We start from the raw sequence: 115,343 nt of genomic DNA on the forward strand, positions 1-115,343 counted from the left end.
CACCGCCCGAAAGCAACAACGAGTATGTTGTACCAAAACCGCAATTATCACGCATTGACGCCTTAAAATCGTCACTTACGCTGAGGCACCTTGATCATCAGATACAAACGCTGGATGCCAATGGAGAAACCTTTTTAACCCTCTACAGCCCGTCATTAACCAGCTCAACCCAAGGCTGTGTGATTTTACTGCACTCTGACAACGAACACCCAGACTGGCCTGATGCAATAGCGCCTTTGCGCGCAGCGCTTCCAAAATACAGTTGGTGCACCCTGTCTATAGAAGTTCCTGATATCATCAAGCGCGCTTCGCCAGTTCAAGTAAGCCTTGAAGACGCCGCCACAGAGACATCCCCCATCGAATTACCCAATCAAACATTGGTATTTGCTCGCATTCAAGCCGCCATAGAAAAAGCCAAAACAGAAGGAGTGGAGCAATTTGCCTTTCTAGGCTACAAGACCGGCGCCAGTTATGCCCTTGCTTTTTTAGCCAGTAATGCATCCGCTGGCAGCGCACTGGCACTCATTGATATTGAGCCAACGCCCAATCTATCGGAATACGAAACGGCACAACTGATTCGACAGATAACGCAACCAGTGCTGGATTACTACGTGAACAACGTGGGAAGCGAACAATTCGCAATGTGGCGAAAACAAGCCGCTAACCAGAGAGCAGAAAAAAAGGGAGACTACATTCAGCTAGACTCGATCCCAGACAGAGTAACGGGAAAAAACGGTAAACAACTTCTCATTCAACGCGTCCGAGGCTTTTTAAAACAAAACACCCGCCAAATTAATCAGCGTTCAGCATTACCCAGCGCAAAAAAAGGGCTTTTCTATGAAAGCCCCATTAGCAATTAAATACTTAGCTATCCCTTATTTGCGAGCGTTTTTAACCAACTCGTAAGCGGATTGAATTTCTTGCGTGCGTTCTTTTGCCAATTCAATCATCTCATCAGGAAGCCCCTGAGAACTTAGCTTATCAGGATGATTCTTACTCATTAAACGACGATAAGCTTTTTTGATATCCGCGTCACTCATGTCTGGCGTTACACCTAACGCCTCATACGCCGCCTTCAATAAATCTTTTGACCCTGCGCTGTTAGACGAGTAATCGGATGACGACTGATAACCCTGTCTAAAGTGCGCTTGCTGCTTCACTTGAATATGCAGGGCTTCAAATTCCGCCACAGACACACCAAGGTATGCACAAACCTGAGACACAAAAGATTTCTCTTCAACACTAAAGTGCCCATCTGCGTAGGCAGACACCAATAATATTTCCAATAAGGTTCGCGTTAGGTCACCCGGTCCTACTACGGTTTTGAAGGTATTTAACACCGTTGCAAGATCGAAGTTTTCCGATTTGCCTTCATTAAAAAGTTGCTTCGCTTGCGCTTGAGCTGCTGGAGACAGACGCAATCGTTGCATAACAGACTGCGCCAATTGAATCTCCGCTTCCGACACCTGACCATCAGATTTCGCTAAGCGTCCCATCAACAAAAATAAGGTACGGAAAAAGGTTTCTTGCTGAAGACGGATTGTTGCGCCGTTTCGAATAGCGCTAAAACCACCGCCCTTCTGCGCTCTATCAATCACGCCACCTACAATAAAACCAAGCAAGCCGCCAAATAAACCCGCCAAAATATAACCCAAAATGGCGCAAACAATTTTCCACATAAAGATATTTCTCCAGAATCGGTAGCCCCTATAGGCCTGCTTAGATTATCATTTGTCTTAACACGTGGACCCGCTTATGGGCAGTATCCGATTTCGGACAATAATTATTGGTAACAAGTATACCCTGCATGGTTAAGCATTTACGCACCTACGCCTTATTTTTTCAAAGTCTTTTCATTTTGCCACTTGCGCACGCGGAAGTAGAGCAATGGGATTGGGCGCCAAGAGAATCCTTGACGACGGAGCAGCAATCACAGCTGAGTCGATATTGTCAGGGAGCCTATATCAACAACTGGACAGCAACCGACGTAAAAGGCACAAAGCTGAGCGCCGACCTTATCGTGCGAGATAAGAGCGGAGTTATTCACCTTGAAGGCGCAGCAGAAATCGTCCAACCTCAATCGGCGTTAACGGCCAGTAACATTGAAGGCATTCCTGACGAATATTATCGTGCCAACGGCAATGTTACACTGCGTGGCGACAACCAATTAATACGCAGCTCCGATGCTTACATTTCAAATAACGGCAATGGAACAACCGAATTCAATGATGCCATCTTACTCAATCATCAATCAGGTACTCGTGTTTCAGCCAAATCGCTATCGAATGATCAAGATGGCGTCGTCTTCATTGAAGAAGGTTTCTTTACCACGTGTGAGCCAACCCAAGAAAGCTGGAAGCTGTACGGAAGTTCGATTGAATTAGACACCAAAAGCGGATTCGGGACAGCAAAACACGTGCAAATACGCATTGCTGACATACCCGTTTTTTACTTTCCCTGGTTGCGTTTTCCACTTGATAACACGCGACAAACTGGTTTCTTGTTTCCGAACTTCGGCTACTCTGGCTCTGATGGGGTCAGCTTTTCCGCTCCATTTTATTGGAATATTGCGCCGAACTATGACGCCACCATCACGCCTCAGTACATTCAAAGAAAAGGCGAAGGATTCGATTTAGAAATTCGCCATATCAGCGAATATGGCAAAACCACTTACGAGCAATCTACCTTTTCAGACAATGACGAAGGTGAGCAAACCCTATTAAAATTAACGTCCACACAAAACCTTAATGACTACTTTAGTGCCGGTCTGATACTTGAAGCCAACCCAACTGACAACAAGTTTCCAGAAGCCAACAGCACCTCGATTGGCGAAAAAGACCATTATCAACGCAGCCTGTACTTTGCATTCAACAATGGCAACTTTCTCAATAAAGTAACGTATTTAACCTATCAGACACCGGACGACACCGTCGATCAACCGTTTGAATGGTTACCACGCATTGACAGCTCTTATCATATGGCGGCGTCTTTCCTGGATTATAACGTCGATGTTCAATACACCGATTTCTATGATCCAGCCGAGGACGACTTTGATGGCGAACGTGTCGTCGTCAATCAAAATGTGGCGTTGGATTTCAGTAATGAATGGGGAAAATTTAGCCCTGGGATTTTGACTCAATACCGAGACTACAATCTGCACGATTACACCACGGACAGTGACAGCAGCACTTCAGTGGGTCATTTATCGAGCTATATCGACTCATCGCTGTTATTTGAACGACGTTTTAGCAATGACGATGAACACATATGGCGACAAACACTCGAGCCTCGTCTTAGCTATCTCAATGCCCCTTTCGAGTATCAAAATCTCATTCCCGATTTTGATAGCAGCGAACCGACCATGACCTATTCTCAGGCATTCAGTCACACTCGCTTTAATGGCAGTGACCGTATTGGCGACACAGAACAAGTCACGCTGGGTTTGGAAAGTCGTCTATATGATGAAAACAATAATGAAAAATGGGCGTTTAAAGCCGGCCAAGTCTTCTATTTAAAAGATCGTTATGTTGGTATTGATGGCGACTCAGACACAGACACACCAGTTGATGATACAAAACACAGCGACCTGTTAACGTCTGCAGATTACTATGGCAACCGATACAGCTTAACCGCCAATTTGAACTACAGCTTAGACGATCAAAATGTCAATTTGGCGCAACTCGTTGCTGACCTCAAGCCAACTGACGATATAAAGATAAACTTAAGCTATCTATATTCGATCAATAATTCAGATTCAGACGACGATGCCAAGCAAGCCAGTATTGGCAGCATCTTTCCTCTGAATCAAAATTGGTCAATGTATACGCAGTATACGTATGACTTCATCAGACAGGACTCCACCAAAGAGATCGTAGGTTTGGGTTATGAGAACTGCTGTATCAAGGTGTCATTAAGCTATCAAGACTGGCTAAACGATGATAATGAATACGATCGTGGCGTCTTTTTACAATTTATTTTACGTAGTTTAAGCAGTGCTGGTCGCGCCAACAGCGAAGACAATATTGCCAATAGCTACTGGAACCAAGGAAAAGTTGGATATTAATCATGAAGTTATCTTTTTTCTCTTTTATGCTGTTTGCACTTATACCACTGCATTCTCTGCACGCAGCACCAACAAAGATCGATGGTATTTCAGCGATCGTTGACTCCAAACCCATCTTAGAAAGTGACATTCAAAACCGCTTTCAAATTGTTAAGGATCGTGTTCCAGGCGGCATCATGACGGATAACATTCACCGTCAGATCCAAAACCAAATGATCGATGAAGCACTCCAAGTCAACTACGCGCGCAAAGTAGGCATGCGAGCATCCAGTTCAGATGTGGACAACGCCATTCTTGGTGTGGCTAAAAACATGAACCTGGATTTACAAGGTTTAAAAACGGTTTTAGCCAGCAAGGGGATTGACTACAACCGTTACCGAGCTCAAATAGAACAAGAAATTTTGATCAACAACATCAAGCGTGAAATCATCAAAAAGCGCATTGTGATTTCCGATCAAGAAGTAGACGACTATCTTAGCTCCAGCACCAGCATCACCAAAGAAAAGGAGCAAGTCCATCTAAGACACTTGTTAATCAGGGCAACAGACCCCGAACAAGCCAAAATAAAAATGGACGCGATTGCAGACAATATCCAAACAGAAAACGATTTTATTCAACAAGCAATTGAAAACTCCGATGGGCAATTTGCCATTGAAGGTGGCGACTTAGGCTGGCGCCCATTAAACCAATTACCGCCACTTTTTGTACGCGCTATCGAAACCGAAAAAGGCCCATTGATTGGCCCATTGCAAAGTAATGCAGGTTTTCACTTATTATGGTTAATTGAAAAACGTTCACCCGATGTCACCCTGCAGCAGCAAACCAAAACCAGACACATTTTGGTTCGAGCTAATGAAATTAGAGACATGGCACAAACCAAAGAGTTTGCTGATGACATCTACAAAAAACTGCAAAATGGTGCCGATTTTGCCCAACTTGCAAAAGAAAATAGCGAAGACCAAGGCTCTACGTTACAAGGTGGTGATTTGGGCTGGGTGACGCCTGGCACCATGGTGCCAGAATTTGAAGACATGATGGACAAAACCGCGATTGGCCAAATAAGCAAACCATTCCGCACACAATTTGGATGGCATATTTTGCAAGTTGAAGGTCGACGTGAAGCTGACATCAGCGACAAGGTAAAACGCAGCAACGCTGAACGCGCTCTAACGGCTCAGAAACAAGACATAGTACTGGGCAATTGGCTTGATGAATTGCGCGCCGATGCGTTTATTGATATTAAAAAGTAAGGGTACAAAATGCCAATGGGTTCGCTTGAAACACGTCCAATCATCGCCATAACTTCGGGCGAGCCTGCTGGCATTGGCCCAGACATCATATTAAGCGCACTCAGCGAACAGACATTTCCTGCTCGCTTGGTGGTGCTAGCGGACGTAGAGTTGCTCGAAGATCGAGCCAGAGAATTGGGCTTATCGGTCACTATTAGTAAGCTCGAGCAGCCATCAGACGTACCGCCTCATTCCCAAGGACAGATTAATGTCCTGCCAATCCCCAAAGCGAAAAAAACCACTTCTGGCATTTTAGAAGTGGCCAACTCGCCCTACGTGTTAGAAACACTCAAGCGAGCAGGCGAAGGGTGCTTACGTCACGAATTTGACGCTATTGTCACACCACCCGTGCATAAAGGCATCTTATGTGAGACTGGGGTTCATTTTTCAGGTCACACCGAATACTTCCAAGCACAATGCAAGTCGCCGCATGTGGTCATGATGCTAGCCACCGAAGCAATGAAGGTGGCATTAGTGACCACTCACCTACCTCTAAAAGACATTTCTTCGGCCATCACCGAGCACAGCATCAGCCTTGTAGTAAAAGCACTTAATAAAGATCTTCAAGAAAAATTTGGTATTGCACAACCTAAAATTTTAGTCTGTGGGTTAAATCCGCATGCCGGTGAAGACGGTCACCTTGGCCGAGAAGAAATTGACGTTATCATTCCGACTCTCAATAAACTTCGCCAAGAGGGCTTAAACCTAATTGGGCCGCTACCAGCAGACACACTGTTTACACCGAAATACCTAAATGATGCCGACTGCGCCCTTGCTATGTATCACGATCAGGGGCTACCTGTGTTAAAATACTCAGGTTTTGGTAATGCCGTAAATATTACATTAGGCTTACCTATTATTCGGACATCCGTCGACCACGGCACAGCCATTGACTTGGCTGGCACAGGCAAAGCAAATAACGGCAGCCTTAAAGTGGCCATTCAACATGCCATTAACATGGCAAATAACGCGAAAAAGTTTTCTAAATGAGCAAACCACAACCCCATAAAGCCAGAAAAAGATTCGGCCAAAACTTCCTTCATGACCACGGCGTTATTCGTCGTATCGTGGCGTGTATTGGCCCTAAAAAAGGGCAACGCATTGTAGAGATTGGGCCTGGTAAAGGCGCTTTAACCGAAGGCATCATCAGTGTCACTGAGCGCATGGACGTGGTTGAGCTTGACCGTGACCTAATTCCTATTCTAAAAGTGAATTTATTCCGGTTCCCTGACCTTACTGTGCATGAAGCCGACGCCATGAAGTTCGACTTCACTTCGCTGCGCATAGAAGAACAAGCCATTCGTGTTGTTGGTAATTTGCCTTATAACATCTCGACACCGCTTATCTTTCATCTGCTCAGCCAAGCCGATGCGATTGAAGACATGCACTTCATGCTACAAAAAGAAGTGGTTGATCGTTTAGCGGCTCGCCCTGGAGACAGTTTGTACGGCCGATTAAGCGTGATGGCACAATATTACTGTGCGGTTGAATCGCTCTTTATTGTTGGTCCAGAGTCGTTCGACCCAGCCCCCAAAGTGGATTCGGCCATTGTAAGAATGACACCATACCAATCGATTCCATACCCAGTAAATGACATAAAAAAACTGGAAGACATGGTCCGTATTGGCTTCCAGCAGCGCCGAAAAACGCTACGCAACAATTACAAAGGCGTGTTGGACAACGACGACTTCGCGGCATTAGACATTGACCCAACACTTCGCCCAGAACGTCTGGATGTTGAAGATTTTGTGCGAATTACCAATTACGTCATCAACAAGGAAGGATGAATGGAAAAGTATGATGTCGTGGTTTCCGTTCGTACCGAGTATTTGGCAAATCAATCCACACCAGCGGAATCCCGCTATGTGTTTGCTTACCATATCTCCATCACTAACTGTGGAACCGAACCGGCCAAACTTCAAACTCGCCACTGGATAATCACCAATGGCGATGAGCAAATCCAAGAAGTAAAAGGCAGCGGCGTCATTGGCGAATACCCTCACCTAGAACCCGGAGAATCGTTCCATTACACCAGCGGCACCGTAATGGATACCGTTGTCGGGAGCATGCAGGGAAACTACCAATTTATTGCTGATGATGGCACCGAGTTTCAAGCGCCTATTCGCCCCTTCACTCTGTCCGTTCCCAACCAGATTCACTGAGGTTTTCTATGTCGACCTACGTTATTGGCGACTTACAAGGCTGCCTAACCCCTCTTGTACAATTGCTAGAACAAATCCAATATCGTCCAGAACAAGACAAATTGTGGTTTGCGGGTGACTTAATAAACCGTGGCCACGAATCGCTTGAAACACTGCGCTTTATTAAGTCATTAGGGGACAATGCGACCGTCATATTGGGCAATCACGACTTACACTTACTGGCGGTATCTCATGGATTTGGCACACTAAAGCGCGGCGATACACTAACAGAAATTCTCTCGGCCAGAGATCGAGATGAATTAATGGATTGGCTACGCCAACAACCTTTGTGCCATTACGATAAAACACTGAATACTGTTATGACGCACGCCGGCATTCCGCCGTGCTGGAGCCTAGAAGATACGTTGACCTTCGCAAAAGAAGTAGAAACGAAGCTCAAGTCCGACACTGTTGATGAATTTTTTGCCACCATGTATGGTAATACGCCAAATCAATGGGACAACACACTCACGGGGTTAGACCGCCTTCGCGCCATCACCAACTATTTAACGCGAATGCGCTTTTGCGATAAAAACAGCAAGCTCGATTTGAAATCCAAAGAAGGCATCAATACTGCTTCAAAAGGCTATGCGCCTTGGTTTAACTACCCGACCAAGCTCCCTGAAGACTGTCACATTGTTTTTGGACACTGGGCTGCACTGGAAGGCAAAACCCAACAAGATCGTATCCACGCATTGGATACCGGCTGTGTTTGGGGTGGTAGCCTAACCGCATTGCGCCTTGAAGACAGACAACGCTTTAGTACACCTTGCACAATTAACCGGAAGAAATCATGACTTACACTTGTATCGATATTTCAGACGCCCTCCCCATCATAGAAAACAACGCCGCTATTGTAGATATTCGCGATTTGGTTAGCTTTCAAACCAGCCACATGAGCAAAGCGCTCAACCTCACCAATGACAACGTCCAAGACTTCATTGAGAAAACAGACAAACAACAGCCAGTGATTGTGTGCTGTTATCACGGCAATAGCAGCAAAGGCGCGGCTGAATACCTAGCCTCACAAGGGTTCAAAGAAGTGTACTCACTTAATGGCGGCTTCAGTCAGTGGAGCGCCATGTTTCCTGAGCAGTGCGAAACAGGAAATTAACCAAGCATGACAACCCCTTATCAAGTGTATCTTGTTGGTGGCGCAGTACGAGATTCTTTACTGTCACTACCCGTTGTCGACAGAGATTGGGTCGTCACGGGCGCCACACCAGAACAGCTTGAGCAACAAGGCTTTCAGCAAGTTGGCAAACAATTCCCTGTTTTTTTACACCCAAAAAGCAAAGAAGAATACGCGCTTGCCCGCAAAGAAAAAAAACAAGGCGAAGGCTACACAGGCTTCATTTGTGACTTTTCACCCGATATCAGTCTAGAAGAAGACTTAGAACGCCGCGACCTGACCATTAACGCCATTGCGCAAGACCAACATGGCAACCTGATCGACCCTTACCATGGCCAGCAAGACCTGATCAACAGAGTGTTTCGACACGTCTCGGACGCCTTTATAGAAGACCCATTAAGAGTGTTACGAGTGGCTCGTTTTGCCGCTCGTTTTCAAGGGTTCGGCTTTACTATTGCTCCTGAAACACTCGCTCTCATGCAGACCATTAGTGAATCGGGAGAGCTTGCAACACTGAGCGCCGAACGCATTTGGAAAGAATTGGAAAAAGCATTGAACACGCAGCATTCCCATGCCTTTTTCTCTGTATTAAGCGCAGCCAATGCATTGGACAAATTATTCCCTGAACTTGTTTGGAAAGACAGCCAAGCACTTGTCGATACTTTGCAGCACTCAGAATTCACGCCAGCACAACGCTGGGCCATTCTGATCCAACACACGCCACTGGAAGCGCTAACGCAATTACATCAACGTATTCGTTGCTCTAATCAGTTTAAAATTCTGGCCGAACAAACTCGCGGATTTCTAGAAAATCAACGCATTCCAATGGCCGCAGCCGAGTGGGAAAACTGGTTAACGTCAGTGAACGCCATAAAAAAACCTCAACCATTTACACTACTGATTGAGGTTTTATGCCACTTAACACATACCGATATAAAAGACTGGCAAGCGTTACGTGCCACCGCAGCGACCGTAACGGCAACAGCGCTGATAAAGCAAGGTTTGAGTGGCGCGGAACTCGGCTTAGGCCTTAAAGCATCCAGAGCTGAGGCGTTGACTCAATTGGCTCAAGAAGCGTCACCGTTAATACAGTCGCGTCACGCCTAACTAATACGTGACCGCTGATTTTCTATGTATTTTCACACCGACAGCCTGAGCAGAGGCTACCGCGCCAGGCTTACGCAATGTTAATGTCACCGCATTCAACTTGAATTTCCCAATTAACTCGCCCACTAAATGCTCTGCCAATGTCTCAATCAACTCAAACTGACGCTCGGCACAAAACGCTAGGATGTAATTCGAAATGGCCTCGTAATCTAATGTTTTCGCAAGGTCGTCTGTTTCTGCAGGCACACGGTTGTCATGTTCCATTTCCAAATCAAAGACCAAATCTTGCTGTATCTTTTTTTCCCAGTCATAAACACCAATAACGGCCTGAGCCTTTAAGCCCTCGATAAACACCACATCATTCATTATTAAGCTCCCTTCAAAGGTGGCAGTTCAGACAGCGGCCAACGAGCACGAATCGACAAGCTCAACTCGGATGATTGACCATTCAGCAAACGCTGTGCGCCTGCGTAGGCAATCATGGCTCCGTTATCAGTACAAAATTCTGGTCGCGCGTAGAAGACACTGGCTTTGATTTTTTTAAGCTGGCTTTCAAGCTGCTCACGCAAACGCTGATTCGCACTCACGCCGCCGGCGATAATTAACTGCTTCAGACCTTCCGCCTCAAGTGCACGACGACACTTAATGACCAAGGTATCCACCACAGCAGTTTCAAACGCTAACGCGGCGTCCGCTTTAAATTGCTCATCGCATGCGTCGTTGTCCAATGCATCGTGAACCGCCGTTAAAAAGGCGGTTTTCAAACCACTGAAGCTAAAGTCCAAGCCCGGACGATCTGTCATAGGACGAGGGAATTTAAGCCCCGACTTAGGATTACCTTGTTTGGCGAGCGCTGCAATTTGCGGTCCACCAGGGTACGGCAGCCCAATCATTTTGGCTGCTTTGTCAAACGCTTCACCTGCGGCATCGTCAAGTGATTGTCCTAACAGGCGATATTCGCCGATCCCATCGACTCGAACCAACTGAGTGTGGCCACCAGAAACCAGCAAAGCGATAAAAGGCATCGCTGGTTGGGATTCTTCTAACATTGGCGCTAAAAGATGCCCTTCCATGTGATGCACACCCAGCGCGGGAATGCCTAACGCATAAGCTAAAGAACGACCGATCGTAGCGCCAGCCATCAAAGCACCAACCAAACCTGGGCCACTTGTGTAGGCTATCGCATCTAATTCAGACTTTTTCATCCCTGCTTCCTGAAGCACTTCATCAATCAGCGGCAGTGTCTTACGCACATGATCACGGGAAGCAAGCTCTGGCACTACACCACCGTATTCGGCATGCTGCGCAATTTGAGAGTAAATCTTGTGAGCCAAAAGACCATTATCCGTATCGTAAATAGCGATCCCTGTCTCATCGCAAGAAGTTTCTAATCCCAATACTTTCACTTGAATAATCTCAATCAATAATTTAAGCGCATTGTACCCTATCTCCTCTTACCATTGCAGAGTGAAAAAGCATTTCCTAACGCAAGACGGGTGAAAGAAATTAGACATCGAAGATCAAAGCCATTATAATCCGCGCGTTTTAAATGTTTAAATTAAAAGGCAGGTGATTTTTTTCGTTTGGCACATAGCGTCTAATGCAAGCACTTCTTATATTTAGTGCTGCTTATGTAAATGATATGGCGATCCAAACACCCTCTTAAAAAATGAATACAGTTACAGACGCGACCACAGTCTGTTCAGGGTTAGGCTTTATTAGCCTAGAAAAATCCGATCTATACAAGATCACACTCTGTTCAACAAAAGCGCGCTTTGAAAGCCCATTAAATACGGGTATGATTCACGCTGTTTTTGTGAATACTTAAACTTTAAAAAAATATTATTGAAGGTAATAACATGCCAGCTGTAAAAGTAAAAGATAACGAACCATTTGACATCGCTCTACGTCGCTTCAAACGCTCTTGTGAAAAAGCAGGCGTTTTGGCTGAAGTTCGTCGTCGTGAATGCTACGAAAAACCAACAACTCTTCGCAAACGTGCTGCCGCTGCTGCAGTTAAACGTCACGCGAAAAAAGTTTCTCGTGAGCAAAAGAAATTCCAACGTTTGTACTAGGCCAATCTGCCGTTTGGCGATTTGATCAAAACAAATGTTTTGCCTAGACGTTACTAACGTTTAGTCATATAAAAAACGGCTAGTTATTCAACTAGCCGTTTTTTTTGCTTATTTGCCTACCAGAAAGTAAAGAGGATCCTATGTCAGATTTAAAAAAGCACATTTCAGACACACTTAAAACCGCCATGCGTGCGAAAGAGAAACAGCGTGTTACGGTTATCCGTACCATTTTGTCTGAGTGCAAAAAAATCGAAGTTGATGAGCGTATAGAGCTAGATGACGCACGCGTTCTCGCTGTACTTGATAAAATGAACAAGCAGCGTAAAGACTCAAATCAGCAATTTATTGATGGCGGCCGTGAAGATCTAGCCGTAATCGAACAAGAAGAAATGGCAATCATCAGCGAGTTCTTACCAACCCCATTGACGGACGACGAAGTCGGTGAGATTGTAAAAGCCGCAATCGCAGAAACTGGCGCCACGTCAATGCAGCAAATGGGGGCGGTGATGGCCATTGTTAAACCTCAGGTACAAGGCCGTGCCGATATGGCGCAAATCAGCAAACAAGTTAAAGCACAACTAGGCTAATACCATGGCGGGACGCATTCCTGATCAGTTTATAGACGAGCTTTTGGCTCGCACCGACTTAACCGATGTGGTTGCGTCTCGTATTAGCTTGAAAAAAACGGGGCAAAATTACAGCGCCCTCTGTCCTTTCCATAATGAAAAAAGCCCTTCCTTTAGCCTAAATCCAAACAAGCAATTCTATTATTGCTTTGGCTGTGGCGCTGGCGGTAACGCCATTTCATTTGTAATGGAACACGATCACCTCGATTTTGTTGATGCCATAGAGGTGCTAGCCAAAGACGCCGGTATGGAAGTGCCTCGCGAACAAGGTGCACCCGATAGGTACGAACAAAATGCCGAGTTATTAAAGCGTTTATCAGAAAGCTCACAATTTTATCAACAACAGTTAACCCAGCATCCAGACAAGAAAAAAGCCACCGACTATTTGTCCAAAGATCGTGGACTGTCTGGGCAAATAGCGAAAGTATTCGGCTTAGGCTACGCCCCATCTGGCTGGGACAACCTACTTAAAAAAGTAGGTACTCGTGCAGAAAGCCAAGAGCAACTTTTACTTGGCGGGATGTTAATCGAGAAAAAAGACCAACCCGGACACTATTACGACCGCTTTCGTGATCGCATTATCTTCCCCATTCGCGATTCCCGAGGTCGAGTCATAGCCTTTGGCGGGCGCGCCTTTGGAGACGAAAAGCCCAAATACCTAAACTCCCCTGAGACACCAGTTTTCCAAAAAAGCCAAGAGCTCTATGGCTTATTTGAAGCCAAACAAAATACCCCAATACTCGACCAAATCATTGTCGTCGAAGGCTATATGGATGTGATTGTTTTGGCTCAGCATGGCATCACCAATGCCGTTGCCACGCTAGGCACTTCCGTCAACAGCCAACACATACGCAAACTATTCAAACTGGTCAGTAAGGTTGTACTCTGCTTTGATGGCGACAAGGCCGGTCGCTCTGCCGCCATTCGAGGGCTAGAAGCTGCCCTTCCTGTTATGCAGGATGAAAAACAAGTACGCTTTTTATTTTTACCCGAAGGCGAAGACCCAGACTCACTAGTCCGAAAAGAAGGCAAAGAAGCCTTTAACCATCGATTAGAAGATGCCTCTTCTTTGTCACATGTGCTATTTGATCACGCACGCAATCAGGTCACTCTTGGCGATGAAGAAGGTGAAGCTCAATTTGCTCGCAATGCCATGGAAATGATCAGTCAAATCCCAAAAGAACTGACCTTTCGCTCAGTCCTACTTCGCCAACTTAGTGATCAATCAGGCATAGACAGTGAAACCCTTGGAAACACCGTTTTTAAGACCCGACGCCACCAAGTCCCCACACAAGGCCAAGAACCAACACAACAAGCCAACACCCCCTTAGCACAGCACTTTGAAGGCGACATCCCAGACCTAAGTCATTATGACTACGAGCCGCCTCATGACGCGTACGGCGATGCTCAGTACCTTGACTACGCAGCTCCAACCAGTCACACCCAAAATCAAGGCTCGCCCAAAAAACCATTCGGAAAGAAACCCTTTAGCAAAGGTAAATTCTACAATGACGAACCCGCTTTACCGCCTGCCGCACCCAGCCTGAGCAAGATTAAGCAGGCCACATTGTGTCTGCTGTTTCATCCGCACATTGCGAAAGAGATTGATTTGCCTGACCCACTGGTTAATCAAGCCAATGAAGAGCTTCAGATTTTTTGCAAAATATGGAGATATTTTGCAAAACACCCAACCAAAAACACGGGACACTTGCTTGGCGAAACGACAGATACCACCACGATGTCGGCCATTTACGCACTTTTAAACCACCAAGATGCCACAACAAAGCAAAAAATATCCAATGCACAGCAAGAAGTGCTAGACATGATTTCGGCACTTGAGAAAAATTTAGGCTTAAATAGCAGTATTGAACGGTTGAAAAGTCGAGGGAACGAATCCATAAAGGATACTAGCAGCAAGCAAGAACTACGGAATTTGATGGACTTAATTAGACAAAAAAAACGGTAAATACTGCCTACTTTTCATTCAAAAAAGAAAGGATTCGGTGGATAAAAGTGATTGATTTTGTTATAATCCGCGGCTTGCTAAACTCCCAAATGAATTTCTAACGATAGGTTGTCGAATGCCAGACACTCAACAGTCACGTCTCAAAGAGCTGATCTCCAAGGGTAAAGAACAAGGTTACCTAACTTTTTCTGAAGTTAATGACCACCTCCCTGATGACCTTTCAGACCCGGAGCAAGTAGAAGAAATCATTGCCATGATCAACGACATGGGCATCACGGTTTCTGAAGTTGCACCAGATAAAGATAACCTTCTTATGGAAGAAGGTGATGCCACAGATGAGGCCGCTGCAGAAGAAGCAGCAGCAGCATTAGCGGCTGTAGAAGGTGATATCACCCGAACAACTGACCCTGTCCGCATGTACATGCGTGAAATGGGTACGGTTGAGCTACTCACTCGCGCAGGCGAGATTGCGATTGCAAAACGCATCGAAGAAGGTACGCGCGAAGTAATGGCGGCCATTTCCTATTTCCCTGGTGCTGTGGATGTATTGCTAGACGCATACGCAAAAGTACAAGAAGAGGAAGGTCGTCTTAGCGACATTTTTAGCGGTTTCATTGATGGCGATGGCGAAGAGCCTGTTTTCGAAGAAACGGCCACAGAAGAGCCTATTATTGAAGAAGATTCGGTAGACAGTGACGACGATGATGACGACACTGAAACCACTGAAGAAGAAACAGATAATGGCCCAGATCCAGAAGAAACAGCTCTGCGCTTTAATGATATTTCGCGCATCTATGAAGAGCTGAAAGTCTTGCTTGAAAACAGCAATAGACAGGATCCTGCGGTACAGAATAAACAAGAAGAGCTAAGCATCAGTTTTGCACCAATCAAATTGGTTCCTAAGCTGTTTGACGACTTAATTGAGCGCGTACGCTCTCGCATGGAAAAAGTGCGTGAACAAGAACGCCTAATCATGCAAGTCTGTGTACGCAAATCAGGCATGCCACGCACGGAATTCTTAAAACGTTTTCCAAGCAATGAAACCAATGCCGACTGGCTAAAAGAGCAAATCGCCTCTGGTGCTGATTACGCAGCCATGCTTGAAGAAAACGAAGCCGAATTTATGCGCAGCCAGCGCAAGCTTCGTGCCGTAACAAAAGAAACTGGCCTAACGATTGCGGAACTGAAAGAAATCAATCGTCGCATTTCTATTGGTGAGACTCGCGCTCGTCGTGCGAAAAAAGAAATGGTTGAAGCTAACCTTCGTTTGGTTATCTCTATTGCGAAGAAATACACAAACCGTGGCTTACAATTCTTGGACCTTATCCAGGAAGGCAACATCGGTTTGATGAAAGCCGTAGACAAATTTGAATACCGTCGTGGTTATAAGTTCTCGACTTACGCTACGTGGTGGATTCGTCAGGCAATCACTCGTTCGATTGCCGATCAGGCTCGTACAATTCGTATTCCTGTGCACATGATCGAAACGATTAACAAACTTAATCGTATCTCTCGTCAAATGCTGCAGGAAATGGGACGCGAAGCCACGCCAGAAGAATTGGCCGCTCGCATGGACATGCCAGAAGACAAAATTCGTAAAGTATTGAAGATTGCAAAAGAACCAATCTCAATGGAAACCCCTATCGGTGATGATGAAGATTCACACTTAGGCGACTTCATTGAAGACGATGGTGCTGAATCTCCAATTGATATCGCTACGATTGAAGGTTTACGTGAGTCGACTACCATGGTTCTTGCAGGCTTAACCGCTCGTGAAGCTAAGGTATTGCGCATGCGTTTTGGTATCGATATGAACACTGACCACACTCTTGAAGAAGTGGGCAAGCAGTTCGACGTTACTCGTGAACGTATTCGTCAAATCGAAGCGAAAGCCTTGCGGAAGCTACGTCACCCAAGTCGTTCAGAACACCTAAGAAGCTTCTTAGACGAGTAAAACGACCTGTTTACAGAAAAACCGCTGCCTAAGCAGCGGTTTTTTTATGCCTAAAACAGATAAAAAAACTCAATTAGAACAAGCATAAGCAACAAAACTGTCATACACTCTATTTAGAGTATGGAAAAAGACAGTGAGGCATAGCTTGCTTAAAACCATAGTCAAAAAGAAACTCAGCTCAATATTTCCCCTTTTGGTTGGATTTGCATCCGACGAACAACCTTGCTATCACCCCTCAAAACACACAACAACACAATCACATTGCCCGTACAGATCGATTTTCTATTTTCAAAAGACAACTTCATGTTCTTTACAGGAGTAATACTCTATGGAAAAAATCTACGTTCTTGATACCAATGTTCTGTTGCACGACCCATTGGCCATTTATGCGTTTGCCGAACACAAAGTCGTGATTCCCATGACCGTTCTTGAAGAACTTGACGTTATTAAAGACAGGCGAGACAAAGACGTCAGTCGTGAAGCGCGTGTTGCGATCAATACCATTGATAAAATAGTTGGTGACGCCTCTCCCCGAGAGCTACAGGCAGGCGTCCCAATACGCGTTGTTAGTAACGATGTAGACAAAGACCAAAACAAGCGCAGCGAAGGCTCCTTGGCCATTTATCCAGATCAACAAATTACACTTACGGATAACGTGCCTTTTTTGAATGGCAACCATGACCACGCCAACGACAACCGCATCATCAATGTTGGACTTAGCCTACAAGCCATTCACCCTCGCTCTGCAGTCTGCCTAGTAACAAAAGACATCAACATGCGGATCAAAGCCAAAGGATCTGGCCTGGAGCGAGTGGAAGATTACCGCAAAGACCGCGTTCTAGACGACTTGGATTTAATGACCAAGGGCTACATTCAATTTACAGGCAGTTTCTGGTCAACCATTGATAGCGTCAAAACAGAAGCCCATGGCCGACACACGGTCCATGTCATTAACAAAACCCACTTGCCTAATATCTATCTCAATATGTTTGTCATTGATGATGAAGACTTTATTGGCTTTGTGGTCAATACAGATCAAGAGTTTGTTTATTTACTTGATGTAAACAAGCAACATCTAATGAACCAAAACTTTTGGGGCATTCACCCGCGCAACCTAGAACAAGCCATGGCGTTTTATTTATTACGCCATGACAATTCCGACTTAATGGTAATGACAGGACCTGCAGGATCAGGAAAGACCTTACTCGCTCTTGCCTACGGATTACAGGTAACCATGGAAGAGAAGCGCTTTAATAAAATCATTGTCGCTCGATCAACCCCACCAATGGCGGAAGACATTGGCTTTTTACCAGGAACTGAGGAAGAGAAAATGGCACCTTGGTTAGCCGCGTTTGATGACAACTTGGAAATCCTACACGGCGCAGATGAACACTCTTTTAGCAGTATCGATTATGTTAAACAAAAGGCCAACATCCAGTTTAAATCTCTTAACTTCATGCGCGGCCGCTCATTCAACAACGCCCTAATCATTATTGATGAGGCTCAAGGATTAACGCAATTTCAACTTAAATCTATCGTGACACGAGTGGGTAGCAACTCAAAAATTATCGTTTTAGGTAACTTGGCACAGATAGACAATAAGTACATCACCCCACTCACTTCGGGACTCACCTACTTGGTGGAAAAAACAAAATCCTTTAAATACGCCAGTATTATGCATGTTAACGGCATCGAACGAAGCCGACTTGCGGAATTTGCGGAAGAAAACCTATAAAAAACACGCCATTTTAGGCTGGGAAAAGGCAATAAAAAAGGGAAGAACCTACGTTCTTCCCATTTTTTTAACACAATAAGAAAAGGCTTAGCGAGCGACAGACTTCGCCAGCTCGGTAATGTCATCCCATTTTCCAGCACGCACTAAATCGGTTGGCACAATCCAAGAACCCCCTACACAAAGTACATTTGGCAACGCCAAGTACTCACGGAAATTGTCCGCGCCAATTCCGCCAGTCGGACAAAACTTAATCTGCGGCAATGGCCCACCAAACGCCTTCAACGCCTTCACTCCACCATTTACCTCAGCAGGAAAGAATTTAAAACGGTCATAGCCGTATTCCATTCCCAACAAAACATCCGAAATGGTCGCCACTGCTGGCAAATACGGCACATCGTATTCTTTGCCGACTGCTAATAAATCCGCTGTCATACCAGGGCTAATGATAAACTGAGATCCGGCCTCAATCGCTTGAATATATTGCGCACGTGAACACACCGTCCCCGCACCAACAATTGCATCAGGCACTTCTTTACGCAGCGCGGCAATCGCTTCTAGAGCCGCAGGCGTTCGTAATGTCACTTCCAACACAGGCACGCCACCAGCAACAAGTGCTTTGCCCAACGCAACCGCTTGCTCTACATCGTCGACAACAATAACAGGAACCACAGGCGTCGCTGTCATCACTTGTTCAGCTGTATAAGTTTGAGTCATTTCGCTTTCCTTTTATCGGCTTATTTTTCAGTCCAATTGACTTAGTAGTCGTGCCAATTGCGGCCGTCTTTAATAGGCAATGCCATCGATGCGGCCGGCCCCCATGAACCAGATGCGTATTCTTTAGGACGCTCGCTCGTTTGATTCCAAGCAGACATAATACCGTCCACCCATTTCCAAGCGGCCTCCACTTCATCGTAACGCATAAACAAGGTGGCATCGTTGCGCATCACATCCAACAGCAAGCGCTCATAGGCCTCAGGGCTACGCTTATCATTAAATGCTTCCGTTAGACTCAAGTTCAAATCTACCGGTTGCAGATTCATTCCTTCGCTCGCTCCAGGCACTTTATTCATTACCGTTAGAGAGATTTTTTCTTCTGGCTGAAGGCGAATCACCAATTGGTTCCGCTGCAACTGGCGATTACTTTCATCGCTAAAAATGCTGTGAGGAACAGCCTTATATTGAATCACGATTTCAGAATAACGCTGACCCAAACGCTTACCCGTTCTCAGATAAAACGGCACACCAGCCCAACGCCAGTTATCGATATCAGCCCGCAAAGCGACAAACGTTTCTGTTCTTGAATTAGGGTTACTCCCTTCTTCATCAAAATACCCTTTTACATCTTTCCCTTTGATCATGCCTTTTGCGTACTGTCCACGAACGGTTTTTGTGTACGCATTTGCACCAGCAATAGGACGCAATGCTTTTAAGACTTTGATTTTTTCATCTCGAACCGAGTCTGCATCCATACGACCTGGCGGCTCCATCGCTACCAAACACAGCAATTGGATCAAGTGGTTTTGCACCATGTCTCTCATGGCACCAGCGTTGTCGTAATATCCCCAACGCCCTTCAACACCAACGGTTTCTGATACCGTAATTTGCACGTTATCAATGTGTGCGCTGTCCCATAATGGCTCGAACAACGTATTACCAAAACGGATTGCCAACAGGTTTTGAACCGTCTCTTTTCCTAGGTAATGGTCAATACGAAACGCTTGTTGCTCATTAAAGTTCTTCATCACCTCATCGTTAATCGCACGAGAAGACGCCAAATCTCTGCCCAGCGGTTTTTCCAACACCACACGCATACGGTCAGCGTTCAAACCATGCGAGGCCAAAGAAGAACAAATAGAACCAAACAGATCTGGGGACGTGGCCAGATAAAACACAACGTCGCGGTCATCACCACCGACTTGGTGCTCATTTAGTCGAGCAAAGTCGGACTCTTGCTGAGCATCAACCGACACATAACTTAAACGTTGCTTAAAACGCTGCCACGTTTTGTCGTCACCAATACTGGAGGGAACGAATTCATCAAGCGCTGCTCGAATCTTTGTCTGGTACTCTTCAGTGGCAACCTCACGTCTTGAGGCTCCAATAATTCGAGTCGTCGGAGCGAGCAACCCATCCATATCTAAATGGTACAAAGCCGGCAGTAACTTACGCATTGCAAGATCACCACCACCACCAAAAATGACAACATCACAGGCTTTCAAACTGGCCTTCATTCTTTACTCTCCAACTAAATCTAGGCTTTCGACACAAGATGAGACGCATAACATGCGCACCCCATCAGGCCTGGGTATTCAGACATAACAACAAAAGTCGGAATAGGCGAAACAAAATCTTTCATGCGACCTTTGTCTTGCATCGCATCACGGAAACCACTATTTAGAATTTCTTTCAGATAACGAGGAACGATTCCACCTGCGATATAGACACCACCACGGGATTCGACAGACAAGACCAGATCCCCAATTACGCGACCTAAAAACACAAAAAATTGCTCTAACGTCGCCTTGGCAATTGGGTCGTTACCCAATGACAACGCTTCTCCAATCTCAGGAGCTGTCAGGCGCTTTTCAATGCCATTCTGCAAAGCAAGAGCTTCATAAATATTTTCAAGCCCCATACCGGATAACACACGCTCCGCCGACACGCGATGGTGACGAGTGCGAAGGAATTTAAGAATATTATCTTCGACATCATTACAGGCAGAAAGATCGACATGCCCCCCCTCTCCAGGAAGAACAATGTTCGGGCCATTGTCTTGCGGTACAACACAAGCTACCCCAAGACCCGTTCCCGCCCCAATCACCCAACAAGCCCCTTTAGGGTCAATGGTCGATTGTTCGCCGATAACCACCATATCTTGCGGCGTTAAAATTTCTAAACAATGACCGACAGCATCAAAGTCATTTAATAAAGCGACGGCTTTATTGTCTCCAAAATAGGATTCAACTTCAGCTCGTGTGAACTGCCAAGGATTGTTAGAAAAACGAATAACAGGCTGGTTCACAGGACCTGCAATAGCCAATACAACAGCGTCAATATCATCCATATTAACGCTGCAGTTTTTAATGTAATCCGCTGCAGCATCAAAAAAGCTGTCGTATTTTTCACAAGGAAGCACTCTGACTTCGAGAGGCTCATACTGATGAATAGGAACCAATGCAAAACGAGCATTTGTTCCGCCAAGATCGGCGATTAAAGCGTGGGACATAGATGAACCCTATTTAATTTTTTTGAAATTTTACAACAAAATCGAGGTGAAAAATACCGTACCATTGAAAAAACAAGCACAAAAATGTAATAAAATTACATTTTATCTAAGTCTATTTAAGAACTTAAACACCTTTGTAGGCACTAATCTTTTACGGTTATTTTTATAATCATAGAGACGCTCATCCGCCACTTTCAGCAGATGTTTGTAGTTACTTGGCATGTCAGACATAACGCTCGCACCACCGTAACTAATAGTAATAGGTACTAAGTTAGATTTATACCTTAACGGATTAGATTGTAGGTATTCTTGGATGGATTCTGCAATTAATATTGCTTGTTCATAACTTTTTCCGGGCATCACAAACACAAACTCATCACCCGCAAAACGGAATGCCAGCCCTTGCTTATGCACATATTTCAATAAGCGCTTAGCAATATATTCTAGCACCTCGTCACCACAATTGTGCCCCAAGGTGTCATTGATGGATTTAAAGGCATCGCAGTCTATAAAGACCACCGTCAAATCGCGTTCTTGCATTTTTGATCGAGCAAACTCACGGTCCAACATTAATTCTAATTGTCGACGGTTTAATAATCCCGTCAATGGATCGCGAGTAGCAAGATATTCTAGTTTTTCCCTCGCGGTCACATTGCTCAGGCAAATCGAAATTTTGATCGCTAATTGATCCAATAAAAAAGTGTCTTTTGTAGTGGCATCATATCGTGTGCTATCAGAGTCCGCCTGACAAAACAAACCAACCAATTCACCGTCAATCGTTAAGGGCGAAATCGCCACAGAGGAAATAATGTCACGATACACAGCGGGGATAATCTCCCAGCATCGACTTAAATTGGTATTCACCAGAATCGTCTTATTACTCGACTTAATGATATCTATCATGGATCTACGCCGTGTAAATAAGACACGATCACGCAGATCTGGCATTTTTTCTAGACTTTCAATCAGATGGGATAAGGGTGCTTCATTAATCAGATTCACCCACACATAAGGGACATTAAATTGTTTCTGCACCTCTTTCGTGAGCGTAGAAACAAACTGATCACAACGCCCAATCGACAGAATACAGCGCTCTATTTCAAAAAATTTGCGTGCGATTTCTTCATTGTGTCTCACATTGTCGATCAATTCATTGATATCATGCATGCACTATGCCCTACCGCAATATGGTTACGCGGCTTAATAATCTTAATAGAAGACCAGATCCTAAAAATATCATTGATCTATCTACATTATAGTACGATGCTTGAACACTTTGAGCTATAGATTGAACAAAAAATTGCTGAACATTCGTACAAGAAGCCGCTAATTCCCATAACAACGCCTCTTAATTAATTGCCTGTTTTCTTTAAGAAAAAGCACGCTATGCCGATAACTTATTGTAGATGATTCAGTAGGCATAGAAATGAACATAAGAGAAATCGTTGAAACACAGATAACCCAAAGCAGCAAAGCGGGCAGTCCGGTATCTGGCAACGCACATTTCGCCTTGCTAATGAGTCTGTTCAATCAACCCGGCCCATCCATAATGGATGCACCTGATACCTTAAGCCAACATCCCCCGCATGCGGTCACGCGACCAATGCAGTTTTCTCACCATATTGGAGAAAACCCGATAGCCAACATTGCTTTACTAAAAGCCCTCAGCGCAGAACCATTGGCAGAAGGCCCTGCCTACCAATACGATCCAGTGGAAAGCTTAGAACGTCAAATCAACATCAAAATTTAACCCGCGGCTGTCAAAGGCAATGCACATCGTTCAAACAAGGCACTCCAATATCCAGCATGCTGCTGAGACGCCCGTTGATATTCCTGCCAAACACTCTTATCAGACTCAAAATCAAGCTGCCCAAGGAAACGATCAAGTGGCTCTGTATGAGGCGAACTCAGGGAAACAAGGCGAGTCAGAAGTGGCAAAACTTGGTAAGCACTCTGATTGATACGCCCCATATACGGTTGTATCTGCTGAACATAATGGCGTTCAAACTGTTGCTTGAGGAAAACAATTGGAGCACCACATACCTCATCACCTTGGTGTGCGATCACGCCCGATACACTCTTTAGATATTCGGTCAGCTGCATGAGTGAATACAACAATCGACCCGCGTATTCACTGTCCATTAGTATTTTAAGATCCCCTTCAAAAATAACGGATTCAACCTTTGGTAGATTTGAAAGCTGCTCTCCTATTACGACCAATCGCCCTAAGGCATCCAATAATTCCTGTTGCTCCGCCGTCGAATAATTCAAGGGAACAAATCCATTAGATAAACTGAAAAAGGCCTCACTTTCCTTGCCATTGAACAGTGCATTCCCAAACGCCTTAGGCAATTCCCGACGCTTTTGTTGCGCAACACTTCTAAGTGTCGCGGATAACTCTGACTCTTTAAGGTCGCAAGACTCAATGGCTCGAATAATATCCAACTCATACAAGAATCGCTGGCTGTCAGTCATCACCTTACCTAGTATGCTATTTTTTCTTCCTGCAATAACCCCCACATCACACTGCTGAAGTGACAAAAAATCTAATAGCCCTATATCAAACTTAGTCAGAGGCTGCTGTCGAAAACGAAAGGAAGGGAGACTTTCTGGCATCACTGTTGCAAGCGCTATTAAAGAGAAATACTGAGAGCGGTTTAAATCTGCAACATATTGAGACAAAAGAGCGTCCACTTTAAAACGCGTGTCACACCCACTCACTCCAGCGAGTATAATGCTGCATAACAATAGCATTCGAAAAAGATAAGGCTTTATCAACATGAACAAATTACTCATCCAAAAACGTGAAGAAATCTCGGAAACGCGCGTGGCTAAAATGGTTTTCCCTGCCACAACGAACCATTATGACACCCTGTTTGGTGGCATCGCACTACAGTGGATGGATGAAGTGGCCTACATCGCTGCAACGCGCTTTTCGAGAAAGACCATGGTGACAATATCAACGGAACAAGTGGACTTCAAACACCCGATTCCCTCTGGGATCTTGGTTGAACTCATTGCTCGCGTTGTGCATGTTGGAAGAACATCACTTAAAGTGGAAGTGTCGATTTTTCTCGAACAGTTGGACAGCGACAAACGCACAAAAGCAGTGACTGGGCATTTCAATTTTGTGGCCGTCGATAGCAACAAAAAACCAACCCCTATTTTTGATGAAGAAACCAGCGCCTGATGAAGCAATGAGAAGGGGTTGCACCTGCACCCCCTTCTCATAAAGTCATGCTACTGAGCGCGACGTTTGGCGATTTCAGCGGCCAACTCATCAAAGCTTTTTTCAGACTCTAGTTTCTGAAATAAAGCCGCTTCGTTTCTCATAGACGTTCTTAAAATACTCTCAGCCACGCCTTCAGCTTGAGCAGGATCCAACCCCACTAATACAACCAAACCACCAGACGGTGTCGGCATCTGACGAACGACTTTAGAACCAATCAGTTTTTGTTCTGTAACCTGCTTGCTGACAACACTATTCACTCGGTCAACCGTTTCTGCATCGCCCGCCCCTGTTGTCTCAACGTATTGTTTCACCATGTTTTGCAAATCAACACTCAACACCTGAGCCAATTCAACACGCGCCGCTGTCGCAGCCATTTGTTTCATGTAATTCGGGCCAGCAGCAGATTTTTCACTGTAACCTACCGCAGACAATTCGACCCCTTCCACAGGGGCACCACATACCCAAGCTGGAGCAGCCTGATTGGAACCATCTGCAAATACGCAGTCAGGGATCGCCGCAACCGGTGTGTTAATCACATCTTTGCTGCATGCGGCCAACACCAAGCTTGCCACCACTACACTTGCTACTTTAAACATCATGTTTTTCCTTTATACAAACACAGAAGACACGTAAAAATGCACAAATCACATTATTTATAATGCTTTTATTTTAGTCCATTCATTTGTTTAAAAACAAAAAAAGGCGCTAATAATTAGCGCCTTTCCTGCAACTTTAACCGATATTACTCAGTGTAAGCCGCTTTTTCTTCTTCTGTTACGTCTTTCATAGACAGTTTAATACGACCACGCGCATCAACATCTAGTACTTTAACGATAACGTCTTGTCCTTCAGACAAGAAATCAGACACCGCACGAATACGCTCTTCAGCGATTTGTGAAATGTGAACCAAGCCATCTTTGCCAGGCAAGATATTTACGAATGCACCAAATTCAGCCAAACGAACCACTTTACCTTTGTAAAGTTTGTCCACTTCTGCTTCTGCTGTGATTTCATGAATCTTCAACAAAGCTGCATCAGAAGACGCTTTATCAGCCGCATAAATACGAACAGTACCGTCGTCATCTAGATCGATAGACGCACCCGTTTGCTCAGTGATAGAACGAATTGTCGCACCACCTTTACCGATAACGTCACGAATTTTCTCAGGATCAATTTTGATCGTTGCCATAGAAGGCGCATTTGGAGAAACTTCTGGACGAGCGTAACCGATAACTTTCGCCATTTCACGAAGGATATGAGTACGAGCTTCAAGCGCTTGGCTCAAAGCGATGTCCATAATTTCTTCGTTGATACCTTCGATCTTGATGTCCATTTGAAGCGCAGTGATACCTTCAGCCGTACCCGCCACTTTAAAGTCCATGTCGCCAAGGTGATCTTCGTCACCCAAGATATCAGTCAATACCGCAAAGCCGTCGTCTTCTTTGATAAGACCCATTGCGATACCCGCAACTGGTGCTTTAAGAGGAACACCGGCATCCATCATAGACAAAGACGCACCACATACCGACGCCATTGAGCTTGAACCGTTAGATTCAGTGATCTCAGACACGATACGGATTGTGTATGGGAATTCATCTTCAGAAGGCAATACCGCTTGAACACCACGACGAGCTAGACGACCGTGACCAATTTCACGACGACCAACACCACCCATACGTCCACACTCACCGACAGAGTAAGGAGGGAAGTTGTAATGAAGCATGAAGCTGTCTTTGCTTTCGCCAGTCAGACCATCGGTCATTTGTGAATCGCGGCTCGTGCCTAGAGTACAAGTTGCAATCGCCTGAGTTTCACCACGAGTGAACAAAGCAGAACCGTGAGTTTTGCTTAACAAACCCACCTCTACGTCAATTGGACGAACTGTTTTGTTGTCACGACCATCAATACGCGGCTTGCCATCAATAACACGACGACGAACGATGCGTTTTTCAAGTTTAGAAAACGCACCAGTAACATCCGCTTCTGAGAACTCGCCTTCTTCAGTAACCAGTGCAGCAACTGCAGCATCACGAACAACACCTAGCTGAGCGTAACGAGCCATTTTTTCACTGATTCCGTACGCTTCTTCGATTTGAGCTGCGTAACCAGACTGTAGAGCGTCCGTCAAAGAAACGTTTGCCGCTTCTGCTTCCCAATCCCAACGAGGCTTAGCGCACTCCGCTGCGAATTCAGTAATAGCAGAAATCGCTGTTTGCATTTCTTTGTGAGCGTAAAGAACAGCGCCTAGCATTTCGTCCTCTGTAAGCTCTTGCGCTTCAGATTCAACCATCAGTACTGCGTCTTTCGTGCCCGCTACCACCATGTCTAGCAAAGAGCCGTCTAGGTCAGAGTAGCTTGGGTTAAGAACGTAACCAGACTCGTCGTTAAAACCAACACGAGCCGCACCGATAGGGCCATTGAATGGGATACCAGAAATAGTCAATGCTGCAGATGTCGCCAACATAGCCGCAATGTCTGCGTCTAGGTTTGTGTTAGTAGACATTACTGTACAAACAACCTGAACTTCGTTCATGAATCCTTTAGGAAACAACGGACGAATTGGACGGTCGATCAAACGAGAAGTCAGTGTTTCTTTTTCAGAAGGGCGACCTTCACGCTTTAGGAAACCACCTGGAATTTTACCAACTGCGTATGCACGCTCTTGATAATGAACAGATAATGGGAAGAAGTCTTGACCTGCTTTAGCAGATTTAGCGCCTACAACAGTAGCAAGTACTTGTGCATCACCAATTGTACAAAGAACAGCACCCGTTGCTTGACGAGCAATGCGGCCTGTTTCTAGTGTTACGGTATCGTTACCGAACTGGAAAGTTTTTGTCGTAATACTCACACGTATTCCTTTTATTAAAAAAATTTCTTCTCCCAAAGACCTCTTTTTAAGCCAGTACTCATATGAACTCTTTTATCTTCTTTATTCCGGTGAAGAAAAGTGCATATGAAGTACAGGCTGTCCCTTGGGAGACCAATAAAAAAAGGGCCATAATTGCTTATGGCCCTTTCTCAGTCTTAGCGACGCAGACCTAGTTTTTTGATCAAACTAGTGTAACGAGCTGCATCTTTACGCTTAAGGTAATCCAACAATTTACGACGTTGGTTTACCATGCGGATTAGACCGCGACGAGAATGATGGTCGTGGATATGAGCTTTAAAGTGACCTTGTAGACCTTCGATGTTCTTAGTCAACAATGCTACTTGAACTTCAGGAGAACCTGTGTCGCCTTCCGCTACTTGAAACTCTTTAACCAACGCTGCTTTTGATTCTGCAGACAATGCCATAATCTTAATCTCCAAATTAATATGCTATTAAAAGTAAAGGATAGCCGAGCATATTTTCAGTCATCCTAGAACCACAAGTTTAACACTCTTTTTAGCAGAACTCACTGCTATTTATAAAGAGAACTCACTGGTATTAACCAATCTATAAGGCCGAATAAAAGCACCTTTAATCTGCCCAAGGCCCAAGAAGCGCTGCGAGCCACGATCGTACATTCGTATGATGGTTTCGTTCTCTAAAGAAACTGTATTTGGAATGGTTCTACCAAACATCATATTTACGGTATCGGCTTCAGGTAAATCCACTTTTTCAAAGTGCTCAATCGCCGTATCCATTGGCATTAAATAAGCATCTAGTGCGTCATAACCTTGCTCAGCAATGGCCTCAAACTCTTCAAGTGACATCATCTTTTCAGGCAAATACCCCGCCGTCGAAATACGATGCAATGAGTGAAGGTGTGCTCCGCAACCCAGTGCTTCACCAATATCTTCGCCTATGGTTCTGATATAGGTACCTTTTGAACACCGGATATCAAGCGTCAGCGTATCTTCTGTTCTTGAAACTAGAGTGAGATCAGAAATCGTAACTTGACGACGTTTCCTTTCAATGACAATCCCTTGACGAGCATATTCGTACAAAGGACGACCTTCATGTTTTAACGCCGAATACATAGGCGGAATTTGTTCAATTTCGCCACGAAATCCATCCAGAATGTCTTCAAGAGATTTATCGCTCAGGGTCGGGACTAACTCTTCAGTTAACACCTCACCTTCTCGATCTCCTGTTGTCGTGCGCTTTCCCAATTGAATGCACGTAAGGTAACGCTTATCCGCATCCAATAAATATTGAGAAAACTTTGTAGCCTCACCAAGACACAATGGCAACATTCCGGTTGCCAAAGGATCAAGCGCCCCAGTATGTCCTGCTTTTTCGGCTTGATAAAGACGACGGACACGCTGCAACGCTTGGTTCGAACTTAAACCTATCGGCTTGTTCAGTAGAACGATACCGTCTACTGAACGCCATTTTGCTTTAACCATACGAATTTATTACTCGTCTTCGTTACCGTTTTTCGTCTCATCATCACGAATTGCTTCGTCGATCAAAGCAGACATACGCGAGCCATTAACCACACTCTGGTCATAATGGAAACGCAAATGCGGCATAACACGAAGTTTTACTTCTTGTGCTAAACGACGACGCAAGAAACCTTTTGCACTGTCTAGTGCTGCTTGGTTCTCTGCCAATACTTCTGGCTGGTCATCTTTGCCTAATACGGTGTAATAAATATCCGCATAGCCTAAATCTTTTGCTACACGTACTTCGTTGACAGTAACCAACCCTAAACGAGGGTCTTTCACTTCAAACTGGATTAAGGACGCCAGCTCCTTTTGGAGCTGGTCACCAATCCGACTAGTACGACTAAATTCGCCTGCCATGATCTTGCCCTATTAAAGCGTACGCGCTACTTCGACAGTTTCAAAAACTTCGATCTTATCGCCTACTTTGACATCGTTGTAATTCTTCACACCGATACCACATTCCATACCACGGCTTACTTCATTTACCGCGTCTTTGAAACGACGTAATGATTCAAGCTCACCTTCGTAAATAACAACATCATCGCGCAATACACGAATTTGCTTACTACGGTAAACCGTGCCTTCAATAACCATACAGCCAGCAATCAAACCAAACTTAGGTGAACGGAATACATCACGTACTTCTGCAGTACCTTTAATGTCTTCACGAAGATCTGGTGACAACATACCGGACAACGCAGATTTCACGTCATCAATGATGTTGTAGATAACGCTGTAGTAGCGAAGATCAATGCTTTCTCGCTCAATAAATTGCTTAGCAGAGTTATCTGCACGCACGTTAAAGCCGAAGATAACTGCATCAGAGGCCAATGCCAACGTCGCATCCGTTTCTGTGATACCACCAACACCGCTTGATACTACGTTTACTTTCACTTCGTCTGTATTCAAATCAGTCAATGACTTGATCAAAGCTTCAAGAGAACCACGTACGTCGGCTTTAAGAACAACGTTTAGTGTGCGCACTTCGTCTTTGCCCATTTCAGAGAACAAGTTCTCCAATTTAGCGGAGTGTTGACGAGCAAAACGTACTTCACGGTATTTACCTTGACGGAAGTTAGCCACTTCACGCGCTTTACGCTCGTCAGCCACTACGATGAACTCTTCACCCGCTTCTGGCGTACCATCAAGACCAAGGATCTCAACAGGAATAGAAGGTCCAGCAGAAGCAATTGAAGCACCATTTTCATCCAACAGAGCTCGTACACGACCCATTTGCAAACCAGCCAATACGATATCGCCTTTTTTCAGCGTACCATTTTGAACCAACAAGGTAGCAACAGATCCACGTCCACGATCAAGACGAGCCTCAACAACCACACCTTTTGCCGGAGCACTTGGTACAGCGGTCAATTCAAGTACTTCAGATTGCAGAAGAACCGCTTCTAACAACTCTTCAATACCTTCACCCGATTTAGCCGATACACCAACGAACTGAACGTCACCGCCCCACTCTTCTGGTACCACTTCCTGCGCGACCAATTCGTTTTTCACACGATCAAGGTCGGCGCCTTCTTTGTCGATCTTAGTAATGGCAACAACCATAGGAACAGCAGCAGCACGAGCATGCTGAATGGCTTCAATTGTTTGCGGCATTACACCATCGTCTGCAGCACATACAAGAATAACGATGTCCGTTGCTTTCGCACCACGAGCACGCATAGAAGTAAACGCGGCGTGTCCAGGTGTGTCTAAGAAACTGACCATGCCATGTGGTGTTTCAACATGGTAAGCGCCGATATGCTGAGTGATGCCACCGGACTCGCCCGCAGCAACGCGAGTGGTACGAATGTAATCAAGCAAAGAGGTTTTACCATGGTCAACGTGCCCCATTACCGTCACAACAGGTGCGCGTTTGATCGCCTCACCTTCGTAATCGATAGCTTCGATCATGTCGTTTTCAACAGCATTTTCGTCGATAAACTTAACCGTATGACCCATTTCTTCAACGACAAGTGTCGCAGTATCACGGTCAATGGTTTGGTTAATGGTCGCCATTGCGCCCATTTTAAACATAACTTTGATCACTTCAGCGCCTTTTACTGCCATTTTCTCAGCAAGGTCTGCAACAGTAATACTTTCCGGCAAAGCCACTTCGTGAATCATTTTAGCCGTAGGCTTTTGGAAACCATGCTCTTGTTTAGATGGCTTCTTATTTTTACGACCCAATTTGCCGCGACGAGTAAACTCATCTTCGTCATTCACATTAACTCGCGTTGTACGCTTGTTATCTGGATTAACGCGACCACGCGGTTTATCTTTGTCGTTGTCGTGTCTAACTGGTCCCTTTTTGCCTTTAGGGGCAACCGTTGATTTTTTGCTGTCCATCGCTGGTTGAGACGTTTTTTTCGATGCTTTAGGCTGCTTCGGTGATTCCACGGGTTCTGCCGCTCCTATATCGGAAACATAGTGCTCCGTATCATTTACCGCGCCAGCGTCCGCTACGACAGTACTTACCGCTGCTTCTTGACGCGCTTTTTCTTCGGCTTCAGCTTTGGCTTTAGCCGCCTTCTCTTCTTCTAGCTTACGCTCAGCTTCAACGCGAGCTTTCTCTTCAGCTAAACGCTCTTGCTCTTCGGCCAGTCGCTTCGCTAACAATTCTTCCTGCTTTTGAGCTTCTTCGTCAGCATCATCACGCTTAACATAGGTGCGCTTTTTCTTTACGGCTACGTTAACGGCTTTGCCACCATCGCCACGGGACAGAGTGCTTGTCGTTTTACGCTGTAACGTAATGCGTTGACTGCTATCGCTTTCTTCACCGTGCTGACGTTTTAAATGATTCAACAACGTTTGTTTTTCAACTTCAGAGACTTCTTGGCCTTCACTTGTTTGAGGTAGACCAGCATCTTTCATCTGAGCCAGTAGCTTATCGACTGGAGTGTTTACCAGCTCGGATAGTATCTTTACGGTTTGAACTGTCATTAAGTTCCCCCTTATGTACTCAGATTTTATTCAGATTCAGCAAACCAAGGTGCACGCGCCGTCAAAATGAGGCTAGCCGCACGCTCTTCTGTCATACCTTCAACATCAAGCAATTCATCAACGGATTGTTCTGCTAAATCTTCCATAGTAATAACACCCATGGAGGCAAGAACAAGTGCCAAATGATTGTCCATGCCATCCATTGCTAACAAATCAGCAGCAGGTTTAGCATCGTCTAGTTGCTCTTCAGCTTGAAGGGCTTGATTCAATAGAGCCTCTTTTGCTCGAGAACGTAATTCGTTCACCAAATCTTCATCAAATCCGTCAATATCTAACATTTCTTCCATTGGGACATACGCCACTTCTTCTAAAGAAGTGAATCCCTCATCAACCATTTGAATCGCTAAATCGTCATCAATATCCAAACCTGAAACAAAGATATCGATTAATTTTTGTGATTCTTCTTGTTGCTTCGCTTCTGCGTCTTCGCTGGTCATCACATTCAAAGACCAACCAGTTAAAGCGGATGCCAAACGAACATTCTGGCCGTTACGACCAATCGCTTGCGCAAGGTTGTCACTTTTCACTGCAACATCCATAGAATGGGCGTCTTCATCAATAACGATAGAATCAACTTCTGCTGGTGCCATAGCATTAATCACCAACTGGGCTGGATTATCATCCCAAAGCACAATATCTACTCGCTCGCCGTTCATTTCATTTGAAACAGCTTGGACACGCGCACCGCGCATACCAACGCACGCACCGATAGGATCAATACGACGATCGTTTGTTTTAACTGCGATTTTTGCACGAAGACCTGGATCACGAGATGCGCCGCGAATCTCAATAACTTCTTCAGAGATTTCAGGCACTTCAAGACGAAACAGTTCAATCATGAAAGCAGGATCATTACGTGACAAAATCAGTTGCGCACCGCGGCTGTCATCTCGAATTTCAAGCAGTAATGCACGAATACGATCGTTCATTCTAAAGCTTTCACGAGAGATCAATTGATCTTTTGGCAATGACGCTTCTGCATTTTCACCTAGATCAATAATCAAACTATCACGAGTGACTTTCTTCACTTGACCGTGAACCAGCTTGCCTACTTTTTCTGTGTACAAGGCCACCATTTTAGCACGTTCAGCTTCACGCACTTTTTGAACAATGACTTGCTTTGCGGTCTGCGCAGCAATACGACCAAAAGCCTCAGACTCAACTTCTTCTTCGTATACTTCACCAATACCCACACCTAGGTTTTGTTCTTCAGAATCGTCTATTGTTAATTCAGATGCTGGCGCTGAGTAGTCTTCATCAGCAACAATGTTCCACTGACGGTAGGTTTTATAATCACCCGTGCGCTGATCAATGGAGACACGAATCAATGCGTCTTCTTCAAAACGGCGTTTGGCAGCACTAGCTAAAGCAATCTCAACAGCTTCGAAAATAACTTGTTTCGGAACATCTTTCTCGTTGGATACGGCTTCTACTACCAAAAGAATTTCTTTGCTCATCCTTTTAGCCTCTCTTCAAGGTTAATTTTAAAATTGTGGAACAACATTTGCCTTATCAATCAAATCGATAGGCAACAAGTATTCTTCTTGATCAACGCGAATGACAACGTCTTCACCTTCGATCCCCATTAGCTGTCCTTTAAATTTGCGGCGCCCATCAAAAGGCACACGTAGACGTAAAGAAACAATAGATCCGATATACGCTTGGTACTGAGCCAAACCAAATAAAGGACGATCTAAACCTGGGGAAGACACCTCTAAGTTGTATTCGCCCGTAATGGGATCTTCAACATCCAAAATAGAGCTGACTTGGCGACTGACTCGGGCACAGTCTTCAACATCAATGCCTTTTTCAGCATCTGTTTCTATATAAATACGAAGCACAGAATCTTTACCAAGCGATAAATACTCCATCCCCCAAAATTCAAACCCTAAACCTTCAACGACTGGTCGAATAAGTTCTTCTAAAATCGTATATTTAGCTGACAATCGTTTTCTCCGAAAACCAATTTTTTGTAAAACGCAGAAACAAAAAACGGGCTCAAGGCCCATTTTATTAAAACTTAGCGCTAGTGTGCAGATAATAAAAAACCCCATATAGGGGCTCTTAGTACTCACACCAGCTTACGCTGAGAGAGCATCCTTCATAATGAAGGCTGTCAATCCAGACAAAAACACCAAGAGCGAACTGTTGCGAACTCCAAAAAGGAAAACCCTAAGAAAACGTTACTCCTCTCAGGCAAACCAGATCACTCTGCATCAATATGAACACATCATACACAAAATATGACATCAATTCAATATTGGTGCGGATGGGGGGACTCGAACCCCCACGAGCATAGCTCACCACCCCCTCAAGGTGGCGCGTCTACCAATTCCGCCACATCCGCAAACCCTAACCAGACATCACAAGACGCCTTTTAACGCAAAACCTTACTCTGTTACAGGAAGATCGGACGTTGTTTTCTTTTTGTCACCCAATTCAGGCAAGGCTACCGTTTCTTCAACTTGAGGCGCTGAAGGAACAAAATCAAGAGCCCCTGAAACACTTTTCGCTTGTTCGCTGGCAAAAAAAGCCAAACCAAAACTAGTCAAAAAGAATATTAGTGCAAAAAGTGCCGTCATTTTTCCGAAGAAACTACCGCCACCTTGACTACCAAATACAGTTTGGGACGCACCACCACCAAAAGAGGCACCTGCATCCGCACCTTTACCTTGCTGCAACAAAACTAACGCAATAATCACTACTGCCGCCAGTACATGCAAAACCAAAATAAGTGCTTCCATCAATTAACCTGCTGTTTTTACTATCGCTATAAATTCTTTAGCATCAAGAGATGCACCACCTACAAGAGCACCATCTACATCAGGCATTTCAAACAAAGCCGAGCTGGTTGATGCTTTAACACTACCGCCATATAAGATCTGCACTTTTCTAGCAACAGACTCAGATAACGTTGACAAAAAAGATCTAATTGATTGATGAACGTCTTGTGCCTGCTCGGCACTTGCTGACAAACCTGTACCTATCGCCCAAACAGGTTCGTAAGCGATCACCATCTGTTCAAAGGAGTCAACACCAACACAATCAATCACCGCTTGAAGCTGACGCTGACACACCTCAAACGTTTTATTTGACTCACGCTCTTCTAGGGTTTCACCTATACACAACATTGGAGTCAATCCAAAATCTAAAACCGCTTTAACTTTTGTGGCAACTTGCTCGTCCGTTTCACCATACAAAGAACGTCGTTCAGAGTGACCAAGTAGTACATACTTAACCCCAAAGTCATTCAACATCGAAACAGACACTTCACCTGTATAAGCCCCTTGTTCATGGTTACTCACATTTTGAGCCGCCAGGACAAGAGCACTGTCTGAAATCATTTCAGACACTTGAGACAAATAAGGAAAAGAAGGCGCTATAACCACTTCAGAATCAGAACCACCCATCTCCAAAAGGCCGCCAATCAGTGAAACAATAGACTCTTTAGAGCCATTCATCTTCCAGTTACCAGCAACGATTTTTTGACGAATCATATCCTAACCCCTAAATTCGAGGCGCCCATTCTATGGAATGGACGCTTTGGTTTCAAGCATTTATTTTTATTAGGAACACATTAAAGACGTTTTAAGCATCTACCTTTGACGCCACAACCGCTTTAACTTCTTCCACTAAATATTCAACAAGCTCATCCACAGTTTTATCATCACGCCCTTCGACCATCACCCTAATCAAAGGCTCAGTACCAGACGCCCTTAATAAGACACGACCTAAACCATTTAGGCGCTCATTGGCAACCGCTATGGCTTTTTGCAAAGCTGGCTCTTCATTCGGCACAAAACGCTTTGCCACTCGAATGTTTTTAAGTTTCTGAGGAAATTTAACCAAACCTGCTAAAAGCTCGTCGAGCGCCTTACCCTCTTCTATCATTGCTCGAAGAACCTGAAGCGCAGCAATAATACCGTCCCCAGTGGTGGTAATAGAGCGACAGACAATATGACCCGAAGGCTCACCGCCTAACACCCAACCATGCTGCATCAGCTTTTCATTGACATAACGATCCCCAACAGCCGCCCGACTAAAACCAATACCGGTTTCAGAAAACGCCAATTCAAGACCAAAATTACTCATGAGCGTACCGACAACACCACCACTAAAACGGCCAGTGCGCATCAAATGATTAGCAATAATATACAAAATATCATCGCCGTCACGCACAACTCCATGTCGATCAACAAGAATTAGGCGATCGCCATCACCATCGAGCGCAATACCTAAATCAGCTTCCTCCGCCAACACATTCTTGCGCAACAATTCAGGCTTAGTCGCACCACTAAATTCATTAATATTAAGACCATCAGGGTTGATCCCGATAGAAATAACTTCTGCACCCAGTTCAGAAAACACACGAGGCGCAACGTGATAAGTCGCCCCATCAGCGCAGTCAACAATGATCTTCAAGCCGCTCAGCTGCAGGCCAATTGGGAAAGTCCCTTTACAGTATTCAATGTATCGTCCTGCGGCGTCATCAATACGTTTCGCACGCCCAATCATACTGGACTCAACCACTTCCATTGGCTGTTCCAAGAAATACTCAATGCGCTCCTCAATTTCGTCTGAAATCTTTCCACCTTCAGCCGAAAAAAACTTAATCCCATTATCAGTATAAGGGTTATGAGATGCACTAATCACGATGCCAGCACTGGCACGAAAAGTCCTTGTCAAATAAGCAATCGCAGGCGTTGGCATGGGACCAACAAGACGAACATCCGCACCAGCCGCCACGATGCCTGATTCGAGCGCAGACTCAAACATATAGCCCGAAATACGAGTATCTTTACCAATTAAAATTTTCTTATCATGCTCTTTAAAAACTTGACCTGCCGCCCAACCAAGCTTAAGCATAAATTCCGGCGTAATTGGCGTTGTACCTACCTTACCTCGAATACCATCCGTACCAAAATACTTACGCATTAACTTTCTCCCTCAATACGAGACATTAACGCCAGCATGTCTACATGCGGCCTAACATCATGAACTCTGAATATTCGAGCACCTTTTAAATAAGCTGACGCATTCGCTCCCATTGTGCCGTACAATCGATCCTCAACAGGTCGCCCCAACACATCACCAATCATGGTTTTTCTAGATAGGCCAATAAGCACCTCAAAACCAAGCGATTTAAACCGTTCGGTATGGCGTAGCAACGCCAAATTATGCGACAACGTCTTGCCAAACCCAATTCCAGGATCCAAAATCACACGAGCCCGATCAATTCCGGCCGCTTCACATTCGTTCACTCTCGAGATCAAATAATCAGCAACGTCATCAACTACAGACGCGTAGTCAGGTTGCTCCTGCATCGTTTGAGGCATCCCTTTCATGTGCATCAAACACACTGGAAGATTCGTTTCAGCGGCAGCCAATAATGCACCATCACGCTCAAGCGCGCGAACATCATTAATCAACCCCATACCTAGCGCAGCCGCCCCCCGAATCACTTCAGGCGTACTCGTATCGACCGACACAATGATATCAAACTGATTTTTAATTAATTCGACAATTGGCATCACCCGATCTAATTCTTGCTGAGTTGAAACAGGGGCGGCACCAGGGCGCGTAGACTCACCGCCAACATCGATGATACTTGCCCCCTCTTCGATCATTCTTTGCGTCTGACGCAAAGCAGCATCAAAAGAATTAAAGGCGCCACCATCCGAGAAAGAATCAGGGGTAATATTTAATATCCCCATAACATGAGGAAGGGATAAGTCTAACGACTTATCCCCAAAAGACATTAACGACATGAAAAAACCATATCAAAAATTAACCGTTCGAAATCACTCACCCGTTGATTTAGGCGAAGCTTGATCAGAGGACACTTCAGCATCTTCTGCTTTCACGCCATCATCAGATGAAACAACCTCATCCACTTCCGTCGCATCAGCGGCTTTTTGCGCTTTTGCACTTGGATCAGACCAACCTTCAGGTGCTGACGGCTTGTTGCCATCCATAATTTCTTTAATCTGCTTAGCATCAATCGTTTCATACTGCATTAATGCTTCAGCCATCACATCCAATTTTGAACGGTTTTCAACCAAGATAGTTGTCGCTTTCTCATAACAGCGGCTAATAATATCTTGCACTTCAGCATCGATAATTTTGCCCGTCTCTGGTGAGAAATAGTTTGCCTTACTACCCGTTGGCCCTGAAATGTAACCACCGCTATTGTCATCTTCTTCGTAGGCGAATGGACCTAATTTTTCAGACAAGCCCCACTTAGTGACCATGTTACGAGCAATGCTTGTGGCACGCTCTATGTCGTTTGATGCGCCAGTAGAAACACCATCAAAGCCGTGAATCATTTCCTCTGCAATTCGTCCGCCATACAAGCTACAAACTTGACTTTCAAGACCGCGTTTACTGATGCTGTACTTGTCCTCTTCCGGCAAATACATTGTCACACCAAGCGCACGGCCACGAGGAATGATAGACACCTTATAAACAGGATCATGTTCAGGCATCAAATAACCAATGATTGTGTGGCCAGCTTCATGGTATGCCGTATTCAATTTTTCTTTATCGCTCATCACCATGGTTTTACGCTCAGCGCCCATGAGGATTTTATCTTTCGCTAACTCCAACAGCTCCATGTTCACTAATCGACGATTAGATCGAGCCGCAAACAACGCCGCCTCATTCACTAGATTCGCTAAGTCGGCACCAGAAAAACCTGGCGTACCACGCGCAATGTTTTTTGGTTCAACATCATCATCGCAAGGAACTTTACGCAAATGCACTTTTAAAATCTGTTCACGGCCACGAATATCTGGCAAACCCACTGTTACTTGGCGGTCGAAACGACCGGGACGCAATAATGCAGGGTCTAATACATCAGGACGGTTTGTTGCCGCAATAACGATAATCCCTTCATTACCTTCAAAACCATCCATTTCTACCAATAGTTGGTTCAAGGTTTGCTCACGCTCATCATTACCGCCGCCCATACCGGAACCACGATTACGACCTACGGCGTCAATTTCATCAATAAAGATGATGCATGGTGCGTGCTTTTTAGCTTGCTCGAACATATCACGAACACGCGATGCCCCCACACCAACAAACATTTCAACAAAGTCTGAACCTGAAATGGTAAAGAACGGCACTTTTGCCTCACCAGCAATGGCTTTAGCCAATAGCGTTTTACCTGTACCTGGAGGCCCGCACATCAAAATACCGCGAGGAATTTTACCACCTAAACGCTGAAATTTACTTGGCTCTCGTAGAAAATCCACCAACTCTTCAGTGTCTTCTTTTGCCTCATCACAACCAGCCACATCTGCAAAAGTGGTTTTAATCTGGTCTTCAGGCAACAGGCGAGCTTTGGACTTACCAAAAGACATCGGCCCCCCCTTACCACCGCCACCACCTTGCATCTGGCGCATGAAAAACATGAAAATGGCAAGAATAAGCAGAATAGGAAAACTCGCTACCAACAACTGAGTCCAAATACTCTGCTGCTCAGGCATGCGGCCTTCAACGATGACGTTATTACTTAACAGGTCATCCATGATTTTAGGGTCGGCTGCCGCTGGACGCACAGTATCAAACGTATCACCACTGGTCCGGCTTCCGCTGATGGTATAACCATCCACAATTACTTTGGCTATTCGGCCATCCTGAACCTCTTTCACAAACTCTGAATAAGAAATTCGATTTGTGTCAGACGTCGTATTAAAGTTATTAAACACAGTCAGCAGTACAGCCGCTATCACCAACCACAACAGTATATTTTTCAGCATATCGTTCAAGAGCACACCTCTAAACGGTTATTTAAAATGTCTCTGGCAATCATACCAGAACATATCCCATTAACCCTTATATTGTCTTCCTAATAAGTAAACTTCACGACTTCTTGCGCGCGACGCATCTGGCTTACGCGTTACAACAGACCCAAACTGAGCCCGCATGGTTTTCAGATAATCTTCAAACCCTTCACCCTGAAACACCTTCACCAAAAAGTTACCTCCTGGTCTCAGCACTTGAGCCGCCATATCTAACGCAAGCTCCACAAGATACATAGCTTGAGGCTGATCAGAAGAACTATTACCACTCATATTGGGGGCCATATCTGAAATTACAAGATCAGCTTTCTCATCTCCAATTTCCGCCAAAATAGCCTCATACACTTCTTGTTCCGTAAAATCCCCCTGAACAAAACGAACTCCAGGCAATGGGGCCATTTCTAAAATATCAGAAGCCACAATCGTGCCATGATCTCCTACCAATTTTGCCGCCACTTGCGACCAACCACCAGGAGCCGCACCAAGATCAACAACACGCATTGCCGGCCGGAACAATTTGTCCTTATCGTTTATCTCTATCAGCTTATAACTTGCTCTAGAGCGATAACCATCTTGTTGGGATTTTTTGACATACGGATCGTCAAAATGTTCCTTCATCCAATTATTACTACTTTTTGATCTTGCCACGTTTTCATCATACCTAAATCAGTCAATATTCCGCTATAATATCGCTTAACCTCTTAAGCCTCCAATAAAGAGGGTCAACTAATATGAGAAAATTTGACTATGAGCCTTACAAACGCCCAAAAAAAGCAATATCGCCTAATCGGCCACGCGCTAAATCCAGTGGTTATGATTGCGGGCAACGGTTTAACTGAGACTGTACTAACAGAAGTAGACCGTGCACTAGAAGATCACGAACTAATCAAAGTCCGCATCAGCATTGCTGATCGCGAAGTTCGCACCGCATTGATCGAAGAAATCAGTAAAATCATGAAATGCGAAACGGTTCAAACCATTGGCAAAGTAGCGCTTTTTTACCGCGCCGCATTAGAGCCAAACCCAAAACTTTCGAACCTTCTTCGCTAAACCTCGCGATGAGATAGTCTTTTTTGAACAAAAAACAGACTATCTCTAAACTCTTCAAAATAATGGCCGATATCTTTGACAGCTAATCAAGGAGTCGTAACATGCTATTTATAGAGGCGCTAAACAGAGCCAATAACCAACCAAACGAGAAAAAAATCATTTCTCGGGTTAAATATCGCCCTATTGTCAGTAACCAAGACTCGGTCGACCTAAGCTCAGCAGCACACCAAGTAAAAGAAATCTATTTAGAAAGCCAAACCAAAGATGCGCTTACGGCCTCAACAAGCGTTTTTGCCAATCTTATTGAGCATGTTCTCAGTTATATTTTTGAAACCAAGCTCCATCTACACTCTCCAGAAGAACTCGACTTAGACAAGAAAAACTGGAAACTTTTTTTACAAGTTCCCCCTATAAATACGGAAAATGGAAGAAAATCAGCGGGCTATCTTGCTCCTGAAATACATCGGCGACCGCCCGCAAAGCAATTGATTTTTCATATTCCAGTAAAACCCTCATATGGCATTCCAGTCGACATAACACTTCTTATGTCGCCACATAACGGATCGCCAGAGACATTGGACTTTTTCCACTCATTCCCAAAGGAAAACAGCCTACCCGTGTTAAGAACTCCTTATCCTCCAGAGTTCCTAGATCAACAAGTAAAGCATCACCATATTTTACTCGATCAGGATGGCGAAGCAGACCAACTGTCCGCACTGTATGCTCATGCCAACCAAAGCCGACTCATTGAGCAAAACCCAATTCCTACGCAACTGTGCGGGTTAAGAATTTGGCGCACAAAAAACAACGCCCTAAACCCTATTGTATTGGGCGACAAACACATTGGCCTTTTATTTGTTGGTCACTACAAAGCACAAGAAGGCAATGCCATCAGCGCTGAAGAAAGAGCGCGCCAAGCCTCCAACCTCTACACAAAAGCCTAACACAGAGCAATAAAAAAGCCCCTCTCGCCAAAACGAGAAGGGCCATCAGAAAACATACCGATACTAACAAGATACTTAAATACTAAAGCTCGCACCACAACCACAGGTGGACGTAGCATTTGGGTTTTGCACGACAAAGCGAGAACCCTCTAGGTTTTCTTTATAGTCCACTTCTGAGCCAACTAGATACTGAAAGCTTAACGGATCAACCACCAAAGTCACTCCATTACGCTTTACTTCGGTATCGTCTTCCTGATGCTCTTCATCAAAGGTAAAACCATACTGAAAGCCGGAACAACCGCCCCCTGTCACATAAACACGCAACATGAGTCGATCATTTTCTTCTTCTTCAATCAGCGATTGCAGCTTCGCCGCTGCGGCGTCTGTAAATTCAATAGGATCAATCGATTCAACCATGTTCATACCACTACTAAAACCATTTCGATAATTGAATTATCCGCTTATCCGACTAATTTAGTCAAGTATTGATCAATGTTCACGTGTCGAGCGGAAACGAACCTGCGGCCATTTCTCTTCAGCCATCATTAAATTCACTCGAGTTGGCGCCAAGTAGGTCAAATGACCACCGCCATCAATGGCTAAATTGTCACGACATTTATTTTTAAACTCTTCAAATTTCTTAGCGTCATCACACTCAACCCATCGCGCGGTATTCACGTTAACAGGCTCATAAATACATTCCACTTTGTATTCGTCTTTCAAACGGTAAGCAACCACTTCATATTGCAACTGACCAACCGCCCCCACAATCAATTCATTATTACGTTGCGGCATAAACAATTGCGTCGACCCTTCTTCAGAAAGCTGCTGAAGACCTTTCTGTAACGCCTTCATTTTCATAGGATCTTTCAAACGGACACGACGGAACAACTCAGGAGCAAAGTGAGGAATACCAGTGAATTTCAAATCTTCACCTTCTGTAAAGGTATCGCCTATCTGAATCGTGCCATGGTTATGCAAACCAATAATATCGCCAGAAAACGCCTCTTCAACGCCTTCACGATCACCTGCGGTGAAAGAAACCGCGTCGGTTACCTTAATGTCTTTACCAATTCGGCAATGACGCATTTTCATGCCGCGACTGTACGTACCCGAACAGACTCGCATAAAGGCAATACGGTCACGATGCTTTGGATCCATATTGGCTTGGATTTTGAAAATAAAGCCAGAGAATTTTTCCTCAGAAGCTTCAACTTTACGGCTGTTCGTTTCACGATCAATCGGCGCAGGTGCCCACTCAACAAAGCCATCCAACATTTCACGAACACCAAAGTTAGACAATGCCGTACCAAAGAACACTGGCGTTAATTCGCCCGCCAAATACGCATCGTGATCAAACTCATGACTCGCACCACGAACAAGTTCGATCTCTTCTACATACGCTTCCCAGTCATCGCCAAGCAACGCTTTCGCTTCATCAGACTCTAACCCTTCAATACGAATATCGTCCATCAAGGTATGACCACGACCGCGAACAAACACATGAATAGTATCGGTATAAAGGTTATATACCCCTTTAAAGAAATCACTCATCCCTATCGGCCATGTGATCGGCGCGGCGGCAATTTTCAGCACCTCTTCCACTTCATCCAACAGCTCAATCGGATCACGGATGTCGCGGTCCATTTTGTTTATGAAGGTCAAAATAGGCGTGTCTCGTAAACGACACACATCCATTAACTTAATCGTACGATCCTCAACACCTTTCGCACCATCAATGATCATTAACACCGAGTCAACTGCCGTTAGGGTTCGGTAAGTATCTTCAGAGAAGTCTTCGTGCCCAGGCGTGTCCAACAAATTCACAGTGCGATCTTTATACGGAAACTGCATCACAGAAGAAGTAATCGAGATACCGCGCTGTTTCTCCATCGCCATCCAGTCAGAAGTAGCGTGCTTATCGCCTTTTCTGCCTTTTACAGAGCCTGCCGTCTGAATTAACTGCCCAAGCAACAGAAGTTTTTCTGTGATGGTGGTTTTACCGGCATCAGGGTGGGAGATGATTGCGAAGGTGCGTCGATCGTTTACTTCGTTTAGAAAATTCTGGTCAGCCATTAAAAAGTTCTTTTAAGTTGTACACAGGCGTTATGAACATGCCTGTTATGTTAATCGTGATTTCAATGCCGCCTATTTTCGCTGATCTCGGCCTTATAAACAATCAATGCCTATAGAATTAATCCGGATTCAGACATTTCCCCTCCAGCAGAGCCAGCCCTACCCAATGCGGATTAACAATAGATATATTTTTAATCGCTTGTGATGGGACATTTTTGTCCTCAATATAGGCCAAAACCTAGCGATCATAAGACATTAAAGTTGGCATCAATCTTTCATTAGGTTTCTGAATTATAAAAATAATAAGGTATGAATAAATGGCAATTCCCACGCTTTTTTGGCTTCGCAATATCGGTATTGGCGGCAGGCTATTTTTAGCCTTTGTGTTGATCTCCTCTATCACTATTGTTGCAAGTGGTTTGGCGACAAACACCTATCTACAGCTTAGCGACCGCCTTCTGCTACTGAAATACCAAGACATTCCAGGTTTGGATGCGGCGGCTAGACTAAACGACAAAAGCCGACAAATCGTCGCTACGGCACCACTGTTAGTTACCAGTGACGCGTCCATTTCGCGCGAAAAAACCATGAACGAACTGAGCGCCGCCATCAGCGAGATGGACTCTTTGATGCGGAACCTGCCGGACTACAATCGATATTTTCTTGAGCTCATTACGCAAATTCAAAACAGCCTAACGCTCCTAAATCAAAGCGTTGAACGCCGCGAAGCCATAAGACGTGAACTGACCACACAATCATTGCTAATTTTCCCTTTATTTCAGGATCTCATTTTTCAGATAGATCAATTGGAACGCTCGGCAGAATTAGAACAAGTCATTAGTCGGCTATATTATTTTTCAGGTTTAATAGAAAAAGTCAGCAATGATGCCTCATTTAATGAATTGGATTATACCTTTTTGCGACTTGAAAAATTAGGTTCAGAGATTGCCCAATACCTTACTTTGTTGCCTCAGGTGCCACTGCCATTACGTCAATCATTACTTAATTTACTCACCATGAGTTCTCGTCAAGGCGAATTATTCCAACTCAAAAACGAAGAGCTAGACCTGCTCTACCAACAAAGTTTTCTTTTAGAAAATAGCCAGCAACATATTCAACAATTAGCTGCGCAAATCAATCAATATACCAATTATACCAACACCAGCATTCGCGGCTCGCTTGAAGGCGCTATAAAGTCTATTAACAGCAGTATTCGTAACATTCTATTGCTGTCTCTTATAAGCCTAAGCGTTGCCTGCGCTATTTCTTGGTTTTATGTACGTCGCAATGTGTTGCAACGCATCATCGAACTACAAAGAAACATGCGCGCCATTGCTAGCTCTCAATTGGATACAAAAATACGCATTGTTGGCCATGACGAAGTCTCTAGCATGGCCAGAGATTTACAATACTTCCAGCAAACGGCGATAGCCGTAGAAAAAACCAATCAAGCCCTCGCCGCGGAAATAGAAGAAAGAGTTGCCGCGGAAGCGCAACTAAAAGCCACGCAAAACGAATTAGTCCAAGCAGGAAAGCTCGCAGCGCTAGGGCAGCTTGGTGTGGGCATTACTCATGAAATAAACCAACCCTTAACCGCTATTGCCAGTCATTTGCACACAGCAGGGCGGCATATGGAAAAAGGCCAAATGGACAAGGCCCAAAATAGTTTAGATAAAATCGGCCTGTTACTCACGAAGATCACCCGAATCACCAAACACCTTAAAGCATTCGCTCGCGTTGCCGGCACAGAACGGACGCCAGTTCGCCTAAACACCGTACTCCAAGATGCCATCGAGCTTATGTCCAGCCAGATTATAGACCAGCATTGCACTCTGGATTATCAAGCAAGCTCAACGTCATTTTATGTACTCGCTGAACCGATTCGCCTAGAACAAGTCATGGTCAACCTGATTAGCAATGCCGTTGATGCATTATCCAGTGCGCCAGTAAAACAGCTTTCCATTAAGGTATATGAACAAGACAACAAGATAATGATTGATGTCAGTGACACAGGAATTGGTATTGATGAGAGCCAATTAGAACAAATTTTCGACCCGTTTTTCACCCAAAAAGAAGTCGGTCAAGGACTCGGTCTAGGCTTATCAATCAGTTACAACATAGTTCAAGATTTTGGCGGCCAAATTAGAGTGTCATCAACACCAGATGCAGGCAGCCGCTTTACCTTAGAATTAAAAAAGGCAGAAAAATAAATGCTTAATACAATAAAAATAATCCTTATCGACGACGACCAAGCCATTATTGAAGCATTAACAGAAATGCTAGAACTGGAAGATTTTCAAGTAGAAAGCCATAGCAGAGCAGACAAAGCCATCGCTTTGCTTGATAGAAACAGCGCAGCAGTAGTACTCAGCGATGTCAGAATGCCTAAGATGGACGGCATGAATTTACTCGCTCGCCTTCAAAAGCTAGACAATGAGTTACCGGTTTTACTGATGAGCGGCCATGGAGACATCCCTATGGCCATCGAAGCTATGAAAGAAGGCGCCTATGACTTTCTTGAAAAACCCTTGCAGCCAGCTCAGCTGATCAACCAACTGCAACGCGCTGCTGAAAAAAGGCAACTGGTTTTAGAGAACCGAAAGCTAAAGCAAAACCTCGCTCAGCAAACAGGCTTAGAAGCCTTTATTATTGGCGAGTCAGCCGCCATCAAGAACATTCGCCAACATATATCCTCGCTCGCGCAAGCGAATATAGACACCATTATTTATGGCGAAACAGGCTGCGGTAAAGACGTGGTTGCCAGAGCATTGCATCAATTCAGCCTGCGTAATAAAGGCCGATTTATCGCGATTAACTGTGGTGGCATCAGTGAAAGCTTGATTGAAAGTGAGCTATTTGGTCATGAAGCTGGCTCCTTTACCGGCGCCAACAAACGCCATATTGGTAAGATTGAAGCAGCTAATGGTGGTACGCTTTTTTTGGATGAAATAGAAACCATGCCGCTGCCAGTACAAATAAAACTATTGCGCGTTTTACAAGAGCGCACCATTGAACGGGTCGGAAGTACCACACCCATTCCCGTTGAGCTCACGGTTATTGCAGCCAGCAAAGACAACCTTGCTCAACTTGGTGACGAAGGAAAGTTTCGCAAAGATCTGTTTTATCGACTCAATGTTGCAAGCCTGACCATTCCTCCACTCCGAGACAGACCAGAAGACATTTTGCCGCTTTTTCACCACTACGCGCAAAAAGCCGCTGAACATTTCTCTAGGGAATTGCCCAGTATCACGCCTTCGTATCTAGACCATTTAATCCAGCATCAGTGGCCCGGCAACGTTAGAGAGCTAAAAAACTCAGCAGATCGATTTGTACTTGGGATTAGCGAAAACTCCCTCGCATCAATAAAACGGAGCGATGACATAAATGGCAGCTATGAAGAACGTATGGATCAATTTGAACGCCATATTATTGAAGAAGGGCTCAGAGCCACCAACGGCTTATTAAATGAAGCGGCCGAGTTACTGGATATGTCACGCAAGACCTTGTATCGAAAAATGAAAAAACATCAATTAGACAAACAGCAATTTAAAACATCCGAAGATGATGGACAAGAATGACCCATTTCCTATTTCCATATGAGACTAACGCGCCCCAAAAAATAGAGCAGCCTCAAAAACAAGAAACTAACCATTTGTTTTTTAAGGGTTTATTAGTATTGGCATCGGCTTTGCTCTACATCAGTCAATCCTTCATCCGTGTGGGATTGACTCATCTCCGACAACGGAACCTCCCGACCGGTGATAACAATAAAAAATACATCTCGAGGAAAATAATAATGCCTATTAAATTATTAACAGGTTTAGTGCTCTCAAGTTCATTGCTATTAGGCGCCAGCTCTGCCCTAGCCGAAGATTGCAGCTACCGTGGCGTTCTAGACGATAAGTTCTGTGACGAAAACTACGACCTTGTTGCCGACCTACCAAAAGACCCAAGCCAATGGCGCGATCCAAGTACTCTAGTTTTCACCTACACACCGGTTGAAGATCCCGCGGTTTATAAAGACGCATTCAGTGATTTCCAAAAGTACCTCAGTGAAGTGACTGGCAAAAAAGTAGTGTATTACACGGTTCACTCTAATGCCGCAGAAGTCGAAGCATTGCGTTCTGGCCGATTGCACATTGCAGGCTTCTCTACCGGCCCAACAGGCTACGCTGTTAACCTCGGCGGTTTGGTTCCAATCGCCGTAAAAGGCACAGAAGAATCGTTTCAAGGCTACAACTTAATTACCATTGTTCGCAAAGACAGCAGCATTACCAAAATGGCTGACTTAAAAGGCAAAGTGGTTGCTCATACATCTGCGTCATCAAACTCAGGTAACTTAGCGCCTCGCGCCATCTTCCCAGCATTGGGTTTAACGCCCGATAAAGACTATGAAGTGAAATACTCAGGCAAGCACGATCAATCGATCATGGGGGTTTTATCTGGCGACTATGATGCCGCGCCTGTTGCCTCAGATGTTTTCAAGCGCATGGTGGACGCGAAACGCGTGAGCAAAGAGGATTTCCGTATCATTTACACAAGCCCTCGCTTCCCAACCTCCTCCTTTGGTTACGCATATGACCTTAATCCAGAGCTGGTTGAAAAAATCAAAAAAGCCTTTTTCACCTTCCGTTTCCCAGCGGAAATGCAAAAAACCTTTGGCGGCGCTGATCGCTTCTTCCCAATAACTTATAAAGAGGATTGGCAAGTTATCCGTGATATCGCTCACTCATCCGGTACGGCTTACACCAAAGCTGGACTTAAACAACTAGCGGAAGCCGATGCAGCAAAAGCGGCGGCCGCTAAACGTAAGAAAGAAGCCGCCAGTAAAAGCCAATAGCGGCTATTCCTAATCGTGTAATACATTTAAAAAAAAAGACTTATTTTAAAAAGACCAACAACCTGAGTTATCGGGTTGTTGGGCCTTTTCGCCTGTAGGAAACCATCATGTCTGTCACTCAAAACACAGCTGAACGCTCAAACTTTCTAGAAATTCGAAACTTAAAAAAAGAATACACAGCAGGAAATCCCATTTTAAAAGGGATAGATATTAACATTACAGAACCTGGCATCATCGCCATCATAGGGCCTTCTGGAACGGGTAAAAGCACATTACTGCGTTGTATCAACCGTTTAATAGATCCTACGGATGGGCAAATTTTATTTGATGACGCTGACCTTTGCTTAGCCAAAGGCGCTCAACTGCGCAAGCTACGCCGCCAAGTGGGTATGGTGTTCCAAGAATATAACCTTGTTGAACGCTTAACCGTTATTGAAAACGTCTTAACAGGCCGTCTAGGTTACATGTCTGCATGGCAAGCTTGGCGCAGAAAGTTCAGCCAAGAAGACATTAATACTGCATTTGAATTATTAGACGCTGTGGGCTTAACCGAACATGCAAAAAAACGCGCCGATAGCCTTTCTGGGGGACAACGCCAACGAGTAGGCATCGCAAGAGCGGTGATGCAAAACCCTCGTATTCTATTGGCTGACGAGCCAACGTCCTCTCTCGATCCAAAAACGGCGGTGGAAATCATGGAGCTGCTTGAACGCTTCTCCGCAGAAAAGAACATTCCAGCCTTGGTCAATATTCATGACGTAAAACTGGCCAGTCGTTTTGCTAAACGTATGATTGGCATGAGCAATGGTGTTGTTGTTTATGACGGCCCTCCTGAAGGCATTACCGATGAACACCTAAAACAAATTTATGGAGGTGAATCATGGCTGGTATAAATGCTTCGCAAAACAGAGAAAATCCATTCAAGCAAAATTGGTTTGTTACTGCTATTTGGCTGCTCGTCATCTGTTATGTGGTTTACTCCTTTAATGCGATGGGTTTAAGTTGGGAGCGCTTTAATGATGGATTAGGCCATGCCGGTAACCTGCTTGGGCGAATGATTCCCCCTAACTTCAGTCGTTGGTCTTTGCTCATGAGCGGACTGATTGAAAGCCTTGAAATTGCTGTGATTTCAAGTATTTGCGGTATTTTCATTTCATTGTTTCTAGGATTATTTGCTGCTCGTAACATGATGCCAAGCTGGATCAGCACACCAGTACGAACACTTATCGCACTTTGTCGTACCTTTCACCCTGTGATCATTGCGATCCTGTTTGTTAAGAGTGTGGGATTTGGCGCTTTGGCAGGGATTTTAACGCTAGTGGTCGCGTCGGTTGGCTTTATCGCCAAACTCTTTGCAGAAGCCATAGAAGAAATATCGCTAAAGCAAGTGGAAGCGATCCGTGCCACAGGGGCTGGTTTTACCAGCATCATCTTATTTTCCGTTATGCCTCAGGTATTTTCTCGCTTTATCGGCTTCTCTACCTATCAGCTTGACTCCAACTTGCGTAATTCCACCATGGTGGGGATTGTCGGCGCGGGCGGTTTAGGCGGTACATTATTCTCTGCGTTCCAGCGCTTTGATTACGATTTCGTCGCGGCCATTCTCATCATCATTATTGCTCTAATTATGTTTGGCGAGTTTCTCTCTAACATCGTTCGACGCATTTTTCGCTAGTCTGACCTAGGAGCCTATTTTTATGAACACAATAGATCATCACTGGCAGCGTTTTACGCTAAAGCAAAAACTGTCTCGTTACGCTGTTTATCTTGTTCTTGTTATAGCGTTTGTACAGTCTATTCAATCCGTCGAAGTCATCCCCGAATTCTTGCTGGATGCACCAGAACAAATGGCTGACATGTTCTCTCGTATGTGGCCGATTGATTTCGCGTATTATCCAGATACTGTTCATGACGCCATGGTGGAAACGCTAAATATCGCGACATTAGGTACGCTTATAACATTAATTTTTGCTATTCCGCTGGCGTTAATGAATGCCAGCAATATTGTTAACTCGGCTTGGAGTCACTGGGTATCCCGCTTCTTCCTAGTCTCTTCTCGCTCGGTAAACTCATTGGTCTGGGCATTACTTTTTGTCTCCATCTTTGGCCCAGGCGTGATCGCTGGTGTCTTAGCAATTGCCTTCCGCTCTATAGGCTTTGTCGGCAAGCTACTTGGCGAGGCAATCGAAGAAGTAAATATGGGGTCTATTGAAGCACTTAAAGCCACTGGCGCGTCTTGGATGTCTATTTTGCTGAAAGGCTATTGGCCTCAGGTACTACCCGCTTTCTTCAGTATCGTCTTATTTCGTTGGGACATTAATGTCCGAGAGTCTGCTGTATTAGGATTGGTGGGTGCTGGCGGCATCGGTGTGGTACTTGATGATTCAATGAATCTATTTCAGTGGGATCGTGTTGCCATGTCGCTATTGGCTATTTTCATCATCGTTATCTTGGCTGAAATTGTCGTGGTGAATATTCGTAAACGATTAATCTAGTTATCTTTGATTCATCCATAAAAAAGGAGCCAAATTTGGCTCCTTTTTAATACAGTCAATAACCCGTGTTATTCTGCGGTGTCATCCGTTGTTAGTCCGCTAGGTCGTTTCGGAAAAATACGACGCACAATGACAAAGAATAAAGGTACGAAGAAGATGGCCAGTACTGTTGCCGTCAATGTACCACCTACGATCCCTGAACCAATCGAAATTCGGCTGTTCGCACCCGCTCCAGAAGAAAGCGCCAGCGGCAATGTCCCGACCATAAACGCCATAGACGTCATGATAATAGGACGTAGACGTAAGCGAGCAGCTTGAGCCGCCGCATCCCAGACGTTGACACCTCGACGGTAAGCCGCTTCCGCAAATTCCACAATCAAGATAGCGTTTTTAGACGACAGACCAATGGTGGTCAGCAAGGCAACTTGAAAATACACGTCATTTTCCAGACCACGCAAATGCGCCGCTGCCGCTGCCCCAATCACCCCTAGAGGAATGACCAAGATAACCGAGAATGGAACCGTCCAGCTTTCATACAATGCTGCAAGACACAAAAACACAACCAAAATAGAGATGGCATACAGGATTTGCGTCTGTCCACTTGATAAACGCTCTTGGTAAGACAAACCACTCCAAGATCCAGTAACGCCGCCTGGCAATGCATCCGCCACACTCTGCAATTCGTCCATAGCGGCACCAGAACTTACGCCCGTTGCGCCAGAACCTTGAATTTCATAAGAAGCCAAGCCATTAAATCGAGTTAAGCTTTTTGGTCCATATGTCCATTCACTTTCCGCAAACGCAGAGAATGGCGTCATCGTATTGTCACTGCCGCGTACATACCAATGCTGCAAATCCTGAGGGGAAGAACGGTATTGTGCATCACCTTGCATGTAGACGGTTTTTACTCGACCACGATCAATAAAGTCATTCACATAACTACCAGCCCATGCCGTGCTCAGCGTTGCACTGATATCAGACAAAGACAAACCCAGTGCAGAGGCCTTTTCTTGGTCAATATCAATATGCAACTGAGGCGCTTCAGAATCGGAACCTAAACGCACTCCTGTTAGCAAGGGGCTTGTGTTTGCATTTTGCAGCAACGCATTACGCATCTCTAGCAATGTGGCGCGGTCTGTATTACCTGTCGCCTGTAATTGGAACGTAAACCCACTACTTTGCCCCAAGCCTTGGATAGAAGGCGGAATAAGAGAGAAGATTCTAGCGTCACGAATACCGGCAAAAGCACCATAAGAGCGGCCCACAATGGCACTGGCAGTATTGGCAGGGCCGATACGTTCGCTCCAATCTTTTAGCGCGATAAAGGCCATCCCTGCGTTTTGACCACTGCCCATAAAGTTGAAACCAGAAATAGTGAACGTTGCATCAACATTATTCTTCTCTGTGACCATGAAGTGGTGTTCCACTTCACGCATAACTTTATCCGTTCGAGCCATGCCAGCACCTTCTGGTAACGACACCATCACCATAACTCGACCTTGGTCTTCTGTTGGTAAAAAGCCTGATGGTAAATTCATCATCAAACCCGCTAGGCCAGCAACAATAACGCCGTAACCCAGCATCCAACGAATCGGCTTTTTAATGATCCCGCTGACACCTCCAAAATACTTATCCGTTGCTCGGTCAAAATTACGGTTAAACCAACCACCTAGCCCCTTTTTCGGCGCGTGATGATTCGGTTTTAACATCGTTGCACACAATGCTGGAGTTAGGGTCAATGCCACTACAACTGACAAGGTCATTGCTGCAACAATGGTGATGGAAAATTGACGATAAATAACACCCGTCGAACCACTAAAGAACGCCATTGGCAAAAACACGGCAGACAACACCACGGCAATACCAATCAACGCACTGGTAATCTCCTTCATGGACTTTATTGTTGCCTCTTTAGGCGACAACTTATCCTCTTCCATGACTCGCTCAACGTTCTCTACGACAACGATCGCATCGTCCACCAGCAACCCGATCGATAGAACGATACCGAACATGGTCAAGGTGTTTATCGAAAAGCCAAACAATTCTAAAACACCGAAAGTACCCAATAACACTACAGGCACTGCAATGGCAGGAATCAAGGTAGCGCGCCAATTTTGCAAGAAAACAAACATCACGATAACCACCAACAAGATGGCTTCAAAAAGTGTTTTAACCACTTCTTCAATCGAGATTTTAATGAAACTTGTGTTATCAACAGGGAAAGACAATTTATAACCATCTGGCAAACTGCCAGATAAGCCATTTAAGACACCTTTAACCGCTTCCGACGTGGATAATGCATTCGCACCAGGCGCCAACATAACCGCCATACCAGAGGCAGGGTGGCCATTTAAACGAGCAATATACGAATAGCTTTCACTGCCCAATTCCACTTTGGCGACGTCACTTAAACGCACGGTCGCACCACTGTCATCGTACGCAAGAATAATGTCTCGAAATTGCTCAGCGGTTTGTAACTTAGACTGTGCAGTCACCGTTACATTTAGCTCTTGCCCTTGAACAACGGGGTAAGCCCCTAAGCTACCGGCCGCTACTTGCGTGTTTTGCGCTGTTACTGCTGAAGACACATCAGAAGGCATCAGCTTATAAGAAGCCAATTTCAAAGGATCAAGCCAAATACGCATCGCATATTCAGCACCGAACACCTGAATACTACCAACGCCATCCACGCGAGAAACTGGATCCTGAATGCTGGATACTAGGAAGTCTGAAATGTCATTTGCCGAGTCTGAATCTGTTTCATCATACACCGCAGCAACCATTAAAAAGTCCGAATTAGACTTTTTAACCGTGACGCCATTTTGCTGAACCGAAGTGGGTAAATTAGACGTAACTTGCTGAATTTTATTTTGAATCTGTACTTGAGCGATGTCCGCATCCGTACCTTGTTCAAACGTCACATTAATACTCGTACGACCACTTGAACTACTGGAAGATGAAAAGTACAACAGTCCATCTAAACCGGTAAGCTGTTGCTCTAATATTTGTGTAACACTGTTTTCCACCGTTTCCGCAGACGCACCAGAATAAGTCGCAGAAATACTGATCGTAGGCGGTGCCACATTAGGGTATTGAGAAACAGGTAGATTCAAAATAGAAGCAAGACCGGCCAACATTATGGCGATGGAAATAACCCACGCGAATACAGGACGATTTATAAAAAATTGAGCTAACATAGATTACTTCCCTTGATTCGAAGAACCATTAACATTGGCAGCAACAATCGCACCGGTCTTACTGTCTCGAACCATTTCAACAGTAGTCACTTCGCTTCCTGCTCTTACTTTTAATGAACCTTCAACAATCACTTTGTCGCCTGCATTTACGCCATCAAGTACCAACCATTGATTATTAATAGTGCGGTCTACTTTCAACACTCGACTTTCAACAATGTTTTTCTGATTGACCACCAACGCAATTGGATTGCCTTTTACATCACGAGAAACACCTTGCTGAGGCACTAAAATAGCTGCGTTGTGTGTTAACTCATGGATCAAGCCACGTACAAACATACCCGGCAACAAAAGGTTGTCTGGATTAGGAAATTCAGCACGAAGCGTTACACTACCAGTCGATTCATCCACACTCACTTCACGTGCTTTAAGGGTTCCTTCTTCTTGGTAAGTGGTGCCATCTTCCAAAACAAGAGTCACTTTATTTGAGCCTTTCTCCACACCATCAAGCGACAAGAAAGAGCGTTGCTTAAGCTGATCCAGACTGGTTTGGGCCAAGTCAACAAAGATCGGGTCCAATGATCTCACCGTCGTCATAACCGTTGTTTGGCTACCCGTTACTAGCGCCCCTACGGTGACTTGCGAAATACCAATTCGGCCATCAATTGGCGCTCTGATTTTTGTGTAATCCAGATTAATCTTGGCGCTCTCCAAGGCCGCTTCGGAGCCTTTTTGTTTTGCTTTGGCTTCTAGAAATGCCACTTGCGCATCATCAAGATCTTGTTGTGATACATTGTTTTGTTTGCGAAGCTGAGTATAACGCTCATACTTTAGCTGAGCCGACTTCAAGCTTGCATTGGACGACTCTAAATCTGCCTGAGCTTGTTTATAAGAAGACACGTAAGTGGAATCATCCAACTCATAAAGCAAGTCACCAGTGTTGACATCTTGACCTTCTTCAAAGAAACGCTTCTTTACAATACCGCCCACTTGAGGGCGAATTTCAGCCACCAAACTTGACGTTGTACGACCAGGCAATTCCGCCATCAGATCTGTTTTTTGAGGCTGAATAACAACAACACCAACCTGTGTTTTGGGTGCGGACGGCACAGCAGCAGACTTAGGTGCCTCCTCCTGACAACCAGCCAGCAATAGGACAAGCAACGCACTTGCAACATATTTACATTTAGACAACATTGAGGAGACTTCCTTTCGAGATATTGAGAATGATCATTCACAAGCACTATAATACAAGCAATCAACCTAATATATGACAAAACGTGCAAATAAATGAGAACTATTCACCTACCCTGCCACAGCGATCAACGAAAACAATGCATTATTGATGCCACCAAACATCACGTGCTAAGCAAAGGCTTTCACAAGGCCAGCATGAGTGAAATAGCGAAAACAGCTGAGCTTAGTGTAGGTCAAATTTACCGCTACTTTGCCCATAAAGATGACATTATTTGCGCATTGGTAGAGCAGTTTACCCAAAGAAGATTACATTATATGGCGTCCTTTTTAGATAAAAAGGATTGGTTAGAAAGGCACTTTTCTGATCTCAACCCAGAAAGCAACAATGAGAGAATAATGCACGCGGAGATAAAAGCCGAGGCAGCACGAAACCCAACGATTGCTCAGATCTATAAAGAGTCACACCAACGTCTGCAAAAGCGCGCCATCAATATCATGGCCGCGCAGTATCCCAATATGGATCAAAAAGAAATAGCTGCGAGGATTGAAATGCTTGTCACCCTTAGTGAAGGATTATTGGCACGCTGGGAGTTCCAACCCCGACCATTCAGCCAAGAAATGCGTCAACTATACAGCGATACTCTCGATACTATACTGCCTGATTAAGCCTTTCTGGCGGGTTTGAAAATCGATTTGATCTGTGTCCATCGACAAACCAACATCGCCAGAAAAATCAAACAGCAGCCAAATACTTGCCCAACACCCATCACCTCGCCAAACCATAGCACCGCAAAAATAGCCGTCCAAACAGGTTCTAAATTCATGATCACCGCAGCATGGCTCACGGGGGTCAAACTCATGGCGTAAGTTTGTAATAAAAACCGTAAGCTGCTCGCGATTAAGGTGCTGGCTAGAAACCAGCCTGCCACATTAAGACCAATGCTGTGAGGAAGCGTTTCTGTGAACACAGACACAACAAGCAACACAACACCTGCCGATGAAAGCTGAATGGCCGTCAGTACCAGCGCATGCATACGCATTGAAAAACGCGACAATAGGTTCAACTGAAACGCCATGCACAAAGCCGCACCTAGAAAATACACCTGAGCAAATTCAATGTCCAAGCCTTGGTTCAAGGCAAGAAAACCCAAGCCCACCACAGCAATCGGTAACGCAATCCAAATACTCAAAGGCGGCCTTTCTTTGAACATAAACCGAGCCACCACCGGAACCAGCACCACCCCTAAACTCGTAATGAAAGCCCCTACCCCCAAATTGGACCCTTGATCCAACCCAGTGACCCAAAACATCATAGTGATTCCCATCACCACTCCGACCCAACATGCCTGTTTAATATTCCCCCAGTCCAACCCACGGAAATATTTCTGCCCAGCTAAGAACAAAACAAAACCAGCAATAATGAAGCGAACCCCCATAAAAAATAAAGGTGGTAGTCCAGCCAAGGCCTCTTTAGAAAAAATCCAGCCAAAGCCGGCCAAAATCGTCACCAAGACTAAAATCAATTCCGCCTTCACATGGGAACCCTGTTTCACGTGCTCTCCTTAATAAATCCATATTCAAAGCAATAAAAAAAGCCTGTGCATTTAGTGATCACAAAATGCACAGGCTTTTCGTTTTACAACGAAATTCTGTTCGCTTTTATTTCACGCTTTTTGGCCAAGCGATGTAAATAGACACCAATGCAGCAACCGCTAATACCCAGCTGTATTGCACATAACCGACTAAATCCAAAGGCGACACTTTCGCCAAAGAAGAAGCCAACAATATTTGAGCACCGTATGGCAAAATCCCCTGCACGACACAGGAAAAAATATCCAATAAACTGGCACTGCGGCGTGGATCAACATTGTAGCGTTCAGCAATGTTTTTTGCGACAGAGCCGTTAATTAAGATCGATACTGTGTTGTTCGCAGTACAACAGTTTGTCAAAGCGACTGCCGCACTAATGCTTAGCTCTCCAGCACGCGTGGAGCCAGCCTTGGCACCCAATGCACAACTAATACGTTCAATTGTACTTACCAGCCAATCTAGACCGCCTTGAGACTTCATCAATGCACCAAGACCACCAATCAACAAAGAAAGGATCAAAATCTCCTGCATACCGGTATAACCAGCGTAAATATCAGCGGACCAAGACGCGACAGAATATTCTGGCTGCATTGTCAAACCAATCACACCAGCCAACACAATGCCGCTAAACAACACCAACATCACATTCACACCGGCAATAGCCAGCCCCAGTACCACCACATAAGGCAACACTCGAATCAATTCGTAGTCTTTGATGTCTGAAATGTGTGCGCCACTGCTCTGGAAAAACAACCAAACCAACGTCACTAAGGCCGCTGGCAGAGCAATCTTGAAGTTCATGCGAAATTTATCACGCATGTCACATCCCTGAGTTCGAGTGGCGGCAATGGTCGTATCAGAGATAATCGACAAGTTATCACCGAACATAGCGCCACCGATCACCGTGCCAACTGTTAGCAATAAAGGCAAATCAGCCGCTTCAGCAACACCTATGACTATTGGCGCAATCGCAGCAATGGTTCCCATCGATGTACCCATCGAAGTGGCAACAAACGCCGTAATAACGAACAACCCTGGCAACAAAAGCGAAGCAGGAATAACGCTTAAACCGAAGTTAACCGTCGCATCCACACCACCCACACTTTTCGCCACACTGGCAAACGCACCAGCCAACAAATAAATCAAAATCATGGTAACAATCGTATTGTCGCCAACACCTTGAATAAACGTTTCAATGCGCTGATTAAACTGCCCTTTTCCCAACAAAACAGCCAAAGCAATCGCAGGTAAAATAGCAACAGGAGCAGAGATTTGGTAGAAGGCAAAATCAACGCCTTCAGATTGATACCAAAGGCCACTGCCGACAAAAAGAACAAGGAAAAGCAATAATGGCAACAAGGCCAAAGGAGATTTAGAAGTCATATCGTCTGAGGATTCCAGATTTAAGTTAACCCTTAAACTTATGATCCAAGGGTAAAGAGGCGGCGATGATAATCAAACTCAACCAGCGAGGCCAATAATAAATCGCAATGACGATCTCACAAAACGTTATAACCAAAAAGCTAGATTCATATAAAAAAATAGAAGTTTAATTATAAAAAGAACACTCAACAGATTCATCTATTGTGCAATACGGAATAGCCATAGACACCGTCCAATTTAGACTGAATGACATCTGGGGCAAAACGTCCAGCCGCTTGCAGGGCTTTCAACTTCATTTTTCCAAGCAAACCGCCATGCATATGATACAAGCCAGCATTGGTTTTCGACATTTTTTGAACTTTCGTCGCACGTGGTTTACGCACTTGTTCGTAATGCATAAAAGCATCTGTCAGAGAATACGCACATAAACACCTTGCCAAAACATAAGCGTCTTCAATGGCCATTGCCGCCCCTTGCGCCATAAACGGCAGCATTGGATGACAAGCATCGCCTAATAAAACCACGCGTCCCTTATGCCACGTCGGCAACTCGTCACGGCCATTCAAAGCCCATAGAAAGGTACTGGTCGCAGACGTTAATAAGTCACTCACTTCTGGATGCCAACCCGTAAAAGCACGCTTCAATTCTTCTACATCACCTTCTTCACGCCACGATTCAGATTGCCAGTCGCTGCGCTCTTCTACAGCAACGAAATTGACATAATGACCGCCTCGCAAAAAATAACTCACAAAATGACGACCCGGCCCAGCCCAAACACAAGCATCAGGTTTAATATTCACCTTCAAGTCATTCACAGGAATAACGCCACGCCAAGCGACCTGACCCATAAATGTCGGACGCTCTTTACCAAGCATTTGTTCACGGACTTTTGAATGAAGACCATCCGCACCAACCAATACATCCGCCACAAACTCGCGCCCGTCTTTAAGCAAAACAGCAACCTGATTAAGAAGCACGTTCTCTTCGTAACTGCTTACCTCCGCATTCAACATCAACTCAACACCACATCTAACACAAGCATTCACCAGCACTTGATGTAAATCAGCACGATGTAAATGCCAATACGGTGCGCCATATCTCGCTTCAGCGGCGCTCCCTAATGCAGACCTAAAATAGTACTCGCCCGTTTTGTAATCGCGAATCACAGCCTGTTGCGGCACAAAGGCAAAGGGCGTCAATTCGGACTCTAAACCAAGCTGGCGAAGCACTTTGAATGCATTCGGACTGATCTGTAACCCAGCCCCAACTTCACCCAATTGTTCGGCTTGCTCTAAAACCACCGCTTTCATACCTTGTTTTGCCAACGCTAATGCGGCGCACAAACCACCAATACCCGCTCCAGCAACCAAAACACGACTGACCTGAGACACGACTTTATCCCTTTGAAAAATGACAAAAAACACAACAATTTTGATGTTTCATAGTAGCGAATTCCCACCCAAATAAAACCGACTCACATCACTTAATTTACCAATAAAATCGGGGCATTCAGGATTAAACACTATGGCTCGATCCTTGCTTTATTTAAAAAGTAGTGCGAAAACACTATGCAAGCCCTAGTAAATCAGGGTAATGATATAAGTAAATTTGGTATTAAAAAGCATAGCCCCGTCCAATATAGGGCAGGCGCACAAAAATAGTACGCGAATGTGTGCAAATTTAAAGCACTCACCTCCGGCTTTAATAAGAGAACGAGGTATACATGGAAAAACTAACAAGCCAGTACCAGTCATCGGTTTTTTTTGACGAGTTAATTGATGACCAAGGCGCCGCAAGACCCCCAGCTCAACAACTACTGGGGTATTTAGACAGCCTATCTGAAGACGAATTAGAAAAGCGACGCCTCGCTGCTGAAGCAACAATACAAGAGATGGGCATCAGCTTTACGGTCTACACAGAAGAAGGCAACATCGACAGAGCATGGCCCTTCGACATAGTCCCCAGAACGATTGAAGCATCGGATTGGAAAATAGCAGAAGCCGGACTAAAACAACGCCTAAAAGCCCTCAACCTTTTCATCAATGACCTCTACCACGATCAAAACGTCATCAAAGACGGCATCATTCCAGAACACATCATCAAAGATTCAAAGAACTTCAGACCAGAATGCGTTGGCGTATCACCAGCCTATGGCGTATGGGCGCATATTTGCGGCACCGATTTGGTCCGCGACGAAAATGGCGACTTCTTTGTATTGGAAGACAATTTACGCGTTCCTTCTGGCGTGTCCTATATGCTTGAAAACCGTGCTATCACAAAACGCGTGCTGCCTGAACTGTTTGAAAACGAGTCCATCCTACCAGTGGATTCTTACACGTCACAGCTATTTGACACCTTGGCGGCACTGTCGCCAAGAGACATTGAAAACCCTGAAATAGTGGTACTCACTCCAGGTATTTATAACTCAGCCTATTTTGAACACGCGTTCCTAGCACAACAAATGGGTGCGGAACTCGTTGAAGGCAGCGATTTGTTTGTCGACAGCGACGACTGTGTTTACATGAAAACGATTGATGGCCCTGAACGTGTCGACGTCATTTACCGTCGCATCGATGATTTATTCATCGATCCAGAAGCGTTTGATCCTGAATCTGTCCTGGGTGTTGCCGGCTTAATGCGTGCTTGGCGTGCCGGTAATGTGGCGCTGGCCAACGCGCCGGGTGCTGGCGTTGCCGATGACAAAGTCGTTTACGCTTATGTACCAGACATTATTCGTTACTTCTTGAAAGAAGAACCCATTCTTAAAAACGTTGAAACTTTCCTGTGTGACGACCCAGAACAGCGCGCTTATGTGCTTGATAATCTAGACAAGCTCGTCGTAAAACCAGCCAATGAGTCTGGCGGGTACGGTATGTTAGTCGGCCCACATTCTACGAAAAAAGAGCAACTTTTATTTGCCGAGCTCATCACAAAAAACCCTCGTAATTACATAGCTCAACCAACATTAAAACTATCAACCGCACCAACACTTATCTCAAAAGGTGTTCTGGAACCACGCCACTTGGACCTTCGACCTTTCATTTTGCAAGCAAAAGACACCTACGTCACCACAGGTGGGTTGACTCGCGTTGCCATGAAAAAAGGCTCCTTAGTCGTTAATTCGTCACAAGGTGGTGGTAGTAAGGACACTTGGATTGTTGAAACTAAGGGGCAATAATCATGTTATCTAGAGTCGCAGAACGCCTATATTGGAGCGCCCGCTATTTAGAGCGAGTAGAAAATACGGCCCGTTTGGTCAGTGTTTATGATGAACTTTTGTTTGACCTTCCGAAAAGTATCGAAGTGTCTTGGTACAACCTAATAGAAATATTAAGTGGCGAAGAGGTATTCGAGCAGCGCTACAAAGTAAAAGACGAACGTAACGTCGTAAAATTTTTATTGGCTGACGACACCAACGCCAGCTCCATGCTGTCTTCATTGAAAATGGTGCGTGAAAACATCCGTACAACCCGTGATGCTGTGCCTAAAGAAACGTGGGAACTGATCAACGAACTGGACTTGTACGCTCAGCAAAACATCAAACAAGGCATTAACCGTTCAGAACGCCATCTATTCCTTAATACCATTATCGAAGGCTGCCAAAAAATCATTGGGCTATTTGCTGGTGCGATGAGTCGCGACTCTGGCTGGCACTTTATTATCATGGGTCGTTACTTAGAACGCGCCGACATGGGAACACGTATTCTTGATGCCGCGGTGTCGTTGATGCTGAAGTCAGAACCAGAGGCGAGAATTCAACTTGGGCAAGTCACTTGGTCAAAAGTATTAAAGTCACAAAGTGCGTATTTGGATTATCGACGCACCGTACGAACATCGATAAATGGCGCAAAAGCCGCCACTTTTTTGATGAATGACCCTTGCTTCCCGAGAACATTGGCCTATTGTTTTGGGCAAATCAGCGAAGCGGCCAACAAGCTGCCACGGGCAGGACTGATTACCTCCAAAGTCGACAAGATCCTAGACGTTGATTACCCACTGATCAGCTCGGAAGATTTAAATAATGACTTCCAGGATCACCTCAACGCGCTGCAGATTGCGATTATAGAAATAAACTACCAGATTACCGAAAACTGGTTTCATTTTCGGCAAGGAGACGCTGCATGACCATTAGAGTCGCAATACAGCACAAGACCACCTATGAGTTTGATCGATTTATCAATGTTGCCCCGCACATTTTGCGGTTGCAACCTGCGGCACACTCACGCACAAAAATTCACGCTTACTCGCTGAAAGTCTTGCCTGAAAAGCATTTTATTAACATACAACAAGACCCGTTCGGCAATTTTCAAACGCGTTTAGTGTTCCCAGAAAAAACCAACAAATTAGAGTTTTACGTTGAAGTCATTGCTGACATGACAGTGATCAACCCATTCGACTTCTTTGTGGAAAGCTACGCAGAAGAATATCCGTTTGCCTACGACAAAGCCCTCAAAAAAGAGCTCGATCCTTACTTACAAGTTACGGAATCTTGTCCGTTATTGGATAAATGGCTATCAACGGTTGATCGTAAAAACACGCCAATCAATGACTTCCTTGTTGCCATTAATAGTCGCTTAGCGGCAGATATCGGCTACGGTATTCGTTTAGAGCCCGGCGTTCAAACCTGCGAAGAAACCCTAACGCTTAAAAAAGGCTCTTGTCGTGATACTTCCTGGTTATTGGTTCAAATACTACGAAGCCTTGGTTTAGCCGCTCGTTTCGCTTCGGGTTATTTAGTCCAGCTAACCGCCGATGTGAAAGCACTTGATGGCCCTTCTGGCCCAGAAGAGGATTTCACCGACTTACATGCTTGGTGTGAAGTATATCTGCCAGGCGCGGGTTGGGTTGGACTAGACCCTACATCAGGATTGTTCGCGGGTGAAGGTCACATCCCACTTGCTTGCACACCAGAACCTGCTTCTGCTGCGCCCATTACAGGATTCATCGACGAATGTGAGTGTGAATTCAGCTACAGCAACATAGTGACTCGTATTCACGAGGATCCACGCGTCACCAAACCCTATGCTGAAGGCGAATGGGACACCATCAAAGCCTTAGGCTTTGCGGTCGATAAACAGCTTGAAGACGGCGATGTTCGTCTAACAATGGGTGGCGAGCCGACCTTTGTTTCCATTGACGACATGGATTCAGAGCAATGGAATACCGGCGCATTGGGCGCAGAAAAGCTTAAACTAGCCAAAGACTTGCTGATCAAGATGAAGCAAGAATTCGGCGCCAACGGTTTGCTCCATTATGGCCAAGGAAAATGGTACCCAGGCGAAGAAGTGCCTCGCTGGGCACTGGGCTGTTTCTGGCGCACTGACGGCGAAGCCTTGTGGAATGACCCAAAATATCTGGCTCGCGTAGACAAAGACTACAAACACACCATTAAAGACGCCCAAGCGTTTGGCGAATTGTTGTGTGAAAAACTCGCTCTGGATAAGCAATACCTGCAAAGCACGTATGAAGATACGCTGTATTATTTGTGGATGGAGCAATCACTCCCTGCGGATGCCGATCCAACCAAAGCTGATTTAAAAGATGATTTAGAACGCCGTCGTCTAGCAAAACTGCTTGGCCGTGGTTTAAGCACCACAACTGGCTTCGTTTTGCCGTTAGAATTCGATACCGTAAACAATCGTTGGAATAGCTCTCTTTGGCCAATGCGCAGTGACGTTATTACCTTGATTCCGGGCGACAGCCCAATGGGTTATCGTTTGCCACTGAATTCTTTACCAGCGCAAGCCGAAGAAGATCGTATTCCTGAGCGTGACCCGTTTGACCCTCGCCAACCTTTGGCGAACAAAAAAGACAACGCGGTATTAGAAAGCGTTGCCAAGCAGCATTTCGCTAAAAAACCAGCAGCACCCGTTTCTAGACCTGAAAAGCTAGCGCCAGAAAAAACGCTGAAAAACGTGATTCGCACTACCTTGTGTATCGAACCACGAGATGGCCGTTTACATGTTTTCATGCCGCCGATGACGCATCTTGAACACTTCGTTAGCGTACTTGGACACCTTGAAGACGTAGCAAAAACCCTTGACTTGCCCATTGTGATCGAAGGTTATGAACCACCGAAAGACCCTCGGATGCAAAAATTCTTGATTACGCCAGATCCGGGTGTCATCGAAGTCAATATTCATCCGGCCGCCAGCTGGGCAGAGTTGGTTCACAATACAGAAACACTTTATCATCAAGCGTATTTATCTCGCCTCGGCGCAGAAAAATTCATGCTGGATGGTCGCCATACTGGCACAGGTGGTGGTAATCACGTAACGCTTGGTGGTCGCACGCCAGCAGACAGTCCGCTGTTGCGTCGCCCTGAGTTACTACAAAGTTTAGTAACCTTCTGGCAGCACCATCCAGGGCTATCTTACCTTTTCTCTGGCATGTTCATTGGCCCTACCAGCCAAGCACCTCGCCCAGACGAAGGCCGAGATGAAGCCTTGTATGAAATGGAAATCGCGTTCCAAAATATGCCCGAAGGTTTCGTTGAAGAACCTTGGTTGGTTGACCGTCTGATGCGCAACTTGCTGGTTGATATTACCGGCAACACACATCGTTCTGAATTTTGTATCGATAAACTTTATGCCGCAGGCAGTGCCAGTGGGCGCCAAGGTTTATTAGAGTTCCGTGGTTTTGAAATGCCGCCTCATCCGCATATGTCATTGGTACAAATGCTGTTGCTGCGCTGTTTGGTGGCTCGTTTCTGGAAAGAACCCTACAAGAAGCCTTTAGTACGCTGGGGCACCAGTTTACACGACAAATTCATGTTGCCGCATTTTGTTTGGCAAGATGTGAAAGAAGTGGTCGAAGACCTTCAACGTCATGGTTTTCCATTTAAACTCGAATGGTTAGCGCCGTTTGAAGAATTCCGTTTCCCTCATTATGGTCGTCAGCAAATTGATGACATGGAAATTGAACTTCGTTGGGCCATTGAACCTTGGCATGTTCTTGGTGAAGAAATCACCGGATCAGGCACGGCTCGTTATGTGGATTCTTCCGTTGAACGTTTGCAGGTCAAATTATCAGGCTTAACAGACAACCGTTATGTGCTGAGCTGCAATGGCCGACGTGTGCCGATTCGCGCAACCGGCCGTAAAGGTGAATATGTGGGGGCTGTGCGCTACAAAGCGTGGGCGCCGCCATCGGCGTTGCACCCTACCCTGGGAACCGACACGCCATTGATATTTGATTTGATCGACACATGGAATGGTTTATCGGTCGGTGGCTGCACATATCATGTGTCTCACCCCGGTGGACGTACCTATGACAACGTACCGGTCAACAGCAATGAAGCAGAAGCGCGTCGCGTAAACCGTTTTTGGGATCATGGATTCACGCAGGGCACCCTGTCTCCACCGCCCGCCTTTAGTGCCTTACGTGCATTTTATCCAAATGAAAACGGTCCTCGTGCCATGTCGCCACCCGCTGAAGAGCCAATGAATGAATATCCTCATACATTAGATCTAAGGAAGCAGTATAATGTCCTCTAATAATTAATTTTTTTAGGCTCAAGCACATTATGCAATTTCAAACAGGTACTTTCGTAACGTCGATGATTGATCAAAAATCGACGTTACCGTCCGCCTATGATACCCCTGTGAATGCTTATGATGAGGCCTTCATGGAAGATCGCCAACCGCGTCCTCATTGGGAACCAATATTACGCAGTATGGAGAATCTAACGGCTGAGGAGATGCACGACAGACAACGTCGTGCTCAGCGCATTTTGCGTGAAGACGGAGCTACCTATAACCTAACCAGCGACCCGCTCACTCCGAGCGTTTGGTCGCTGGATCTTATTCCCAATATCATAGAAACAAACGAATGGCTTTCCATTGAACAAGGGTTAGCTCAACGCTCAACTTTGTTTGATCTCATATTAAAAGACCTTTATGGCCCGCAAGAACTCCTGAAAAACGGCATCATTCCTTCCGAAATTATTTTTAGCCACCCCGGTTTCTTGCGCCCCTGTCACGGTGTTACTGTTCCTGGTGAGCATCAGCTATTGCTTCATGCGGTTGACCTTGTTCGCAACCCAATGGGGCAGTTCCAAGTGATTAGCGATCGAACCCAAGTGCCCAGTGGCGCCGGTTATGCCCTAGAAAATCGAGCCGTGGTTTCGCGAGTGATTGCCAACAACTTTCGTGAGAGCCAAGTACGCCGATTAGCGGGCTTTTTCCAGTCATTCAAAAACATGCTGTCTTCGCTGTCTAGTCAATGGACCGATACGCCACGCATTGTCATGTTGTCGCCCGGTGCGTACAGCAGCACCTATTTTGAACAAGCGTATTTATCGAACTACTTGGGTTTTCCATTGGTTCAAGGCAGTGATTTGACGGTGCGTAACGGCGCTGTTTGGATGAAGTCGTTGAACGGTTTGGCTCGTGTAGATGTGATCTTGCGTCGAGTCGATGACGCTTACTGTGATCAGGCAGAGCTAAGAGCAGATTCCTTCTTGGGTGTACCTGGGTTGTTAGAAGTGGTTCGCGCGGGCAATGTAGTACTGGCCAACCCATTAGGCAGCGGGATTTTGGAAGCACCCGCGCTGTTAAAATTTTTACCAGCCATCAGTGAATTTCTCATGGGAGAACAACTCACATTACCTACCGTAACCACCTGGTGGTGTGGTGATGCCGACGACCTACACTATGTTCTGTCCAATTTGAGTCATCTCATTATAAAACCGACCATACGTCGCCATGATACCAACAGTATTTATGGGCACACATTGACGGAAAAGCAAAAGCTCAGCACCATCGAAAAAATCAAAAGAAACCCACATCTATACACTGCCCAAAGCTACATTCCAGGGTCAATGTCCCCGATTTGGTTGGATGAAAAAATACAAGCCAGACCAAGCCTAATGCGAGCGTTCACCGTTTCTAGCCCCCAAGGCTACAGCGTCATGCCGGGCGGATTATCACGCACAGGGGAATCACACAAAGAAGCCATTGTGTCGAATATTTCGGGTTCGAAAAGCAAAGACACTTGGGTATTGGCTGCAGAGCCTGAACCGCAAGCGGCCTCGATAATCGAACAAGTGCTATTGCAGGACGAAGCCTTACAGGCCAACTTACCAAGCCGGGTGGTCGAAAACCTTTTTTGGATGGGCCGTTATGCAGAACGTGCTGAAATTAGCATGCGTTTACTGCGTACCATTTTCAAACAAATGAATGGTATTGACCCTTTACCAGAGGAAAGCCGTCGCACCTTACTTGAAATGGCATCAACACAAACAGGCTGTCTACCCGGCTTTATGGAAGCCGATGAGGAATTGCTCGCTAATCCAGAAGCAGAACTGGTGTCTATTATTACCGACGGCAGCCGCGCTGGCTCCATCAAAGCCAATTTACAGGCAATGCTAAGCTGCAGCGAACAAGTCAAAGAAATGCTGTCTGCGGACACCCGAATTATCATCAATGAGCTGCGTGACCATATCCATGAACTGGATCGCGCCTATACTAATGGCCTGCCTTCCGCACCGGAAGAATCGTTAGACAGTTTGGTAACGTCATTGTTAGCGCTTTCCGGTTTGAATCATGAAAGCATGTTACGCGGACTCGATTGGACATTCCAAGAGATTGGGCGCCGTACTGAACGCACGCTACAAACTGCGACACTATTGCGTTCTTCACTGACAAAACCCTTGCCTGCCACCTCACAACAGCAAATTTTAGAATCGGTGTTATTAAGTGTTGAGGCTCTAATCTCTTTCCGCCGTCGCTATCGCAACCGTGCTCGCGTGGCCTATGGATTAGATCTCTTGATGATTGATGGTACGAACCCTCGCTCCTTACTTTACCAAGTTGAACAACTGCGTAAATACATTAAAGAGCTGCCTCGCAACGAAACAACTTCCGCGGGGCTGAGTCCAGAACATAAGATCATTATCAAATCATTAAATGATATTCAGCTCGCCGACCTTGAAGAGCTGGCCAAAATAAATGAAAAAACACAAACTCGTCATGCATTAGAACAGCTGATGACGGAACTTCTAGACCAATTAGAGCAGTTTACCGTTCTCATTAGTGATAAGTATTTTGACCATACCGCAGGCCCTCAGTCTCTTACTGAAGCCATAAGAGGAGTTGCTCTATGAGATACCGTGTTCGTCATATCACAGAATACTCGTATGGCGCACCAGTGAGCTTATGCTACAACATGGCGCATTTGCTGCCGCGAGATACTCGTAACCAGCGCTGTCTCCATCAAAAGGTTCAGATCAATCCCCCACCGGTCTACCAAAACGATGGCGAAGATTATTTTGGCAATCAAACCTTTTACTTTTCCATTCAGGAAGCGCATAAAAAGTTGGTTATTGACGTCACCACGGACTTTGAGATTACCCCACTTAATGTGCTTGAGTGGGCGTCTCAACACACGCTAAATTGTGGCCAATTACGGGCGCAGCTAAACGCCCCCAATACACCGGAACTGCGGATGGCAAAAGAGTATTTACTCGATTCGCCGCAGATACATCGCTCTGAAGATTTAAAAGACTATGCCACTAGTACGTTTGCGGATGATAAGCCTGTATTGCAAGCGGCCTTAGCATTCACACACAAAATTTTCACCGAGTTTACCTTCGACCCAGCCAGCACAACGGTTGCCACTCCATTAGAACAAGTACTTAAACAACGCAGTGGTGTGTGCCAAGACTTCGCGCACCTTGCCATTGGTTGCTTACGCTCTGTGGGCATTCCAGCCCGCTATATGAGCGGATATTTAGAAACCCTACCGCCGCCGGGACAAGAAAAGCTCGTTGGGGCAGATGCATCCCACGCTTGGTTCGCGGTGTTTATCCCCGAACTTGGCTGGGTAGAATTTGATCCTACTAATGACATCATGCCAAATGATCAGCACATTGTGACAGCATGGGGAAGAGATTATTCCGATGTAACACCGCTGCAAGGGGTGATATTTGAGGGGGGAGGATCTCAGCAACTGGCCGTTTCGGTAGACGTAAAAAGAGTCTAATTTGATAGTACATAGCATGTAAGGCGGATATAAGGTAAGCTTCGCGAAATTCTTGCATTACCTGACCATTCAGCCTTGCACCTGCCTTTGATAAAACATGAGAACATCTATGAGTTTCAACAAACTTGGGCTTTCTGCCCCCATCCTAAAAGCCATTGAAGACCAAGGCTACACTGAGCCATCCGCTATCCAAGCTCAGGCAATACCAGCCATTCTTGAAGGCCAAGATGTGATGGCCGCGGCCCAAACCGGGACAGGTAAAACCGCGGGGTTTACCTTACCTTTGCTTGAAATTCTAAGCAAAGGCGAACACGCGCAAAACAACCAAGTACGCGCATTAGTATTAACACCAACACGTGAACTGGCCGCTCAAGTTGCCGAGAGCGTTAAGAATTATGGCCAGCATTTGGGCCTGAAATCGACCGTGGTATTTGGTGGCGTAAAAATCAACCCACAAATGATGGCATTGCGTCGTGGCGCCGATATTCTGATCGCTACACCAGGTCGTATGATGGATTTGTACAACCAAAAAGCCGTACGATTCGACAAACTGGAAGTGCTCGTATTAGATGAAGCCGATCGCATGTTGGACATGGGCTTTATCCACGACATTAAGAAAATCTTAGCAATCCTTCCAAAGAAGCGTCAGAACTTGCTGTTTTCTGCGACGTTCTCTCCCGAGATTCGTCAACTTGCAAAAGGCTTGGTGAATAACCCTGTAGAAATATCGGTGACCCCACGCAATGCGACGGCAGTGTCTGTTGAGCAATGGCTACACCCTGTCGATAAAAAGCGCAAAACCGAACTGCTTATTAAATTGATCGCGGAAGGTCGTTGGGATCAAGCGTTGGTATTTTCTCGTACCAAACACGGCGCAAACAAAATCACGAAGCAACTAGAAGACGCTGGCATTCGCGCCAGTGCGATTCATGGCAACAAAAGCCAAGGTGCACGGACTCGTGCCTTGTCAGACTTTAAAGAAGGTCGTATTCGCATTTTGGTCGCGACTGATATTGCCGCGCGAGGACTGGATATCGAACAGCTTCCTCATGTGGTCAACTTTGATCTACCAGATGTCGCCGAAGACTATGTTCACCGCATTGGTCGAACTGGCCGCGCTGGCGCAACAGGCAAAGCCATTTCTTTGGTGGCTGCGGATGAGTTAGACCAATTGCGAGCGATTGAACGTTTGACGCAAAAGCTGATCGAACGTCGCTATGATGATGATTTTTTCCCATCTCATATGTTGCCTGACACCACATTGGACACGCGTCCAATCAAGCCAAACAAACCGAAAAAGCCAAAAGCATCTCGCGACCAGCACGCAGGCGCAAGACAAGGTAATGGCGTGAAACAAGGCGGAAACCCTGCGAAACAAGGCAATGCGCCTAAATCAGGAAATCGTCGTCCAAACACATCAAAAGCAGAGGTAACACAAGGGCAAGGTTTGCGTAGCAAACCTCTGGCGCCAGCGCGACGCAACCGCAAACCGGCTCAAGACTGATTGACCGTTAAGCAATTCGCATAAAAAGGCCCATTGATTCGCTTCAATGGGTCTTTTTCGTATCAGGCATCCACGCGCTGTAAAACAATCAACTCAGTTTGTAGGATGAGATTTCTTTAAGCACGCTGTCGAAGCGCTGTTTCGCTTGTTCAGAGCCCTCATCTGTTTTATTCACTAAGTCGAGGATACGCTCGGAACGCTCACTCACATTCTGAATGTTGCGGTTAATCTCTTCAGAGACTTGTGATTGCTCTTCTGACGCGGTGGCAACACGTTCGATCGTTTGAGCTAACTGCTCTATATCATCAAACAGGCCTTGCATCATTGTCACATTATCACGCACCACACCGGATGTGTCGGTTGCCATGTTGGCGCATTGGTCCATGGACTTCAATGCACTCTTACCGGATCCAACCAAGGCTTCAATCATCGAACGAATTTCTTCAGTCGAGTTCTGTGTGCGTTGTGCTAAGGTCCTCACTTCATCTGCTACGACAGCAAACCCACGCCCTTGCTCGCCCGCTCGTGCTGCTTCAATCGCCGCATTAAGCGCCAATAAGTTCGTTTGCTCTGCAATGGATTCAATGGTTTGCAAAATACTGCTAATTTGCTCTGTGTTTGTTGTTACAGATTGAACCGCTTTGTGACCGCCTTCGACCTCCGAGGAAAGGTTCGCAATGGAATGCAAAATAGACTGCATTCGCTCAGAGGCTTGAGTACTTTGCGCTCGAATACTCTCCGTTGCCTGCGCCGAAGATTGCATGTCTTGTGAAATCGTATTGCTGGTTAACGACATTTCCTCTACGGCTGACGCCATTAAATCCGTTTGGTCAAACTGATTTTTTGTTTCTTTTAGTGCACTTTGCGAAAATCCACTCAACACACTCATGCTGTCTTTTGATTCTGACGCCATGTTCACCATTAGACTAAATGAATCTCTCAAATGATCTAAATGAACATTCAAATATTGAATAATATCTCCAAGCTCATCGTTGGACAGATTTTCAATTTTTCCAGTCAAATTACGCTCTGAAGAAACATTTGATAAGGCCTGACTAATCAATTCAACACGTCGAGTGATAGAACGCGTTAATGTGAAAGCTAACCAAATAACCGGCGTGATCAGAATCACAAAACCAATGACAAGAATATTGCGATACATTTGGCTTTTGGAGGTTAAAGACGCACTTAAACCTAGAATTTCCTCACTGATTTTGTCCGCTACGCCTTTTATTAGACCGATTTTCGCCGTCGCTAACGCAAACCAATCTTCAGGCCCTTTGACTGATGAGACATCCTTTAAGGCTAAAAATGAATCGGTGGTCTTAGACACCGACAACCACTTAGGGTTTTGCATTGCAGATTGTAGTAACGCTTTGTCTTTATCAGGCGCCGTAGCGTTAAAGTGCTCTAGCCAGTAAGCTTCGTCTTCGATATAGCTAGCAATCTGAGATTGACGCTTAGGCGTCGTCGTTTGAGCGGAAAAAACACCATTTAATGCGCCCCGATATTGGCCTGCGCGCTCTTTCATCCACAATAATCCAAGACGAGCTTCAAGTGTCTTTGCGATATCGCGATCACTGATGTTCAAAATTGCTCGTTGAATGCCGCTTAACGCGCGTCGATTTACCTCAGAATAAAAATCAAAGGCGCCGTTGTCCGCAGCAAGCACATCAACGCTTTTCCGGACGTTGTCTTTATTAGTTAACATCGTTAGAACAGCCCCACGTAAGCCGTCTATTTCATCTTGTCCAAGTGCTTCAAATATATCACTAGGAATGTTTCTAAGGGCGGATTCGGCCTTATCTGCCACCAGACGTTGAGCCATTAATGCCTCTTTGCCATTCGCCCCTTTACTACCAAGATAGCCAGCGCTCAAACCACGTTCTACGGCAAAATTATGGGCGACACCGTCTAACAAGGTCGACAGCATGACCATATCTTCGGCTACGCGCCCTTCATGAACTCGTTTGTTTAAATCTTTAACTAAAATGAAAACGATGATAATGGCAAATAATGAAGGCAAAATGCCCACAATCGCCACAGAATGAGATACCTTGAGGTTAGAAAATAGTGACACGATCTTCTCCTTGTCGTTGTTACTTACCAAGCTTAGATCAATTTAAGCACTTTGCATGCCTAATGCAAAAATTCCCTACCAAGTCATGACATACCCCGTATTTTTACTCAAAACACGTTCTACAACAATAAAAAAACCACCCGAAGGTGGTTTTAAAAGGATTCTAACTCACAAGCCTTAGAAGCCTTAGCTATTCTTTAACTCAACCTCTGGCATTTCATCTTGCTCAAAGACCTCGTTATCAGAATGACCTAACCACTTAGAAGTAATGGTACCTGCCGTCATCGCACCATTAACGTTCACTGCGGTACGACCCATATCGATCAAAGGCTCGATGGAAATCAATAAGCCAGCGAGAGCAACAGGCATGTCCAAGGCAGATAACACGATGAGCGCCGCGAAGGTTGCGCCACCACCGATGCCAGCAATACCAAATGAACTAATGGTAACGATAGCAATTAACGAAATAATGAAGCTTGGATCTAATGGATTAATGCCTACCGTTGGTGCAATCATCACAGCCAACATTGCAGGATAAAGGCCTGCACACCCATTTTGCCCCATTGTCGCGCCAAAAGAAGCAGAGAAATTTGACTCACCTTCACCATTACCTAGACGCTTTACTTGAGTATCGATATTCAACGGAATCGTTCCGGCACTTGAACGAGATGTAAAAGCAAACAAAAGTACCGGTAACACTTTCTTAAAGTATTGAATTGGCGAAATACCATTAAAAGCAAGCAAACATAAATGCATAACCAAAATCAGTGCCAAACCGACATACGACGCCACCACAAAATTAAGCAAGGTCAAAATGTCATTCACATCCGATCCAGCCACCACTTTTGTCATCAAGGCCAAAATACCGTACGGCGTCAAACTCAACACCATACGAACCAGAGTTCGAACAACCGATTGAGCCACATCCACAAAGCGCTCAAAACTCGCCCCTAATTCAGGTTCGCTTCGAGCAACTTTAACCCCAGCCACACCAACAAAAGCAGCAAAAATCACCACAGCAATGGTTGAAGTAGGACGGCTGCCAGCCAAGTCTGCGAAAGGGTTTCCAGGGAAGAAAGACGTAACCATGTCAGCAAATGACACATTGGCCAAACCATCTAGACGCGTCTCTAACGCCGCACCGCGAGCCATTTCTCTGGCTCCTTGCACAATGCCGTCAGCAGACAAGCCAAATAGATTGCTCACAAAAACACCGATCAAAGCAGAAACCGCTGTCGTCGCTAACAAAATACCAATGATTGAGGCGGACATCTTGCCCAATGACCCCGTGTCTTTCACCTTAATAATAGCGCCAATAATAGACACTAAAATCAACGGCATGATGATCATCTTCAGCAAACTAACATAGCCGTAGCCAACAATATTGACATACTCTAATGTCTCGCTGATTTCAGCGCTGCCAACACCATAAACAAACTGCAATGCAGCACCCAATGCCACACCTAAGCCCAAGCCAGTGAACACTCGAGTAGATAACGTTTTTTGTGATTTTTGCTGTTTAAACAGCACAACAATCAACAAAGCAAAGATCGCTAAGTTAATAATGGGATACAACATGAAGAAAAACCTTAAAAAGAACCAATAGAGCACCGATGCCCCACTCGCCTAAATAGCAGCGAATAAGGCAAATCGATAAGTTGGCGTAATGGTAACAAGATGTTAACCAAATGGATAAGAATGAAAAATCATTAACTTATATAATAAAAACGAATAAGGAAGAAACTTGAACCTATTTTAGCGGTAATAAAAAAGCCCCTAGAAGTTAGTGTTAACTAACCCTCTAGAGGCTTATTTTATATGGTGGGCCTGCCCAGACTTGAACTGGGGACCTGCCGATTATGAGTCGGATGCTCTAACCAACTGAGCTACAGGCCCTAAAAGCGTTGCAGATTATATCGACATGCTTCCCCCTTGCCAAGAAGTGGGTGCCATTTATATGTAATAATTTTTTGAAAGTGCTTGATTATCAGACTATTTTTCAATCAATTGACTGCTAATGTGGCTGATTCCTCAGTGCAATTTCTCGTTATGGGCACAAACCAGATCCAGCCATTTTAAATACGTCGGGCATGACGGTTGATTTCTCTGGGAGTGGCTCCTATGACTTTTTTAAATGCACGACGAAAAGCCGCCTCACTTTGATAGCCCAACTCGTCACTTAGAATAGCGAGATTCTTATCTCCATTTTTAATGCGCTGGGCAGCCAAACGCATACGCCATGAGGTCAAATAAGCCATGGGAGACACGCCAACCGTACGTTTAAACAATCCGCTGAACACAGAACGTGACATCCCCGCTTTTTCAGCAAGACTGGCGACCTGCCAAGCATACTGAGGATGTTCATGAATGGATACAATAGCCCGAGCCAATCTGACATCACTCAGACCCGCCAACAAACCCAACTGAATTTTTTGGGTTTGCATGAAAAGCCTCAGCATTTGCACTAAATACGCCTCAGCCAACCGCTCCACAACAACCTGATATCCACAACGAGACTGGGAGCTTTCCATCAAAAGCAATGTGGTGAGTGGCAATAAATGCTGAGCAATATCGCTGTCTTTCTCCACTGGGATCCATTGCCACTCCATGTCCAACAGCGGGTTTAACGCTTTTGTCCCAAAATCAAATTCACACACAAACAAATGTGTTTCAATGCCTTCCACTTGGGTTGAAAGCACTTCAAGTTCGTGCCCGGAAGGAAGCCAAACACCATCGCCTTCTTTCAACATCAAACGAGAATTACTTTGCGCTGTGAGTGAAAGCTCCCCGCTAATCAGATACAACCAATAACTGGCGTCCGGAGAAAAAGATATAAACTCCCTAGCACTAGATACACAACGGCTGTTTACCGAAATGGCTCTTGGGCGAAACGTGCTTAATACTGACGATAGCCTATCCACGATAATGTAGTCTCACTATAAATACGATCTGCAACATTTAAAATACAATAGGTAACCAATCGTATCAAATTTTACCATAATCTGCCTCTATCGAAATAAACAACAAATTATGAGGTAAACATAATGGTCGCCCTAAAGCCAAGAGCAACAACGCCAGATCTCAACATCAATACCCTCAAAGGGCCTTGGTCACTCACACAACAATCCCCAGAAAATTTTACTATGGTTGTTGTATATCGTGGTTTGCATTGCCCCATTTGTAAGAATTACCTAAAAGAATTAAGCCGCTTAGCAGATGACTTTGCAGCGAAAGGTGTGAACTCGCTTGTACTTAGCTCCGACACAGAAGAAAGAGCGCTACAGGCATCAACCGAATGGGAAATTCAAAACTTGACCATGGGATATGGCTTAACGGTAGAACAATCTCAAGCCTGGGGATTGCATAGAAGCGCTGGCAGAGGGATTACGAGCATTGGTATAGAAGAACCCAATGAATTCACAGAACCAGGGTTATTTTTAATTCGTCCGGACCATACCTTATATTGGAGCAACATAAGCACAATGCCTTTTGCTCGCCCACACTTCAAAGAGGTGCTTGGCGCGATCGAATTTGCGGTCAGCAAGAACTACCCTGCACGTGGTGAACTTATTTAGGAATAAAGCTTTGTTATAGTAATGCGCAACGAAGTAGAAAGTAGAATCAATATCTCGGTTCTACTTTCTCAGTTGCAAACACATCAATCCACAATAAACAGCGTTGCACCTTCTGACGTAGAAGAACGATGCGGTTCGGCGCCATCTGCTACTTGATAGCTCATTCCAGCCGACAAAATAAAGGTACGACCATCTTCTAGCACCGTTTTCAACTCGCCACTCATGCAAAAAAGAATATGGCCTTTGGTACACCAATGATCTGCTAGATACCCCGCAGAGTAGGTCACTATCCTCACTCGAATATCGCCAAACTGCTTTGTCTGCCAATAAGCAAAGCCGCTTTCGCCTTTGTGAGTGGTTTTTTCCACGCCTTGCCAATCTGTTACGCCAAAAGGTAAATCTGTAATCTTCATAACAACGCCTTAACGTCCTTCTACCGATGTTAGAATATCGCTCTGGATGATCGATATAATATAAAGCGTAGTAAGCGTGAGCAAAAAAATAGGGTCAAGCAATATTATTTCAGATCATCAATATTTGTGAGCACCCACGCACTGTTGTGCTGAGTAAAACCAATTTTAGGGTAATAATCCACGGCCTGTGGAGCGGATAACAGAATCAAAGCGCATTTAGGCTGTAAAGCGTCTTTGGTCATTCGTATCAAAGTTTTTCCAATACCAGACGCCTGCACTGTCTCATCAACAGCTAAATCCGATAAATAACAACAAAAGGCAAAATCCGTCACCGAACGCGCCACGCCGACCAAAGCCTCGCCTTGCCATGCCGTAATCAACAAATTCGCGTTTTTCAACATAGCTTCAATTGTTTCAGGCTCACCGATAGGACGACGCGCGCCCAGTGTCGTCTTCGACAGTAGATCGACAAATTGCTCCGCGCTGATCACCTGATTCACTTTGTAAACAATAGGAGCTGATAGATCGGAGGATTGCTCAATAGACATCTGGACACCTTTTTGATGCTGTAAAAATGCAGCATAGAGTAATTTATGCTCTTATAAAATACGTAAATGCTTATCTAAAGTTAAGCTTAGACAACAGCCATTGCTCTGCTTACAAAATCCGCAGTGCCACTCCAGCAGCAGAGGTGCGATTTTCCACACCGAGCTTAGGAAAGATTTGCTCTAGGTGTTTGTTGACTGTGCGTGGACTCATTTCGAGGATTTCAGCGATTTCTCGATTGGTTTTACCGTTAGCGATCCAGTGCAAGACTTCGGACTCGCGATCGGTTAAATCCAATTCTTTTTTCAGTAAGGCCGGCCCGGTGGGCTTGTCGCCGTCTTCTAATTTTAGTAACACTTCTTTCTGTTCCGTGACGCCCATCATTTTCAGTGCCAAGGGATAATCCAATCCACTGAGTTTCAACAAATTGCCCACCACGGGTTGATGAGCCAACCAAAGGCGTATTTGCAAGGCCAGTTCCGTTCGTTGCCATTCACTGCTTGCTCGCGCCTTAGCAAGCAAGGCGTAGGTTTGTGGCGTCGCCCACGCAATGTCCCCTGCGTAGGTCGTGGTCATTAAATACTGCCCCATGCTGTCGAGCGCCGATTGCGCGTTGTTGCTCAGACGCGCATTCGACAAATGTACGCGCATGCGAGCAATCAGTTCATTGGGCTGAATCGGCTTGGTGAGATAATCCACCCCACCCGCTTCCAAACCACGCACAATGTCGTCCGTATCGCTCAAGCCCGTCATAAAAATAACCGGTATCGACGCCAAGCTCTGATCCGCTTTTAGCGCACGACAAGTGTCAAAACCATCCATGTGCGGCATGATGGCATCGAGCAAAATAATGTCAGGTCGAATCCGTCGTGCAATAGTGAGCGCTTGCTTACCTTCAAGAGCAACAAGTACTTCCATATTCGCCGCTTCCAAGGTGTCATGAATCAGGCTCAAGGCATCAGGCGAATCGTCGACCACTAAAACAATGTCACTTTTATTACTCGGGTTCATAGTTGGATTTCTCGCTAACATCAGAGATTAAACGTGAGTGTGTTTGTATGTATTGGGCAATCGCGTCGAACTGAAAACTTTGATAGAAACTTTCCAATTGCTGTAAATGGCTCACGGTAATTACCTCACTTTTTGCCAACTGATCGAGCACACCGCGTACGCCTTTTTTGTAACCCATCTCCGCAAACGCCATCAATTCACGCACACTTTCATGGTCTGGAATGGCGGCAATTTGTTGCTCTTCTAGCCGATTTTGCTCGTGCTCTTCCTTGCTGTCAGCGAACTTTTCTACAAGCCTAGGCGCAGTAACATCGACGTCGCTTTCTTGATAGACCCATTCCAATACGAGCCAATGTTTGATGGCATCCAACAAGGCACTGTTGTTCACCGGTTTGACTAAATATTGATTAAAAGCGGCTTGCTCATCTGGCTTGCGTTGGTTTTCTTTGGCGTCAGCAGACAACATGATTATCGGCACACTATAAGCACGATCACGAAGTAACTTCGCCAAGCTCAAACCATCCATTCCCGGCATAGACACATCTAATACAAACATATCTGGCGAACAGGACTCCAGCTCATCCAAACAGTTTTCGGCATCGGAAGCTTCCAAAACATGAAAGCCAAGTGGCACAAGAATATCCGACAACAAACCACGCACCACAGGATCATCGTCCACCACCATTAAAGTGCGTTGATAACCTTGATAACTCACAATACGCTTGTATTCATAAGTGGCGCTATCTCCTTGACTCACCCAAGGCAACAGCAGACTGACACGAAACTCACTGCCTTCACCGACTACAGAATGAGCCTGCAAATCACCGCCCATAATCTCCGTGAGCAACTTCACTATGGTCAGCCCCAAGCCTGTACCGGGTAAATTGCCTGTGCTGATGTCACGAACGCGTTCAAAGGGATCAAAAATTCGCTTTAAATGGCCTTCTTTAATGCCAACACCCGTGTCTCGAATCACAAACTCGGCGACTTGGTTACGATAATTCACTTCAAAGAAAACCGAACCTTTCGGCGTGTATTTCACCGCATTAGATAGCAAATTAATCAAAATTTGTCGCAAGCGTTTTTCATCTGTCACCACATGCTGAGGCAAAGGGGCCAGAATTTTCGACTGTAATTGAATGCCTTTATCACGCGCTTGCATAGCAAACATACTGTTAAGCTGGTCGATTAACTTGGGCAAATCTACCGTGTTGCGATACAGATCAAAACGTCCTGCTTCAATCTTCGAAATATCCAACAAACCTTCGATCAAATCCGCCAAATACAAACCACTGCGATGGATAATATCCAAGCCATTCTGATGTCCTGATGGCGTATTGGCTTTTTCCGACAAGAGTTGCGCATAGCCAATAATAGATTGCAGTGGCGTGCGCAATTCGTGGCTAATACCGGTTAGATAACGACTTTTCGCCTCATTTGCCCGCTCAGCTTGCTCTTTGGCATGTTGTAAGGCGCGATCGGTTTCTTGGTGAGCATCAATCTCACGTATCAGTTTGCGCGTTTGACGATTCGACTCTTTCTGCGCCACTACTCGGCTTTCGTGCGCCAACACAAACAACCAGGACAACACGCCAGATACGATTAATAAGGTAAAAAACAGCGCCAACATGGTTTCTTTCAGCAAGACAGCTTCATTCAGCGAACTCGGTGCCATCTGCCGATAAATCAACATCATCAAGGCTGCGTTAATGATGTTGATCACCAGCAACAAAGACGCAAAACGACCAAAACGAGAACTCAGCGCTTTCACCAAACTTTTGGGCAAAAATAGCTTTAAGAAATAATCACTCTGCTGACCAATACTCGCCTGTGGCTTACAACTGTCTAAACAACGCACATCCAAGGAACAACACAAAGAACAAATCGGCTGCATGTAGGCCGAGCAAAAACTCATGTCTTCCGTTTCGAATGCATTCTCACAAATCCCGCAGGTCAAAGTGACATACTTAGGGTTGCGCTGTCTTGCTAGCTCTATCATCGGAATCAGTTCTGGGCTTTGGCGCGCAAGGTAATATTTGCCCTTGGTGATCCAAGCGATCAGCGGCACAAACACGAAACAAGAACCCAACGAAATAAAGTGACACAAGCTTTTCGCCACTTCACCAAAGACACCTAAATAGCTCACTAACCCTAACGTGGTCGCGATCAACATCGAGCCTGTTCCTACAGGATTAATGTCGTATAAATGCGCGCGTTTAAACTCGACATAATTGGGACTTAATCCCAAAGGTTTGTTAATCAATAAATCCGCTGACAAACTGCCCAGCCAGCTCACCGCCGCGATGGCAAACACGCCTAAAATCGCACCCAAAGCTTGATAAATGCCCAACTCCATCAGTAATAACGCAATCGTAACGTTGAATACCAACCAGACGACGCGGCCTGGATGAGAATGAGTTAAACGCGAGAAGAAATTAGACCAAGCAATGGAACCCGCATACGCATTGGTTAAATTGATTTTCATCTGACAGATAAATACAAACACCGCCGCTAGAATCAATGCAGTGGTCGGCGAGGTAGTTAAAAAGAAAAAGATGCGCTGATACAAATAGGTTGGGTCAGTGGCTTGTATCGCGGAAGCGCCATCTGAAATAGCTAAGTAGGCCAAAAACGAGCCCAACAGCATTTTGATCGCGCCAATAAATACCCAGCCAGGGCCAGCTAAAATAAGCCAAAACCACCAGCGTCGGCGGTTTTGTTTGTTCTTGATCGGAAAAAAGCGCAAATAGTCGACCTGCTCGCCAATCTGCGCCATCAAGGCAAATAACACAGACGCCGCCGAACCAAACAATATCCAATCGAAATGCGTGCTTTGCGGTAAATCCACTGGCGCATATTGCGTCCAGCCTTCGAAGTTTTGGTATTCCTGCGTAACCACCACGCCGATTGCCGCTACTTGCAACACCAACCAAATCCATTGGGTGCCATTTTGAAAACGACTAATAGCGCGAATACCGTGTGTCACAATGGGAATAACAAAAATCGCCGAGAGCGCATAACCCAAGGCCAACGGAATCCCCAAGAGAACTTCCATCGCCGAGGCCAAAATAGCCGCTTCTATGGCAAAGAAAATAAAGGTGAACGACGCGTAAATCAGTGAAGTGATAGTCGACCCGAGATAGCCGAAACCGGCACCTCGGGTCAGTAAATCTATGTCCAAGCCATGCTTGGCAGAATAATAAGCAATGGGAAAGCCAGTAATGAAAAACACCGCCAATACCGTGAGAATGGCCGCTACGGCATTGGTAAACCCATACGCCAGTGTAATAACCGCGGCCAATCCCTCTAAAGCTAAAAACGCGGTAGCACCGAGCGCCGTATGACCGACACGCTCGATGCTCATGGTATGACCTTGCTTGGAAGTATAGCGTAACGCGTAATCTTCCATCGTTTGGTCAGCAACCCACTTGTTATAGTGGCGTCGCACTTTAAAGATCTTTTGTGCCGCGGTCATAACATCTCAGACTTAGGTATTAGAGTGCCGCTCCCTGGCTTACAAGACAAAAGTGAGTTAGGCAAAAGCAAGCACCAAACCCGTTAACGAAATAACAAAACCGCTAATCCGTGTTGCAAAAGAAGACGTGCCGATTGTCGTCATCATTTGTCCTAACCCCAATCCAACAACATGCAAGCCTGCTGTTGCTACCGCAAAACCTAGCGCATATTGCAAACCATTCGCCGTTAACGGCATTTCCATTCCATGTGCCGCACCATGAAAAAGCGCAAAAGCCCCTGCAATCGCTACACAAACTAAGATTGGCAAACGTTTAGCAAACAACACCAAAGCACCAAGAACAACCACAGACAGTAAAATACCTTGTTCAACAAATGGTACTGACATACCAGCTACAGCCAAACCACCACCAAGGATCATCGTCATAACAAACGCGACGGGGATTGCCCACAAAGCGCGACCACCAATACTCGCCGCCCAAAGACCAATCGCCACCATGGCCAAAAGATGATCCAAACCACCCATAGGGTGAGAAAAGCCCGTCATAAAACTAGACGCGTGTTCGTGCCCCGGATGAGCAAATACAGAACCTGTCGCTACTAACAAAGCCGCAGCAAACAAGCCTTTTGTTTTCAATGCCTTCATGATTTTTCTCCTAATACTTGATCAACCAAAATTTAATACTTCCCAACAACGTTATGAGCACAGATGCTGTTTAAACGACGGCTTTCGCTGCAGGTATTTCTTTTGCTTCCAACATCCCTTCCGACACAATAATCTGAATAATCTCATCCAAACCTTGGGCTTTTTTAAGATTCGAAAAAATAAACGGACGATCGCCACGCTGAACCTTGGCGTCGTGCGCCATAACGTCCAAAGACGCACCAACCAAAGGAGCCAAGTCGGTTTTATTAATAATCAACAAATCCGATTTCGTAATACCAGGACCGCCTTTACGAGGAATTTTGTCACCAGCAGAAACGTCAATAACATAAATGGTAAAGTCGGATAACTCTGGGCTGAACGTCGCACTTAAGTTATCACCACCACTTTCCACGAATACCACATCCAATGCGCCGTGGCGTTCTAATAACTGATCAATTGCCGCTAAGTTCATCGACGCGTCTTCACGAATCGCAGTGTGAGGACAACCACCGGTTTCAACACCAATAATACGATCTGCGTCCAAAGCTTCATGTTGGGTTAAGAACTTCGCATCTTCTTGGGTGTAAATATCATTGGTGACCACGGCAATGTTGTAATAGTCACGCATAGCACTACACAAAGAACGCAATAAAGCCGTTTTACCTGATCCTACTGGACCACCTACACCAATTCGTAAAGTTTGTTTTTTCATATTGGGTTCCTTTTAAAAATACATTAGAAATCTTATGGTTAGACCAATCACTTGTAGGTCGGCATTTATGCCGTCAAAAATCTGATAACACCAAACCAAAACCCTCGACGCGCTAAAGCACGACCTACAAAACCCACTCCCTCATTAAGGCTAAATTGACCACTTAGTCTAAGACCGAAACAGCCGCGAATATTGTGTTTCATGCTGAGCACTGGCAATGGCGATGGCAGGTAACCCAGCGCCAATGCGGTCTTCTTCAATGGTTAACGACATGGCAATGGCCTGTCGAATGTCTGTCTGTAATTCACCTAACAACTCTTGTGCTTGAGTTTGCCCAAGGGGAACCAATTTGGTCGCGGCGGCGATTTGATTTTCTAACCAAGACCAAGCAAAACCCAACGATGCAAGATCAGGTTTCAAACTCCAATGGCTCGCGGCAATGGCAAACAAGGTGACAAAACTCATCTCGTCTAAACGCTTAAACGGAGTGTCTATTTGCAGGCTGCCCATTAGACGAAACAAGGCTTCACCCATCGCAGTATCATTCAGTCGCAGCTCTTTGGTTTCTCGGCAGGCCAGTACTAAATCATTCAGTTCAAATAATCTTTCTGTGTCTTGCCGCTTAGCGGCGTCAATACATAACCGCAGCACAGGTAAATCCACACGCGCTAGCGATTGCTGCAACTGCAAGCCAATCCAGTCAGATACTTCGGTTTTGTTTTTCACCCAACCTTGGTCAATCGCATATTCCATGCCTTGAGAAAAAGCAAAGCCGCCCACAGGCAAACCCACGCTGCTTAATTGCAAAAGCCGCAATAAGCGAATGTCAGTGGTGACAATGTTGCTGGTGACTGTGCTAGTGGTGACTGTGCCCATGACTATAAGCTCCAGATTCTGGGACAAACACGCCCTCTTCATGGGTAACGATCAAGCCAAGCATGTGCAGCATGTCTTCTAAAACGTGGTCAGGTTTGATACGCAACCAGCGTTCGCCAATTTGGATTTTGGTGTGACGGTTGCCCAAGTGGTAACAGGCTTTGGAAAAAGCTTCCCAATCTTCACAGCTCGCATGGGCGACGTCTTCTACTGCGCCTGTCACTTGAACTATCTTGCCGCATTCGGACTTTAAAAATTCTCCTACTAGAAGCGGTTTACCGCGCTCAAGGAAAACTCGAACTTCTTCGTTATTGTCACCTATTAGTTTCAAACGCCCACGATCACGCTGTTCATGGGTTAACGTCACTGTGGTGTGGACTGGATCGTGACAATGAGTGCCTAATCTTTCATAAATATCTAGCATGCTAACTTCCTAAAAGAGAGTATACAGCTGAGCCAAGGGCAAGACTTCAGCTGGCTCGCAGGTTAATAATTCCCCATCCGCGCGTACTTCATAGGTTTGCGGATCAACGGTAATGTTCGGCAGCCAATCATTGTGAATCATGTCGAGCTTGGAAATATTGCGTGTGTTTTTACAGGCCACCAAAGTACGGTCCAAACCGAGTGATTCTTTCAAGCCATTATTCAGCGCGGCCTGAGAAACAAAGGTCACAGACGTTGCTGCTGCCGCTTTACCAAATGAACCAAACATAGGGCGATAATGCACCGGCTGTGGCGTCGGAATAGACGCATTTGGGTCGCCCATTGGCGCGCTGGCAATCATGCCGCCTTTGATGATCATCGAAGGCTTCACCGCAAAAAAAGCGGGTTTCCATAAAACTAAATCCGCCATTTTCCCTGGCTCAATCGAGCCCACTTCGTGGCTAATACCATGGGCAATCGCTGGGTTAATGGTGTATTTGGCAATGTAGCGACGAGCGCGGAAATTATCTGCGCCCAATTCTTGATCTTCTGGCAATAAGCCAAACTGCTGCTTCATCTTGTGAGCCGTTTGCCATGTACGAGTCACGACTTCACCTACTCGACCCATAGCTTGGGAATCAGACGAAATCATACTGAACGCACCACGGTCGTGAAGAATGTCTTCCGCGGCAATGGTTTCTTTGCGAATACGTGAATCGGCAAACGCCACGTCTTCTGGAATATTGCTGTCCAAATGGTGACACACCATCAGCATGTCTAAATGCTCATCGACTGTGTTGCGAGTATAAGGACGAGTGGGATTGGTTGAAGAAGGTAAAACATTTGGGTTAGAACAAGCTTGAATAATATCAGGAGCGTGACCGCCACCTGCGCCTTCGGTGTGATAAGTGTGAATGACACGATCTTTAAAAGCATCAATGGTGCTATCGACAAAGCCCGATTCATTCAAGGTGTCGGTGTGAATCGCCACTTGTACGTCGTATTTTTCCGCGACACTCAAACAACAATCAATCGACGCTGGCGTGGTTCCCCAATCTTCGTGCAATTTCAGACCACAAGCGCCCGCTTCTAGCTGCTCTTCTAGGGCTTCTGGCAGACTGGCGTTACCTTTGCCCAAAAAGCCCAAATTCATCGGCATGCTGTCGGTGGCTTGTAACATCTTGCCAAGATACCAAGGCCCAGGCGTACAAGTCGTTGCTTTGGTTCCCGTCGCTGGGCCAGTACCGCCGCCAATCATGGTGGTGACGCCAGAGGTCAAAGCTTCTTCAATTTGTTGCGGGCAAATAAAGTGAATGTGCGCATCGATGCCACCCGCGGTCAAAATAGAACCTTCACCAGCAATCACTTCCGTGCCCGGCCCAACCACAATATCGACGTTATCTTGCACGTCTGGGTTGCCGGCTTTACCGACTTTAAAAATGCGGCCTTCTTTGATACCAACGTCCGCTTTCACAATGCCCCAATGATCCAGTACCAAGGCGTTGGTAATCACCAAATCCACGGCAACATCATTGGTCACTTGGCTTTGTCCCATGCCGTCGCGGATGACCTTGCCGCCGCCAAATTTCACTTCGTCACCATACACGGTGAAATCTTTTTCCACCTGAATCCAGATATCGGTATCGCCTAAACGCACGCGGTCGCCAGTGGTTGGACCGAACATTTGAGCGTAACTGTGTCTATCCATCGTCGCCATTATTCTGCTCCTCCCAATGTGCCCATGACTTCACCACGGAAACCATAAATGGTTTTCGTGCCAGCGTATTCAACCAACTCGACTTCGCGGCCTTGGCCGGGTTCAAAGCGCACCGCGGTGCCAGAAGCAATGTTCAGACGAAAGCCTTTCGTCACAGCACGATCAAAGGACAAAGCGGGATTTACTTCATAAAAATGGTAATGGGAGCCAATTTGCACAGGACGATCACCGGTATTTTCAACACGAACTTTCACCGTCTTGCGCCCTACATTGAGTTCAATAACGCCTGCGGCTACCTGTATTTCACCTGGAATCATGGAGGTTCTCCTTCCCTAATTTATAGGATTATGAACAGTGACAAGTTTAGTCCCATCTGGGAATGTGGCTTCAACTTGTACTTCGTGGATCAACTCCACTACGCCGTCCATCACTTGTTCTGCGCCTAATAAGGTTTTGCCGTAGGCCATTAACTCCGCCACGGTTTTACCATCGCGGGCGCCCTCGATAATTTCCATGGTGATGTACGCCATGGCTTCGGGGTAATTCAATTTAAGGCCGCGATTTAAACGACGTTCGGCAAGCAAGGCGGCAGTAAATACAAGCAGCTTGTCTTTTTCTCTGGGAAGGAGTTCCATTTTTATGCTCCGTTACTTAACTTTATGTTTGTTTTTGTTGAACCAAAAAAGAGCACTCGCACCTTTTTAGGTCGACCAAATTCTCGGTTCATTAGATTCTTTGTTCATTAATGCGGGACGAATATCGCGCCAGCACTGGATAAATAACTGTTTCACTTGTTCTGAATCGTCATGAAGACTACGAACTAAGATGTATTCGCCTACCATGCTTACGCCACTTAATGACCCATGTTGGGTACAGTGCTGGCGTAGGGAATCGATCAGTTCGTCGTGATTGACTGAATCAAACGGCCCCGCAATCATCAAACCATTGATTGGCTTACCATCTAATCCCGCTTTGGCCGTAAAAACAGCACGGCTGCTATCGTCTATGACCAAACGTTCACGAACTTTAATGCGACCATTCTGGCGAATCTGAAAGCCTTGCTCTGCGTGGCCTTCACCAAAATCTTCTTTGTTGGCTGGCAAGCCAAAGCAAGTGATTTCCCAGCCGATAAACTTAGCGTTATCAGCCAAATCAATGCAGTTTTCAAGGCGTGTATGGGCATTGGGATACAGAATGGTTTCCTGTGGCAACCATTCCATTAAGCTGTTCTCAGCGACGTTCAACTGGGTAATTTGATGTTGTAGGGTTTTATCTTTACGAGCACGATAAACACGCCCGGCACCCGGTGTAGTGATTAAAACGTGTGTGTTTTCGGCTAAGTTTGCCGTAATAGTGAGACGATCACCCGATACCAAACCGCCCGGTGGATGCAATAAATACACGTGCGCCGTGTCTCGACCTTCAGGATAAAAAGGCTTCTGCACGTACAAAGGCCCTTTGTGATCACAGGTTTTCAACACGGTACCGCGAGTGGTTTTACCAAAGCCTAAGGTCAGAAACGCATGCCAGTGTGAAGCTCCCCCCGTCACTGGCATGTTTGTTTCTGGCAGCGGCTTTTGGTCGTATTGTTCTGCCAAAGCAAGATTATGTTTATTATTCATTGATGCCCTATAGCGTTTTTTGCGTATCGCCTAATCGCTCAACAATGCAAAAATCAGACCGCCAAGTATTGTTTTATCAGGGTGTCGTTGAGATTTTCCATTTTATCCGCCGCCACAATGCGTCCCTTTTCCATCAGACGAAATTCTTTCCCGACGCGACGAGCGAAGCCAAGCTTTTGTTCCACCAAGATAACGGTTAATCCTTCTTCTTCGTTCAGCTTTAAAATCACATCGCCGATTTGCTTCACAATGTTCGGCTGAATACCTTCGTTAGGTTCATCCAGAATCAAGACTTTTGGCTCCAATACCAAAGCACGGCCAATCGCCAGCTGCTGTTGCTGGCCACCTGATAAATCACCACCACGACGATGTAACATGTCTTTCAATACCGGAAAAAGCTCAAAGATTTTCTCTGGAATTTCTTTTGGAGAGTCTTTCGTACGCTTACCACGCACAGGCAAACCAATACGCAGGTTTTCTTCTACCGTGAGCATGGGAAAAATATCTCGCCCCTGAGGCACATAACCGATTCCCGAATAAGCGCGTTTTTCGGCACTTTGTTTATTCAGTATTTCGCCTTCCATGGTGATCTCGCCTTTTGTGATCGGCAACAACCCCATGATGGCTTTTAGTAAGGTGGTTTTGCCCACGCCGTTGCGTCCCATGATGCAAGTTATAGAGCCGGGAACTATGTCTAAATCCAAGCCCCAAAGAATCTGCGTGCCGCCGTAAAGTTGATCAACTTTGTTAATTGAAATCATGCCTGTTCTCCTGCCGCCGCTTCTTCACCAAGATATACTTCAATTACGTCTTTATTACTTTGAATCTGATCCATTGTGCCTTCGGCCAACACAGAGCCTTGGTGCAAAACGGTTACCGTACGAGCAATACTGCGCACAAACTCCATATCGTGCTCGACTACAATCACCGTACGCTCACCCGCTAAAGACGTTAGCAGCTCGGCCGTACGTTCGGTTTCTTGGGCTGTCATGCCCGCTACAGGTTCATCGATCAACAAGAGTCTTGGCTCAGCCACCAGCAACATGCCGATTTCTAACCATTGTTTTTGTCCGTGAGACAAAGCCCCCGCCAGCATAAAGCGCTGCTTAGCCAAACCAATGGTTTTTAACACCTCATCAATGCGATCAATTTGCGTCGGCGTTAAACGCGAGAATAAAGTCGGCAAGACACGTTTGTCGGTTTTAAGTGACAATTCCAAATTATCGAACACGGTTTGCTCTTCAAACACGGTTGGCTTTTGGAATTTACGACCGATACCAAGCTGAGCAATTTCCGCTTCGTCTTTGTTCAATAAGTTGTGATTTTGCCCAAAGAAAACCGTACCTGAATCACACTGAGTCTTACCGGTAATCACATCCATCAAGGTGGTTTTGCCCGCGCCATTGGCACCGATCAAACAACGTAATTCGCCGTCGTTGATATACAAATTCAGATTATTTAATGCTTTAAAACCGTCGAAGCTTAAATTCAAATCTTCCACGTAAAGAATCATCTGGTTATCGACGTTTACGGCGGCCTGCTCGGGTGCCAAAAACGGCCATACCTGATCTCGGCGAAAAAATTCACGAGTGCTTTCCAATGTGTTAGAAGCTAATGTACTCATGCTTGCGACTCCTTATTCATAACCGTATTTCGCTTGGCCTTTAGCTGCCCGTACAACCCCATCAAACCTTTTGGTAAATACAAGGTAACCAGAACAAACATGGCACCAAGGGCAAATAACCAAGCATCTGGCATGATGGCTGTAAAACGGGTCTTCGCGTAGTTCACCAATAAGGCACCGATCACCGCACCAATCAAGGTGCCACGACCGCCCACCGCGACCCAAATCACCATCTCGATAGAGTTAATCGGAGAAAATTCACCAGGGTTGATAATGCCCACTTGCGGCACATACAAAGCGCCTGCAATACCCGCAATGACAGCGGAATAGACAAACAACCACACCTTATATCTATCGGTGCGATAACCGATAAAGCGTGAACGAGATTCTGAATCACGAATCGCCAACACCACTTTGCCAAAGCGAGAAGATAAAATCTTCTGACTGATCACAAAGATTACTGCCAGCAAAATCGCTGTGATTAAGAACAAGGCAACACGAGTACTGTCGGCTTGCAAATTAAAGCCAAGAATTTCTTTAAAATCGGTCAGACCATTGTTGCCGCCAAAGCCCATTTCGTTACGGAAGAACGCCAACAACAAGGCATAGGTCAATGCTTGCGTCATGATGGAAAGATAAACGCCTGTAACACGAGAACGAAACGCCAACCAACCAAACACAAAGGCCAATAATCCCGGAATAAACACCGCCATCAGCATAGCGAACCAGAACTGATCCATGCCCAGCCAAAACCAAGGCAATTCTTTCCAGTCTAAGAACACCATAAAGTCAGGCAGTAAAGGATTACCATACACCCCGCGATCACCGATTTGGCGCATTAAATACATGCCCATCGCGTAACCGCCCAAGGCGAAAAACGCCCCATGTCCTAAACTCAAAATGCCACAATAACCCCAAATAATATCCACCGCTAACGCCAGCATGGCGTAGCACAAATACTTACCCAAAAGCGTGATGGTGTAAGTGCTGACATAGAAGATCGAGTCGGCGGGTAAAAACAGATTCGCTGCCGAAGCAAGAATCGTCACACTCAATAAAATCACCACAAATGGCAGAGTGTGTTTGCCCGTCGAGCGTCCTTCAGAAAACCAAGCTGTAAGACGTGTCATTCTGCCGCCCTCCCTTTTTGTGGAAAGAGTCCCTTAGGACGTTTTTGAATAAAGAGAATAATGAACACCAACACCAGAATCGCTGCGAGAACCGCACCAGTGGTTGGCTCAAGAAATTTCGTCGCGATACCCAAAGTGAAGGCCGCCACTAAAGTACCTAACAAGTTACCCACACCACCGAACACCACCACCATGAAGGAATCGATAATGTAAGATTGGCCCAAGTTAGGCCCTACGTTGGTCAACTGACTCAAGGCCACACCAGCAATACCCGCGATACCAGAACCTAAACCAAAGGTCATCGCATCCACCCAATTGGTTTTTACACCCATGGCTTTTGCCATATTGCGATTTTGCGATACCGCACGCACGTTTAGACCGAGGGACGTTTTCTTCAAGACGATCACCAAGACGATGAACACCAGCAAAGCAAAGGCAAGAATGTATAAACGGTTTAGTGTCAGAGACAACACAGGATTAATTTCCCAAGAACCGCTCATCCAGCTAGGCGTAGACACCTGACGGTTTAGAGGAGAGAAAATAGTTCGAACCAATTGCTGCAAGATCAAACTGATACCAAAAGTGGCGAGCAAGGTTTCCAATGGACGACCATGCAAGCGGCAAATGACCAAACGCTCGATCAATACGCCCATCAAGCCAGATACTAAAAAGGCAGCTGGAATCGCTACCCAAATCGAGTAATCGATGTAATTCGGCATGATCAGCTGCACCACATAGGTTGTGTAAGCACCCAACATGATCATTTCGCCGTGAGCCATGTTAATCACGCCCATCACACCAAAGGTAATCGCCAAACCGATGGAAGCAAGCAAGAGCACTGACCCGAGACTCAGGCCAAAAAACAACTGATCGACAAAAGCAAAACGATTCGCCCGTTGTGCGATTTTTTCTAAGGCGATATTCGCAGCACTCACCACCGCCGTATTGTCATCACGAGTTAAGGTAGTCAGTAGGTTTCGAACATCGTTTTCTAAACTAGAGGAAAGCTTTTCAATCGCAGCGATACGGTTAGACGCTGCCAATTCCGTTTGTGACGCAGTATTCATAGCCAACGCCAATCCCATAGCGTCTTTTACTTTTTTATTGGTCTCGTTCGTGTAAAGACCTTCTAACACCGCCACTGTGCTGCCATCTAATTTGGACAGTAATTCGCGTACGGCATTTTCACGTACGCTTGGGGATTTAGAAGTAAGTTGAATGCGCGCGATAGCGTTGCGCAAATAGCCACGTAACTTGTTATTTACACGAATTTTATCCACATCGCGTTTATCTATTCCGGCATTAATCTCGTCGGTGAAAACGTCTTTATAATAGGTTTCGCCGTTGCTTTCGAATTGACCAATGACCTTTTTTTCGGCCTCGTTATAGTACAGATTACCGTTTAATAAAGTGCGTAATAGCGGCAGAACGCTTTCATCGGACACGGCTTCTATTCGAACAAGAATAGGCTCCATATCTTTGATCTTAGCCTCGCCTAACTCGGCGAGCAAAGGATCTAAAGATGCCGATTCAGTCGCATGAGTAGTAAGGGAAAACAGCCCAAAAAGACAGCAACAAAGCGCAATACAATGTCTAAAGGTGATACGTCTCAAGGTCATACTCCAAGTGTCGTAGGTTTATTGCGATAGCATTCAAAAACACAACGCTAAAAAGAAAACAGAATATTATTCGGAGGAAAAAGTGACTCTCTGGCGAACTCGCTTATTTAGTCTGCTAGACAGAGAGTCGAGGTTACCCCTGGGAATGGGTCAAATTAGTAATTCTGACCAGAGCACGTCTTCGTTTGGGTGTTGTAGTTACCGCACTTGATCGGCGCCGTCCAATCTGAAATCAGATCTTTAGAACCTGGCAAGAAGTCAGACCAAGCATCACCCGCTACCACACCATCCGTTTCCCAAACCACTTCAAATTGACCGTCGTCTTGGATCTCGCCAATCAGTACAGGCTTGCTCAAGTGATGGTTTTTGTTCATCACTGCAATACCGCCCGTTAGGTTTGGCGTTTCTTGGCCGATCATGGCTTGCTCAACCGCATCTACATCCGTTGTGCCCGCTTTCGTTACCGCATTTGCCCACATTTTGAAACCGATGTAAGTCGCTTCCATTGGGTCATTCGTTACGCGATCAGGATTTTTTGTGTATGCATGCCAAGCCTTGATGAAGGCTTCGTTCTCAGGCGTTTCAACGCTTTGGAAATAGTTCCAAGCCGCCAAGTGACCAACCAACGGTTTCGTATCTAAACCAGAAAGCTCTTCTTCACCCACAGAGAAAGCCACCACTGGAATGTCTTCAGAGGAAATACCTTGGTTACCCAATTCTTTGTAGAAAGGCACGTTGGCATCACCATTGATAGTAGAAACCACCGCGGTTTTCTTACCTTCGCTACCGAATTTTTTGATGTCAGACACAATAGACTGCCAATCAGAATGACCGAATGGCGTGTAGTTGATCATGATGTCTTTTGCAGCAACGCCTTTGCCTTTGAGGTAGGCTTCAAGAATTTTGTTGGTGGTACGTGGATAAACGTAATCCGTTCCGGCTAGCACAAAACGCTCTACACCAAGATCGTTCATCAAATAATCCACCGCAGGAATCGCCTGCTGGTTTGGCGCAGCCCCTGTATAGAACACGTTTTTAGACGACTCTTCGCCTTCGTACTGAACTGGGTAGAACATCAAACCGTTCAACTCTTCCAATACAGGCAATACCGATTTACGAGAAACCGATGTCCAACTACCAAAAATCACATCCACTTTGTCTTTGGTTAATAACTCGCGACCTTTTTCTGCAAACAATGGCCAGTTTGATGCTGGGTCAACCACCACAGCTTCGATCTTCTTACCTAACAAACCACCCTTTTTGTTTTGCTCATCCACCATCATCAAGACAGTATCTTTTAGCGTGGTTTCAGAAATCGCCATGGTGCCAGACAAGGAATGCAACACACCGACCTTGATTGTGTCTGCTGCCAGCGAAGGAAGCGCAATAAGCGTTGCACCAGAGAGCACAATCGCAGATGTAAGCGTTTTGATTTTCATAGTTGGAGCCGTCCTATTGTGATTTATAATATTTTTGAGTCTTCAGATGAGGTTTTTAGAAAACCTCAAATCCGTAGAGCCAGTATTAAAAAATCACCGTCGGAAAGGTATGCGCGAAATGACTTAGCCCTATACGTCATTTGACGTATCCAGAATAGCCATTCGATCAGGCATTAGTTTCAGGTATTGGCTTCATTGAGCTTATTTGGATAAATTTTTGATTAACAGAAGTCTCGTAAATACTAGAATATCAAAAGCATTTAAGGCTTAGTTAGAATGCTTTGAGCTAAATTTAAAGAGAATACTGAGTTGGGCTAAGAAGTAAGAATAGAATTGCGTTTTTCCGCTGCATCCTTGCAGCACGGGGTCTTCCTAGAAAGCGACAGAGCCTCCATCCTGGAGGCATAGGCAAATCCATTTGCTCTCTGTCTGCTAAACAAAGTATTACAGTCAAATGACAGATACAAGCATTAAATAACAAATTAAGCGTTTGATTATAACCTTTTGCGCTCTAACTATTACGGGTGACCAAAACGCTTTTATTCCATTAATTAATATTATCAGTACAATACGTAAGTCTTTTAGAATTAAGATAAGGCTCTACTAAATGAATATATGGTTATTAACACATACTGAAGAGCTCAAAAAATCAACTGGCACAGGAAAAATAGTAAAAGACACTCTAGGTATGGCTTGCAAAATAGTCGAATGGTCAAGAGTCGCTCCAGACCAAAGAATATTAGATTTAGACCCTAATAACACTTTACTCGTTTATTCAAACAACGAAGCAGAAATCACATCTTGTGATAAAAGCCTATCTACTGTTCAAAATATCATCATCATTGATGGCACATGGCAACAAGCCCAAAAAATGTACAACAAATCACCATATCTAAAAAAATTTGGTCACTATGAAATCTGCGGTTTAAAATCCGTCTACAATAAGCGCAGAAACCAAAAAGCCTTTGGCCTCTGCACGGTCGAAGTAGCCATTTACCTACTTAATGAAATAAAGCACCCTTTAACATCGACATTACAATCGAAATTCGACGAGTTTAATCAGTAACATTTACTCGGATTTCTCCTAAGTGCTCCACCCATGCTGTCATTTCATCTCCCGCCATGACAGCACCAACATTTTCTGGCGTCCCCGTCATAATTAAATCTCCAGGTCTTAATTCAAATACATCAGATAGCTTACAAATCACTTCTTCGATCGACCAAGTTAGCTTAGAAATATGGCTTAACTGTTTAGTTAAACCATTTACCTGTAATCCTATTTCAGCATTTACAATCTGGTCCATAAGCGCATCGTTTTTTAGAACGATTGGACTTATTGGAGCAGACTCATCAAATGCTTTACCGACTTCCCAAGGCCGTCCCTTTTTCTTTGCTTGTGCCTGAAGATCACGTCTAGTCATATCCAAACCGACGGCATAACCTAAAATGGAGTCACCGGCTTGCTCTAGTGTTAAATTTCGACCGCCTTGAGCGATAGCAACAACAAGCTCAACTTCATATTCAAATTGATTAGATGCCATAGGATACTGAATAGAGATACAGCTTGAAAAACAAACGGGTACAACACAGGAAGCGTCTTTAGCGAAAAAAAATGGCGGGTCTCTTTCTGGGTCATCACCCATTTCTTTTGAGTGTTCTGCATAATTACGTCCAACGCAATATACACGGCCAACTGGAAATAATTTATCGCTATTTACGACAGGTAGAACTACTTTTTTTTGCTCTGGTACAATATATTCCACAAAAACCCCAACCTATAATGAAAAAAGCCTTAGAAGTGGCCTGATTTTATCCATAGAAAGCAGTCAGACTCTACGCTCCAATCATCCAATAAAAAGTTGGGGACTCGCAGCCAATCTCCCGATTTTAAAGACATATCAGCGTATTCTGCCCGCCCTGAAATAACAAATACCTCAACTGACGAGCCCAAGTCTAACTGATTTAAAACATGCTCACTATTTTGAATACGAACGAGCCATACACGTTCATCTAAATGTTCGTATAACGGCAATAATTCGGTACTTTTTGATCCCCAAATATCCGGCGTAGTTATGGAAACTTGATTTATATCGGAAATTTGGAATTGATGAAGCTTTACCAATAATAGGCACCCCTTAACACTAAAAGGTGCATGACTACTTCCAGGAGGGTTTCTAAAATAACTTCCGGCATTAAAGTCGCCTTTCTCATCGGAAAAAGTGCCGTCTAAAACCAAAATTTCCTCCCCTAAAGGGTGCGGATGTGGCCGAAAAATAGAGCCAGCTTGATAGCGAACAATGCTTGTTGCATGCCCTCGTTCCGCATCTTCTCTTGCTAAAAGTTTACGATATACTCCAGGCATTGGGCTGGCAACCCAATCTATTTTATCTGTCTCAACGAATACTCTTTGAGAAAAATCCATGTTAAGCATAAAAGCCCGCCAACCCATGTTAAATAATCAGTTTAACGGGTTGATCAAATAACAATCAAGTACTTATTAGCTTTGCATGACCCGTCGATAGGCATAAAAAAAGCACCAGATGCTGCCACCTGGTGCCAAAATGTTCCAACAATCTGCCTACAAGAGAAGAAATATGGAACCTTGAATGATCTTGCTTAACATAAGGCTCCCACCTTATTAAATAGCAGGAGCCTTAGAGTAAATAAAATCAACTATAAGAAGATCTTAGAAACCGTAGTAAACACCAACAGATGTCTTAGTATCTGTTTTATTATCATCGGCATTTTCAAACTTACCGACTTCACCGAAAACATAAACGTTTGAAGCAAGATTATAAGTTACGCCAGCAGCATATTCGTTAAACTTATCTTTACCAGCACCATCTTCATCAATATTTTCAAATGAGCCATACAGATCGCCATAGCCATAACCGTAACGAGCGGCTAAACCAAGGATATCTTGAGTATCTTCCGTTGTTTCGTATTTACCAGTAATAGACAAATTAGCCATAGGCGCTACAGTAACAGCTAAACCTGTAGTCGCTTTAGGATCTGTGGATGTGTTTTCACGGGAATCATAACCCAAAGCAACAGATACAAGATCTGTAGAGTATTTAACAACGCCCATTACAGATGTACCGTCAACTTCGTCATCGATATTATCTTCAGAAGTAGTATCACCTTTGACCTGAGCAGCAACTTGCACTTCAAAACCATTCATTGAAGGTGAGAAGTAAGCAATTGTATCGCCTTCAGATGTTTTTGATGCGCTTGTCATTCCTAGATATTCAAACTGATCAACGGAATCTTGAATCGCATTGTTGTAGATAGTGTCAAACGAACCAACCTGAACCTTACCAAAGTTACCTTTTAAACCAACAAAAGCTTGATCTAAATGCGATTGATTGTAACCACCTGTTGAACTATCGCCACCATTAGTATCCAAACGATCTTCTTTTTGATCTGCTTTAAATTCTAGTTCGTACTTGAAGAAAGCTGTTAGATCATCATTGATTTTTGTTTCACCTTTTAAACCAATGGTTGAGCCATTATCTTCAAAATCACTTCCTGCATCAGCGTCTGAGTATGCGTACTGAATGTTACCGTACACATCTACTGTAGAGCCTTCAGCAGCATGAACGGATACAGACGCAAGCGCAGCACTTGATACCGCAATAGCAATAATCGATTTTTTCATTCTCGTTTCCCTTTTAATATTTAGCTTTCTTGTAGGCGCTTGATATGTGCAAGCAACAGACAATTAATCTAAACATTTTTAAATATTTAACAATCATATGCGAGATACTTGCATAAAGTATCCGCTATGTGTGCTTTTTATTTGAAAAAAACCAGAAAATAAGAATAAATTGAAAACTCGAAATATCTCTAAGAATAAAAATAATATATATAAATCAATATGTTAATAAATAATTAAAGGCAGGCAAAAGGGATAAATGTGCATGCTTTACCTGAAGTAAGCAAGAATATGCACGCCAAATGAAAGTTTATAGTCAACTATTACTGGAATAAACGATAAAAAAAGACAATTGATGGAAAAAGTCATACCTTACGATCGGAAAACTGAGAGGGAGCTTTACCCTCTCCGTTCAAAAAAGTGTTACCACATCAAATCATCAGGAATTTGAAAATCAGCATAAGGATCGTCCTCTATGCTTTCTGTCCTGTTATTACATACAAGCACATACGAAGGGTCTCGTTCGCTTATTTTTACCGCCACAGGTTCTGGAATGAATTCATACGCTAAATCCAGTTTAGCAATTGCTAAACGGCCGTAACTTAAATCATTGTGCATAGCCTGACTGACATAGAGTTTTTTAACTTTCTTCTCATCAGTAAAGTGATAAGCAATATCCCCGTCTTCTTTCTTAACTCGGTTCTGTTCTATCATTTGCCGAATTTGCCCCCGTATCGCTTTATCCTTTAGAAGGTTTTGACGCTCTAAATTTAAGATACGGTCTTTTTCTATTTTTTCTTCTCGCTGTAACTTCAGTTGCTGTTGACGTTCGCTGTCGTCTGCTGCTGTAGCCTTACCTTTTTTTACTTTCTGCTTATGTTGAAGCGCTTCTGCCTTTAGTTTTTTCACTTTCTTTTTATCGACAAGCCCAACACCAAGTAGCTGTTCTTGCAATGACTTAGCCCCCATGAGAATCCCCCTTTTATAAAAATACTCATCAATCAACACATAGCTAACCGATAAAATCGATTTTGGACATAGATTTAGCAATATTTAAAAACAAAAAAAGCGACTATAAAAGTCGCTTTTTAGCATTCGCAATGCTGAGTAAATCCTCAGCAACGTTCTCTCTTAATTAAAGAGGAGTAACGTTTTGAGCTTCTGGGCCTTTTTTGCCTTGAGCTACTTGGAATTCAACTTTTTGGCCTTCAGCCAAAGTTTTGAAGCCAGAAGTGTTGATTGCAGAGAAATGAACGAAAACGTCAGGACCTGAATCTTGAGTGATGAAACCGAAACCTTTAGTTTCGTTGAAAAATTTTACTGTACCAGTTACTACGTCAGACATGTCTGTTTATCCTGTAGGTTAAGTTAATTTATACGTGAATGTTAATCATCCACGTTATAGTGCTAAAAAAACTCGGTATTACTTATGACTTAACAGGACCGAACATACTAACGTACTATTCGCAACTCTGGACATAAATATTGCCAACTCTTTTAAACGAACTTGATTGTAGTCTGCTTAACACCATAAGGTCAACGATAGTTTTACATAAACTTCAAAAAGAGTGACATAAAATTATCGACTACACAGCCTTAACCAGAGTAAATAACGAAACTCCATAACAAGTTTTTAGCCTCTTAAAGTGAATTCGCCATTTTCAGCCAGGCGCATTTTGATTGATCAAAAGAACAAAAAGCCCTGACAGGATAACCTATCAGGGCTTTCTTAATATAAAGCTTGATGATGATCTATTTTCACATGCTTATCCCCTTGTGGGATGCTTATCCCCTTGTGGGATGCTTATCCCCTTGTGGGATGCTTATCCCCGTAGGACTACCCTCGGCGACGGTGAGGAGGTTTCCCATAACGAAAAAAACCCCACCCTGCATAGCAGGATGGGGTTTCTCTTTGTTTAAAGCTTGACGACGACCTACTCTCACATGGGATCTCCCACACTACCATCGGCGATGGCGCTTTTCACTTCTGAGTTCGGGATGGGATCAGGTGGTTCAACGCCTCTATGACCGTCAAGCAATTCGTTTTGCGTTTGTTCTGAGCTGCACTGTGTTGTGCGCTGACCTTTTAAGGTTAGCTTGACTCAAAACACGCGAATACGTGCTTGGATCTTTAACAATTCATTTTGAAATAGTGATAACCAAGTATCAAACCGATGCTCATCATTGCTGATGTTGTATCGTATCTGTGTCTTTGTCATTTTGATGATCTTGAGCTTTCACTCTCTTCATCTAAAACCACTTTGGTGTTATATGGTCAAGCCTCACGAGCAATTAGTATTGGTTAGCTCAATGCCTCACAGCACTTACACACCCAACCTATCAACGTCCTAGTCTCGAACGGCTCTTTAGGGGACTTATGTCCCAGTGAGATCTTATCTTAAGGGAGGCTTCCCGCTTAGATGCTTTCAGCGGTTATCCCGTCCGAACATAGCTACCCGGCAATGCCACTGGCGTGACAACCGGAACACCAGAGGTTCGTCCACTCCGGTCCTCTCGTACTAGGAGCAGCTCCTCTCAAATCTCAAACGTCCACGGCAGATAGGGACCGAACTGTCTCACGACGTTCTAAACCCAGCTCGCGTACCACTTTAAATGGCGAACAGCCATACCCTTGGGACCGGCTTCAGCCCCAGGATGTGATGAGCCGACATCGAGGTGCCAAACACCGCCGTCGATGTGAACTCTTGGGCGGTATCAGCCTGTTATCCCCGGAGTACCTTTTATCCGTTGAGCGATGGCCCTTCCATACAGAACCACCGGATCACTAAGACCTACTTTCGTACCTGCTCGACGTGTCTGTCTCGCAGTTAAGCGTGCTTTTGCCTTTACACTCTATGCATGATTTCCGACCATGCTGAGCACACCTTCGTGCTCCTCCGTTACTCTTTGGGAGGAGACCGCCCCAGTCAAACTACCCACCACACAGTGTCCTCGATCCGGATTACGGACCTGAGTTAGAACCTCAAACATACCAGGGTGGTATTTCAAGAGTGGCTCCATGCAAACTGGCGTCTGCACTTCAAAGCCTCCCACCTATCCTACACAAGTAGGTTCAAAGTTCACTGTGAAGCTATAGTAAAGGTTCACGGGGTCTTTCCGTCTAGCCGCGGATACACAGCATCTTCACTGCGATTTCAATTTCACTGAGTCTCGGGTGGAGACAGTGTGGCCATCGTTACGCCATTCGTGCAGGTCGGAACTTACCCGACAAGGAATTTCGCTACCTTAGGACCGTTATAGTTACGGCCGCCGTTTACTTGGGCTTCGATCAAGAGCTTCGCTTGCGCTAACCCCATCAATTAACCTTCAAGCACCGGGCAGGCGTCACACCCTATACGTCCACTTTCGTGTTTGCAGAGTGCTGTGTTTTTAATAAACAGTCGCAGCCACCTGGTATCTTCGACCGACTAGTGCTTACGGAGCAAGTCCTTCACACCGGCCGGCGTACCTTCTCCCGAAGTTACGGTACCATTTTGCCTAGTTCCTTCACCCGAGTTCTCTCAAGCGCCTTGGTATTCTCTACCTGACCACCTGTGTCGGTTTGGGGTACGGTTCCTGCATATCTGAAGCTTAGAAGTTTTTCCTGGAAGCATGGCATCAACCACTTCGCCCAAAAGAGGGCTCGTCATCAGTTCTCGGTCTTAAAAGGGCCCGGATTTGCCTAAGCCCTAAACCTACCGCCTTAAACACAGACAACCATCGCTGTGCTGGCCTAGCCTTCTCCGTCTCTCCATCGCAATATGCACGAGTACAGGAATATTAACCTGTTTCCCATCGACTACGCATTTCTGCCTCGCCTTAGGGGCCGACTCACCCTGCCCTGATTAACATGGGACAGGAAACCTTGGTCTTCCGGCGGGGGAGTTTTTCACTCCCCTTATCGTTACTCATGTCAACATTCGCACTTCTGATACCTCCAGCCTGCCTTACAGCTTGACCTTCAACGGCTTACAGAACGCTCCTCTACCATGCCTAGTAAACTAAGCATCCGTAGCTTCGGTGGCCAGTTTGAGCCCCGTTATATCTTCCGCGCAGGCCGACTCGACTAGTGAGCTATTACGCTTTCTTTAAAGGATGGCTGCTTCTAAGCCAACCTCCTAGCTGTCTAAGCCTTCCCACATCGTTTCCCACTTAACTGGCACTTTGGGACCTTAGCTGACGGTCTGGGTTGTTTCCCTTTCCACGACGGACGTTAGCACCCGCCGTGTGTCTCCCGTAATTGCACTCATTGGTATTCGGAGTTTGCATGGGGTTGGTAAGTCGGGATGACCCCCTAGCCCAAACAGTGCTCTACCCCCAATGGTGAGATACGAGGCGCTACCTAAATAGCTTTCGAGGAGAACCAGCTATCTCCGAGCTTGATTAGCCTTTCACTCCTATCCACAAGTCATCCCCAGCCTTTTCAACGGATGTGGGTTCGGTCCTCCAGTTAGTGTTACCCAACCTTCAACCTGCTCATGGATAGATCGCCCGGTTTCGGGTCTATTCCCAGCAACTAAACGCCCTATTAAGACTCGGTTTCCCTACGGCTCCACTAAACGCTTAACCTTGCTACTGAAAATAAGTCGTTGACCCATTATACAAAAGGTACGCAGTCACGGAACAAGTCCGCTCCCACTGCTTGTACGTACACGGTTTCAGGATCTATTTCACTCCCCTCACAGGGGTTCTTTTCGCCTTTCCCTCACGGTACTGGTTCACTATCGGTCAGTCAGGAGTATTTAGCCTTGGAGGATGGTCCCCCCATATTCAGACAGGATAACACGTGTCCCGTCCTACTCGTTTTCATGATTAAGGTGTTTTCGTATACGGGGCTATCACCCTTTACAGCGGCACTTTCCAGAGCCTTCTACTAACACCAAAACCACTTAAGGGCTAATCCCCTTTCGCTCGCCGCTACTTAGGGAATCTCGGTTGATTTCTTTTCCTCCGGGTACTTAGATGTTTCAGTTCCCCGGGTTCGCCTCCTCACAGCTATGTATTCACTGTGGGATACTCTACAAGTAGAGTGGGTTTCCCCATTCGGACATGTTCGGATCAAAGTCTGTTTATCGACTCCCCGAACCTTTTCGCAGATTACCACGTCCTTCATCGCCTCTGACTGCCAAGGCATCCACCGTGCACGCTTGGTCACTTGACCATATAACCCAAAATAGTTTTCTAATTCCCGACTCTAAGAAGAGTCAGTATTAAAACAACACTCAGATCACATACCAAAGGGCTTTTGTTCCCCTCTGGATTTACGATTTAGAAAGTCACCTAGGTTAAAGGTGCTTTCCACCGGTTTGACGCTTGATTATCGTCTATTTCAAAATTTGAATTGTTAAAGAGCAAGTTTAGTGCAAAGCACTAAGTCAGATGCTTGATGGTGAGACCATTCAAACCTCTTGCTTAGAACTCTGTGTCACTGCTTTTAAGATAGATATCACTATGAAGAACTCATAGCCATCAGATAATTTGTGTGAACGCTCACCAGAGGTTTCTATCGTTTAAGGAGGTGATCCAGCCCCAGGTTCCCCTAGGGCTACCTTGTTACGACTTCACCCCAGTCATTGACCACTCCGTGGTAACCGCCATCCCCGAAGGGTTAAGCTAGCTACTTCTGGAGCAATCAACTCCCATGGTGTGACGGGCGGTGTGTACAAGGCCCGGGAACGTATTCACCGTGACATTCTGATTCACGATTACTAGCGATTCCGACTTCATGGAGTCGAGTTGCAGACTCCAATCCGGACTACGACGTACTTTCTGGGATTCGCTTACTCTCGCAAGTTCGCAGCCCTCTGTATACGCCATTGTAGCACGTGTGTAGCCCTACTCGTAAGGGCCATGATGACTTGACGTCGTCCCCACCTTCCTCCGGTTTGTCACCGGCAGTCTCCTTAAAGTTCCCACCCGAAGTGCTGGCAAATAAGGATAAGGGTTGCGCTCGTTACGGGACTTAACCCAACATTTCACAACACGAGCTGACGACAGCCATGCAGCACCTGTCTCAGTGTTCCCGAAGGCACCAAAGCATCTCTGCTAAGTTCACTGGATGTCAAGAGTAGGTAAGGTTCTTCGCGTTGCTTCGAATTAAACCACATGCTCCACCGCTTGTGCGGGCCCCCGTCAATTCATTTGAGTTTTAACCTTGCGGCCGTACTCCCCAGGCGGTCTACTTATTGCGTTAGCTGCGCCACTAAGTCATTACAACCCAACGGCTAGTAGACATCGTTTACGGCGTGGACTACCAGGGTATCTAATCCTGTTTGCTCCCCACGCTTTCGCACCTCAGTGTCAGTATCAGTCCAGGGTGTCGCCTTCGCCACTGATGTTCCTTCCTATATCTACGCATTTCACCGCTACACAGGAAATTCCACACCCCTCTACCGTACTCTAGCCTGCCAGTATCGGGTGCCATTCCAAGGTTGAGCCCTGGGATTTCACATCCGACTTAACAAACCACCTACGCGCGCTTTACGCCCAGTAATTCCGATTAACGCTTGCACCCTCTGTATTACCGCGGCTGCTGGCACAGAGTTAGCCGGTGCTTCTTCTGGGGCTAACGTCAAGATAATTGGGTATTAACCAATCACCCTTCCTCACCCCTGAAAGTGCTTTACAACCCTAAGGCCTTCTTCACACACGCGGCATGGCTGGATCAGGCTTCCGCCCATTGTCCAATATTCCCCACTGCTGCCTCCCGTAGGAGTCTGGGCCGTGTCTCAGTCCCAGTGTGACTGGTCATCCTCTCAGACCAGTTAGAGATCGTCGCCTTGGTAGGCCTTTACCCTACCAACTAGCTAATCTCACGCAGGCTCATCTAATAGCGGAAGGCTCCGAAAAGTCCCCTCCTTTCCCCCTCAGGGCGTATGCGGTATTAGCATGCGTTTCCACATGTTGTCCCCCTCTACTAGGCAGATTCCTACGCGTTACTCACCCGTCCGCCGCTCGTCAGCAGGAGCAAGCTCCCCTGTTACCGCTCGACTTGCATGTGTTAAGCCTGCCGCCAGCGTTCAATCTGAGCCATGATCAAACTCTTCAGTTAAAAAGTTTGCTTACTCAAAATCTATTACACTAACAATAACTTAATCGACTCATCATTCCTAAAAACAACAAGCCAACATAAAGCGAATTGACGTGTTAGACGTTTCGCAAGACTTCAATTTTTTTGATCGCTCATTCACTAACAAGTAGTCAATATCGATCTTCTGAAGCCTCTAGCGAGCGCCCACACAAATTATCTGATTATCTATTTTAAAGAGCGTTGCCGTTACACTTAAGCCACTTCGTTTCTCTGTGAGAGTGAAGCCCTGTCCGTGTCAGCGAGGGCGTATATTAAGGATCTACAGATTTTGTGCAACCCTTTTTTTAATTAATTTTAAAATTAATTAAAAAACACCGAATACAAAAAAAGACACCGAAGTGTCTTTTTTCTGCATAGCACTCAATAAGCAGCACTAACCACCAACATAGCTCAGCATGACACCCGCAGCAACTGCAGAACCGATAACGCCGGCCACGTTTGGACCCATCGCATGCATTAACAGAAAGTTCTGTTTATTTGCTTCAAGCCCTACTTTATTTGCAACGCGGGCAGCCATTGGAACAGCAGACACACCTGCCGCACCAATCAATGGATTAATGGCATCCTGTGAGAATCTATTCATCAACTTAGCCATCAACACTCCCGCAGCGGTACCGATTGAAAAAGCAATCAGACCTAAACTTAAAATACCCAATGTCTCTAAATTCAAAAATGCTTCAGAGCTTAATTTCGAACCAACTCCTAAACCTAAGAAAATAGTCACAATATTAATCAGAGCATTTTGCGCGGTATCACTCAATCGATCAACAACACCACACTCACGCATCAAATTACCAAAACAAAACATCCCTAATAAAGGTGCCGCAGAAGGCAAAAACATCGCAACTAATAAAGTAACCACAATAGGAAATACAATTTTCTCTTTTTTAGTAACCGGGCGGAGCTGCTCCATTTTAATAGAACGCTCTTCCTTCGTTGTCAATGCGCGCATGATTGGAGGTTGAATCAATGGCACTAGCGCCATATACGAATAAGCCGCGACCGCTATCGCCCCCAGCAAATCAGGAGCCAATCGACTTGCAACAAAAATCGCCGTCGGACCATCTGCACCACCAATAATACCTATTGCAGCAGCATCAGCTAACGAAAAATCCATAATTCCTGAAGCACTTAGCAGAACAGCACCAATGACCGTTGCAAAAATACCAAACTGCGCAGCCGCACCCAGTAATAAAGTTTTAGGGTTAGCAAGCATAGGACCGAAATCCGTCATGGCACCGACACCCATAAAAATGATCAACGGGAACAGTCCTGTCTCAATACCGCCATGATAAATGTAATATTGTAGACCACCCGGAGAAACCATGTGCCCCGTTGCATCATAAACAGGCGCCGCCATAAATCCTGCACCTGGAATGTTTACAAGAACAGCACCAATACCAATTGGTAACAGCAAAAGTGGCTCAAAACCTTTCTTAATAGCCAAAAACACTAACAACAAACCAACACAGATCATCACGAACTGGCCAAATTCCAGCTGATAAATCCCCGTATCGTGATAGAGGTTTAATAGTTTATTTTCCATCTTCAATTGATCCCTTTAACTACAAAGTAAGAAGCGACTGACCCACTTGAACCGAGTCACCTTCTTTTACGTTAATAGAACCAACGACACCGGATTTAGGTGCAGATATCTCTGTCTCCATCTTCATCGCCTCTAGAATCATTACGGTATCACCTTCTTCAACTTGCTGCCCCGGAGACACAAGGACCTTGAAGATATTCCCCGCTAACGGTGAAGGAACATCAACGCCAGACGAGGCCGGAGACTCTGACGTCTGAGCTGGAGCCTGCTGCACATTAACAACGGGCTGAATATTACTAACATCTCCACCTTCCGAGACCTGGACAACAAAACTCTGCCCTGAAACAGAAACGGTATAGACGCTCGCTTCATTAGAAGACTCACTTCCTGAGGCCTGCTTATTCCCTGAGGCACCAACATCTGCAACATCAGCCAAGGCCGGAGCGGGCTCAAAAACACTCGCGTCACCACGATTTTGCAAAAATTTAAGACCTATCTGAGGAAACAAAGCATAGGTTAAAACATCGTCAATCTGATCATCAGATAATTCAATACCCTTCTCTTTTGAAAGGCCAATTAGCTCTTCAGTCAATTTGTTCATTTCAGGTGACAGCAAGTCTGCTGGTCGGCAGGTAATCGCTTCAGCACCATCCAGCACTCGCGCCTGCAGCTCTTTATTAAATTCTGCAGGAGCCGCACCATATTCGCCTTTCAAAATCCCCGCCGTTTCTTTTGATATCGACTTATAACGTTCACCCGTTAATACGTTTAACACAGCCTGAGTCCCAACAATTTGAGACGTTGGTGTCACAAGTGGGATCAAACCGAGGTCTTCACGGACTTTTGGAATTTCCTTTAACACCTCATCAAATTTGTCTGCTGCACCCTGCTCTTTCAACTGGCTCTCCATGTTAGTTAACATGCCACCAGGAACTTGAGCAATCAAAATACGAGAATCCGTACCGCGAAGAGAGCCTTCAAATTTCGCATATTTTTTTCGCACTTCGCGAAAATAAGCCGCAATTTCTTCTAGCAGCGCTAAATCCAAACCTGTATCACGATCCGTGCCTTGCAACGCCGCCACCACAGATTCCGTCGCACTATGACCATACGTCATGGACATGGAGGAAATGGCCGTATCAACTCGATCTATACCGGCCTCAATGGCTTTTAGAATCGTCATATCCGACAAACCAGATGTAGCATGCGCATGCAATTGCACTTCTAGCTGGGTTTGAGCCTTCAATAAACTAACCAGCTCAAAAGCATCATATGGCGTCAAAATGCCAGACATATCTTTTATCGCAATAGAGTCAGCCCCCATGTCCTCAAGCGTTTTGGCATAATCCACCCAATTTTTAGTGGTATGCACCCGGCTCTTGGTATAGGAGATAGTTCCCTGAGCATGCTTACCTTGTTGCTTAACTGCTTTAATGGCTGTCTCAAGGTTACGAGGGTCATTCATCGCATCAAAGATTCGGAAAACATCAACCCCATTAAAGGCTGCACGCTCAACAAATTTATTCACAACATCATCAGCATAATGACGATAACCAAGCAAATTCTGCCCACGCAACAACATCTGCTGCGGTGTTTTTGGCATCGCTTTTTTTAGCTCACGAATTCGCTCCCAAGGATCTTCACCTATAAAACGAATGCAAGAGTCAAACGTCGCACCACCCCATGATTCAAGAGACCAAAAGCCCACTTGGTCGAGCTTTTCCGCAATTGGAAGCATATCGTCAATACGCATACGCGTCGCAAACAAGGATTGATGAGCATCTCGTAAAACGACATCAGTGATGCCAAGAGGTTGCTTTGTTGTTGTCATGTTTCAGCCTCAGAAAGTTAGGAAAGGTAATGTGTATTTAAGGTTTTTTACTGTTTCTATGCTGATGAACAGCAGCGGTAATAACCGCTGTCATTTGTGCATCCACACCAGAAGAAAGCTTTTGCGAAGTTGGCTTTGACGCTACAACAACAGGCATTTCAGGAAAGACATAATTTAGCAACCGCGACATGTAACCAGTCGCAAAAATCAACACCACTAGAAACAGGAACACAAACCCCATCCCCAGCACCATCAACCCTACACCATCTTCCAGTAATCCATTCATAGCTTAGTTACCTTTTATCTCACCTTGTTTGTACAGATCTTATGTGATCAGATGCACACCCAATAGCACTGTTTATTTTTTGATGATTAGTTTTTATCACAAACCAGAACAGTTTCATATTTTTTTTGCATAACAGTTAGACTTATTTCGTGAACAATTCCCTGCAAGCAACACAAAATCAAGAAAGAAAAGACATCCACAGCGGCATTGTATTAGCCGTCGCCCCAATGGAAGGTGTCATGGATCACACAATGAGAGCACTACTCTCAAAAATTGGCGGAATGAATTACCTCGTATCAGAGTTTATCCGAGTCACTCAATACCCAATCCCATCATCAACATTCAAGCGCCAAGTACCCGAAAACCAAAACAACGCCCATACAACTTACCATCACCCAGTACATACACAACTGCTCGGCAGTAACGCCGAACTTATGGCTCAAAGTGCGCTTAATGCCATTGAAGCCGGAGCAACTCACATAGACGTTAATTTTGGCTGTCCTGCCAAGCGCGTAAACGGGCACGGAGGTGGCTCTGTCTTATTGCAAACACCAAACATCCTTCATGAAATAATGAGCGCCATAAAAAACACATTACCCAACCACATTCCGCTTTCGGCAAAAATACGTTTGGGCTATGAAGACGAAGCTCTACTGTTTGATAATGTCGCAGCAATCGAGTCGGCTGGAACCGGTACACTAACAATACATGGCAGGACAAAAAAAGATGGCTACAAACCACCCGCTCGCTGGGAGAAAATTGGAGAAATCCAAGATAAGACAACTATGGTCGTTGTTGCGAATGGCGACATCACCGATTTCGACTCACTAACGCGCTGCCAATCCGTTTCTGGCTGCAAACATTTCATGATTGGCCGAGGCGCACTCAACAACCCTTTTGTCTTCCAAGACATAAGAGCAAAACTAGATAACCAAGAAAACTCACTAAAACAAGCGTCGCTCGTCGAGCTCTTCACCGATTACAATATCGAGCTGCAAAAACACTACGACGAAGTCGCGACACTGGGTCGATTAAAACAATGGTGTGGACACTTACGATTTGGTTTTGAAGAAATCAAAGAAAACCTTCAAACCCTAAGACGCTGCAATAGCACACAAGAGCTAACGACAGTGTTTGAAAAGATACTAAGGGAGTAAGATAGAGATTAGATTCTTGAAAATAGTAAGAATGAAGTATTGAAAAAAACAAGGGAGAGGATATTTTAAAATGGTGCACCCGAGAGGATTCGAACCTCTGACCGCTCGGTTCGTAGCCGAGTACTCTATCCAGCTGAGCTACGGGTGCGTAGCAGGTATTGCTTATGAATCTTAACGTGGATAACTTAAGATAAATCTAGAAAATGGTGCACCCGAGAGGATTCGAACCTCTGACCGCTCGGTTCGTAGCCGAGTACTCTATCCAGCTGAGCTACGGGTGCATAGCATTGTTCTATGTGCATTTCATTCTGGATGAAATTAAAATGCATTTTTTGAAATGGTGCACCCGAGAGGATTCGAACCTCTGACCGCTCGGTTCGTAGCCGAGTACTCTATCCAGCTGAGCTACGGGTGCACTACAATTTCTTTCTTTAATCTAAAAAGGATAGCTTTCAGATTAAAACTTGAAATGGCGGAGAGTGAGGGATTCGAACCCTCGATGAGTGTTAACCCATACACCCTTAGCAGGGGCGCGCCTTCGGCCACTCGGCCAACTCTCCGTAACAAGTGGGGCGCATTATATACGACACATTTGTCTTGTAAAGGCTTTTTTAGAAATTAATCTTCTAAATCTTGGTCATCTTGTTCTTTTTGAATGCGAAGATAAATTTCTTCACGATGAACAGACACATCTTTAGGCGCATTGATACCAATACGAACCTGATTCCCTTTTACTCCTAAGACAGTGACAGAAACTTCATCACCAACCATCAAAGTTTCACCAACACGACGAGTAAGAATAAGCATAAGAGTATCTCCCTGTAATAGCTTTTAAAATTTATCTAGAAGAATTGCCCCACAAACCTTGTAGGGCAATTCCTACAAAGCTATTGTAGCCTCTCAATAAAAATTAAACCATCCATTCGTACAGGCTTTATGTATTCAATTGTTACGCTTCTCTAACACCTGGTGTTGCTTCGTTCAATTTGAATGCAGAATGTAACGCACGAACCGCCAACTCCATATACTTCTCATCAATAATGACTGAGACTTTAATTTCAGAAGTAGAGATTAACTGAATATTAATGGACTCTGCAGCCAATGCCTTGAACATCGTGCTAGCAACACCAGCATGAGAACGCATACCCACACCAACAATAGAAACCTTAGCAATCTTAGCGTCAGACAACACCGCACTTGCACCAAGCTCTTGCGCAATCAGGTTTAACGTCGACAAAGCAAGGTCGTATTCATTACGGTGAACAGTAAAGGTAAAGTCTGTTGTCCCTTCAACCGATACGTTTTGAACGATCATATCCACTTCGATGTTTGCATCACTGATAGGGCCAAGAATACGAGACGCAATTCCTGGAATATCAGGAACACCTTTTAATGTTAACTTAGCTTCATCTCTGTTAAACGCAATCCCAGAAACCGCTGGCTGCTCCATACCCTTAACCCCTTCAGTTGTTATCAATGTACCTTCACCTTCAATAAAACTAGACAGCACCCTCAGTGGCACTTGATATTTCCCTGCAAACTCTACAGAACGAATTTGCAGCACTTTAGAGCCTAGACTTGCCATTTCTAGCATTTCTTCGAATGTAATTTTATCTAGGCGTCGAGCGCTGTCCACAACGCGAGGATCGGTTGTATAAACACCATCAACATCCGTATAGATCTGACATTCATCCGCCTTCAACGCAGCGGCCAATGCCACACCAGTTGTATCAGAACCACCTCGACCTAAAGTTGTAATGTTGCCAAACTCATCCGCACCTTGAAAACCCGCCGCGACAATCACTCGACCGGAATCCAAGTCTGCGCGCATCGCTTCGGTATCAATTTTTTGAATTCGAGCTTTACCATGGGCATTGTCAGTTGTAATACGGATCTGTGAACCAGTATAAGAACGAGCGTCAAGACCACGTTTCATCAACGCCATAGAAAGTAGAGCAATAGTAACCTGCTCACCCGTCGACAAAAGCACATCCATTTCGCGAGCATTTGGCGACGGATTGATACTCTTAGCAAGATCGATCAGTCTATTAGTTTCGCCACTCATAGCAGAAACCACAACTACAATGTCATCACCTTGCTGCTTATGTTTCAGCACCCGATCAGCAACCGCCTCAATACGCTCTATTGTGCCTACCGAAGTGCCGCCGTATTTTTGAACTAACAACGCCATAATAATTCCATCATTTAAATCAAAAAGCCGAACCCAAAGCTCTGAAGGAGCAAATCGAGTTATACCCTTTCAGCAACCCAATCAGGGACTAATGCCAAAGCGGCAGACAAACCATCAGGGTTATTACCACCAGCCTGAGCCATATCAGGACGACCACCGCCTTTACCGTCTACCAAAGGCGCAACCATCTTGATTAAGTCTCCCGCCTTAACATTTTTAGTCAGTTCTTTGGTAACGCCAGCAATTAAGCTTACTTTGCCATCATTGACTGCCGCCAAAAGCACAACGGCGGATTCTAACGTGCTCTTCAACTCGTCCAGCAAATCACGCAACGCTTTTGGATCCTCCACTTCCACTTGAGCAACCAACAACTTACCGCCATTGATGTCTACCGCTTGAGAAGCCAAGTCCGCGCCGGCCAACGCCGCCATTTTGCCTTTCAGCACATCCAATTCTTTTTGCAAACTACGGGCTTGCTCGTTCAACGCCACGACTTTGTCTAATGCGCTGTCTTTATTGCCTTTAACAATAGAAGCAATACCATCAAGAACAGACTCTGTTTGACGCGTTGTATCGATTGCCACTTTACCCGTCACCGCTTCAATACGACGCACACCGGCCGCGATGCCACTCTCTGTCACAATCTTAAAGAAGCCGATATCACCCGTACGACTAACATGCGTACCACCACACAACTCAATCGAGTAATCAGCACCCATCGTCAAAACGCGCACTTCGCTGTCGTATTTCTCACCAAACAACGCCATTGCGCCTTTTGCCTTAGCCGATTCAACATCCATGATGTCTGTTTCAACAGGACGATTTAAGCGAATTTGCTCGTTTACCATGTCTTCAATCTGCTCAATTTCTGTCGCTGTTACGCCTTCAAAATGAGAGAAGTCAAAACGCAAACGCTCTGGATTCACCAGAGAGCCTTTTTGCGACACATGATCCCCTAAAATACGACGCAATGCTTCGTGCATTAAGTGAGTAGCCGAGTGATTCAATGTGGTCGCCATGCGCAAAGTACGATCAACCTCACCCGTTACCAAATCACCGATCGACAAACGACCTTCTTTTAGTTCACCGTAGTGCAAATGCGCTTTGGCTTGCTTAGTTGTATTGGACACTTTGAACGCACCCGCACCACGCAACCAACCTTGGTCGCCAACTTGGCCACCAGATTCCGCGTAAAACGGTGTGGTTTTCAAAATGACAGCGGCCACTTGACCAGCTTCAATTGCATCGACAGCCTCACCATCAACAAGGATCACCTCAACTTCACATGTGCCGTTTAGATTCTCGTAACCAGTAAATTCAGTAACAGAATCCAATTTCACACTGCTCGACATATCCATAGAGAAGTTACTGGCTGAACGAGCACGAGCACGCTGTGCATCCATCGCTTCTTCAAAGCCAGCTTCGTCTATTTCAAGATCATTTTCACGGGCAACATCGTTGGTTAAATCCGCAGGAAAACCATACGTGTCGTAAAGTTTGAAAACGGTCTCGCCAGGGATAACTTTTTTGTCGCCTAGTTCAGAGATCGCCTCTTCCAGAATTTTCATCCCTTGATCAAGGGTCTTGGCAAACTGCTCTTCTTCTTTCAGCAGAATAGAAGCCACTCGCTCTTTTAATTTTGTTAGCTCTGGGTAGGCTTCACCCATTTCACCATCAAGCGCTTCCACCAATTTATGGAAGAACACACCTTTCTGCCCTAACTTGTTACCGTGACGAATCGCGCGACGGATAATACGACGCAAAACATAACCACGACCTTCATTGGATGGAATCACACCATCAACAATCATGAAGGAACAAGAACGGATATGGTCAGCAATTACACGAAGAGATTGCGCACTCAGATCGTCAGTGCCAACCACTTGAGCAGCCGCTTTAATAAGATTTTGGAACAGGTCGATTTCGTAATTACTGTGAACACCCTGCAAAATCGCTGCAATACGCTCTAACCCCATGCCGGTATCAACAGAAGGCTTAGGCAGAGGCGCCATTTCACCGTCAGCAGAACGGTTAAATTGCATGAAAACCACGTTCCAGATTTCAATAAAGCGGTCGCCGTCTTCTTCAGGAGAACCTGGAGGCCCACCCCAAATGTGCTCACCATGATCGTAAAACACTTCAGAACAAGGACCGCATGGTCCAGTGTCACCCATTGCCCAAAAATTATCAGACTGGTAACGGCCGCCTTTGTTATCGCCGATACGAATAATTTTTTCAGCAGGCAAGCCGATGTCTTTATTCCAAATATCAAACGCTTCATCGTCTTCCGCGTAAACCGTTACCAATAATTTTTCCGTTGGCAACTTCAACACAACCGTTAAAAATTCCCACGCATAATGAATGGCGTCTTTTTTGAAATAATCACCAAAACTGAAGTTACCCAACATTTCAAAAAAAGTGTGATGACGCGCTGTGTAGCCTACGTTCTCTAAGTCGTTGTGTTTACCACCGGCTCGAACGCAACGCTGAGACGTTGTAGCACGTGAATATGGGCGAAGATCCTCCCCCAAAAACACATCTTTAAACTGGACCATACCAGCATTAGTAAACAACAACGTTGGATCATTTCCAGGTATCAATGAGCTGGATTCCACGATTTGATGCTGCTTACTTTCAAAGTACGATAAAAATGACTGACGTAACTCAGAACTCTTCATAATGGGATGAGTCTCTATCTATAATTTCTGGACGAATTGGATTGCGCGGAAGGCAGTTTGACATACGCCTACCCTATGCAACGAAAAGCACAAAATAGTACACGCAAAGGATAGGTATTTTCAAAAGAAACCGCAGTAATTTGCGGCTTATTTTGTGCAAAACATAAGCAAAAGCACGATTTAAGGATATAAACCGACTTTTGCTCAGTGTTTTAAAAAGAGAATCACAAAGAATCGCTGTCTCGAATATAGCGATAATGCGGGCGGGCCGTCATTCTAGTGACAAGCTCATAACCAATGGTTCCTGCATAATCCGCAACTTCTTCAACGGGAACCTCCCCCCCCCAAAGCACCACCTCTTGACCCATTGCAGGCTTATCAGCAAAATCTTGCATACGCACCGTAATCATATCCATCGACACACGCCCAGCTAAACAAGCTGGCTTCCCATCAATTTGCAATGGCGTGTCTTTTTCAGCATGGCGAGGGTAGCCATCGCCATAACCAACAGCTACGGTGGCTAAAATATGATCTTCCGCCGCGACATAACCAAGCCCATACCCAACCCTGTCGCCTTTTTTAAGCGGACGCGTTGAAATAACCTTGGACGACAATGTCATCGCCGGACGCAAACCCAAAGCACGCCCACTGACTTCTGCAAACGGCGAAATACCATACAGCATAATGCCCGGACGAATCCAACCACCTTCAGGCACACTCCACTTCATAATAGCGGCAGAGTTCGCCACACTGGCAGGAATATCACCGATCAATTGGCGCGCTTGCTCAAAGTAAGTCAACTGCTGCATCGTTGTAAGATCGGACACATCATCTGCACAAGAAAAGTGCGTCATCAAAACCACTTCACCTACCTGATCACTGTCTTTCAATGCAGAGACAAACGATGGCGCTACTTCTTTTTCCACACCAAGCCGGTGCATACCAGAATCGAGTTTAA

General features: G+C 45.2%; 95 protein-coding genes, 6 tRNA genes and 3 rRNA genes (2 of these 104 cut by a window edge). 34 read left to right on the forward strand and 70 right to left on the reverse strand.

Annotation, left to right across the window (positions count from 1 at the left end):
* A protein-coding gene (locus AABA11_RS12835) for a DUF3530 family protein (RefSeq protein ID WP_338268522.1) crosses the window boundary here: on the forward strand, positions 1-860 show its 3' portion. 112 nt of this gene lie to the left of the window's left edge; only the last 860 of its 972 coding nucleotides appear in the window; its start codon lies beyond the left edge, outside the window; the stop codon is at positions 858-860.
* A 15-nt stretch (positions 861-875) separates the two neighbouring features.
* On the opposite strand, the gene djlA is transcribed toward AABA11_RS12835, so the two are convergent.
* The gene (djlA, locus tag AABA11_RS12840; RefSeq protein ID WP_338268524.1) at positions 876-1,679 is read right to left on the reverse strand and encodes a co-chaperone DjlA; all 804 of its coding nucleotides are present in this window, start codon (positions 1,677-1,679) and stop codon (positions 876-878) included.
* Between the two features lie 128 nt (positions 1,680-1,807).
* Here djlA and AABA11_RS12845 point away from each other — a divergent pair, with 128 nt between their 5' ends.
* From AABA11_RS12845 to AABA11_RS12880, 8 genes are read left to right on the forward strand one after another with little or no spacing between them, the layout of a single operon-like run.
* Positions 1,808-4,063 (forward strand): LPS-assembly protein LptD, encoded by a 2,256-nt coding sequence (locus AABA11_RS12845; protein WP_338268525.1) that lies wholly within the window; start codon positions 1,808-1,810, stop codon positions 4,061-4,063.
* A gap of 2 nt (positions 4,064-4,065) precedes the next feature.
* The gene (locus AABA11_RS12850; protein ID WP_338268526.1) at positions 4,066-5,313 is read left to right on the forward strand and encodes a peptidylprolyl isomerase; all 1,248 of its coding nucleotides are present in this window, start codon (positions 4,066-4,068) and stop codon (positions 5,311-5,313) included.
* A gap of 9 nt (positions 5,314-5,322) precedes the next feature.
* Entirely contained in the window at positions 5,323-6,342 is a 1,020-nt protein-coding gene (pdxA, locus tag AABA11_RS12855) for a 4-hydroxythreonine-4-phosphate dehydrogenase PdxA (protein ID WP_338268528.1), read from the forward strand.
* Positions 6,339-7,139 carry a 16S rRNA (adenine(1518)-N(6)/adenine(1519)-N(6))-dimethyltransferase RsmA gene (gene rsmA / locus AABA11_RS12860; RefSeq protein ID WP_338268530.1) on the forward strand — a complete coding sequence of 267 codons (801 nt, stop codon included), beginning with the start codon at positions 6,339-6,341 and terminating at the stop codon, positions 7,137-7,139. The genes pdxA and rsmA overlap by 4 nt, the downstream gene beginning before the upstream one ends.
* On the forward strand, positions 7,140-7,514 hold the full coding sequence (gene apaG, locus AABA11_RS12865; protein WP_338268532.1) for a Co2+/Mg2+ efflux protein ApaG: 375 nt from the start codon (positions 7,140-7,142) through the stop codon (positions 7,512-7,514).
* A gap of 8 nt (positions 7,515-7,522) precedes the next feature.
* On the forward strand, positions 7,523-8,350 hold the full coding sequence (locus tag AABA11_RS12870; RefSeq protein ID WP_338268534.1) for a symmetrical bis(5'-nucleosyl)-tetraphosphatase: 828 nt from the start codon (positions 7,523-7,525) through the stop codon (positions 8,348-8,350).
* Positions 8,347-8,667: a thiosulfate sulfurtransferase GlpE gene (gene glpE, locus AABA11_RS12875; RefSeq protein WP_265729895.1), complete on the forward strand. Its 321-nt coding sequence runs from the start codon at positions 8,347-8,349 to the stop codon at positions 8,665-8,667. Before AABA11_RS12870 ends, glpE begins: the two co-directional genes overlap by 4 nt.
* Before the next feature lie 6 nt (positions 8,668-8,673).
* Positions 8,674-9,792, forward strand: coding sequence for a tRNA nucleotidyltransferase/poly(A) polymerase-related protein (locus AABA11_RS12880; RefSeq protein ID WP_338268536.1), 1,119 nt, complete (start codon positions 8,674-8,676; stop codon positions 9,790-9,792).
* Here AABA11_RS12880 and folB read toward each other — a convergent pair whose 3' ends face one another.
* Positions 9,793-10,158 (reverse strand): dihydroneopterin aldolase, encoded by a 366-nt coding sequence (folB, locus tag AABA11_RS12885; protein ID WP_338268537.1) that lies wholly within the window; start codon positions 10,156-10,158, stop codon positions 9,793-9,795.
* 2 nt (positions 10,159-10,160) lie between these two features.
* Entirely contained in the window at positions 10,161-11,198 is a 1,038-nt protein-coding gene (tsaD, locus tag AABA11_RS12890; protein WP_338269686.1) for a tRNA (adenosine(37)-N6)-threonylcarbamoyltransferase complex transferase subunit TsaD, read from the reverse strand.
* A gap of 453 nt (positions 11,199-11,651) precedes the next feature.
* On the opposite strand from tsaD, the gene rpsU reads away from it, so the two are divergent.
* From rpsU to AABA11_RS12915, 5 genes are all read left to right on the forward strand, one after another.
* On the forward strand, positions 11,652-11,867 hold the full coding sequence (rpsU, locus tag AABA11_RS12895; protein ID WP_009835737.1) for a 30S ribosomal protein S21: 216 nt from the start codon (positions 11,652-11,654) through the stop codon (positions 11,865-11,867).
* A 140-nt stretch (positions 11,868-12,007) separates the two neighbouring features.
* The gene (locus AABA11_RS12900) at positions 12,008-12,454 is read left to right on the forward strand and encodes a GatB/YqeY domain-containing protein (protein ID WP_265729893.1); all 447 of its coding nucleotides are present in this window, start codon (positions 12,008-12,010) and stop codon (positions 12,452-12,454) included.
* A gap of 4 nt (positions 12,455-12,458) precedes the next feature.
* Positions 12,459-14,459, forward strand: coding sequence for a DNA primase (gene dnaG, locus AABA11_RS12905; protein WP_338268548.1), 2,001 nt, complete (start codon positions 12,459-12,461; stop codon positions 14,457-14,459).
* A 115-nt stretch (positions 14,460-14,574) separates the two neighbouring features.
* Entirely contained in the window at positions 14,575-16,413 is a 1,839-nt protein-coding gene (rpoD, locus tag AABA11_RS12910; RefSeq protein WP_265729891.1) for an RNA polymerase sigma factor RpoD, read from the forward strand.
* A 328-nt stretch (positions 16,414-16,741) separates the two neighbouring features.
* A complete protein-coding gene (locus AABA11_RS12915; RefSeq protein ID WP_338268550.1) occupies positions 16,742-18,148 on the forward strand; it encodes a PhoH family protein in 1,407 nt (468 codons plus the stop codon).
* A gap of 87 nt (positions 18,149-18,235) precedes the next feature.
* On the opposite strand, the gene AABA11_RS12920 is transcribed toward AABA11_RS12915, so the two are convergent.
* The 4 genes from AABA11_RS12920 to AABA11_RS12935 form a co-directional block, all read right to left on the reverse strand.
* On the reverse strand, positions 18,236-18,862 hold the full coding sequence (locus AABA11_RS12920) for a bifunctional 4-hydroxy-2-oxoglutarate aldolase/2-dehydro-3-deoxy-phosphogluconate aldolase (RefSeq protein ID WP_338268552.1): 627 nt from the start codon (positions 18,860-18,862) through the stop codon (positions 18,236-18,238).
* Positions 18,863-18,903: 41 nt separating this feature from the next.
* Positions 18,904-20,379, reverse strand: a complete 1,476-nt coding sequence (gene zwf / locus AABA11_RS12925; protein WP_265729888.1) for a glucose-6-phosphate dehydrogenase — start codon at positions 20,377-20,379, stop codon at positions 18,904-18,906.
* Between the two features lie 20 nt (positions 20,380-20,399).
* Complete coding sequence (gene glk / locus AABA11_RS12930) at positions 20,400-21,374, reverse strand: glucokinase (RefSeq protein ID WP_338268555.1); 975 nt, start codon at positions 21,372-21,374, stop codon at positions 20,400-20,402.
* Positions 21,375-21,476: 102 nt separating this feature from the next.
* Positions 21,477-22,541, reverse strand: coding sequence for a GGDEF domain-containing protein (locus AABA11_RS12935; protein WP_265729887.1), 1,065 nt, complete (start codon positions 22,539-22,541; stop codon positions 21,477-21,479).
* A 259-nt stretch (positions 22,542-22,800) separates the two neighbouring features.
* On the opposite strand from AABA11_RS12935, the gene AABA11_RS12940 reads away from it, so the two are divergent.
* A complete protein-coding gene (locus tag AABA11_RS12940; protein WP_338268558.1) occupies positions 22,801-23,124 on the forward strand; it encodes a hypothetical protein in 324 nt (107 codons plus the stop codon).
* Here AABA11_RS12940 and AABA11_RS12945 read toward each other — a convergent pair.
* Positions 23,121-24,056 (reverse strand): DUF3080 family protein, encoded by a 936-nt coding sequence (locus tag AABA11_RS12945; protein ID WP_338268560.1) that lies wholly within the window; start codon positions 24,054-24,056, stop codon positions 23,121-23,123. The genes AABA11_RS12940 and AABA11_RS12945 overlap by 4 nt on opposite strands.
* Before the next feature lie 97 nt (positions 24,057-24,153).
* Here AABA11_RS12945 and AABA11_RS12950 point away from each other — a divergent pair, with 97 nt between their 5' ends.
* Positions 24,154-24,564: an acyl-CoA thioesterase gene (locus AABA11_RS12950; RefSeq protein ID WP_338268562.1), complete on the forward strand. Its 411-nt coding sequence runs from the start codon at positions 24,154-24,156 to the stop codon at positions 24,562-24,564.
* Between the two features lie 50 nt (positions 24,565-24,614).
* On the opposite strand, the gene AABA11_RS12955 is transcribed toward AABA11_RS12950, so the two are convergent.
* The 15 genes from AABA11_RS12955 to rlmE all read right to left on the reverse strand — a co-directional run bounded on the left by AABA11_RS12955 (position 24,615) and on the right by rlmE (position 40,436).
* On the reverse strand, positions 24,615-25,205 hold the full coding sequence (locus AABA11_RS12955) for an LPP20 family lipoprotein (protein WP_338268564.1): 591 nt from the start codon (positions 25,203-25,205) through the stop codon (positions 24,615-24,617).
* 143 nt (positions 25,206-25,348) lie between these two features.
* Positions 25,349-27,457: a polyribonucleotide nucleotidyltransferase gene (gene pnp / locus AABA11_RS12960; protein ID WP_265729882.1), complete on the reverse strand. Its 2,109-nt coding sequence runs from the start codon at positions 27,455-27,457 to the stop codon at positions 25,349-25,351.
* A gap of 176 nt (positions 27,458-27,633) precedes the next feature.
* Positions 27,634-27,903 carry a 30S ribosomal protein S15 gene (gene rpsO / locus AABA11_RS12965; RefSeq protein WP_012068748.1) on the reverse strand — a complete coding sequence of 90 codons (270 nt, stop codon included), beginning with the start codon at positions 27,901-27,903 and terminating at the stop codon, positions 27,634-27,636.
* Positions 27,904-28,014: 111 nt separating this feature from the next.
* Positions 28,015-28,941, reverse strand: coding sequence for a tRNA pseudouridine(55) synthase TruB (gene truB, locus AABA11_RS12970; RefSeq protein WP_338268570.1), 927 nt, complete (start codon positions 28,939-28,941; stop codon positions 28,015-28,017).
* A 9-nt stretch (positions 28,942-28,950) separates the two neighbouring features.
* Positions 28,951-29,340: a 30S ribosome-binding factor RbfA gene (gene rbfA / locus AABA11_RS12975; RefSeq protein WP_012068746.1), complete on the reverse strand. Its 390-nt coding sequence runs from the start codon at positions 29,338-29,340 to the stop codon at positions 28,951-28,953.
* A 12-nt stretch (positions 29,341-29,352) separates the two neighbouring features.
* Positions 29,353-31,923 (reverse strand): translation initiation factor IF-2, encoded by a 2,571-nt coding sequence (gene infB, locus AABA11_RS12980; protein ID WP_265729880.1) that lies wholly within the window; start codon positions 31,921-31,923, stop codon positions 29,353-29,355.
* 26 nt (positions 31,924-31,949) lie between these two features.
* Positions 31,950-33,440 carry a transcription termination factor NusA gene (gene nusA / locus AABA11_RS12985; protein WP_265729879.1) on the reverse strand — a complete coding sequence of 497 codons (1,491 nt, stop codon included), beginning with the start codon at positions 33,438-33,440 and terminating at the stop codon, positions 31,950-31,952.
* A 27-nt stretch (positions 33,441-33,467) separates the two neighbouring features.
* The gene (gene rimP, locus AABA11_RS12990) at positions 33,468-33,929 is read right to left on the reverse strand and encodes a ribosome maturation factor RimP (protein WP_265729878.1); all 462 of its coding nucleotides are present in this window, start codon (positions 33,927-33,929) and stop codon (positions 33,468-33,470) included.
* A gap of 315 nt (positions 33,930-34,244) precedes the next feature.
* Positions 34,245-34,330: transfer RNA gene (locus tag AABA11_RS12995), tRNA-Leu, on the reverse strand.
* A 43-nt stretch (positions 34,331-34,373) separates the two neighbouring features.
* Entirely contained in the window at positions 34,374-34,727 is a 354-nt protein-coding gene (gene secG, locus AABA11_RS13000; protein ID WP_265729877.1) for a preprotein translocase subunit SecG, read from the reverse strand.
* A 3-nt stretch (positions 34,728-34,730) separates the two neighbouring features.
* The gene (gene tpiA, locus AABA11_RS13005; protein ID WP_338268576.1) at positions 34,731-35,480 is read right to left on the reverse strand and encodes a triose-phosphate isomerase; all 750 of its coding nucleotides are present in this window, start codon (positions 35,478-35,480) and stop codon (positions 34,731-34,733) included.
* Between the two features lie 91 nt (positions 35,481-35,571).
* Entirely contained in the window at positions 35,572-36,918 is a 1,347-nt protein-coding gene (gene glmM / locus AABA11_RS13010; protein ID WP_338268578.1) for a phosphoglucosamine mutase, read from the reverse strand.
* The gene (gene folP / locus AABA11_RS13015) at positions 36,918-37,751 is read right to left on the reverse strand and encodes a dihydropteroate synthase (RefSeq protein WP_338268580.1); all 834 of its coding nucleotides are present in this window, start codon (positions 37,749-37,751) and stop codon (positions 36,918-36,920) included. Before folP ends, glmM begins: the two co-directional genes overlap by 1 nt.
* Positions 37,752-37,784: 33 nt before the next feature.
* Positions 37,785-39,746 carry an ATP-dependent zinc metalloprotease FtsH gene (gene ftsH, locus AABA11_RS13020; protein ID WP_479481451.1) on the reverse strand — a complete coding sequence of 654 codons (1,962 nt, stop codon included), beginning with the start codon at positions 39,744-39,746 and terminating at the stop codon, positions 37,785-37,787.
* Between the two features lie 69 nt (positions 39,747-39,815).
* Positions 39,816-40,436, reverse strand: coding sequence for a 23S rRNA (uridine(2552)-2'-O)-methyltransferase RlmE (gene rlmE, locus AABA11_RS13025; RefSeq protein ID WP_265729873.1), 621 nt, complete (start codon positions 40,434-40,436; stop codon positions 39,816-39,818).
* 99 nt (positions 40,437-40,535) lie between these two features.
* Between rlmE and AABA11_RS13030 the strand changes: the two genes are divergently transcribed.
* Positions 40,536-40,838: a YhbY family RNA-binding protein gene (locus AABA11_RS13030; protein WP_265729872.1), complete on the forward strand. Its 303-nt coding sequence runs from the start codon at positions 40,536-40,538 to the stop codon at positions 40,836-40,838.
* A 101-nt stretch (positions 40,839-40,939) separates the two neighbouring features.
* Entirely contained in the window at positions 40,940-41,782 is an 843-nt protein-coding gene (locus tag AABA11_RS13035; RefSeq protein ID WP_338268586.1) for a hypothetical protein, read from the forward strand.
* A gap of 75 nt (positions 41,783-41,857) precedes the next feature.
* Here AABA11_RS13035 and erpA read toward each other — a convergent pair whose 3' ends face one another.
* Positions 41,858-42,205 carry an iron-sulfur cluster insertion protein ErpA gene (erpA, locus tag AABA11_RS13040; protein ID WP_265729869.1) on the reverse strand — a complete coding sequence of 116 codons (348 nt, stop codon included), beginning with the start codon at positions 42,203-42,205 and terminating at the stop codon, positions 41,858-41,860.
* A 66-nt stretch (positions 42,206-42,271) separates the two neighbouring features.
* On the reverse strand, positions 42,272-43,858 hold the full coding sequence (locus AABA11_RS13045) for a peptide chain release factor 3 (RefSeq protein ID WP_338268588.1): 1,587 nt from the start codon (positions 43,856-43,858) through the stop codon (positions 42,272-42,274).
* A 317-nt stretch (positions 43,859-44,175) separates the two neighbouring features.
* Here AABA11_RS13045 and AABA11_RS13050 point away from each other — a divergent pair, with 317 nt between their 5' ends.
* The 6 genes from AABA11_RS13050 (at position 44,176) to phnE (AABA11_RS13075) (ending at position 51,193) form a co-directional block, all read left to right on the forward strand.
* Positions 44,176-46,068 carry an ATP-binding protein gene (locus tag AABA11_RS13050; protein ID WP_338268590.1) on the forward strand — a complete coding sequence of 631 codons (1,893 nt, stop codon included), beginning with the start codon at positions 44,176-44,178 and terminating at the stop codon, positions 46,066-46,068.
* Positions 46,069-47,436, forward strand: coding sequence for a sigma-54-dependent transcriptional regulator (locus AABA11_RS13055; protein ID WP_265729866.1), 1,368 nt, complete (start codon positions 46,069-46,071; stop codon positions 47,434-47,436).
* Between the two features lie 218 nt (positions 47,437-47,654).
* Positions 47,655-48,698 (forward strand): phosphate/phosphite/phosphonate ABC transporter substrate-binding protein, encoded by a 1,044-nt coding sequence (gene phnD, locus AABA11_RS13060; RefSeq protein ID WP_338268593.1) that lies wholly within the window; start codon positions 47,655-47,657, stop codon positions 48,696-48,698.
* Positions 48,699-48,805: 107 nt separating this feature from the next.
* Positions 48,806-49,591, forward strand: coding sequence for a phosphonate ABC transporter ATP-binding protein (gene phnC, locus AABA11_RS13065; protein ID WP_072840278.1), 786 nt, complete (start codon positions 48,806-48,808; stop codon positions 49,589-49,591).
* Positions 49,579-50,373: a phosphonate ABC transporter, permease protein PhnE gene (gene phnE, locus AABA11_RS13070; protein WP_338268596.1), complete on the forward strand. Its 795-nt coding sequence runs from the start codon at positions 49,579-49,581 to the stop codon at positions 50,371-50,373. The genes phnC and phnE (AABA11_RS13070) overlap by 13 nt, the downstream gene beginning before the upstream one ends.
* A 22-nt stretch (positions 50,374-50,395) precedes the next feature.
* Positions 50,396-51,193: a phosphonate ABC transporter, permease protein PhnE gene (gene phnE, locus AABA11_RS13075; RefSeq protein WP_338268598.1), complete on the forward strand. Its 798-nt coding sequence runs from the start codon at positions 50,396-50,398 to the stop codon at positions 51,191-51,193.
* Between the two features lie 68 nt (positions 51,194-51,261).
* Here the strand turns inward: phnE (AABA11_RS13075) and AABA11_RS13080 are convergent, their stop codons facing one another.
* Both AABA11_RS13080 and AABA11_RS13085 read right to left on the reverse strand, forming a co-directional pair.
* On the reverse strand, positions 51,262-54,390 hold the full coding sequence (locus tag AABA11_RS13080; RefSeq protein ID WP_338268600.1) for an efflux RND transporter permease subunit: 3,129 nt from the start codon (positions 54,388-54,390) through the stop codon (positions 51,262-51,264).
* Positions 54,391-54,393: 3 nt separating this feature from the next.
* Entirely contained in the window at positions 54,394-55,584 is a 1,191-nt protein-coding gene (locus tag AABA11_RS13085; protein WP_338268602.1) for an efflux RND transporter periplasmic adaptor subunit, read from the reverse strand.
* Between the two features lie 93 nt (positions 55,585-55,677).
* On the opposite strand from AABA11_RS13085, the gene AABA11_RS13090 reads away from it, so the two are divergent.
* Positions 55,678-56,250, forward strand: a complete 573-nt coding sequence (locus AABA11_RS13090) for a TetR/AcrR family transcriptional regulator (protein WP_338268604.1) — start codon at positions 55,678-55,680, stop codon at positions 56,248-56,250.
* On the opposite strand, the gene AABA11_RS13095 is transcribed toward AABA11_RS13090, so the two are convergent.
* The 3 genes from AABA11_RS13095 to AABA11_RS13105 form a co-directional block, all read right to left on the reverse strand.
* Positions 56,247-57,137 (reverse strand): DMT family transporter, encoded by an 891-nt coding sequence (locus tag AABA11_RS13095; protein ID WP_338268606.1) that lies wholly within the window; start codon positions 57,135-57,137, stop codon positions 56,247-56,249. The genes AABA11_RS13090 and AABA11_RS13095 overlap by 4 nt on opposite strands.
* Positions 57,138-57,243: 106 nt before the next feature.
* Positions 57,244-58,557, reverse strand: a complete 1,314-nt coding sequence (locus AABA11_RS13100; RefSeq protein ID WP_338268608.1) for a Na+/H+ antiporter NhaC family protein — start codon at positions 58,555-58,557, stop codon at positions 57,244-57,246.
* Positions 58,558-58,751: 194 nt separating this feature from the next.
* Positions 58,752-59,948 carry an FAD-dependent monooxygenase gene (locus AABA11_RS13105; RefSeq protein ID WP_338268611.1) on the reverse strand — a complete coding sequence of 399 codons (1,197 nt, stop codon included), beginning with the start codon at positions 59,946-59,948 and terminating at the stop codon, positions 58,752-58,754.
* Between the two features lie 332 nt (positions 59,949-60,280).
* Between AABA11_RS13105 and AABA11_RS13110 the strand changes: the two genes are divergently transcribed.
* The 6 genes from AABA11_RS13110 to AABA11_RS13135 all read left to right on the forward strand — a co-directional run bounded on the left by AABA11_RS13110 (position 60,281) and on the right by AABA11_RS13135 (position 71,044).
* A complete protein-coding gene (locus AABA11_RS13110; protein ID WP_338268612.1) occupies positions 60,281-61,735 on the forward strand; it encodes a circularly permuted type 2 ATP-grasp protein in 1,455 nt (484 codons plus the stop codon).
* Between the two features lie 2 nt (positions 61,736-61,737).
* Positions 61,738-62,682 carry an alpha-E domain-containing protein gene (locus AABA11_RS13115; protein WP_338268615.1) on the forward strand — a complete coding sequence of 315 codons (945 nt, stop codon included), beginning with the start codon at positions 61,738-61,740 and terminating at the stop codon, positions 62,680-62,682.
* On the forward strand, positions 62,679-66,053 hold the full coding sequence (locus AABA11_RS13120; RefSeq protein WP_338268617.1) for a transglutaminase family protein: 3,375 nt from the start codon (positions 62,679-62,681) through the stop codon (positions 66,051-66,053). Before AABA11_RS13115 ends, AABA11_RS13120 begins: the two co-directional genes overlap by 4 nt.
* Before the next feature lie 29 nt (positions 66,054-66,082).
* The gene (locus AABA11_RS13125) at positions 66,083-68,662 is read left to right on the forward strand and encodes a circularly permuted type 2 ATP-grasp protein (protein ID WP_338268619.1); all 2,580 of its coding nucleotides are present in this window, start codon (positions 66,083-66,085) and stop codon (positions 68,660-68,662) included.
* On the forward strand, positions 68,659-69,540 hold the full coding sequence (locus AABA11_RS13130) for a transglutaminase family protein (RefSeq protein ID WP_338268621.1): 882 nt from the start codon (positions 68,659-68,661) through the stop codon (positions 69,538-69,540). The genes AABA11_RS13125 and AABA11_RS13130 overlap by 4 nt, the downstream gene beginning before the upstream one ends.
* A gap of 109 nt (positions 69,541-69,649) precedes the next feature.
* Positions 69,650-71,044: a DEAD/DEAH box helicase gene (locus AABA11_RS13135; RefSeq protein ID WP_338268622.1), complete on the forward strand. Its 1,395-nt coding sequence runs from the start codon at positions 69,650-69,652 to the stop codon at positions 71,042-71,044.
* A gap of 88 nt (positions 71,045-71,132) precedes the next feature.
* Here the strand turns inward: AABA11_RS13135 and AABA11_RS13140 are convergent, their stop codons facing one another.
* The 4 genes from AABA11_RS13140 to AABA11_RS13155 all read right to left on the reverse strand — a co-directional run bounded on the left by AABA11_RS13140 (position 71,133) and on the right by AABA11_RS13155 (position 76,045).
* Positions 71,133-73,124, reverse strand: a complete 1,992-nt coding sequence (locus tag AABA11_RS13140) for a methyl-accepting chemotaxis protein (RefSeq protein WP_338268624.1) — start codon at positions 73,122-73,124, stop codon at positions 71,133-71,135.
* 186 nt (positions 73,125-73,310) lie between these two features.
* On the reverse strand, positions 73,311-74,702 hold the full coding sequence (locus tag AABA11_RS13145) for an L-cystine transporter (protein WP_265729849.1): 1,392 nt from the start codon (positions 74,700-74,702) through the stop codon (positions 73,311-73,313).
* A 241-nt stretch (positions 74,703-74,943) separates the two neighbouring features.
* Positions 74,944-75,020: transfer RNA gene (locus tag AABA11_RS13150), tRNA-Ile, on the reverse strand.
* 179 nt (positions 75,021-75,199) lie between these two features.
* The gene (locus AABA11_RS13155; protein WP_338268626.1) at positions 75,200-76,045 is read right to left on the reverse strand and encodes an AraC family transcriptional regulator; all 846 of its coding nucleotides are present in this window, start codon (positions 76,043-76,045) and stop codon (positions 75,200-75,202) included.
* A 123-nt stretch (positions 76,046-76,168) separates the two neighbouring features.
* Between AABA11_RS13155 and AABA11_RS13160 the strand changes: the two genes are divergently transcribed.
* Entirely contained in the window at positions 76,169-76,699 is a 531-nt protein-coding gene (locus AABA11_RS13160) for a peroxiredoxin-like family protein (RefSeq protein ID WP_338268628.1), read from the forward strand.
* A gap of 83 nt (positions 76,700-76,782) precedes the next feature.
* Here AABA11_RS13160 and AABA11_RS13165 read toward each other — a convergent pair whose 3' ends face one another.
* The 17 genes from AABA11_RS13165 to urtA form a co-directional block, all read right to left on the reverse strand.
* A complete protein-coding gene (locus AABA11_RS13165) occupies positions 76,783-77,112 on the reverse strand; it encodes a DHCW motif cupin fold protein (RefSeq protein ID WP_265729845.1) in 330 nt (109 codons plus the stop codon).
* Positions 77,113-77,216: 104 nt separating this feature from the next.
* Positions 77,217-77,660 (reverse strand): GNAT family N-acetyltransferase, encoded by a 444-nt coding sequence (locus tag AABA11_RS13170; RefSeq protein ID WP_338268631.1) that lies wholly within the window; start codon positions 77,658-77,660, stop codon positions 77,217-77,219.
* 109 nt (positions 77,661-77,769) lie between these two features.
* Complete coding sequence (locus tag AABA11_RS13175; protein WP_338268633.1) at positions 77,770-78,669, reverse strand: response regulator transcription factor; 900 nt, start codon at positions 78,667-78,669, stop codon at positions 77,770-77,772.
* A complete protein-coding gene (locus AABA11_RS13180) occupies positions 78,656-82,144 on the reverse strand; it encodes a hybrid sensor histidine kinase/response regulator (protein WP_338268635.1) in 3,489 nt (1,162 codons plus the stop codon). Before AABA11_RS13180 ends, AABA11_RS13175 begins: the two co-directional genes overlap by 14 nt.
* A 57-nt stretch (positions 82,145-82,201) precedes the next feature.
* Positions 82,202-82,789: a HupE/UreJ family protein gene (locus AABA11_RS13185; protein ID WP_338268637.1), complete on the reverse strand. Its 588-nt coding sequence runs from the start codon at positions 82,787-82,789 to the stop codon at positions 82,202-82,204.
* Between the two features lie 70 nt (positions 82,790-82,859).
* Positions 82,860-83,501, reverse strand: a complete 642-nt coding sequence (ureG, locus tag AABA11_RS13190) for an urease accessory protein UreG (RefSeq protein WP_338268639.1) — start codon at positions 83,499-83,501, stop codon at positions 82,860-82,862.
* 168 nt (positions 83,502-83,669) lie between these two features.
* Positions 83,670-84,377, reverse strand: coding sequence for an urease accessory protein UreF (locus AABA11_RS13195; RefSeq protein WP_338268641.1), 708 nt, complete (start codon positions 84,375-84,377; stop codon positions 83,670-83,672).
* Positions 84,358-84,801, reverse strand: coding sequence for an urease accessory protein UreE (locus AABA11_RS13200; protein ID WP_338268642.1), 444 nt, complete (start codon positions 84,799-84,801; stop codon positions 84,358-84,360). The genes AABA11_RS13195 and AABA11_RS13200 overlap by 20 nt, the downstream gene beginning before the upstream one ends.
* A 9-nt stretch (positions 84,802-84,810) precedes the next feature.
* Positions 84,811-86,517: an urease subunit alpha gene (ureC, locus tag AABA11_RS13205; protein WP_338268645.1), complete on the reverse strand. Its 1,707-nt coding sequence runs from the start codon at positions 86,515-86,517 to the stop codon at positions 84,811-84,813.
* The gene (locus tag AABA11_RS13210; RefSeq protein ID WP_338268647.1) at positions 86,517-86,834 is read right to left on the reverse strand and encodes an urease subunit beta; all 318 of its coding nucleotides are present in this window, start codon (positions 86,832-86,834) and stop codon (positions 86,517-86,519) included. The genes ureC and AABA11_RS13210 overlap by 1 nt, the downstream gene beginning before the upstream one ends.
* Before the next feature lie 15 nt (positions 86,835-86,849).
* A complete protein-coding gene (locus tag AABA11_RS13215) occupies positions 86,850-87,152 on the reverse strand; it encodes an urease subunit gamma (RefSeq protein WP_338268649.1) in 303 nt (100 codons plus the stop codon).
* Between the two features lie 66 nt (positions 87,153-87,218).
* A complete protein-coding gene (locus AABA11_RS13220) occupies positions 87,219-88,139 on the reverse strand; it encodes an urease accessory protein UreD (RefSeq protein ID WP_338268651.1) in 921 nt (306 codons plus the stop codon).
* 53 nt (positions 88,140-88,192) lie between these two features.
* Positions 88,193-88,900: an urea ABC transporter ATP-binding subunit UrtE gene (gene urtE, locus AABA11_RS13225; protein ID WP_012068670.1), complete on the reverse strand. Its 708-nt coding sequence runs from the start codon at positions 88,898-88,900 to the stop codon at positions 88,193-88,195.
* Positions 88,897-89,763 carry an urea ABC transporter ATP-binding protein UrtD gene (gene urtD, locus AABA11_RS13230; RefSeq protein ID WP_338268654.1) on the reverse strand — a complete coding sequence of 289 codons (867 nt, stop codon included), beginning with the start codon at positions 89,761-89,763 and terminating at the stop codon, positions 88,897-88,899. The genes urtE and urtD overlap by 4 nt, the downstream gene beginning before the upstream one ends.
* Complete coding sequence (gene urtC / locus AABA11_RS13235) at positions 89,760-90,893, reverse strand: urea ABC transporter permease subunit UrtC (protein ID WP_338268656.1); 1,134 nt, start codon at positions 90,891-90,893, stop codon at positions 89,760-89,762. The genes urtD and urtC overlap by 4 nt, the downstream gene beginning before the upstream one ends.
* Positions 90,890-92,512: an urea ABC transporter permease subunit UrtB gene (urtB, locus tag AABA11_RS13240; RefSeq protein ID WP_338268659.1), complete on the reverse strand. Its 1,623-nt coding sequence runs from the start codon at positions 92,510-92,512 to the stop codon at positions 90,890-90,892. The genes urtC and urtB overlap by 4 nt, the downstream gene beginning before the upstream one ends.
* A gap of 155 nt (positions 92,513-92,667) precedes the next feature.
* Entirely contained in the window at positions 92,668-93,951 is a 1,284-nt protein-coding gene (urtA, locus tag AABA11_RS13245) for an urea ABC transporter substrate-binding protein (protein ID WP_338268661.1), read from the reverse strand.
* A gap of 607 nt (positions 93,952-94,558) precedes the next feature.
* Here urtA and AABA11_RS13250 point away from each other — a divergent pair.
* Positions 94,559-95,017, forward strand: coding sequence for a tRNA-uridine aminocarboxypropyltransferase (locus AABA11_RS13250; protein WP_338268663.1), 459 nt, complete (start codon positions 94,559-94,561; stop codon positions 95,015-95,017).
* Here AABA11_RS13250 and AABA11_RS13255 read toward each other — a convergent pair.
* The 11 genes from AABA11_RS13255 to AABA11_RS13305 form a co-directional block, all read right to left on the reverse strand.
* Positions 95,007-95,714 carry a fumarylacetoacetate hydrolase family protein gene (locus AABA11_RS13255; RefSeq protein ID WP_338268665.1) on the reverse strand — a complete coding sequence of 236 codons (708 nt, stop codon included), beginning with the start codon at positions 95,712-95,714 and terminating at the stop codon, positions 95,007-95,009. The two genes, AABA11_RS13250 and AABA11_RS13255, sit on opposite strands and share 11 nt — an antisense overlap.
* Before the next feature lie 29 nt (positions 95,715-95,743).
* The gene (locus AABA11_RS13260; protein WP_338268666.1) at positions 95,744-96,382 is read right to left on the reverse strand and encodes a cupin domain-containing protein; all 639 of its coding nucleotides are present in this window, start codon (positions 96,380-96,382) and stop codon (positions 95,744-95,746) included.
* 255 nt (positions 96,383-96,637) lie between these two features.
* On the reverse strand, positions 96,638-97,609 hold the full coding sequence (locus AABA11_RS13265; protein ID WP_338268668.1) for a porin: 972 nt from the start codon (positions 97,607-97,609) through the stop codon (positions 96,638-96,640).
* A 420-nt stretch (positions 97,610-98,029) separates the two neighbouring features.
* A complete protein-coding gene (locus AABA11_RS13270; RefSeq protein ID WP_338268670.1) occupies positions 98,030-98,614 on the reverse strand; it encodes a DUF2058 domain-containing protein in 585 nt (194 codons plus the stop codon).
* A gap of 127 nt (positions 98,615-98,741) precedes the next feature.
* Positions 98,742-98,951, reverse strand: a complete 210-nt coding sequence (locus tag AABA11_RS13275) for a cold-shock protein (protein ID WP_024024079.1) — start codon at positions 98,949-98,951, stop codon at positions 98,742-98,744.
* 576 nt (positions 98,952-99,527) lie between these two features.
* A 5S ribosomal RNA gene (gene rrf, locus AABA11_RS13280) occupies positions 99,528-99,642 on the reverse strand.
* A 235-nt stretch (positions 99,643-99,877) separates the two neighbouring features.
* A 23S ribosomal RNA gene (locus AABA11_RS13285) occupies positions 99,878-102,767 on the reverse strand.
* 350 nt (positions 102,768-103,117) lie between these two features.
* Positions 103,118-104,657, reverse strand: a 16S ribosomal RNA gene (locus AABA11_RS13290).
* Together the 16S, 23S and 5S rRNA genes form the textbook arrangement of a ribosomal RNA operon.
* Before the next feature lie 412 nt (positions 104,658-105,069).
* Entirely contained in the window at positions 105,070-106,242 is a 1,173-nt protein-coding gene (locus AABA11_RS13295) for a sodium ion-translocating decarboxylase subunit beta (RefSeq protein ID WP_338268676.1), read from the reverse strand.
* A 19-nt stretch (positions 106,243-106,261) separates the two neighbouring features.
* Complete coding sequence (oadA, locus tag AABA11_RS13300; protein ID WP_338268678.1) at positions 106,262-108,073, reverse strand: sodium-extruding oxaloacetate decarboxylase subunit alpha; 1,812 nt, start codon at positions 108,071-108,073, stop codon at positions 106,262-106,264.
* 37 nt (positions 108,074-108,110) lie between these two features.
* Positions 108,111-108,359, reverse strand: a complete 249-nt coding sequence (locus AABA11_RS13305; RefSeq protein ID WP_338268680.1) for an OadG family protein — start codon at positions 108,357-108,359, stop codon at positions 108,111-108,113.
* 149 nt (positions 108,360-108,508) lie between these two features.
* Here AABA11_RS13305 and AABA11_RS13310 point away from each other — a divergent pair, with 149 nt between their 5' ends.
* Positions 108,509-109,516, forward strand: a complete 1,008-nt coding sequence (locus AABA11_RS13310; protein WP_338268682.1) for a tRNA dihydrouridine synthase — start codon at positions 108,509-108,511, stop codon at positions 109,514-109,516.
* A gap of 71 nt (positions 109,517-109,587) precedes the next feature.
* Here the strand turns inward: AABA11_RS13310 and AABA11_RS13315 are convergent.
* The 8 genes from AABA11_RS13315 to alr form a co-directional block, all read right to left on the reverse strand.
* Positions 109,588-109,664 (reverse strand) — tRNA-Arg (locus AABA11_RS13315).
* Positions 109,665-109,720: 56 nt separating this feature from the next.
* Positions 109,721-109,797, reverse strand: a tRNA-Arg gene (locus AABA11_RS13320).
* 57 nt (positions 109,798-109,854) lie between these two features.
* Positions 109,855-109,931 (reverse strand) — tRNA-Arg (locus AABA11_RS13325).
* Between the two features lie 55 nt (positions 109,932-109,986).
* Positions 109,987-110,076 (reverse strand) — tRNA-Ser (locus AABA11_RS13330).
* A 58-nt stretch (positions 110,077-110,134) separates the two neighbouring features.
* The gene (gene csrA / locus AABA11_RS13335; protein WP_110577005.1) at positions 110,135-110,323 is read right to left on the reverse strand and encodes a carbon storage regulator CsrA; all 189 of its coding nucleotides are present in this window, start codon (positions 110,321-110,323) and stop codon (positions 110,135-110,137) included.
* 142 nt (positions 110,324-110,465) lie between these two features.
* The gene (locus AABA11_RS13340; RefSeq protein WP_265727979.1) at positions 110,466-111,707 is read right to left on the reverse strand and encodes an aspartate kinase; all 1,242 of its coding nucleotides are present in this window, start codon (positions 111,705-111,707) and stop codon (positions 110,466-110,468) included.
* Positions 111,708-111,766: 59 nt separating this feature from the next.
* Positions 111,767-114,385, reverse strand: coding sequence for an alanine--tRNA ligase (alaS, locus tag AABA11_RS13345; RefSeq protein ID WP_420915701.1), 2,619 nt, complete (start codon positions 114,383-114,385; stop codon positions 111,767-111,769).
* A gap of 224 nt (positions 114,386-114,609) precedes the next feature.
* Positions 114,610-115,343, reverse strand: the 3' portion of a protein-coding gene (gene alr, locus AABA11_RS13350; RefSeq protein WP_338268687.1) for an alanine racemase. It continues 364 nt past the right edge of the window; the window shows 734 of its 1,098 coding nt (coding positions 365-1,098); its start codon lies off the right edge, out of view — the gene reads right to left on this strand; it ends in the stop codon at positions 114,610-114,612.

The organism is Marinomonas pontica (assembly GCF_036322735.1).
GTDB classification, from domain to species: Bacteria; Pseudomonadota; Gammaproteobacteria; order Pseudomonadales; family Marinomonadaceae; genus Marinomonas; species Marinomonas pontica.

What these genes read in the sequence shown, in the direction of transcription:
- djlA (WP_338268524.1), bottom strand. Translation starts at nt 1,679, where the DNA reads ATGTGGAAAATTGTTTGCGCCATTTTGGGTTATATTTTGGCGGGTTTA.
- AABA11_RS12845 (WP_338268525.1), top strand. Translation starts at nt 1,808, where the DNA reads ATGGTTAAGCATTTACGCACCTACGCCTTATTTTTTCAAAGTCTTTTC.
- AABA11_RS12850 (WP_338268526.1), top strand. Translation starts at nt 4,066, where the DNA reads ATGAAGTTATCTTTTTTCTCTTTTATGCTGTTTGCACTTATACCACTG.
- pdxA (WP_338268528.1), top strand. Translation starts at nt 5,323, where the DNA reads ATGCCAATGGGTTCGCTTGAAACACGTCCAATCATCGCCATAACTTCG.
- rsmA (WP_338268530.1), top strand. Translation starts at nt 6,339, where the DNA reads ATGAGCAAACCACAACCCCATAAAGCCAGAAAAAGATTCGGCCAAAAC.
- apaG (WP_338268532.1), top strand. Translation starts at nt 7,140, where the DNA reads ATGGAAAAGTATGATGTCGTGGTTTCCGTTCGTACCGAGTATTTGGCA.
- AABA11_RS12870 (WP_338268534.1), top strand. Translation starts at nt 7,523, where the DNA reads ATGTCGACCTACGTTATTGGCGACTTACAAGGCTGCCTAACCCCTCTT.
- glpE (WP_265729895.1), top strand. Translation starts at nt 8,347, where the DNA reads ATGACTTACACTTGTATCGATATTTCAGACGCCCTCCCCATCATAGAA.
- AABA11_RS12880 (WP_338268536.1), top strand. Translation starts at nt 8,674, where the DNA reads ATGACAACCCCTTATCAAGTGTATCTTGTTGGTGGCGCAGTACGAGAT.
- folB (WP_338268537.1), bottom strand. Translation starts at nt 10,158, where the DNA reads ATGAATGATGTGGTGTTTATCGAGGGCTTAAAGGCTCAGGCCGTTATT.
- rpsU (WP_009835737.1), top strand. Translation starts at nt 11,652, where the DNA reads ATGCCAGCTGTAAAAGTAAAAGATAACGAACCATTTGACATCGCTCTA.
- AABA11_RS12900 (WP_265729893.1), top strand. Translation starts at nt 12,008, where the DNA reads ATGTCAGATTTAAAAAAGCACATTTCAGACACACTTAAAACCGCCATG.
- dnaG (WP_338268548.1), top strand. Translation starts at nt 12,459, where the DNA reads ATGGCGGGACGCATTCCTGATCAGTTTATAGACGAGCTTTTGGCTCGC.
- rpoD (WP_265729891.1), top strand. Translation starts at nt 14,575, where the DNA reads ATGCCAGACACTCAACAGTCACGTCTCAAAGAGCTGATCTCCAAGGGT.
- AABA11_RS12915 (WP_338268550.1), top strand. Translation starts at nt 16,742, where the DNA reads ATGGAAAAAATCTACGTTCTTGATACCAATGTTCTGTTGCACGACCCA.
- AABA11_RS12920 (WP_338268552.1), bottom strand. Translation starts at nt 18,862, where the DNA reads ATGACTCAAACTTATACAGCTGAACAAGTGATGACAGCGACGCCTGTG.
- zwf (WP_265729888.1), bottom strand. Translation starts at nt 20,379, where the DNA reads ATGAAGGCCAGTTTGAAAGCCTGTGATGTTGTCATTTTTGGTGGTGGT.
- glk (WP_338268555.1), bottom strand. Translation starts at nt 21,374, where the DNA reads ATGTCCCACGCTTTAATCGCCGATCTTGGCGGAACAAATGCTCGTTTT.
- AABA11_RS12935 (WP_265729887.1), bottom strand. Translation starts at nt 22,541, where the DNA reads ATGCATGATATCAATGAATTGATCGACAATGTGAGACACAATGAAGAA.
- AABA11_RS12940 (WP_338268558.1), top strand. Translation starts at nt 22,801, where the DNA reads ATGAACATAAGAGAAATCGTTGAAACACAGATAACCCAAAGCAGCAAA.
- AABA11_RS12950 (WP_338268562.1), top strand. Translation starts at nt 24,154, where the DNA reads ATGAACAAATTACTCATCCAAAAACGTGAAGAAATCTCGGAAACGCGC.
- AABA11_RS12955 (WP_338268564.1), bottom strand. Translation starts at nt 25,205, where the DNA reads ATGATGTTTAAAGTAGCAAGTGTAGTGGTGGCAAGCTTGGTGTTGGCC.
- rpsO (WP_012068748.1), bottom strand. Translation starts at nt 27,903, where the DNA reads ATGGCATTGTCTGCAGAATCAAAAGCAGCGTTGGTTAAAGAGTTTCAA.
- truB (WP_338268570.1), bottom strand. Translation starts at nt 28,941, where the DNA reads ATGGTTAAAGCAAAATGGCGTTCAGTAGACGGTATCGTTCTACTGAAC.
- rbfA (WP_012068746.1), bottom strand. Translation starts at nt 29,340, where the DNA reads ATGGCAGGCGAATTTAGTCGTACTAGTCGGATTGGTGACCAGCTCCAA.
- infB (WP_265729880.1), bottom strand. Translation starts at nt 31,923, where the DNA reads ATGACAGTTCAAACCGTAAAGATACTATCCGAGCTGGTAAACACTCCA.
- nusA (WP_265729879.1), bottom strand. Translation starts at nt 33,440, where the DNA reads ATGAGCAAAGAAATTCTTTTGGTAGTAGAAGCCGTATCCAACGAGAAA.
- secG (WP_265729877.1), bottom strand. Translation starts at nt 34,727, where the DNA reads ATGGAAGCACTTATTTTGGTTTTGCATGTACTGGCGGCAGTAGTGATT.
- tpiA (WP_338268576.1), bottom strand. Translation starts at nt 35,480, where the DNA reads ATGATTCGTCAAAAAATCGTTGCTGGTAACTGGAAGATGAATGGCTCT.
- glmM (WP_338268578.1), bottom strand. Translation starts at nt 36,918, where the DNA reads ATGCGTAAGTATTTTGGTACGGATGGTATTCGAGGTAAGGTAGGTACA.
- folP (WP_338268580.1), bottom strand. Translation starts at nt 37,751, where the DNA reads ATGTCGTTAATGTCTTTTGGGGATAAGTCGTTAGACTTATCCCTTCCT.
- ftsH (WP_479481451.1), bottom strand. Translation starts at nt 39,746, where the DNA reads ATGCTGAAAAATATACTGTTGTGGTTGGTGATAGCGGCTGTACTGCTG.
- AABA11_RS13030 (WP_265729872.1), top strand. Translation starts at nt 40,536, where the DNA reads ATGAGCCTTACAAACGCCCAAAAAAAGCAATATCGCCTAATCGGCCAC.
- AABA11_RS13035 (WP_338268586.1), top strand. Translation starts at nt 40,940, where the DNA reads ATGCTATTTATAGAGGCGCTAAACAGAGCCAATAACCAACCAAACGAG.
- erpA (WP_265729869.1), bottom strand. Translation starts at nt 42,205, where the DNA reads ATGAACATGGTTGAATCGATTGATCCTATTGAATTTACAGACGCCGCA.
- AABA11_RS13045 (WP_338268588.1), bottom strand. Translation starts at nt 43,858, where the DNA reads ATGGCTGACCAGAATTTTCTAAACGAAGTAAACGATCGACGCACCTTC.
- AABA11_RS13050 (WP_338268590.1), top strand. Translation starts at nt 44,176, where the DNA reads ATGGCAATTCCCACGCTTTTTTGGCTTCGCAATATCGGTATTGGCGGC.
- AABA11_RS13055 (WP_265729866.1), top strand. Translation starts at nt 46,069, where the DNA reads ATGCTTAATACAATAAAAATAATCCTTATCGACGACGACCAAGCCATT.
- phnD (WP_338268593.1), top strand. Translation starts at nt 47,655, where the DNA reads ATGCCTATTAAATTATTAACAGGTTTAGTGCTCTCAAGTTCATTGCTA.
- phnC (WP_072840278.1), top strand. Translation starts at nt 48,806, where the DNA reads ATGTCTGTCACTCAAAACACAGCTGAACGCTCAAACTTTCTAGAAATT.
- phnE (WP_338268596.1), top strand. Translation starts at nt 49,579, where the DNA reads ATGGCTGGTATAAATGCTTCGCAAAACAGAGAAAATCCATTCAAGCAA.
- phnE (WP_338268598.1), top strand. Translation starts at nt 50,396, where the DNA reads ATGAACACAATAGATCATCACTGGCAGCGTTTTACGCTAAAGCAAAAA.
- AABA11_RS13080 (WP_338268600.1), bottom strand. Translation starts at nt 54,390, where the DNA reads ATGTTAGCTCAATTTTTTATAAATCGTCCTGTATTCGCGTGGGTTATT.
- AABA11_RS13085 (WP_338268602.1), bottom strand. Translation starts at nt 55,584, where the DNA reads ATGTTGTCTAAATGTAAATATGTTGCAAGTGCGTTGCTTGTCCTATTG.
- AABA11_RS13090 (WP_338268604.1), top strand. Translation starts at nt 55,678, where the DNA reads ATGAGAACTATTCACCTACCCTGCCACAGCGATCAACGAAAACAATGC.
- AABA11_RS13100 (WP_338268608.1), bottom strand. Translation starts at nt 58,557, where the DNA reads ATGACTTCTAAATCTCCTTTGGCCTTGTTGCCATTATTGCTTTTCCTT.
- AABA11_RS13110 (WP_338268612.1), top strand. Translation starts at nt 60,281, where the DNA reads ATGGAAAAACTAACAAGCCAGTACCAGTCATCGGTTTTTTTTGACGAG.
- AABA11_RS13115 (WP_338268615.1), top strand. Translation starts at nt 61,738, where the DNA reads ATGTTATCTAGAGTCGCAGAACGCCTATATTGGAGCGCCCGCTATTTA.
- AABA11_RS13120 (WP_338268617.1), top strand. Translation starts at nt 62,679, where the DNA reads ATGACCATTAGAGTCGCAATACAGCACAAGACCACCTATGAGTTTGAT.
- AABA11_RS13125 (WP_338268619.1), top strand. Translation starts at nt 66,083, where the DNA reads ATGCAATTTCAAACAGGTACTTTCGTAACGTCGATGATTGATCAAAAA.
- AABA11_RS13130 (WP_338268621.1), top strand. Translation starts at nt 68,659, where the DNA reads ATGAGATACCGTGTTCGTCATATCACAGAATACTCGTATGGCGCACCA.
- AABA11_RS13135 (WP_338268622.1), top strand. Translation starts at nt 69,650, where the DNA reads ATGAGTTTCAACAAACTTGGGCTTTCTGCCCCCATCCTAAAAGCCATT.
- AABA11_RS13145 (WP_265729849.1), bottom strand. Translation starts at nt 74,702, where the DNA reads ATGTTGTATCCCATTATTAACTTAGCGATCTTTGCTTTGTTGATTGTT.
- AABA11_RS13160 (WP_338268628.1), top strand. Translation starts at nt 76,169, where the DNA reads ATGGTCGCCCTAAAGCCAAGAGCAACAACGCCAGATCTCAACATCAAT.
- AABA11_RS13165 (WP_265729845.1), bottom strand. Translation starts at nt 77,112, where the DNA reads ATGAAGATTACAGATTTACCTTTTGGCGTAACAGATTGGCAAGGCGTG.
- AABA11_RS13170 (WP_338268631.1), bottom strand. Translation starts at nt 77,660, where the DNA reads ATGTCTATTGAGCAATCCTCCGATCTATCAGCTCCTATTGTTTACAAA.
- AABA11_RS13175 (WP_338268633.1), bottom strand. Translation starts at nt 78,669, where the DNA reads ATGAACCCGAGTAATAAAAGTGACATTGTTTTAGTGGTCGACGATTCG.
- AABA11_RS13180 (WP_338268635.1), bottom strand. Translation starts at nt 82,144, where the DNA reads ATGACCGCGGCACAAAAGATCTTTAAAGTGCGACGCCACTATAACAAG.
- AABA11_RS13185 (WP_338268637.1), bottom strand. Translation starts at nt 82,789, where the DNA reads ATGAAGGCATTGAAAACAAAAGGCTTGTTTGCTGCGGCTTTGTTAGTA.
- ureG (WP_338268639.1), bottom strand. Translation starts at nt 83,501, where the DNA reads ATGAAAAAACAAACTTTACGAATTGGTGTAGGTGGTCCAGTAGGATCA.
- AABA11_RS13195 (WP_338268641.1), bottom strand. Translation starts at nt 84,377, where the DNA reads ATGGGCACAGTCACCACTAGCACAGTCACCAGCAACATTGTCACCACT.
- AABA11_RS13200 (WP_338268642.1), bottom strand. Translation starts at nt 84,801, where the DNA reads ATGCTAGATATTTATGAAAGATTAGGCACTCATTGTCACGATCCAGTC.
- ureC (WP_338268645.1), bottom strand. Translation starts at nt 86,517, where the DNA reads ATGGCGACGATGGATAGACACAGTTACGCTCAAATGTTCGGTCCAACC.
- AABA11_RS13210 (WP_338268647.1), bottom strand. Translation starts at nt 86,834, where the DNA reads ATGATTCCAGGTGAAATACAGGTAGCCGCAGGCGTTATTGAACTCAAT.
- AABA11_RS13215 (WP_338268649.1), bottom strand. Translation starts at nt 87,152, where the DNA reads ATGGAACTCCTTCCCAGAGAAAAAGACAAGCTGCTTGTATTTACTGCC.
- AABA11_RS13220 (WP_338268651.1), bottom strand. Translation starts at nt 88,139, where the DNA reads ATGAATAATAAACATAATCTTGCTTTGGCAGAACAATACGACCAAAAG.
- urtE (WP_012068670.1), bottom strand. Translation starts at nt 88,900, where the DNA reads ATGATTTCAATTAACAAAGTTGATCAACTTTACGGCGGCACGCAGATT.
- urtD (WP_338268654.1), bottom strand. Translation starts at nt 89,763, where the DNA reads ATGAGTACATTAGCTTCTAACACATTGGAAAGCACTCGTGAATTTTTT.
- urtC (WP_338268656.1), bottom strand. Translation starts at nt 90,893, where the DNA reads ATGACACGTCTTACAGCTTGGTTTTCTGAAGGACGCTCGACGGGCAAA.
- urtB (WP_338268659.1), bottom strand. Translation starts at nt 92,512, where the DNA reads ATGACCTTGAGACGTATCACCTTTAGACATTGTATTGCGCTTTGTTGC.
- urtA (WP_338268661.1), bottom strand. Translation starts at nt 93,951, where the DNA reads ATGAAAATCAAAACGCTTACATCTGCGATTGTGCTCTCTGGTGCAACG.
- AABA11_RS13250 (WP_338268663.1), top strand. Translation starts at nt 94,559, where the DNA reads ATGAATATATGGTTATTAACACATACTGAAGAGCTCAAAAAATCAACT.
- AABA11_RS13260 (WP_338268666.1), bottom strand. Translation starts at nt 96,382, where the DNA reads ATGCTTAACATGGATTTTTCTCAAAGAGTATTCGTTGAGACAGATAAA.
- AABA11_RS13265 (WP_338268668.1), bottom strand. Translation starts at nt 97,609, where the DNA reads ATGAAAAAATCGATTATTGCTATTGCGGTATCAAGTGCTGCGCTTGCG.
- AABA11_RS13275 (WP_024024079.1), bottom strand. Translation starts at nt 98,951, where the DNA reads ATGTCTGACGTAGTAACTGGTACAGTAAAATTTTTCAACGAAACTAAA.
- AABA11_RS13295 (WP_338268676.1), bottom strand. Translation starts at nt 106,242, where the DNA reads ATGGAAAATAAACTATTAAACCTCTATCACGATACGGGGATTTATCAG.
- oadA (WP_338268678.1), bottom strand. Translation starts at nt 108,073, where the DNA reads ATGACAACAACAAAGCAACCTCTTGGCATCACTGATGTCGTTTTACGA.
- AABA11_RS13305 (WP_338268680.1), bottom strand. Translation starts at nt 108,359, where the DNA reads ATGAATGGATTACTGGAAGATGGTGTAGGGTTGATGGTGCTGGGGATG.
- csrA (WP_110577005.1), bottom strand. Translation starts at nt 110,323, where the DNA reads ATGCTTATTCTTACTCGTCGTGTTGGTGAAACTTTGATGGTTGGTGAT.
- AABA11_RS13340 (WP_265727979.1), bottom strand. Translation starts at nt 111,707, where the DNA reads ATGGCGTTGTTAGTTCAAAAATACGGCGGCACTTCGGTAGGCACAATA.
- alaS (WP_420915701.1), bottom strand. Translation starts at nt 114,385, where the DNA reads ATGAAGAGTTCTGAGTTACGTCAGTCATTTTTATCGTACTTTGAAAGT.